We start from the raw sequence: 101,051 nt of genomic DNA, 5'->3' as shown, positions 1-101,051 counted from the left end.
ACACCTCTAAAAGTATGTTTTCATGCTTTTTAGGTATGTTAATTTATTTTTAGTTTACTCCTTCCATATTGTCAGAAAGGCAAACTGATGATGCAGTATATTTTATAAAATCTATTATTATTCATCATATTAAAAACAAAAAACAAAATTTCTTGAAATAAGTTTCAGAGGAATCAGCGATGATCTTTCATGAAGGCAATCTCATACCTTCCTATCATAAAAGGAATATTGCGTTAGACAAAAGAGAAGTCTATTTTAAAGCTGAAAATGCGATAGGGGTTTAGTTGAGATAAGAAAATTTTGATTTATCGATTTCTTTTAAACATCCTCCGATTAATAGATTAAATCAGAGGATATTCTTAATCATTTATAATAAATGTTCTGCAATGATGACTTAGGTATGATCCCCCTAAAAAGCCCACACCAGTTTTAACCAAGCTGTATCACCCTTTGGCCGATTTTCCACTTTTGTTTCTGTCAAATATTTGGCTTCAAGCGACCAGCCTTTTTGTTGGTACTGAATTGCTGGGCCAACCGCAATACTTTCGCCACGAAAACCAATATCAACGCTCTCTTTTTTATCGTCACTCATTTGCTTAAAAACGTAGCCTTGAACCGCAATATTCACATCAGTAACGACCTGATAACCGAGACTATAGTCTGCCGAAAAATACTGCCCTGACTGATAATGAGTATCGTCATTTTCGCTATTAAAACTATAGGCCATTTTGGTGGAGATATCCCAACCCGCATGGTTGTAGCTATAGGCCAAAATTGGTCTAAAAGTATAGTAATTTTTACCGATATTGGCGAGACGGTCTGCGTCATAGTCCCCTGTAGGTAAAATATTTTCCAACGCTGCAATCCAGTGATGATTGCCATGATGCCAGCCCAACATAGGTGCCAACATTATATCACCCACCCCACTACGATGATCTCGTTCCCCAGCCATCTGTACACGCAAATCTACTAACGGCAAAATGCCGTAAAATCCCAACTGCCCATTCAAAATTTTCTGATCAGTCATCCAGACCAAACGCGGCACGAATGCACGCACATCCAGATCGAAATCTGGAATCAGTTCATCACCCTTAGAATCGAGAAATTCTGTCGCACGATATTGCTGGTAATACCCTAAAAAATATAAACCCGCGGGTGGTAAGGCGCCTGCCATGATCCCTTCAGCACCATGCGGAAACGAATCTGCTCCGCTTTCAGTAGCACAGACTGAATTTGAACAAATTCCTAATATTAGCCCGCTTGCCAACCCACTTATATTCTTTAAGATTTTTCTACTTATGTGCTGTCGATTCAATTGTTGTTGTTTCATATTTTGCGTCCTATTCATCCTGAATTAGACTCAGGCCAAATCTCGATCCTCGAAATTTGGTGTACTTCTCAACATAACTAAAATGACAGTGCATGTTAGAAACTGATGATTCATGCACTTCATTAAAATAGTATTGTTATTCGTACAAGTCTAAATATATGGGTCTTAAATACCCTGTTAATGCTGCATATGGGGTTAACACTAAACTCAGCGCTTTTAGTCATCCATTTGCAACGATATTCAACGTATATAACCGTATTCACTTGGCAGTTCTAAAACAGCAATGTACTCTGGAACTGCCGAATATTTTCTCTTTTAAATGTGCCTAAATAACGCTGAACGTGATTCTGCTTTTGCGCCATCAGCAGCACTTAAAAAGCGTTCAGTATGAATATCCCGCTCAAATAACCGGCTTTGCATCAGTGTGGAAATTGCAGCATCAATCATGGGAGGAGGCCCACATAGATAAGCCTTATGCCCAGAACAACGTTGTTCAAAATAATCGGCCACAGCCTCATGTACATAGCCTGTAAAACCTGACCATTCATCATCTACTTTTGGTGCATTTAAGGCTGGAATATAACGGAAATTAGAATATTGTTTGACGAGATCTTCAAACAGCTCGCGATGATATAACTCAGCAACGTCTCGGGCGCCTTGAAATAAATAAATGGTACGCTGATCGCCAGATTGCAATAAATCCAGAATCATCGATTGGGGACTAGACAGGCCCGATCCGCCTGCAATAAAAATCACATCCTGCGTATCGGACTTGCGTACAAAGAATTGTCCATACGGCCCTGAAAGTTGTAGTTCATCTCCTACTGCAAGCTGCTCATGTACATAGGTGGTTGCTACGCCATCCTGTACATGACGGATATGTAACTCGATAATGCCGGCTTCATTTGGCGAGTTGGCAATCGAAAATGCTCGTGTTCCCTCGATATGAGGCAACTGCAAGTTGATATATTGCCCTGCCTGAAATTGCATGGGGCGATCGATCTGTAAACGGAGTCCTTTAATAGTCGGGGAAAGATCATTGATCGATAGTACCGTGGCTTGATAGTCCTCGATCAGATAACCAAGAAAATCAGGATCTTCATCTACATCTGCCTCAATCACCATATCTGATTCAGGCTTGCAACAACAGGCCAAGACCTTTTGTTCTTCACGCTCAATATCCATTAATGCAAAAGGTGAAGCGTCACCGACATCGTAAAATCCATCTGTCACCTGCACCTTGCAGGTTCCACATGTCCCATGACCACAGGCAAAAGGTAACCAGACTCCCTGACGCAATGCTGCATCAAGGATGGTTTGATCTTCGGCGACCTCAATGGTGGTTCCGAGTGGTTCAATCGTAACTTGATAACTCATTTCACACCTCCTGATCAGACATAGGCATTGTTATAGCCATTTAAACCGGGGGTCGAAAAGCGTAGTAACGACTTATGCCCAAAATCCAGTTCTGCCAAAGTTGCCTCTGGCTGAAATTTGAGTTCTTTGCGGTCTAGCTGAAATTCTGCGTGGTGCCAGTCAATCGCATTAAATTCTGGATGCTGCGAAAAACCTGCGGGCATTAAGGTTTCCAATAGCTGTTGAAAAGTCGCTTGCGGTGAAATCAAAAAAGCTTTGGCTGAGCAAAATAAAGTATGATGATCCCAACCAATATAAATCAGAATATTGTCACCATAATTGGCTTGGCTGTCTTTTGGGCTAAAGCTGTAATTTTCAGTAATGGCACGTACTGGCATGTCTAATTCTCCTATTTTCGGATATTTGCATTGTTTCCTTTCCTGCAAGTACCCGAGATATTCTTGATGTCTTTAATGACATGTTTCTTTTCGCAACTTCATCAACGCAGGGGGATTTAAGCGCTTTGCCCTTTCCATTTTTTCCAGAGTTGCTGATCTGGCGAACCTTCAATATCCAGATTGTCTTCGCCTGCACGGATGTGGTAATACTCTTTAAGAATGGTTTCAAGGTCAGGACCACCGCAGTTGCCTTGTAAAATTTGATTGACGGGCAGCCACGCCTGTATGTATTTCTCAGGTTCACGGCAGAAAATATCGTGGCAGCCATCTGAACACATGTGATAGCGTTCGCCGTTATAAATCGCATCACGATAGCTAAACATAGTCTGGTCACCTTCCATTTCAGTAAATGTCATTGGAATCTGACAAATCTGGCAGAGTTGTGGCAAGCCATCCGAATAGAAACGTTTTCCTTCAGCTTCTAATTGACGTGCCAACTCCCAGCGTGGACGATAGTAACGATCAAACGTGTCTGGATATTTTTCTGACAACCAGTCCATTTCCTCATCCGTCGGAATCCATGTATGGAAGCCTGCGGCATGCCCAAAGTTATAGAAAATCCACCATGCCTGATGCGAGACGTGTTCTTTTTCTTTAAGGATAACGTCACTGTATTTCGGCATACGAATACCGTAGCGGCTCAAATCCTTAAATAATGCACCGCCCGCTTCTTCAAAGTAGGTTTCCCATGCTTCTTTCCACGACATCACTTTATTTGGCAGCATATAATCCATCATCATGCCCACAATCGAGAGTAAACGGGTTCCTCGCCAGAACCATTTATCAATCCATTCTTGTACAATAGGAACGTTGTCTTCATGCTGTTCGAGCAGAAATTTGACGATTTCTAGTCCCAAAGTCATATGCCTCGCTTCATCCGATTGCGCACTAAAACCGAATGTCACCGTTGCCATATCGCCGTTATAGGCGGCACCCGACATAAATGGCACAAACAATAAATTGGTCAATACATATTCAAAGGCAAAACTGATGGCTAACAAAAATTCAAATGGCCCTGCTGAACGCGCATCTTCAAAAAAAGACTTAGGTACAGACAGATACCAAACACGGTCATGCATATGTGCCCAATCATGAAAACCATTGAAAAATTTATTGTAATGGCTCATCGCATGAATCTGAGTCTGCACATGACGTAACTCATCAATAGACTGCATCTGTGAGGCAATACGTGCACCAATACCGCTAAACTGACGACCTACGTGTGCATACCCCTGATAAGCTTGATATTCCAGCGGGGTAACAGCGGTTAAAAAAAGCTTAATAGCGTTGAGATAGCGTTCATTGGCAACATTCAATTGGCCATTGTTCTGTGCAAAAGCATCAAAAATTGCATACAATTTTTTCTCTTTTTCTGACTGATATTTCCAGTACGCATCCATAGTCAGGCGAAATGGATCTTCCCACTTCGACCAATCTGTTATTTTGATACCCTCAAACTCTTCATAAGGAAATGCATCTTTACGATCTGCATATGAAAATTCCCAATCCAGATCGCGAGTCAACATACGGTAGCGATCTTTGGCATTGAGTTTTTTGCTCGGGTTTTTAACTTGGCTATTCATCCTGAAATCCTTGCTCATTATTTGTGATTTAGATCTTTCATGCTAAAAATAGGCATGAGAAATGGGTTAATTCCATTTCAATCTAAAGCTGTCATCATCTTCTTCTACATTTCCGCCTAGTGTGATCATGTTCAATTGCAGGGATTGAATATCCCAGTCTTGCCCCAGTTTCTCTGTCACGGTTTCAGCAAGAATAATCAACTCACCATCACTTTCGATCCGAATCATGGCGGGCAAATACTGAATCGTCGCTTCGGGGTTATCCTGTTCAATCGCCTCGACGATATAGCGTGAGGTGTCATTGTCCTGTAGTGCTAAATAAACTTTTGACATGTGTCGTTCTCCCTGAATCTTTTAAGTCAAATTAAATGCCAAACCTGCGCGTTTACAGCGCTCAGCAATCAGGTTCATTGCACTGTCAACATTGCTTTGTTGTAATCCCACATTGGCCCATGCCTCAAAAGCAGATTTAACCTGTGGTAATAGCTCTTCTAGCCATCCCTGAATTAAGACTTTATTGTGTTCCGATTCAGCCACAGCAGTCTTAAGCACGCTATCTGACCATTTACGCAGATCACTATTACACTCCTGCATAAACTCGGTCAGCATCGCTACATCACGGCCCTGATGCTCTACGAACCATTGATCCAGTTCAACATAAACCAGAGCCTGCAACATGCTATCGATCAATAAAGTCTGTAATAGATACAGTTTGAACCAATCCTGTTCAGTCAGACTCATCTCACATAAGCGACGTAAAGGCTGCCATGCGGCATTGTTCATCCAGTAATCTTTGGCCTGATCCAAAGCATCGCCAGCATTGTCGTCAATAATTAAACCAATTCGTGATAAATACTGCGCCATTCCCAGACGATCCATTGCTGCAAAAATACAGGCCTGAGTAATCACTGTCCCATACCCGTAAGCACTTCCCGACATCATGTGCAGGTTGGCGGTTTGTTCGACATAACGAAATGGCAGCAACGCCGCGATGATTTTCTGTTTAACCGCATCACTCAAGTTATCGACCAAACGGCGCTTTTCAAAAAAAGCATAATTATTTTCAGTACTGTCCTGTAAACGTGCCCGATGCTGGACATATGCGCCATAATAAAACTGACGAGGATCTTTGAAGGCATACCAATCCTGCATCACCAAGGCTGTATGGGTCTTATCATTCAAAGTTTTATCTGGTTTCCATAATGGACGATAATGAAAATTTACTTCACCCTGAATATCAAAACTGACTTCCTGATAGCGGGTTGCAGGCTTGTTACCAAAACGTCGTTCAATATAAGCATACGTGTGGCGGACGGGCTGAACGCTTGATGTTTTAATTTCTAAAGTCATGTTTATCTCCGTATCGACTTAAGATTGATCATCTTGATCTAGGTTTTGTCGTGTCTGGCGCACAAGAGTTGGCTCAATGCCGTAACGCCATTTATCTTCGAGAGCATCATTCAGTTGTTCTTGTTGCTCGGTCATTTCAACCACCTGATTGATACGACAAAAATCTGCAAAAGCTTGCTGTGGTAATACCAATTCTACAAATAGCGTCGGATCATTGATCGCAAAGTCAAACTCGACAAACTTGGCATGCCGATCACCGGTGATCCGAATATATTTGGTAAAACTGACATTTGAAGAGTTCACGTTATTCATGTTGGCTATCCCTGATCCATATCCACCTGATTTCAGCAGGCTAATCTTGTAAAAAACCTTTCCATTGCAATACTGCATATCAGATCTCTATCAAAACTTGTGCCAACTATTTAATTTTTATTATTTTCAATTACTTATATTTTTATTAGATATTTAATTTATTTAAATAAAGATAAATTTCAGCAAATGATGAACCAATAAATTGAAGATATTCAGCAAATCATGAACCGTGATCAATCAGTTGAATAACATCTAAGAGAAAAACTGGACTGAGTTTTTAATCATACTTTTTGGATATATATTTATGCTCAACTGCGCATCACTTTAAGCTGAAAAATAAGCTACACTTTTGTAGACAGTCATCACCTAGGATGGGAACTGACCATGCATCAAGCCAAGGATCAACGGCTATTCAAACCGCTACTTAAACAAAATGAGGATATTCAGGACTTACTGGATAATATTCAGTTTGATGCCAAACATGGTCAAATCTGGTTTGAAGAAAACCGTATGCTGCTCTTACATACCAGTATTATGGGCTATCTGCGTAAAGATCTTTATCAGATGCTTGGGCATGAACGCACTAAACATTTCTTTATTCGCTGTGGCTATCAGGCAGGCATGAAAGATGCGGAGGTAACCAGCAAATTACGTCCTAACATGACCGCTGAAGAGGCGTTTATGGCAGGGCCACAAATGCATGGTATCCGCGGTATGGTGCAGGTCGAGGTCAATACCCTCAAGCTATCCCATGAAACGGGCAGCTTTTATGCAGATTTTAACTGGTTACATTCCTTTGAATCTGAAGTGCATCTAAATGAATTTGGAACATCCAATGAACCTGCCTGCTGGATGTTATTGGGATATGCCTGTGGCTATAGCAGCTTTGTGATGGGACAAACCATTATCTATCAGGAAACCAAATGTTCTGCCAAAGGCGATGATCATTGTCAGATTATTGGGAAACCCCTTGCCGCCTGGGAAAACGCCGATGAATTGATCCGTTTTATGTCCCCCGATCCAGTGGCTGATCAAATCATTGCGTTACAGGCCGAATTAAAAACCCTGAAACAGAATATCTACACGCCTGCTGAAGCAGATTACACCATGTTTAATTCAGTCGGCGAATCCGCTGCCTATAGACAAGTGTGTGAATTACTTAAAAAATCGGCGGGCAGCAAGGTTGCAGTATTACTGCAAGGAGAAACAGGGGTCGGTAAAGAAGCGTTTGCTCGTGGGATTCATGAAGCTAGCCAACGTAAAAATGCCGCTTTTATTGCAGTCAATTGTGCCAGTATTCCACCCGATCTAATCGAAGCCGAACTGTTTGGTGTGGAAAAAGGTGCTTATACTGGCGCGACCCAATCGCGCATGGGAAAATTTGAACGAGCGCATGGAGGAACCATTTTTCTGGATGAAGTCATAGAGCTATCTGCACGTGCGCAGGCTGCACTGCTACGCATATTACAAGAAGGCGAATTTGAACGTGTGGGTGATTATCAAACCCGCTATATTGATGTCCGTGTCGTGGCCGCAACTAATGAAGATTTGTTTGAAGCCGTACAACAGGGACGCTTCCGCGCAGATTTATTTTATCGTTTAAATATATTTCCTGTTGTGATTCCACCTTTACGCGAACGTCGCGATGATATCCCTTTACTGGTAAAGCATTTTTTAAAACGTTTTGAGAATATGTATGATAAAACAATCAAGGGTTTAAGTGATAAAGCGTTAAATTATCTAATGGGGTATGAATGGCCAGGAAATATCCGTGAGTTAGAAAATATGCTAGAACGCGCGACCTTATTGACTGACCATCAACAAGAGATCAAATTGAGTAGCCTACTGCCACAACAGCATTTGAGCCAGCAGCAATCTATGTACGATCAGGAATTGTCGCCTGATCGTCATTCGCTGAACACACAACAGCAGATCATTGAGCAGTTATTGGATCAAAATTTTTCTCTAGAACAGTTTGAACAGGAAATGATTCAAAATGCGTTGATCCGAAGTCAATATAATGTCTCCGAGGCGGCACGTTTGTTGGGTATTAGTCGAGCAACTCTGGATTATCGCTTAAAAAAACATTCACTGGATATGGTGAAGAAATAAATCAATGAAAAGCTATGCTCCCATTTCCTAAGAATGCTTCAATCACAATCAGAATTGCTGCACCTCACTCTATCAATCTGGATTTATTCAGATAGCACTTAAGCCATTATTTGTCTTAACGGGAGGATGACTCTGAAACTGCTGCAAGAATCGTATTGCGTTTTATCAAGATCAGATACGCCAGCATTCCGATGCACATGCCCCAAAATACTGAACTTAAACCCAGAAAATGCATCCCTGAAACAGTAGCCAGAAAGGTGATTAACGCCGCTTCACGTTGCGTATCCTCCTGCATTGCCATACGAATATTGGTGGCAATGGCACCTAGTAGCGCCAGACCAGCCAGTGCCGCCACTAGCTCTTTAGGAAGTAAGCTGAAAAGTGCCACGATGCTACCTGCAAACAAGCCCCCTAAAATATAAAATAAGCCGTTAGCAACTCCTGCAATATAGCGTTTGTCTTTGAGTTCATGGGCATCTTTGCCCATACACAACGCCGCCGTAATTGAGGCCAAAACAATGGTAATCCCGCCCACACAGGCCACCGCAAGTGATGCAAGGCTAGCCGCACCAATAATAGGCTTGGCTGGCACATCATAATGACTGAGTTTTAAAATCGCCATGCCTGGTAAAAATTGTCCGGTTAAACTGACTAAAATTAAAGGAATCGCCAGATTTAGCGTGGAATACCATGACCATTCAGGTCGAATAAATTGTGGAATTGCTAAATGAAAATCCATCGTGACAGGATTCATTTTACCCAATAAAAAACTCAGTGTGACACCGCATAGTAGCACCCACAGCATGCTGTAACGTGGTGAAAAACGTCGTGCAAATAAATAGCACAACAACATACTAAATACGATCAAAGGTAAGGAATCAGTAGCATGAAATAATCCAAGACCAAACTGAAATAGGATACCTGCCATCATGCCAGCGGCGATTCCTTGGGGAATCCATTTTAGCAATTTATCAAAATAGCCTGTCATGCCAACGATTAAGATGACAATCGCAGCACTAATATATGCACCAACGGCTTCATTCAAACTGATATTGGGAAATAAGGTGACCAGCAAAGCCGTACCCGGTGCTGACCAAGCGGTAATAATGGGGGTTTTAAATCGAATCGATAAATAAATGCCAGTCAAGGCAGCTCCGATGGAGATCCCCCAGATCCATGAGATCATCATTTCTGGTGAAACTTGTGCTTTCTGAGCTGCCTGAAAAAAAATAATTAATGGCCCAGAATAAGAGATCAGAACAGCTAAAAAGCCAGCCACTGTGGCCGATAGCGACCAATCCTCTCTTAAGGTTTTAAACAGGGATGTCATAGTGCCTCCTTGCAGAATCATCCTGTTATGTTCTAAAAGTGACCTGTTTACCCCTGATCACCACCACCGACAGGAATCACACTGCCAGTAATATATGAAGACTCATCTGATGCCAAGAACACAATTGCATTTACTTGTTCATCAATACTGCCGTATCGAGCTAAAAAAGTTCGATCAATGGTTTGATCGACCACTTGTTGCATCCATGTCTTTTCATTTTCAGACAATGGATTGGCATTTCGTGGAATTTTTCTTGGCGGTGCTTCGGTTCCCCCTGTTGCGATTGCATTGACACGAATTCCATCTTGAGCATGTTCAAAAGCCAGAGATGCCGTTAGGGCATTCACCCCGCCTTTAGACGCTGAATACGGAATACGGTTAATCCCACGCGTGGCAATAGAGGAAACATTCACAATATTGCCCTTTTGATTTTTAATCATTTCAGGCAATACTGCACGGCAACACCATAACGTTGGAAATAAAGAACGGTTAACTTCTTTAATGATTTCCTCCTCAGAAAACTCCTGAAAAGGTTTCATCCAGATGGCACCGCCGACATTATTAATGAGTACATCAACTCGGCCATAATGTTCAATTGCATGCGCCACTACGGCCTGCGCGCCTGCATAGGTTTCCAAATCTGCATGGACATAGCTGCCCGTTGCGCCTAGGCTTTGGCATTGCTGTAAAACGTCATCTACCAGATCAGAACGATCAGCCAGAACTAATGTTCCACCTTCTGCTGCAATTCGCAAAGCGACGCCTTGGCCAATGCCTTGGGCTGCGCCCGTAACGATTACAACTTTCTGATTAAACCTCTGCATTTGAGTCATCTTTTGCTCCACATGATTCAGGCCACACGATTAATTGGCAGAGAATTTTTCAAACAAGAAGCTAGCTGGTTTGATGCCTTCATTATCCAACCAGCCACGCACCGCTTCGACCATGGGTACGGGTCCACACAGATAAATGTCGACATCACCGCCATTGAGCCAGTCATTTTCGATATGACCTGTGACATACCCTTTACGTTCGTGCTGGCTGTCTGCATGTGCCACAACGGTACGATATTCAAACCAAGGGAATTTCTGCTGAAACTCGTTTAATTTTTCCAATGCGACCAAATCAAAATCATTGGTCACACCAAAGACTAAGCGTACTGGATGTTCAGAACCTTTTTCTTCCAATACCTGAAGCATGGACATGAACGGCGCAATGCCAGTTCCACCCGCCAACATTAATACAGGACGCGTTACATTCCGTAGATAGAAGCTACCAAATGGCCCTGTAAATTTCATTTTATCGCCTGCTTTGGCTTGTTTACTCAGAAAATCGCTCATCTTGCCATTGGGTACATTACGTACCACGAAACCCGTTAAACGATGGCCAGGTTTGGAACTAAACGAATAAGAACGTGTTTCCGTAGTTCCCGGAATACCCACATTGACATATTGGCCTGCAAGGAAATGAATATCGGGTTGACCTTCATCGAGCTCAATATCAAAGGTAATCGTGGAGTCAGATAGATTTTCGACTCGCGCCAAAGTCCCTTCAAAACTATGAATTTTGGTTTTACACACATCCGATGATGCTTGAATTTGAAATACCGCATCAGAAGTTGGACGACATTGACAAGCCAGAATATAGCCTTGTTCTGCTTCTTCTGGAGTCAATGCATCTTCAATATAGTTATCTTCAGGCATGTCATAACTGCCTGATTCACAAAATGCTCGACAGGTTCCACATGCGCCTTCACGACAATCTAGTGGAATATTAATTTGTTGACGATACGCTGCATCAGACAAAGTCTCGCCTTGCGCAACACGAATAAAACGGGTAACGCCATCTTCAAATTGAAGTGCTACATGATGGTTTGACATGGCATGAATCCTACAAAATTATTGAACTTTGAGACCTCAGCCAACTCTCCCTTCAGCTGAGGTTGATCTCATTTTCAGATATGGTAAATATCGATCACTTGATTGATGTAGTCGTTTTTAAGTACGACATACTTGCTCAAGATTTTTGGGCTTTCGCCAGAAAAATCGATCACATAACGCGACATGCCAAAGTAGCTATAGCTATTCTTGTAACGGAAACTTAGCGTGTTCCAGTTGAAACGTACGGTAGCTTGATCGCCTTCACGCAACTCAATTTCAACATTGCTGATATTGTGTGCGGTCCGGGTGTCTGGCATGGTGGCTGATGAGCGTTCCGTTTTAATGCGAAATACTCGATCTTCCAGACCCTGACGGTCAGGGTAATAAATGAGTGAAATTTCAGATTGAGGATCTTCGGTCAGTTGATCATTATCGTCCCACGCAGGCATCCAGAAAGAAGCTTCTGGGGCATAGCATTCGACCCATTGATCCCATTGTTCATCATCCAGAAAACGAGCTTCGCGGTATAAAAACTGGCAAACATTTTCAATCGTAATTTTATCTAAACTTGTTGAAGCGTTCATGCTGTCTCTCCTTGACTCACTGCGAACTGCTTTTCATCAGCAATTGCTTGTTTCATGGTTTTGAGCCAATACTGATGCTGCGCCAGATACAAGCCTTCATCTTCTGTTTTAATCCCGCTGATTGCAGGCTTTAACCCAATCTCATTGGCAGCATCATCTGGTCCATAAATCCAGTGTTTCGCTCCACGACACATGTCGTTCCATTCCAGTTCAATCCCCGCATAACCTGCCTGACAGGCACGGAATTCTTCTAAATCATCTGGAGTTGCCATACCAGAAGCATTAAAGAAATCTTCATACTGGCGAATACGACGGGTGCGTGCTTCGGGTTCTTCACCAACAGGTGCAATACAGTAAATCGTAACTTCAGTTTTATTGACTGAAATGGGACGTAACACTCGAATTTGTGAACCAAACTGATCCATCAAATAGACATTTGGATAAAGGCATAAATTGCGCGAACGCTCAATCATCCACTTGGACATCGCTGCGCCAAATTTTTCGGTATATTCTTCTGCTTTTGGAAAGTTTGGACGATCTTCCGGGTTACCCCATTGCGTCCATAACAGCATATGACCATGCTCAAAACCATAAGAGCCGCCGCCTTGTTTCCCCCATGAACCCGCACTCATAGCTCGGATATTATCACCAGCCTGCGTTTCTTTACGATGTTGCGTAGTCGCCGCATAGTTCCAATGCACCGCAGAAACGTGATAGCCATCTGCACCATTTTCAGCGGTCAACTTCCAGTTACCTTCGTAGGTATACGTTGATGAACCACGCAGAACTTCTAAACCATGCTCAGATTGGTCCACAATCATGTCAATAATCTTGGTGGTTTCACCCAGAAATTCTTGCAAGGACGGTACATCTGGATTCAGGCTTCCAAACAGAAAACCTTTATAGTTTTCAAATCGTGCTACTTTTTTCAGGTCATGCGAACCATCTTTGTTAAAGCAGTCAGAATAACCTGCATCACTTGGATCTTTAACTTTGAGTAATTTACCTGAGTTATTAAATGTCCAACCATGAAATGGGCAGGTATATGTGGATTTATTGCCACGCTTATAACGACACAATTGTGCGCCACGGTGTGAACACGCATTAATCATGGCATTCAATTCGCCATTACGATTACGTGCAATCAAAATCGGCTGACGACCAATATACGTTGTATAATAATCATTATTATTTGGAATTTGGCTTTCATGGGCCAAGTACACCCAATTTCCCTCAAAAATGTACTTCATTTCAAGGTCAAATAAAGCTTGATCGGTAAAAACTGAACGATGAAGTTTGAATTCACCGGTTTCAATATTATCAACTAGTAATTCATCAATACGGTCAAGATGGCTGGTATTGATAACAGGAATACGTGGCATATCCATTCTCCGACTTTCCAGATATTTAAGGAAGTCATCAGGTTCAGTTGTGGTGTAACCCAACCTGATTCCTCATCATAATTAAGCACTCGCGCAGCGACGTTTTATTTTTAATGACGTCAACTGATTTCGCTTTTTAAGCAATTCAAAATTAAAGTGATGTGTTCAAATGGCATATTCAGATCATGACGGGCAACTTCAGCTTCATCCCTAATCTCAACAACAATCGCCACTTACCTTGTCTGCGTTTGCATATTCATGACTGATAATGTAGATAGTCGAGTTGTGAGAACATCGACAAGAATCGTTTCGACTGATTTGTACATGGTCCGTCATCACATCAGTTATCGCTTGTTTATACCTTAAAAGAATGTTTTAATAAATTCCAACACATTATTTGTATACTAAAATACCTTTGGAGTATTCTAAATGGAACTTAGACATTTACGGTATTTTGTTGCAGTGGTTGAAGAACAGAGCTTTACGAAAGCAGCAGATAAACTTTGTATCGCACAACCGCCTTTAAGCCGACAAATTCAAAATCTGGAAGAAGAACTGGGGTTACAGTTACTCGAACGCGGCAGCCGCCCAGTGAAAACCACTTCTGTCGGTCAATTTTTTTATCAATATGCTGTTAAACTTTTGTCGAGTGCAGACCAGATGGTCTCCATGACCAAGCGTATTGCTTCTGTCGAAACCACGATTAAAATTGGATTTGTGGGTTCGTTATTGTTTGGATTATTACCCCGCATTATTTATTTATATCGACAGGCGCACCCAAATCTAAAAATTGAATTGTATGAAATGGGGACCAACGCCCAAATTGAAGCCTTAAAAGATGGCCGTATTGATGTCGGTTTTGGCCGACTTAAAATTAGTGATCCAGCAATTAAACGAACGTTACTCAGAAATGAACGTTTAATGGTCGCTGTGCATGCCAGTCATCCACTCAATCGCATGAAAGATACAGGCGTCCATTTGGCGGATATCGTCGATGAAAGAATCTTACTTTATCCCACAACTGCAAAGCCTAATTTTTCCACGCATGTCCTCTCGATCTTTTCTGAGCACGGACTCGAACCCACCAAACTTAATGATGTACGTGAGGTGCAATTAGCGTTAGGATTGGTCGCTGCGGGTGAAGGTATATGTATCGTTCCTGAAAGTACCACCAGTATTCAATTATATAATCTAAGCTATGTGCCACTGCTCGATCCCGATGCGATTAGTCCTATTTTTATTGCGGCACGAAACATGGAAGAAAGTACTTATCTTTACTCCATGCTTGAAACCATCCGCCAAATCTACGCGTATGAAGGTTTTTCCAATAATGCTTTGATGTAAATAAAGGACTACTCCGTCCTTTATTTTGGGTAAATCATTGCGCACTATTGATTTATCTTCATGATTTATTGCACAGCAGGCTCAGAAATTTTTGATTTTTCCTTTGGATCAATTGCTGGGATTTCATGCTGATCAGCATGGTAAGCCAGACGATCATTGATCAAAAATACCGTCAAAATACCAATCACTGCTGGAATACTTAACGCTAGGAAATTATAAAAATGTGGCAGGTGTAACGACAATAACCATCCTGTCAAAATAGGTCCAAGAATCGCCCCGACACGCCCCATGCCCAAGCCCCAGCCAATTCCTGTTGAGCGAACATTGGGTGCATAGAAACGCGCCATATAGGCCAACAACATAATTTGTGTACCAATCGAAGCCGCACCCGCACATGCGATCAGAAAGTACAATACCACGCTGTCAAACTGGAACGATAATAAGCTTAAAGAGACTGCACCAAGCAGGAGTAAAGCCATTGTCACATATTTCACATTATAACGATCACCAAGATAACCGCCTAAAATCGAGCCAATCATGCCACCAACATTTAGTGAGAATAAAAAGACAAGACTTTTTGACAAATTATAACCAGCTTCGATCATGAGTTTTGGCAACCAGTTACCGAGCGCATAAACCATGATTAAAGTCATAAAAATAGAACACCAAAACATCACTGTACTAAAAGCACGTTGTTCCTTAAAAATCATTTTAACCGGTGCTTCTGCCTGAGTTTGATTACTGGCATTTAACACAAAAACATGATCTGGCTGATTTTGATAACTCGGCACTAATCTGGATAAAATATAGCGTACCGCTTCATCCTTTTTCTTACGCACCAAATAGTCAATCGAATCTGGTAATAACTTCATCAGCGGTAATAAAATAATCAACGGAATCCCCGCGATCATAAACATGATTTTCCAGCCATATACAGGGACTAGCACAGATCCCAATGCAGCGGCAACCATGCCCCCAATTGCATAACCACTGAACATTAATGTCACAAAGAAACTTTTAAATTTCTTAGGTGCATACTCACTGACCAGCGCAATGACATTAGGCATTACACCCCCAATACCAACACCTGCCAGGAAACGGAAAATTGCAAATTGAGTTGTCGTTTTAGAAAGGCCACAAAGTACCGTGCATAAACTGAATAGAATAATACAAACTGCAATGACTTTTTTACGGCTAATGTTTAGATGCTCTAATTTATCGGCCATCGTACCAAAAATCAGTGCACCGAACATCATGCCAAATAACGCAACACTTCCAATAAAACCTGCGGTAACAGGATCAATGGCCCATTCCTTCATCAACAAGGGTAAAGCAACCCCATAAATCACCAGATCATACCCATCAAAAATAATAATCAGTGTACTTAAAATAATGACACGCCAGTGAAATGGGGTTAGTTTTGATTCGTCAATCATCTGATTAACATTAATGTCCTGAGACATATTCTCCTCCTTCCATAAGGAACTTTTTAAAACTTTTAGAATTTTTTGCTATAGCTTAAAAACACACGATTTTCATTAAAATCATTGCCATAACGCACTTTATAAGGAATATATAACCACTGGAATGCAACCCCTTTTAGAGCAGGATTCTGAAAGGCATAGTTCACGATCAAATTGGTTTCTTGCTCTTTATTGCGTTGGCCTAATACTGTTTTAAAATCATAACCATAGACATGTTTCAACATCATATTCAGACCAGGTACATAGTCTTTAAAATCATAGCCATACATTAAATGAATCGACTTTTCGTCAGCTTTGAAGAATCCTGTTGCATTCCAGTTGATGAAATAGGTTTCAGGTAAAAAACCATCTGGTAAAGGATAAGTATCTCCAATAATTTGTTGATAACCCAAACCAAAGGTATGGTTTTTATATTTGAGCGTTTCCAACAAACCAATATTTTGGCTATCAATATCATAATTATTATTATCTTCAACCGCTTTAAAATACTTTAGTTTACTATTTAGTGATAAATCTGGAGAAAATTTAGTTAAATAATCCACACCAATATAATGTTTATTATAAAGGTTATCTAAATTTCCATAATAATATTCCAGCTTCAAGTTATTAATTGGCTGATAGCGTAGATCAATATAGTTCAAACCATCCGAATAATAGGTGGTTCCATTTTTGGTAAATGAAAGTTTATGGAAACCTTCCTGATTACGGGGTGAAACTTTCGTGATCACCCCAATTTCACCACTCAATTGATCTGTGAGTTTAGAATTTAGACTGACCCCTTGATACGATGCTAAAAGTTGTCTGCTACGATCGACTGCTGTCACAGGAAGATCAGGCCATAACTCACCGACACGCAGTTCGGTTTGATCGTATTTCAGCTTCAGCGTACCGCCATATTTTAAGAAATCACGCGCCTGTTTTTGCTCTTCAGTATCAAAAGGTAAGACTGTATCTGCCACTCCTTTATCGTGACTTAAGCGCACTGCATATTGGATTGTGCCATCTACTCCGATATCCAGATTTTCAATTGGAGTAGAATAATAATCTGACTTATAAAACAATGATGCACTTTGTGACCAGCTACCAAAATCCTTAACAGCGCTATTATCAAAATTACGATCAATATAGGCATTTTTTAAATTAAAGGTCCAATTATCCTCCGCATAACAGGAAATTGGAAATAATGTTGAGACCCCGATTACACCAAAGACTATTCCAGTTTTATATGCATTTAAATTGAATGCCGATTTCAAATAAAACATAATTTCATCCGTAAATTTAATAATGATCTTCCAGACCAGTGAGTAGAAAATATAATCACGAACTCAATTTATGTTTTTTACTATGACGTGTCGATACACGAAAAAACATATATCTATACTTTTTAAATATATTAGCAAAAGGGTTGAAGTTTACAGAACTACGGATTGCAGATAAAAAAGATCGTTGTGGATATAAAATGAGATAACTTGCAGAAAAAACCTAAAATTAAGTAATATAAATAAAATTATAAATTGTCACTATGATATTCAATATGAACTATAAATGATATTAATTTAATCACTATATGATAATAGTTGTTTTTTTCAAATATTGATCATGCTTACTTATAACACTGACATCACTTTTTTGCAGGTTTGAATAAACCATTGTCTTGCGACGGGTTCATTGCTTTGCGAAAACCAGTGAATACCGACAAAAAAACCAGCCATTTCAAAGGGAAGCTCGACCACATTGACATTTGCTTGATTTAAATACTGTGCTGCAGCGCGCATTGGTAAAGTTATCACAAGTTCTGTTCGGTCAAGCACCCCTTGTAAAACCCCAAAATGGGGAACCTCAAGGGCAATATTACGTTGATAACCCAAGAGTTTTAAAACATGATCCACTTGTGTATGTCCAGTGCTAGATTTAATCGCAACATGAGATTCGGCCAAATAATCCTGTAGGCTAATCTCGCCCTGAATACGTGGATGATGGCTATTGACCAATGCAACATATCGCTCTTGAAACAGCGTTTCGTACTCTAATTGATGAAATTCCAAATGGGTACTATTAAAAACAGCAGCATCGATAAATCCTTCAACCAGCCATTTTTCAACTTGATCAATTTTAATTTCTTCAATCTCAAGTTTTATCTGGGGTGCATAACATTGTAAATATTCAATCAACACAGGTAACAAGCAAATTTCACCAATATCCGAAAGCCCCAAGCGAAAGACTTTATTGGATGTGGTGGGATTAAAATTTAACGCTTCATCAATCGCAATTTCGACATCACATATAGCCCGTTTAAAAACAGGATATAACTCATGTGCCAGTTTAGTGGGCTCAACACCATATTGGGTGCGTTCAAATAATGGATTGTTCAACTGATGTCTTAAACGATTTAAGTTATAACTAACCGAAGGCTGACTCAGATTCAAAATATCTGCCGCCTTGGTTATATTTTTTGTTTCATAAACGCAAATAAAGACACGTATTAAGGCCAGATCCATTGTTCATTTCCATTATTTTTATCTATTTTAAATCGAAATCAAAAAATCTCTATATGACTTACTCATATGATTGTAGATACAACAAAAGTTGAGCCATTTTATGCTAAAAAAAGAAAGAGAATAAAAAAATAAAGGGAATATGACATTAATATCATATCCCCTTTATCAGGTTTCACGACGCAAACTGTATTTTCATTTGGGCTTTGGCAAAAGCAATATCTTGTTCAATTGGGTGTTGCCATAACCAGTCAAAACGATGAATCAAATGCTGTCCAACCTGCTCAAAGGTTGAATAGTCTGGTGAATACAATTCATAAATTTCACCCGATTCGCGCGAGGTACGTTGTACTTGACAAGCACGAGGCTTACGCAAATCTTCATAAACCTGTGAAAGCTTAGCTAAGTCTTGTGCACTTAGGCTTTTTGCTTCAAATAAAGCTGCCAATATTACTGCATCTTCCAGACCCTGACCTGCGCCCGCACCTTGATGCGGTAACATCGCATGTGCTGCATCACCCATAACAATGACACGTCCAGATACACTTTGATAACTGTCCAATTCGGCCAACTCATGCAAAGCCCAAATACTTGGTTTTTCAATAAGTTTTAGCAATATTTGACAGCTTTCACTCCAATCTGAAAAATCAGCGAGCATGGTGTGCTGATCAACTGACTGCGTCCATGCTGTGCCTTCAGGTAATACATTTTGGCTACGATCAGATTTAAATGCGACAATATTAATTTGTTCACCACGGCGGATGGGAAAAGTCAAAATGTGTTTGTCTTTGCCTAATAACATCTGTGGAACATCTGCTATTTCTAAATCTAAGCCTGCCTGTTCAAGCGCCTGTTTAAAATCCTGATATTGGATGATGCCGCGATAAGCCCATGTGCCTGTAAATTGTGGATGAACCGTTTGTTGGCCCTGACTTTTTAGTACATAACCACGCACCGCTGAATGAATACCATCAGCACCTATAACATAATCAGCATGTGCCGAAGTTCCATCCTGAAAATTTAGAATCACTTCATTCGCTGTTTCCTCAAGAGAAGTCAATTTCTTATTGAAGTGACATTTTTCACGTGGAACCTGTTTTAAAATACTATCTAGAAAATCAGCACGGTGTACAGATGACTGGCCAACTTCGGATGCAACTGAGCTTGATAAATATTCATCCGTATAACCATTTCGCCATTGGAACCAGACATCTTGAAAAGGTTGAGCCACCTGATCTGCAATAGCATGGTATTCAGCAGCCAGATTCAAGCATTCAATTGCTTTGACTGCGTTTGCACCAAAAGAAATACCCGCGCCTATTTCGGAAAATTGCGGAGCAGCTTCATATAAACTCACATCCAGATGTTGATAGCGGAATAAATTTGCTGCAAGTGCCAGACCTGCAATACCACCACCTACAATCGCAACACGAAGTTTTTTGTTCATTTCTCAAATCCTTTGAGTTCTTTCTCTATAAGGACATTGTGCGAGACACGGAGGGAACAAATCCAATTGAAAGTTTTCAAGAGTAGTTATTAAAAATTTAAATAACTGAATTTATCGCCATTAAACGCTGGATTAACACTGGCCAGTATATCCTTCAACCAGATGGAATTTTTACATTAAAATTAGTGCTTTTATACGTTTCAATATAAAATTTTACTTATTTCTCATTTGTTAATTTATGAGCTGATTTATGACTCAACTCAAATTACGTCTTCGCTTTATGGTCGATCAAGACATTGCTTTTGGCCCGGGAAAAGCTGATTTACTGGAAGCCATTCAAGCTACGGGTTCCATCTCTCAAGCTGCCAAAAAAATGAATATGAGCTATCGTCGTGCATGGCAACTGGTGGAAACCATGAACCAACTGTTTACTTCCGCACTGGTAGAAACTCATAAAGGGGGTGAGTCAGGAGGAGGCGCGGTCGTCACGCCTTTTGGCCTTAATATTTTAAAGCAGTTTAGACACATGGAACACAAAGCACTTGCCGCAATTGAAACAGACTTCCAACAGCTTTCTCATGATTTAAAACGTTAATCTGCTAAAACGAGTTACACCTGAGCTAAATAGTCATCGAAAAAATCTGATTGTTTGGTATTTTACGTTTCATTCGCAAGTCGAATGCCATGCAGACGTTGCGTACAAAAGCCTTCCCTTCTTCAGTCACCTTGATACTTTTTTTCCCGACTTCAATCAATTGATCTTGCTGCATTTCTTTAAGCTGCTGCAATACCTGTGGTAACTCATTAAAGTCATGTTTTGGATCTTGCCATGAAGTTTCAAACTGACACATCAGATTTAGAATATGCTGACGAATCATCAGATCTTCCTGAGTCAAAACATGTCCTCGAAAAACTGGAATTTCATTGTTTTCCAAGCGGGCATAATAGTCTTCCAAAACCTTTTCGTTTTGAGCAAAACTGTACCAGCTATCACTAATCGCAGAAACACCCAAACCCACCATGACTTGGGTTTTAGAGGCGGTATATCCCATAAAGTTACGATGCAATTGCCCCTGTAAAAAGGACTGATACATCGGATCAGTTTTTAGGGCAAAATGATCCATACCAATTTCAACATAACCATGATCCAGTAGCTTTTGTTTCCCAGCCTCATAAAGCGTTCTTTTCACTTCGTCTTTTGGCACATCATGATCTTTAAAGCCGCGTTGTCCATTGCCTTTAATCCACGGCACATGCGCATAGCTATAAAAAGCTAAACGATCGGGCAATAACCGGTTGGTTTGGTCAATGGTAAAGAGTACATCTTGCAATTCCTGAAAAGGTAAACCAAACACCAGATCATGGGAGATTGAATCATAGCCAATTTCTCTAGCCCATTCAGTTACACGGGCCACATGTTCAAAAGGTTGAATCCGATGAATCGCCTTTTGGACTTTCAGACTATAATCTTGAACTCCAAAACTGACTCGACGAAAACCCAGATCATACAACGCTTGTAAATGTTGTTGGGTTGTACTATTAGGATGGCCTTCAAAACTAAATTCATGCTGTTCAGCAATACGAGCCTGATCCAGAATCCCCCGAATCAACTGCTGCAAATGCGCGACTGAAAAAAAAGTGGGTGTACCGCCCCCCAAGTGGATTTCCCGAATGATTGGGGTTTCTCCCAATAATTCACAATACAATGACCATTCTTTTAAAACAGCTGCAATATAAGGCGCTTCAACTTCATGTCGTTTGGTCACTTTTTTATGGCAACCGCAAAAGGTACATAAGCTTTCACAAAAAGGTAAGTGAATATATAGACTGATACCTTCATTGAGATTTGATTCAATAAAAGATTGGCGTAGCGACTGTTTCCATGCGTCCAGTGAAAATGTCTCGTCTTGCCAATATGGAACTGTTGGATAACTGGTATAACGTGGGCCAGGAACATTATATTTTTGAATTAATACATTCGACATTTTAACTCACCCAAATACCATTACCTCCTTAGTATAATATAATTAACTCCATATAAAAACCTAAAGAGAAAATCCATAAAAACAAAATATTAAACAAAAACAATTGCTTAAATTTTAAAAATAATTATTCTCATCATTTATTTATCGTTCTGAATTTTATTTTAATCCCGATAAATTTACTTGGTATTTTAATAGTTTTAAATTTTATTAAAATAAAAAAGGCATATTAACCCAAGTTTATATGCCTTTGAATAAAAACATTCAATTAAGAACTTTTAAGCTGTTTGAGTCGTTTCATACGTGGTTTATATAGCACCTGATAAGTGACTGCCAAAATCAATAACCAGAGTGGACTGATATATAAAGCCTTCAACGTATCGGGTTCTAACGCTAAAATCACCAAAGTAAACAGCAGAAAAGCCAACACGACATAGCTCATCCAAATCCCACCCGGCATTTTAAAACTCGACTGGGCATGTAGCTCAGGTCTAAGTTGACGATAACGTAAATAACACACCATGATCAGTCCCCAGACGCTAATAAATAAAATCACACACAAGGAACTGGCCAACGTAAAAGCTTCAATGGTGTTGGGTACAAAATACTGTAATGCTGCACCAGCCATAATAAACAGGCAGGAAAACAGTAAACCATTGGCAGGAACCGCTCGTTTGGATAAACGAGCCAACGCTTGTGGTGCCTGACCACCTCTGGATAAACCAAATAGCATACGACTAGTAGAAAATACCCCACTATTCATAGAAGAAGTGACTGAAGAAAGAACCACTAGATTCATAATAATCGCTGAAGTTGGAATACCCGCATGCAAAAACAATTCAACAAACGGGCTTTTATCCGCACTGATCATATTCCACGGCGTTACTGACATGACCACGAGTAAAGCCAGTACATAAAATAGAATAATTCGAATAGGGATTGCATTAATTGCTTTAGGTAGATTCTTTTTCGGATCTTTGGTTTCTGCTGCTGTAGTACCAATCAATTCAACCCCCACAAACGCAAAGACCGCAATCTGAAAGCCTGCTAAAAAGCCCTCGGCACCTTTGGGAAACATCCCCCCCGAAGACCAAATATTGCTAAAAGATGCCACTGTACCTGCTGGAGCCTGAAAATGGTTAAACACCATAAAACCGCCGATGGCAATTAATCCCAGGATAGCCAAGATTTTGATGAGAGCGAACCAGAATTCAACTTCACCGAATAGACGAACCGTCAGCAGATTCAGTGCCAATACAAACAGAACACAACCTGCACTGATCAGCGCTTGTCCGATAGGCGTAAAAGTCATCCCATCGGGTAGCCAAAAACCCAGATAATTAATAATCGCCGCGAGATCTGCAATACCAACCAACACCCAACCCAGCCAATACGTCCAGCCCAGATAATAACCAGCGCCTGGCCCAATCAGATCATGTGCCATATCTACAAACGATTTATAATGTAGATTAGCAAGCAAAAGCTCGCCCAGAGCTCTCATTAGGAAGAAAAACATAAACCCAATGATCATGTAAATAAACAAAATCGAAGGGCCGGCCAATGAAATGGTTTTACCAGATCCCATAAACAGCCCTGTCCCAATCGCACCGCCAATCGCAATTAGTTGCAAATGGCGATTTGACAGTTTACGTTGCAAGTCATGCGACGAATTTTCGCCTTCAGGATGACGTACTGTTGTCATAATTAAATATCCTTTTTAAATGTCCCTTTGCTTTGATCAATTTTGCGTTACTGACAACTGAAGAAATAACGAAGCAGAAGCCGCAAAACTGTTCGCCTTTTACCATCAAAATCAAAACCAGAAGGAATCCTTTTCCTTGGCAATTCTGGTTTTAAAGTTAAAATCGGTTGGATGAAAATGTATAAAAACTTTATTGTTGTGCTGCAATCACAGCAATCTCAATCAACCATGCAGGATTCACTAAATCTGCCTGAATGGTGGCTCTGGCTGGCGTTGCCAATCCATCTAGCCACTCGATCCAGATGGTATTAACTTTTGAAAAATCGTCTAAATTTTTAATAAAAAGCTGTGCAGACAGCAGACGTGATTTATCACTTTTCGCTTGTGCTAAAAGCTGATCAATCATTGTCAAGATTTCACGAGTCTGACCTTCAATATCAAGCTGTGTATTTTTAGGAACTTGTCCTGATAAATACACCACTTGATTAAAAATGGTGGCAGAACTCATTACAGGAGTTGTGTTGATTCTTTCAATATCAGATGCTGACATGATCATATCCTTCAGTTTCAATAAAAAATGGAACTCGTGCGGTTACACCACACATTAATTCATAACCAATGGTGTCTGACATCGCGGCGACTTCATCAATAGCCAAAATCGCACCTGAACGGGATTTCCCCCAGAGCACCACTTCACTACCTATTTCGACATTTTTAATTTCTGTAATATCAACCGCTAGCATATCCATACTGACACGGCCAATCGTACGTGTTCGGATGCCATTGACCAGTACAGGAGTGCCTGTGGCAGAACTGCGTTGATAGCCGTCAGCATAACCACAAGCCACGATCCCAATTTTCATGGCTTGATCTGCCTGAAAAGTTGAACCATAGCCTACAGTTTGCTTAGGTTGTAAATCTTGAATAGCAATAATCTCACTGCGCAGACTCATACTCGGCTGTAGATTCCAGTCCTGAATACTATGCTTAGGGAAATCAGGTGAACTGCCATAAAGTAAAATGCCGGCACGTACAGTTTTAGAAGTCAGTTGCGTACAATGTCGCAAAATCGCAGCACTATTACATACTGAACGTTCACCTGGTAAATCCCGAACAGTGTCTTCAAAGGTTTTAAGCTGTACATCAATTCCCGCTTGACCGAGACGTTCGCCATCCGCATCGGAAAAATGCATCATATGTGTTAGGCTTTTTACGGCTGTACAGGAATGGAGTGCGCGCCAGACTTCAGGATAATGTTCAGGCTGAAAGCCCAAACGGTTCATCCCACTATTCATTTTCAGAAAAATATCAAACTGGGCAGGTTCAGGATGCTGTAGCAACCAGTTAAGCTGTGCTTCACTATGAATGCTAAAACTAAGCTGGAAAACCGCACAATCAAATAGATCCTGAGCCGAAAATATTCCTTCCAACAGTAAAATCGGCCCTGTCCAACCCAATGCTCGCAAACGTTTAGCTTCGTCTATATCTAATAAAGCAAAACCATCAGCAGTTTTGAGAGATGAATAGACTCGCTCAATCCCATGTCCATAAGCATTGGCTTTGACCACTGCAAAGACATCGTGCTGCGGAGCGTATTTTCGAGCAATTTTCAGATTATGTGCCAAAGCATCTTGATGGATGATGGCACGAATAGGACGTGGCATAGTTCTTCCCTGAACTTAATGGGTTGGTCTTAGGCTGCGTGTGAATAACGCTGTAGTGATAAGCCTTCGGTACTAATTTCAGGTGGATGATTAAGAACAATGTCACTAATCAACTTGCCTGAACCACATGCCATGGTCCACCCTAAAGTTCCATGTCCTGTGTTCAGAAACAGATTACTAAAGCGCGTCGCACCAATGATCGGGGTACTGTCGGGTGTCATTGGACGTAAACCTGTCCAGAATGATGCTTGCGCCATATCTCCACCCGGAAACAGATCTTGTGTCACCATTTCCAGAGTGGCACGACGATCCTGATTTAATCCCAAATTAAAGCCACTTAGTTCAGCCATGCCACCGACACGAATACGTTGATCAAAACGAGTGATAGCAATTTTATAAGTTTCATCAAGTACCGTAGATTGGGGTGCAAACTCAGGCCGTACAATTGGAATCGTCAGTGAATAACCTTTGACTGGATAAACAGGTAAATTTAGATGTAGTGGTTTTAGGAAATCACGCGAATAACTACCAAATGCCAAGATATAGCGATCCGCAGTTAAAACCTGACCATTGACTCGAACGCCTTTAATCTCGTCGCCTTCTACCACCAATGCTTCTACGTTTTGATTAAATTTAAATTCCACACCCAATTCTTGGGCTTTTTGCGCCAGTGCATTGGTAAATAAATAACAATCCCCTGTTTCATCATGAGGTAAATGTAAACCGCCAACCAATTTATCTTTAGCATATTCGAGTGCAGGCTCAACCTTGGCTAAATCATTTTGATAAAGTAGTTCATAGCTTACGCCACACTCTTGTAGTACTTCGATATCACGATGAACTGCTTCAAGCTGCGCTTCGCTACGAAATACCTGTAGGGTGCCTTTGGCACGACTTTCATAACTGATACCCGTGGTTTCACGTAATTCTTTTAAACAGTCGCGACTATACTCAGCGACGCGCATCATGCGCTCTTTATTTTTAGTATAGCTTTCTGGATTACAATTTTTCAGCATTTGTGCCATCCATTGAAGCTGCCACATGCTGCCATCAATATTAATCGCGAGTGGTGCATGATGTTGAAACATCCATTTCACGGCTTTAAATGGAATACCTGGCGCAGCCCAAGGGGTCGAGTAACCTGGTGAAACTTGCCCAGCATTACCAAAACTGGTTTCTTCAGCAGGTCCAGACTGACGATCAAGTACCGTAACTTGTGCTCCCTGTTGTGCAAGGTAGTACGCGCTTGCGACTCCAATCACTCCACTACCTAAAACGATCACGCGCATTTCTATTCCCTCACGCCTACCAGTGAATTTAACTAGTATATTTTTGCTTCAATAGTTTATTTCACTGTTTTAAGCACTATAATCTAGGAAAATCGGCAGTTTTGTCGTGTAGAAATTCTAAAAAAAGGAAAAAATAATGCGGGCACTGGATCGAACTGATCGACAGATTTTGGACATTCTGCAACGCGAAGGGCGTATTGCAATCAGTGAATTAGCTTCTCGCGTTAACTTATCTACGACCCCATGTTCAGAGCGGGTAAAACGTCTGGAACGTGACGGCATCATTATGGGTTACTACGCACGGCTCAATCCTGCATATGTGGATCGTAATTTGTTGGTGTTTCTGGAAATTAAGCTTTCCGCCAAATCAGGCGATGTGTTCGATCAAGTCGCACGTGATCTGATTGAAGTGCCTGAAGTTCTTGAATGTCATTTAATTTCTGGGGAGTTTGATTATCTGGTAAAAGCGCGACTTAAGGAAATGAGTGCCTATCGAAAACTGCTCGGCAATATTTTAAAAAAACTGCCTGCATCTGCTTCATCGCATAGTTATGTGGTGATGGAGGAAATTAAAGAGAGCCTGTATCTGGATCTTGGCCAATGATGTGTTTTATATAGCTACATTCTCATTAAGAGAGAATTTACATATTGTTTCACTGAATTAAGCTTTCTTTAAGTCTCACGTTTTAAATTGAAGACCTCAGAGCTTAAAACTTTTGCCACACTCCCCTGTGTGGTTTTTTTTGGCCAAAAATCAGAAAGGTGCACTTAAAGGACGCCTTTGTAGCCTAAAAAAATCATCGACATCTAAAAAAGACGTAAATTTTACTTCAATCATCTTTACAAAATAAGGTTAAAAATATTTCAGCCTTAAGACTAGAAGAGCATGGCACGATGCAGGTCTTACTGATACATTAGTCAGGTTTGATGTTTGCTTAAATATCATGCACTCGCTTCAACTCCGCGCAGTTTTGGTTCAAACTGTGAAATGAAAGGATTTTTTTGATGTTTCAACATATCCCCCCGTATGCAGGCGATCCAATTTTATCGCTTATGGAACAATTCAATGCCGACCCGCGTGAAGGCAAAGTCAATTTAAGTATTGGTCTTTATTATAATGAAGACAGTATCGTTCCTCAGCTTGATACCATTATTGAAGCACAAAAACGTATTGAACCACTGCAAAGCAAAACCAAGCTGTATTTGCCTATGGAAGGTTTTAAACCTTATCGCGAAGCAATTCAGGCATTATTATTTGGAGCAAATAGCCCAGCCGTGCAAAGTGGTCGTGCAGTGACTATTCAGACTTTAGGTGGTTCAGGCGCACTCAAAGTGGGGGCGGATTTTCTTAAGAACTATTTCCCAAATTCTGAAGTATGGGTCAGTCAACCCACTTGGGATAACCATGTTGCCATTTTTAGTGGGGCTGGTTTTAAAACCCATTTTTATCCGTATTTTGATGCTCAAACTGGCGGCGTAAATTTTGAGGCAATGCTTTCTACCCTCAAACAATTACCCGAACAGAGTATTGTGTTACTACATCCTTGCTGTCATAACCCAACAGGTGCAGATTTAAACCGGGCGCAGTGGGATCAAGTGATTGAAGTGCTTCAAACAGGTCGTTTAATTCCATTCCTTGACATTGCTTATCAGGGCTTTGGTGATGGTATGGAGCAGGATGCTTATGCAATTCGCGCGATGGATCAGGCAGGTCTGAACTTTATCGTCAGCAATTCATTCTCAAAAATTTTCTCGCTTTATGGTGAGCGCGTTGGCGGCCTGACTTTTGTTTGTGATGATGCTGAAGCCGCACAAGCAACTTTTGGACAACTAAAAGCAACTGTTCGTCGTATTTATTCGAGTCCCCCAACTACAGGGGCTTGGCTAGTTGATCAAGTTCTAAATGACACCCAGTTAAATCAACAATGGCAAGACGAAGTAAAGCAAATGCGTGAACGTATTATTAAAATGCGTCAAATCTTGCGGGATGAGTTAAGCAAAGCCTTACCAGAGCGTGACTTTAACTATTTAGTCGAGCAAAAAGGCATGTTTAGTTATACAGGTCTTACAGGTGAACAAGTTGATACGCTACGTGACGACTATGCAATTTATTTGGTACGTAGCGGCCGTATCTGTGTCGCTGGTCTCAACATGAATAATGTTTATGTCGTCGCAAAAGCTGTTGCAGAAGTCTTGGCTAAAGAGCCGATCAGCGCTTAATCCACTGATTAAATTAACACAAAAGCCCGAGATATGAGTATCTCGGGCTTTTTATATCAATACAAGCTTAGCATCCGAAATCAGGATGGGTTAGACGTCCAAAACCTAAATCAAGTTCTGACGACTGATGATCAGGATAATGCTCTGGCCGATTATAATGATCATTAGGCGCAATTTCATTGGAGTTCATTCTGGTAAGTCCGTGCAAGGATCTATCATCAATTCAACAGATGAATTTTTGTGATTTTCCAAAAGCCAAATCAGTATTATCCAATTGATAATATTTAAGTCTTTAATTTAATAAATAATTTTCATAATGCCCTATAAATATAAATTATTTTTAAAGCTTTATATGACTTTTGCCCCAATATTTAAGCTTGGAAGTATGTCCAATTCCAACATTAAAACTATTGGTAGGATCCAGCTTTTGATAAAAATTGGCTAATGCAGGCTTAGCAATATATAAATGTCCTACATTATGTTCGGCGGGATATTCTGCTCGACGTGCATCCAGCAATGTCCACATCTGGTGTTCCATTGCTAAGGGATCAACACCTTTTTTGACAATATAATCCTGATGAAACACATGACAGAAAAAATGCCCATAATATAGTTTATGTAAAATTTTCTGTTCCATGTCAGTAGGAAGTTGCTCGACCCAATCTCGATCGTTACGGCGCAACGCAATATCCAGTGCCACAATATCTTCCACTTCACTACGATGCGTATCGCGATAGCGAATGGCTGCACCCGCTATCGCAAAACGATGTAGAAAAGCTTTGCGACCCTCTTCCTCATCACATAAAAAATAAGCACCGCTAGGATGCACAGCAAAATATTCTTTTAGAAATTGCTCTGTCTGATCTTTACTATTAGTTTCAACTCTTAGAATCAAATGATGTTCATAGTGATCACGAAACTCTGTCATGCGTTTAGGAAGATGGTTTGGCAGGAAAAAAGTCAGGGCTTGTAAAAAGTGATCCGTTAGCCCCTTAATTTTAAATTTTTCTAGAAACCCATCAATTTTATCTTTTAAAGCAAAAGCTTTAGGGACATTTGCTGTGCCAAACTTCTCGATAAATAAGAAAGTATCCTTACCGTATTTTTCACCAATCAGATAAGCATCGCGATGGATATATTCCCCTGCGATCGGTAAACTTGGCAATGCAGTCAATAGATAACGGCGAATTGCAGTGAGATCATTGGCATCATTACTACCAATATAAAACACATCACTCGCCACTTTTTCATAAGTATCCAGACGTACCGCGAACACACACACTTTTCCAGCCGAACCGGATGCTTCAAATAAACGTGAAGGATCGGCATTAAATCGCGCTGGGCTATCCGCATCGACCTGAGTCACATCATGCGCATAACGCTGATCTGAAGCCTGACGGGTGGTATCATCTTGTATATCACTGGCTTGATAGCGTTGTTGTTGTAATCGGCTCAATATTTCTTCAGGGGTTTGCCCCAGATCAATGCCTAAATGATTGATGAGCTGCAATTGACCCTGATCATCCACCTGCGCATAGAGTGCCAGTTCCGTATATGCTGGCCCTCGGCGTACCAATGCACCACCAGAATTATTACAGACCCCACCTAAAACCGATGCCCCAATACAGGAAGAACCAATCACCGAATGCGGCTCACGCTGATAAGGCTTTAAAATTTGCTCTAAACGATCCAGTGTTGCACCAGGTAAGCACACGACTTGCTGACCCTCATGAATCACGTGTATGCCTGTTAAACGACGCGTACTCATGATAATTACTGGACGATCATAGTCCTCGCCATAGGGGGTCGACCCCCCTGTAAGTCCCGTATTGGCTGCCTGCATAATCACGATACAATCTGCGGCAATCACGGCCTGTAGCACCTGCCATTGTTCAAGCAAACTTCCCGGACAGACCACTGCCAACACCTTACCTTCACCAAAACGACGTCCCTGACGATACTGCCGAGTATGTTGATCATCGGTCAGGACGTGGGCTTTACCCACCAGATGTTGCAACTGTGACAACAACACGTTCAGATCAACATGGGTCAGCATGGACATCTCCTTTCAACAGGGTTAGGCTTGAATCAGTTTATTGACTTGTACCAGACAATCCGCGTTAATATCAGCAATACTTTTTGCACCCGTCAACGTCATGGCGACACGCATTTCTTTATCGATTAGATCCAGTAGATTACTCACGCCCTGTCCACCTGCTGCTGCCAATGCATAAATAAAGGCGCGTCCCAACATCACGCTATCTGCACCCAAAGCCAACATACGCACGACATCCAGACCATTACGAATACCTGAATCGGCCAAAATAGTAAGATCGCCTTTAACCGCATCTGCAATCGCAGGTAGCGCCCGCGCCGAGGACATCACACCATCCAGCTGACGACCACCATGATTGGAAACCACAATACCATCTGCACCAAAACGTACCGCATCTTTGGCATCTTCTGGATCTAAAATGCCTTTGATGACCATGGGCCCATCCCAAAACTCACGAATCCATTCCAGATCTTTCCAAGAAATCGATGGATCAAAATTGGCACCCAACCAGCCAATATAATCTTCCAGTCCTGTGGGCTTACCTAAATATTTGGAAATATTTCCCAGATCATGCGGACGCCCTAATAAACCAACATCCCATGCCCACTGAGGATGCGTCACCGCCTGCAAATAACGGCGCATCGCAGCATTAGGCCCACTCATACCCGAATGTGCATCGCGATAACGTGCACCCGGTACAGGCATATCTACGGTAAATACCAATGTAGAACAACCCGCCGCTTTAGCGCGTTCGAGTGCATTTCGCATAAAACCACGATCACGCAATACATACAACTGGAACCACATTGGACGTCCAATCGCAGGTGTTACCTCTTCAATCGGGCACACGGAAACCGTAGATAGCGTAAATGGAATGCCCTTTTTATCTGCTGCAACCGCAGCCTGTACTTCACCGCGACGCGCATACATACCCGTTAAACCAACAGGAGATAATGCCACAGGCATAGACAGGGTTTCATCAAACAGTTTAGTTTCCAGACTCAAACTAGACATGTCATTTAATACACGTTGTCTTAATGCAATTTCGGACAAATCTTCAACATTACGTTTCAGGGTATATTCTGCGTATGCACCACCATCAATATAGTGAAATAAAAAAGGCGGCAAACGACGACGCGCTGCTTCACGATAATCATTTGAAGAAGAAATAATCATGTTGGATCAATCCTGGTTAAACGTGTCGCACGTTTCTGGCGAGCTTCATCTTCATCCAGAGAACGTACATGATCGATGACAAATTCAATATGGCCACATACTGCATCACGTGCAGCTTGGGCATCTTTACGGTCAATCGCATCCATTACTTGAAAATGCTGATCACTAAGCAGATCAGCACTCACTGGATGCTCATACACTTTTTTACGTCCCAAAAAGACGTTGTATTGCAATAAATCAAATAAACTGCGCATCATTTGGATCAGCACTACATTATGTGATGCTTCAGCAATCGCCAGATGAAAATTGGCATCTGCAACTGCCGCCGCTGCAGAATCACCTCGTGCCTGATGATGTGCAATTTCATCAAAATATTGATGGATCTTGGCACGATCGGCTTCCGTTGAACGCAGGGCAGCATACCAAGCGGTACCCCCTTCGAGTACCAAACGTGACTCTTGCACATCAAATCGATAATGCGGGTCGTCCTGCATCAAATGGCTAATCGGTTCAACTATTAATTGCTGTGGCCATGTTTCAGGGAGTTGCTGAATATAAGTGCCATCACCACGGCGACTGGACAAAACACCCAGACTGTTAAGTTGCTGAATAGCTTCGCGTAATGATGGACGCGAAATCCCCAAACTGGTCGCTAGTTGACGCTCGGCAGGCAGACGATCTCCTTGTTTGAGATTACGCTGCTCAATAAGCGCCTGTAACTTATGTACCACCTGATCAGAGACTCGCATCATTTTTCCTTCAATTTCGCTTAAGGAATCATCCACGGCACGATATATGCCTGTAACGTCACGATGATTCCCACAAAGATGGTAAATATGATGCTATGTTTTACAGTAAAACGGAACAAATCTGATTCTTTACCGACTAAACCTACTGCCGCACATGCAATCGCAATCGATTGAGGAGAAATCATTTTACCTGTCACACCGCCACTGGTATTGGCTGCAACCAATAACACTTCTGGAATCCCAATTTGTTGGGCCGTCGTTGCCTGTAATGCAGAAAATAGCGCATTGGATGACGTATCCGATCCCGTCAGGAACACTCCCAACCATCCCAGAAATGGCGAGAAGAAAGTAAATGCATGACCCGTGTGTGACAATGCCAGAGCTAAAGTTGCAGATAAACCTGAATAATTGGCAATAAAGGCAAATGCCAATACCATACCAATTGAATAAATCGGAACTTTCAGCTCATTTAAAGTTTCACCAAAGGTACATACCGCTTGTTTCGCACTCATCTTTAAGAAAATGACAGTGATAATTGCTGCAATAAAAATCGCGGTTCCGGTTGCTGAAAACCAGTCAAACTTATAAATTGCATCATACGGCGTATTTTCAGACACGATTGGTGGCATTTTTTCAACCAGTCGATGTAAAGCAGGCACTTCAATTTTAAAAATCCAGTGTTCCAGTGCTCCGCCTTTGGCAAATAAATCTTTAAAAGGTTTAATGCTCCATAACGTTACCATCGCAGTCAAAATTGCAAACGGTGACCATGCTTTAGCAATTTGTCCAAGAGAATATTGAGTGACGGAAGTTGTTTCTCGGTCTAACTTTTCTGCTTCTGCGAAACGGAAAATATGCTTCGGCTGCCAGACTTTAAATAACAACGTCAAACTGACTAATGAGGCAATTGCCGCGGTAATATCCGGCAGCTCTGGTCCAATAAAGTTAGAAGTCAGATATTGAGCAATGGCAAAAGAACCTCCACCCACGATCACCGCAGGCCAAGTTTCTTTCACACCGCGCCAACCATCCATAATCGCCATGATCCAGAACAATACGATGATCACCAGAAATGGTAACTGGCGACCAACCATTTGACTGATTTCCATGGTATCGACGCCAGAAACCTGTCCTGCTACGATAATGGGAATACCCATCGCACCAAACGCTACGGGTGCAGTATTCACAATTAAACAAAGACCCGCAGCATATAAAGGTTTAAAACCAAGGCCCATGAGCAAAGCCGCAGTAATCGCCACAGGCGCACCAAAACCTGCCGCACCCTCCAAAAAAGTACCAAACGCAAAACCAACCAACAGCATTTGTAAGCGCTGATCTTCAGTGATCGAAAGAATACTGGAACGGATAATGTCAAACTGACCCGTCTTAACCGAAATTTTATACAGGAATACCGCACCCAGAATAATCCAGGCAATCGGCCATAAGCCATAGAAAAAGCCATAGATAAGTGAAGCGAAGGCCATAGCCGCAGGCATTTGATAGAAGAACAGTGCGATGCCCAACGCAATAATAACCGTTAATGTTGCAGCAATACTGCCCTTTAAACGAAAAACAGCTAATGCCAAAAAGAAAAAGATAATTGGGATCAAGGCAATAAGACTAGAAAGCCAAATATTACCAAATGGATCATAAACTTGCTGCCAAACATTGAGCATTGTCATCTCCTTGAAATGCTGCCAGATATTTGCTTGATATGAATCATCACGATTCAGTATTTATTATAAAATTGGTATTACCAATTTTAATTTAAGACAAAAATCCAATAGAACTTTGTGAATAATCGCATCATAAATAGTCTAAATCAGCATTTCAAGGCAAAATAAGAATATTATTGGTATGACCAATAATAAAATATGATGAAATCTAATGCTTAGATGGGATAACATACTTTAATCTACGACTAAAGTTTTAGTCTATTTATGACTTTTAATGATCAATAAATTTTAAGAAAGTGGCGTTTGGAACAAAAGGCTGTTTTATTTTGTGGGCAGATTTCGTATAAAACCACACTCTAGCAAGTCTCAATCCGCCTTTTAGATGAAGTCATCGATACAAGGATTGACGAATAATTAAGATCGGTAGATTCTTGGTATAAGAAGTCAGCCAATCGGTTTGGTGAAAAGGAAAAATAGGTGTTCGATTTAGATAGCCGTTTACTAAATATTTTTTATCATATTTATAAATCCAAAAGCGTCTCAGCTGCGGCGGATGTAATTGGTGTAAGTCAGCCTACGATTAGTAATGGTTTGGTTAAAATTCGCCAGCATTTTGATGATCCATTATTCTTACGGGTAGGCAATGAAATGATTCCAACGGAATTATCTAAACAGCTTTTTCCATTAGTCAGTGAAGTCATCAATAAAGTCGAGAGTATTAATAATTTTAGTTTAAATTTTGAACCGTCTAAATCAGATCTGATACTGACATTGGCCATGACAGATGTATCCCATCTGGTACTTTTACCTAAAATTTCTAATTTCTTAGCACAAAGTGCCCCACAAATTCGTATTAATGTCCGTCCCATTAGTCTAGAAACCAGTTATCAAATGGCCAACGGCGAAATCGATATGGCCATTGGCTTTCTACCACAGCTTGAAGATGGATTTTATCAACAAAAATTATTTTCACAGCGTTATGTGGTGATTTCACGTAAAGATCATCCACGTATTAATGCTGAAAACTTTACAATCGACGATTATATGCGTGAATTGCACATCGATATTGATACGGGTGTAGGACATTACCAAATCGAAAATGCCTTACAAAACAGCGGTGTGAAGCGTGATATTCTTATTCGCTTACCAAGTTATCTCGGCGTCGGTTTAATGGTGCAGGAAACGGATGCCATCGCCACCGTCCCTTACTACTTAAGTAAAGTGCTACTGTCGCGTGACAATTTACAAATTCTAGATGCGCCTGTCGATTTTCCAACCTATAGCATCAAACAGCATTGGCATATGTGTTGTCATCATAAAACCAGCCATCAGTGGTTCCGTAAATCGTGCTACGAAATTTTTAAAAATATGTCCTAATCTCCGATCATTTCAGAATCGTTGTTCTTGATCGCATTTCAGTGGATTGATGTAAGCGTCCTACTTTTTGACTCGGATTTTAAACACAGTTCTGTATAATAATCTCACAAACTTTTTACGCTAATTATTCTACAAATGACCACATTGACTTGTTTTAAAGCCTATGACATCCGAGGCAAACTCGAAACTGAACTGAATGAAGAAATTGCTTATGCCATTGGCCGTGCATATGGACAAATCTATCAACCTAAAACCGTAGTGGTCGGTTGCGATATTCGCTTAAGCAGCGAAGGCTTAAAACAAGCCACAATCCGCGGTTTAAATGATGCAGGCGTGAATGTTCTTGATTTGGGCATGACAGGGACAGAAGAAGTGTATTTTGCGGCTTTTCATCTGGATGTACAAGGTGGTATTGAAGTCACAGCGAGTCATAACCCGATGGACTATAACGGCATGAAATTGGTGCGTGAAAATGCCCGTCCGATTAGTGCTGATACAGGTTTAAAAGAGATTCAGGCTTTGGCTGAATCACAACAGTTCAATGAAGTTGAAAATAAGGGCACAACAAGTCGTTATAATATCCTGCCTGAGTTTGTCGATCACCTGATGAGCTATATTGATCCTGCTAAAATCAAGCCGCTTAAACTGGTGGTAAATGCAGGTAATGGTGCAGCGGGTCATGTCATTGATGCGATTGAAGATCAGTTTAAAACTTTCAATGTACCTGTTGAATTTATCAAAATTCATCATGAAGCCGATGGGAATTTCCCAAATGGGATTCCTAACCCAATTTTAATTGAAAACCGTGATAGTACCCGTGATGCCGTTCTTCAACATGGTGCGGATCTTGGAATCGCGTGGGATGGTGATTTTGACCGTTGCTTTTTATTTGATGAAAAAGGCCAATTTATCGAAGGCTACTATATTGTTGGACTCTTGGCACAAGCCTTTTTAATCAAACAATCTGGTGAAAAAATTGTGCACGATCCACGTTTAGTTTGGAATACCTTGGATATTGTCGAAAAATATCAGGGCGAAGCCGTACAATCCAAATCAGGTCATGCCTTTATTAAAGATGTGATGCGCGAACACAATGCCGTATATGGCGGTGAAATGAGCGCCCATCACTACTTCCGTGATTTCGCTTATTGTGACAGCGGTATGATTCCATGGCTACTCACCATTGCGCTACTTTCTGAAACAGGCCAATCTCTTTCAACCTTAGTTGAAAATATGATTGCGAAGTTTCCCTGTAGTGGTGAGATTAACTTTAAAGTGACAGACACTCAAAGCACAATTCAAACGTTATTTGACCACTATGCAATGCAAAATCCTGAAATTGACCGTACCGATGGTGTAAGTCTGGATTTTGGTATTTGGCGCTTCAATGTACGCGCTTCCAATACTGAGCCTTTACTCCGTTTAAATATTGAAAGTCGTGGTGATCAAGCGCGTCCGATGCAAGAATATGTAAATGAATTAACAGCGTTGATTCAGGCTTAAAATTAATAAAAAAGGATGCTAATGCATCCTTTTATAGCTTCTCTTTTAACTTTCGTATCCCTTTGGATTCTGCTTCTGCCAATGCCAACTGTCCTTAAGCATATCTTCCAGCGTATATTTTGCTGTCCAGCCTAGCTCATCTATCGCGCGTTGGTTATTGGCAAAAGAAGTGGCAACATCCCCTTCACGACGTGGTGCAAACTCAAAGGCCACAGGAACACCATTGACCTGTTCAAAGGTATTTTTGACTTGTAATACCGATGAACCGTTCCCTGTCCCAATATTCCATGCACGACAGCCAATATTTTGCAAACGATTATTCAAGGCACATAAATGCGCATTGGCCAAATCTACGACATGAATGTAATCACGTACGCCTGTCCCATCCACTGTGTCATAGTCATTGCCAAAAATTGCTAATTTTTTACGACGACCTACAGCCACTTGGGTAACATATGGCATGAGATTATTTGGAACTCCCTGCGGATCTTCTCCAATACGACCACTTTTGTGCGCCCCAACGGGATTAAAATAGCGCAATAGGGCAATTGACCAACGCTCATCAGCAATCGCTAACTTCTGTAGCATTTGTTCAACGATCAGTTTGGTATAACCATAATTATTCGATGGCATACCTGTTGGCATGTCTTCATTCAGTGGCGAAGTATTCGCTTCATCGTAGACTGTGGCAGAAGAACTAAATACCAATTTAAACACCCCTGCACGTTGCATGGCATTTACGAGGTTAATACTTCCCGCAATATTATTATCAAAATAAATAAGCGGTTGTTGCTGACTTTCACCGACCGCTTTCAAACCCGCAAAATGAATAACGGCGTCAATCTGATGTTGGGCAAAAACCTGATCCAGTTGTTCAGCATGACGAATATCACCCTCGACAAAAGTCAGGAATTTTCCAGTCAATTCCTGAACCCGATTGATTGATTCTATAGAACTGTTGGATAAATTATCTAACACCACAACGTCATGGTTTGCATTTAGTAATTCAACACAGGTATGCGAACCGATGTATCCAGCGCCACCAGTCACTAAAATATTTGCCATGTTTTGTCCTAACCCTTTTTATTACCGAGCAGCAATTCAATCAAACCTTGAGTTGAGGCATCCAGATGTGCTGTCTCTTGTTGTTGACCATTTAAAATCGGTAGAATTTGATTGGCAATTTCCTTGCCTTTTTCCACCCCCCATTGATCAAAGGGGTTAATATTCCATAATACAGATTGTACAAAAACTTTATGCTCGTATAACGCAATCAGCATGCCCAAGGTTTTAGGATTCAATTCATTAATTAGCAAGGTAGAACTTGGCTGATTACCTGTATATTGTTTATAAATAGGAAGCTGTTCCAGTTCAGTTTGATCGAGTGCTTGATTACCAAAGGCCAAAAGTCGAGACTGCGCCAAACAGTTAGATAATGCCAAATGGTGCTGTTCAATCAATGCCTCAGCATTTTCAACATAGGTAAAATGATTCGCATTGTAACGGTGGATAGGTGCGATAAAATCACAGCTTACCGCATGCGTACCCTGATGCAATAATTGATAAAAAGCATGTTGTGCATTTGGCCCTACTTCACCCCATACAATTGGACAGGTGCTCGATTCTACTTTGTCATTATTACGTTGGATTGATTTACCATTTGATTCCATTTCCAACTGTTGCAGATAAGATGCAAAATATTTCAAGCGACCGTCATAAGGCAGGACCGCATGGGTTTGCATATTTAGATAATTAGTATTCCACGCTCCAAGCAGTCCCATCATCACAGGCACGTTTTCATGAAATGGGGCCTGACGAAAATGCTGATCCACCTGATAGGCGCCCGCTAGTAGCTCCTGAAAACCCTGAGCGCCAATTTTAAGTGCAATAGGTAAACCAATACATGACCATAAGGAATAACGACCACCGACCCAATCCCAAAGGAGTAACTGGTTGTCAGGATGGATGCCCCATTCACTCATTTTTTCAGGCTTGGTCGAAACTCCAATAAAGTGGCTTTTTAAGATGCACTCACGTTGCCCTAATGTTTTTTCTAACCACAAACGTACTGTTTCTGCATTGGAGAGCGTATCAATCGTTCCAAATGATTTGGATGAAATAATAAATAGCGTGGTTTCTGGACGCAATTGGTGCAGCAAATCAGAAAGCTGACTACCATCCATGGTCGATACAAAATGAACGTTTAGAGGCTTTGCTGTTTTAACTTTAAAGTCAGACAACGCATGGGTGACCATTAAGGGACCTAAATCAGAACCACCCACCCCGATATTCACCACATCGTGAATGACTTCACCTGTTACACCGCGATATTGTCCAGCATGAATTTTTTCAACCAGCTGAAACATACGATCCAACTGCTCATTGACTTGCGTTGAAAGCTCAGAGAATTGCATAGTATTTTTAGGCAAGCGCAATGCCCAATGCATCGCTGCACGTTGTTCCGTGTAATTAATCGCTTGGTCTGAAAATAATTTTTTAATCCATTGATTTAAGTCTTTAGACTCAGCCCAAGCCACTAAGGACTCTACGACCTCATCACTAATCCGATGTTTACTAAAATCAAAAACAAGATCGTCACAACGAAGTGAAAACGACTCGAAACGATCTTTTTGCTCAGCAAACAGCTGATTGAGATGAGTCTTCTGCATTCTTTCAGCAAATTGTTGAAGCTGTATTTCTGCTGATTTTTTATTTTGCTTTGGAAATTTTTCGATATTTTCGCTCATATTCGTCCAATACCTTCATAAGCAAAGCCTTGAGCCTTCACAAAGTAAGGATCATAAAGATTACGTCCATCCAGAATAAGCGGATGTCGCATCATTTGCTGTAGTTTTTTATAATCTGGACTGTAATATTGTTTCCATCCCGTCATCACACAAAGCGCGTCTGCATCTTCAGTGACATCATAAGCATCCAAACTCAAACTTAGGTCATCACGTTCGCCATATGCTTTGTAAATTTCCTGTAATGCTTGGGGATCATGCAATTTCACATTTGCACCTTGTGCCCATAATGCTGCTAACATCGCATGAATCGGGGAATTATGAATACTGGAGCTATTTTCTTTAAAAGCAGCGCCCCATATTGCAATTGTTTTTCCTTTTAAATCTGAATGGTAATAATTCCAGAGTTTACGAAACAAAATTTCTTTTTGTTGCTCGTTAATTTCCCAGACTTGTTCTAATAAACGACTTTTCGCTCCACTTTTAGAAACTTCGCTAGACAGCGTCAAAATATCATGCGAGAAATTTTCACCACCAAAACCGACCCCAGCTGATAAATAAGCCGAGCCAATACGGGTATCTGCGCCCATTCCCTGCTGCACATTGGCAATATCAATGCCTAGCTTTTCAGCCACAAGAGCCAAATCATTCATGTAACTAATACGAGTTGCCAACATGCCTGAAATACTTAATTTGGTAAATTCAGCATCCAGGATCGGCATGAATAAATATTGATTTTGATATCTGAAGAAAGGTCGAAGTAACTCTTCAATAATAGTTTTTGAAGCTTCAGCCTCAACCCCAATGATAATGTGTTTAACATTGAGAATACTATTAATCGCATTGCCTTCCTGGATCACATCTGGGAAATATACCCAATGATCATTAGGCAAAATAGCTTTGAGTTTTTCAGTTCCATGTAAACCAAAAGTTGAACCATTCACCATCAGACGTGGATGAATAATTGGTCGCAACGCAAGTTGTTTTAATGTATTCAGTGCAAGTTCAAATTCTGCTGGGTTATAGCAAAATAAATAAGCATGAATATCCAAGGGGATATCTGCAAAACCAATTTGAAACAGATTTTTATTTTCGCGCTGTTTGGCTAAACGGTGATTCACGTCTTCATCTTGATAATGAATCGTCGTCGGTTTAGCCGATAGATGAGAATGCTGATGACACCAATACACCTGATTGCCATATTCGGCTAACAAAGCTGCCATAACTCCAGCCTGCAATGTGGTACCCAATATTGCAATTTTCATTTTTTATACCTAAATTTCTACTTAAAGGTCGAGCTCACGAATCAGTGATTTAAAATCTTGTCCTAGCGTAGGATGTTCAATTCCATAATGCAGCACCGCTTTTAAATAACCAAGTTTGCTACCACAGTCAAAAGTCTGTCCTTGCATGCGATAGGCTTCGACATTGTCCGCCTGTTGTAACATGGCAATTGCATCGGTAAGTTGAATTTCATTACCAGCACCTTTAGGCGTTTGTTCTAATAACTGCATAATCTTAGCGGGCAAAACATAACGCCCCACTACTGAAAGATTGGATGGTGCAGAACCTACCGCAGGTTTTTCGACAATCCCCTGCATGATTTGGCTTTGACCTTCTTCTGGAATGATCGCGACATCAACAATGCCGTATTGATCTACTAAATCGTCAGGTACCGCTTCTACCATGATTTGCGCTGCATGAATTTCATCAAAACGCTGAATCATTCGAGCTAAATCATTTTGCTCAGATTTTGCTTTAACGAGTACATCGGGCAATAACACAGCAAAGTCCTCATTACCCACAATACTTTTTGCACAAAGTACTGCATGACCTAAGCCTAAAGGCTGTGGTTGACGGACACTGACCACACTGACATGGGCAGGAACAATCTCGGTAATTTCTTTGAGTAGATCAAATTTCTTTTTATTTTCTAAAGTCGTTTCAAGTTCAAAGTTACGATCAAAATAATTTTCAATCGAAGCTTTAGAAGAGTGAGTGACCAAAATAATTTGCTCTATACCCGCTGCAACAGCTTCATGTACCACGTATTCAATGGCTGGACGGTCAACCACAGTGACCATTTCTTTGGGAATAGATTTACTTGCAGGTAAAAAACGGGTGCCTAAACCTGCTACTGGTAAAATTGCTTTTTTGATCATGTGAAAATATTACTGTTTAAATAAAAAATTAAGATTTAACTTCGTCTTGCTCTTGCGAGCTATTGCCTTTAAATAATGAAGGTCCAACATGACCAGGTGCATTAATTCCCTCGCGCTTGGTCATGACCTCAACGGTTTTAAACATAATTTTAAAGTCAACCCAAACATTATGATGATCAACATACCATACGTCACACTTAAATCGTTCTTCATAATCCAGCTCATTACGACCGCTCACTTGTGCGAGACCTGTCATACCTGGACGGACTTCTAAACGTCTCGCTTGTTCAGGTGAATATAATTCAACGAATTCTTTCAACATAGGACGGGGGCCAACAACACTCATATCACCCTTAAGAACATTGATGAGTTGTGGCATTTCATCGAGCGAAGTCGAACGTAACTTTTGCCCAAAAGGGGTAATGCGTTTTTCATCGGGCAATACATTGCCGTCTTTATCGAAAGCATCTTTCATCGAGCGAAACTTGATCATTTTAAAAAGTTTACCATTTTGACCTGGGCGTTCCTGACAAAAGAAAATCGGTGAACCAAGATTTTTTCGAACTTTGTAAGCTACCATCAGGAATATTGGCGATAAAATTATTAAGGCTACTAAAGAAATCACTATATCTACTAGACGCTTCATATTTTCATTCACTCTTTTCTCAATTCTTCAGTAAAAAACGCTTAAATCAATAAATTATAATTAACCTTTCCTTTTATCAAAAAAGGAAGGTTAATCGATTATGATAAAACAGTTAAGATTTAAAGTATTGTATTACATCTTCCCTTTCAAATCTTGTAACTTTAATTAACTTAAGTAACTCAAAAATCAAATCCTTAAGATTAGATTTACATGGGCAGCGTATAATCACTTACCCTCAAAACACAAAAAAGTTATTGATTTAATTCACAACTTTTCCATACCATCATTCATCACTTCCAGCTTCTATAAAATCATCCTTTAGTTTTTTTGCTCTACTAACTCTTTCCATAATTTTACAATTTGTTCAGGATAATATTTACGTATTAACTCTGAATTTTGCTTTGATAAAGTTTTCCGTAAATTCTCATCTACACAAAAAGAGGCTAATAATTTACCAAACGCCTCAGGTGTATAGTCCGTTACAATTTGTGTATTTTCTTCACCTAAAATTTCTCTAGCTCCTGTAGGGAAATCGCTCACAAGGACAGGTAAAGAGTTATTCATAGCTTCCAATAGAACCATAGGAAAAGCTTCAAATCTACTCGTCATGCACATAAGTGCTGAATCTTGATAAAATTTTGATATATTTTTAGTAAATGGATGAATTCTAATGAACTCATTCATATTTAATAATTTAATTTTTTCTTCAAGCTCTTTCTGTTCCGAGCCCTCGCCTACGATATCGAGAACCCATCCATTCTCATAAATTTTAGATAAATGGAATGCTTCAATAAGGAAAGCAAAATTTTTCTGAAACTCCAACCGCCCTATTGATAGGGCCTTTTTTGATTTACTGTTATATTTACTATCTAAAGGATAAATAAAATTAGGAATTACAAGTGTACGGATGCCATCATTTAAGAACTTTCTCTTATCCGTCTCTGTTAAACAGACTAAGGTAACCGTATCTTGACTATAAAATTTTTTTCTAATGAGATTCCTAATCCCTTTATGATAGTTATATTCGATGTGCTCACAGACTATAGGGGTATAATTTAATATTTTTGAAAGTCTAATATTTACTAAATTTAAATCAAAAGAAAAACTTATAACCGTATCGTTTCTTTTGAGAATCGATTTCAGCTTACGGAAATAGTTTAATCTATGGATAATTTTAGCTAACTTATTATGGGTTGGAAATTCACCAACTTCTAATGATTGTATATTTAAGTCTTTACATCTAGAAAAAGCACATTGCTCACTTCCTGGAACGAGAATAATGACATCTTCAAGGGCTTGTGCAAGTTGAACAATAACGCGCTCTGTACCTGCCATACGGTTAATGCCATTCGTTACAAAATAAATAGTCATTAGAAATGATCCATATTGTTACTAATTACTTGAAATGATTCATATGCTTGAACCGATTCAAAAGCTTGCTTTTGAATCGCATCTAAATCAAATTTTTTTAAATTTATCTCTTCGAATAACTCTAGAATTGAATCGGGAGATTTAGCTTCAACAATAAAACCATTTGTGTTGTGTTTTATAAAATCTGTTGGCCCTGGAATATTACAACACACTGGAATCACACCATGAGCAGCTGCTTCTAAATAAACTTGCCCAAAACCTTCATGATGAGAAGGTACACACAGTAAATCAGCATTTAAATAATAAGAGTACAAATCAGATTTAAAGCCTTCAAATTTTACTTTTGATAAATCTAATTCCGTTTCCAATTCATTAGCTGTGCCACCCAAAACAGTTAATTCACAGTTCAGATTTGTACGATTTATTGCTTCAATTAAATCGTAAATACCTTTTCGGTGCTCTAGTCGCCCAACATATAATATTTTTAATATTGATTTATTAGAGTTTTTTTTCAATAACTCACGGGCAGATTGTAAGTCGGTATAACTCGAATAAGGGATTTTCACCCCGACCAATGTACCAGGAGTTAAAGCAGCAATTTCCTTTTTTTTATAATTTAAAGGCCCAAGTAATTGCTTCATAGATTGAGTAATTGTAACAGAACGATGAGAAAAATTAATATTAACAATCTCACATAGTTTTAATATATATTGCATTATTGAGTTATAACCCAAGTAGGGCACACCATGGTTCACGTATACCAGCTGAGCCGAACTAAACAGTCTAAGAATAAAAATATTTAAGGTCGAATCTACTGTAGTATGAAAATATATTTTATTTATTTTGTACTTATGCACCATTTTCAAAACAAGAAAAAGCCTACCAATATGCTTAACAACATTTTTATACTTACTATTCCAAGAAACAAATTTAACTGCGTCAAGCTCGGAAGTATTTTTCAGGACATTAGGAGCAGATATCCAAACTTCATTTCCTTGATGTATTTGATAATTAGCAATAGGTAAAATAAAGATTTTAGACCACTTATATTCTGGAGCTATATGTAAAATATTCATATGAAATTAATACTCCACACTTTTAAAAAACATAGTTTAAAAGATAATCTATTAAATAATTTTGATAAGGCGTCCACGCCGATAAAACGAACTTGCTATTTAATAACCAAATTAAAATAAAAATCGTGTAAAATATTACCAATACAGATATAAATAAGAATCTGCTTTTACTAGTTAAATATTTATAGGTAGAAACAATGACAAATAAATCAAAAAATATTAAATAGAAATTAAATCGATCGACTAAGGTCGAGTAAATAAAAGCCAAAAATAAACAATAAATAATCAACATAACAAAATAATCAAGTAACTGTCTTTCATTATTATTTAAAAATATTTTTTTACGAAAATAAAAATAACAAAGCAAGGGTATTATATGCAAAGCAATTCGCATAAATACACCCGAAGATGATATTTCAGAATTATCACTTGTATAAATATTACTATCATAAATACTAGATATATACAGTAAAGCTGTTATTAAAAATAATGAAAAAAATTGATATAAAATTAATATATTTCTTCTATTCATCAATAATTGCAATGGATAAAATATTAACAATAGGATAGCTGTTCGATGAAACATAGAAGCTAAAATCACATAAAATATAAAGCCTATTTTTTTATTCTCGAAGAGCTTAACAAAAGAATACGTTATAATTGCTACTGCTATTGATTGTCTAGTATAACCTAAGGACAAAGTTAGTATATGACAAGGATAGTAAATAAGTAAACACAACCAATACTTATTTAGTTGAACAAAACTTAAATAAAGAAAACAACATATTATTACTGCTGACATTAAATTTACAAATAAAGTATCAGCAAAACCAAAATGTAAACCTAAAATATTTAAAAGAGAGTAACCTGGTTCAGCAATATGTATAGCGTCTTTAAATTTTTCTCCAATGAAAATTTCATAGATTAATTGATAACTATACCAGTCGCCACCAATTTGAAACCTTAATCCAATAAAAAATATTAGAAAAACCATAGTAAAAATAAAAAACAATTTACTTAATGAGGTTTTATAGTTACTTAAAAAATTAGCAACAATAATATAAATCCATATGAAAAAATATAAATACATTCTCAACCAACCTCATTTATTCCGTCTTCAAAATTAATTACTTTGATATTAAAATAATCTTGAGCAATTTTATAAAATTCTTTATATTTCTCCATTAAATAATAATCACAAATATATTTAACCTCTATATTATTAATTTGAGAAATATTAATTATAGCGGTACTTAAAAAGCTATATATCTCAACCTTACACCGACTATCTCGCATTAAATCAATTACATATTCTTCAAAAACCTTTGGACTTTCAATAATATCTATATTTAATTTAACATCCTTTTCTCTAGGATGAGGAAAATATAGATTTATTTGAAATTTTTCTAATAAGTTAGATATAAAAATATTATTGTACTTGTCATTTATTTCAGCCATAGGTTGCCCTAAAAAAATTTTTATACTATCTCCTTCATTATCCTCAATATATAAATTTGGCACTAACTGAACATATTCAACTTTATCAATAATATTTTTTATATAATTAAAAATCGTATAGTGAGTTTTAGAATGTTCTTTTATGTAATAGCTATTTACTTTTACCCCCAGTAAACGCCAAAAAATCTTTTTCCCTATTGATATATCTTCCTCAATATTAAAGGAACTCTTTGGAATAATATTTCCCACCCCATCATCAAAAGTATAAAAATTTGCTTTTAAATTTAATGAATATAAATATTGAATTATTTTTCGATCAATATTTGCAGCATATACGCTCTTATACTCAAAATTTCTTATTTTAATAATTTTTACTTTAAATTTCAAAAATTCTATTAGATTTTTAGGATGCACTATAAAAATCCCCTCATTACAAATATTTAGCAATCTTAAAAAATAATTTTTATTTTTATCTGTTAAGTCAGCAATATATATAATATCGAATTTTTCTTTACTATTACTAATAATTTTTTCAGCTATCATAGCTTGTAAAGGAGTCATACAAACAATTAGATTTTTTTGCATTTTGCCACCACAGCATATAAAATTGTTAACATTAGTAAATTAGAAAATATAAGGGCATAAGGAATGAAATTAATTGATTTACTACTAAAATAAATTAATAATATTAAATAAAAGAGTGAACTAATAAAGGTAATAGTAGCGATTGTTTTATTAAGTCCATAGTAGAACAAATAATTCACTAATATTAAATATGGAAAGTTGGCCCCATATCCTAACAAATAGGTTACTACAAAGTATTTTGAACCAATATAATTTTTCCCTAAAAACCAGAGATATACTTGCTCAGGTAGTAGCCAGCCCACTACTGCGGGTAGTACACTTAAAGGGAGACTAAACAATGTGTACTTTTTTATTTTTGCTATAGATAATGAGTTATCCTTAAGACCTTGATAGTAATACGGTACAATTGCTTTATTGAGTGCCATAAGAATAATTGGCAGTACAGCCGCTATCTGTACCCCTGCTGAATAAATTCCGAGCTCTGCTTTAGAGTATTGTTGGTAAATAAAAATTCTGTCTAACTGACCCTTTATAAAAAAACTTGATTGATGCAGGATCAATGGTAACCCAAATGAGAAAATATAAAATAGGCCTAAACGCAATCTTTGCCATGTAAAGCGATAATCATCTGTAAACAGGTCTCCTAATATAAAACTAGCAATTAGGAATGTTGTTAGGTTTGAAATAACGATTGCTAGTATACGATAAGCTACTAAATCTTGACTGAAGTATTCAAGAGCAGCTATGGTGAATAACACATTTGTTAAAGATAATATAATTTGAATTGTAATATATTTAAGTGGTTGCTTCTGGCACTGCCTTAAGGCAAGTTGTACGTTAACAAAAGACTGAAACATAGTAGCTAGTACAATATATGCCATAATTTCAGCTTTAAGCCACCAGCATCCGAGCAACAATAAAATAGAAATAATAATATTAAATAAATATCCCGCCTTAACCACAGTATTTAACGCTTTTTTTCCATAAAAATAGAAATATCGCGTAACCGCCCCCTCTTGGCTTAAACCAACAAAAATACCGAATAATGCAAGCAAGGTTAAATAATAAGACAACTCACCAAAACCGTCTGGCCCAAGCTTTCTTGTTAGGTAAGGCAACATCAGAAAAGGGAGACTTTTCGCAAAAAGCTCCCCAATCAAATAAATAAAACTATCTTTTAATACACGCATAATTAGCTAATAATTTCTAATTTTACTGGTGTATTCAAATTAACATCTTGTGTTACTTTTTTTCCTAAAATTTTATCATAAAACTTAGGTGGTAAACCGAACCCTGGGCGTACGCTTCGGATGCTTGATTCATCAATTATGTCACCTGCTTTTAAATCTTTTACAAAGTAAAGTGAGCGTCTAAACTGAGCATTACCTTGTTCACTTGATTTTCGACCATAATCTACATGACCAAGCGCTTGCCATGCAGTTTTTGCACCTTGACACAATTGCTGAAGTTCTTTGGGTTCTAATGAAAAACTATCATCTGGCCCACCACCATTACGGTCAAGCGTAAAATGCTTTTCGATCAGACATGCACCCAAGGCAACCGAAGTAATGGCTGTCGTATTATCTAAAGTATGATCTGACAACCCAACCGGCACATTAAAAGATTTTGCCATATCCACCATAGTCAGCAGATTATAATCTTCCGCAGGTGCAGGATAACCACTCACACAATGTAAAACCACAAGCTCTTTACATCCACCATCGTAAGCAGCTTGAATTGCCTCACCAATTTCCTCTTTATTCGCCATGCCTGTAGAGATAATCATGGGTTTACCAGTCGAAGCCACATATTTAATAAGTGGCAAGTCCACCGCTTCAAAAGAAGCAATTTTATAGGCTGGGGCATTCAGCTCTTCAAGCAAATCTACTGCTGTGCGATCAAATGGAGAACTAAAAATCGTGATATCTAAAGCACGTGCATGTTCAAACAGTGGCTTATGCCATTCCCATGGCATTTGAGCTTTTTGATAAAGTTCATACAAGGACTGCCCATCCCATAAACCGCCACGAATCATAAACTCTTCATTTTGGCTATTCAGTGTGATGGTATCTGCACTATAAGTTTGTAATTTAATCGCGTCGGCACCACAGCGTTTGGCTTCTTCAATAATTTTGAGTGCCGTATTTAAGCTGCCGTTATGATTTGCTGAAAGCTCAGCAATAATATACGGTGGAAAACCTGTACCAATGTCACGATGATTAATTGTAATTTTTTTGTTCATCTCATTTGTCCTCTAACCATTCTTCTCGTAACAAACCAAACTGATGTATATTAAATTCACCACGGTCATCTTTAAAATGTTTTCTCAGTATACCTTCATTTAAAAAACCCATTTTTTTATGGAAATTTATGGATTTCTCGTTAAAAGCTAATACTTGACCAAAAACCTTATCTAAACCAAGCTTCTCAAATGCGTAGTTCAATGCAACATTGCCTAATAACTGCCCCATTCCTTTTTCAGCATCGGGTTTTATATAAAAACCCCATTCATAGACTGTACTATTTGGGATCATAACAAAGGAAACATAACCTTGTGGTTGGTTCTGATATTCAAAAATATAGAATAAGCGATCCGTTCTATTCTTGTTTCGCTCAAACCAAGCAAAATGATCAGTTAAAGCAATTACATCCGTGTTGACCATCCACTTGCGAATATCATCATGGTTACGCCATTGCAGCACCATTTCCAGATCATCATCACTCAATACTCTGAGCTTTGCATTTTTTGGATTTAACATGTATTAAATTCCTCTGAAAACATTACTTGTAACAGCAAATCTACACCTAAACCATTTGTAACAGTTAACGCCTGTTGAGACATGAGCTTTAGTCGTTCTTGGTCAAGTTGTTGCAATGCCTGTGATAACTTTTCATGAATATCTGCTTGATCTAGAGATATCGCCACATCCAAATCATGCAAATCTTTTGCAATCATTTTCTGGTTTTCTGCCATACAGATCATAATCGTAGGTAGCCCTAAACAGCATCTTTCCCAAGCTGTACTACCTGCAGCACCAATCGCTAAATCATGTTCAGCCATTAATTCCGCCATATTATTGGCGTTAATCAAAACTTTATTGGTAAATGGAAGTTTTTTCGATTGTTCTAAAATTAAATCTTTCCAAGGCGCATTAATCCCCATCACGACTGTAACAGATAAATACTGTCGTTGTTGGTCATGAGATAAACGTTCTAACACCGTTCCTGTTAAATTATCTTTATCTATTCCGCCTAAATTCACCAGAATTTTTAACTTATCATGGTGATATGTTTTTGGATGCTGCTCTAGCCATAATCGTTTGCTATGAAATTCGGGACGCAATAAAGCATAACTTGGTCCCATTAAATAGTGGCCTTTGCGATAATTTAATTTTGCATAATCTGAAGAAGTATGTGCTAAGCCACAATCCAAAATGATATCAGCATCATGTAATCGGTTTGCCAAATCATCAATAGCAACAATCCGTTTAACCTTTAGGCGAATGTTTTGTTGCCATATTGCAGATAAACCATAATGATCTACGATCATCCAGTCTACAGTATGTTTTTTCAAAATTTCTAGGGTTTCTTGAGCATCTTGTTGCTCAGTCACACCTAACCAGCGCTGATATTCTGTCAAATCTTGACAAGCATTCAGGGAAGGCTCTGGTAAGACATAGACGGTATAACCACGTTGTCTGACAAATTCAATTAAATTACCTTGATGCGAACGACAGATAAAATAGCTTTTATGACCATGTATTGCTAAAGCATCAGCAATGGTTAAACAGCGAACAACATGTCCTGAACCTATTTGTAAAGATGCGTCAGCTCGAAAACAAAATTTCATGTTATACATTTAAGAGTAATTGTGCCATCAACTCTGCACGATGCCAGTCTTCCAAAGTATCAATATCCTGCACACGTGTTCTAGGAAGCTCTACAATTCGTGATTTATTTGAGAAAATTACTGATTTTTCTAACCATGCCTGTGCTGTTCCCCAATAAAACTGCCCAGCATCATGCCATGCTTCTTCTAAGTCTTGAGAGCGCTTATTAAAGTTTTCTGGCTGGAACATTTCCACGTTACCCGCCTGATTCAGTTTAATTGCTCTTTGAATTGGAAAAGCAAAGGTTGTAGCACTAAATGCATAATCTATAGGGCAATCCTTCAATAACTGTAACCCAGCTCTAAGATCATCAATCTGTACAAATGGTGCTGTTGCATATAAACAGCAAACATAATCAGGCGATTGTCCCTGCAATCGAGTAAAAGCTTGTGTTGCGTGTTGCATAACATCTGCTGTAGTTGAATAATCATCAGACAAATGAGCCGGTCGCATAAATGGAACTTTTGCTCCAAAACTTATTGCAATATCTGCAATTTCTTGATCATCGGTCGAAACCCAAACCTCATCAAAACATTCACTTTTAAGTGCAGCTTCTATCGACCATGCAATCATGGGCTTACCATAGAAGTCTTTTATGTTTTTACGAGGGATTCTTTTGCTTCCACCTCGTGCAGGAATAACCGCCAATCGCATTGTTATACCAACACCTCTTTAAGTGCTTGGTAGACATACTGAATTTGCTCATCAGTCAAATCAGGGAACATTGGTAAGCTAATAGCTGCTTCGTAATAAGCCTCAGCTTCAGGGAAGTCCCCTTGCTTAAAACCAAGCTGCTCATAATAAGGTTGAGTATGTACTGGGATATAATGTACGTTGACACCAATACCTTTCTCTCGCAACGTTTCAAAGATTTCTTTACGTCCTTTGCTCAACTCATTAAGTTTTAAACGGATAACATATAAATGTAATCCAGAGTATGTTTCTGGCAATTGATAAGGTGTAATTAAGGGTAAATCTTTTAATAATTCATTATATTTTTTTGAAATTTCATGTCGTTTAGCCACAAAAGCTTCTAGACGTGTCAATTGAGTAACGCCCAGAGCTGCTTGTAACTCGGTCATACGGTAGTTATAACCCAACTCTACCTGCTGGTAATACCAAGGACCTTCTGAAGGTTTAATCATAAACTCTGGATTACGAGTTACACCATGACTACGTAATAAATCAATTTTCTTGGCTAACTCTTCATTATTAGTAAGCGCCATTCCACCTTCAGCAGTCGTAATAATTTTGACAGGATGGAAGCTGAAAATCGTAATATCAGAATACTGATTAGAACCAATATAATTTTCTTTATATTTGCCACCAATTGCATGAGATGCATCTTCAATAATGCTAAACCCATACTCTTGTGAAAGCGCATGAATCCTTTCCATATCACATGACTGCCCACATAAATGTACAGGCACGACAATCTTCGGTAATTTATTATTTTGTTTTGCAACCTCTAGCTTTACTCTTAAAGCGTCAACCGAAAGGTTATATGTATCTGGATCAATATCAACAAAATCAACATCAGCTCCACAATATAAAGCACAATTTGATGATGCAACAAAGGTAATAGGAGACGTCCAAAGAACATCTCCTTTTTTCAATCCCAATGCCAAACAAGCTACATGTAAAGCTGATGTCGCACTATTCATAGCAAAGGCATATTTAGCCTCTACCAGCTCTGCAACTGATTTTTCAAACAATGGAACTTGCGGTCCTTGTGTCAAAAAGTCAGATTGAAGAACCTGAATAACTGCATCAATATCTGCCTGATTTATATTTTGTTTGCCATATGGGATGAACATTTTAGATATTTCCTACTTTCTCAGCGTTTTGAGTTAACCAAGTTTGTAAGTCTTCTGGACTCATCCATTCAGTATTGTTGTCGCTAGAATAGTGAAAACCTTCTGGAACTCGTTTACCATCTTTAATACGTTCGGCTGTTTCAGCCCAGTCGTTAATTACTGGTAAAATTTTGTAATGCTCTGAATACTCATATGTATAGTATGCATCTTCGACACTAATCATTTGCTCATGAAGTTTTTCACCTGGGCGAATACCAACGACTTCTTGTTTAGCCTCAGGAGCAACTACTGTAGCGAGATCTGTTACCTTCATCGATGGAATTTTTTTCACATAAATTTCGCCACCCACCATGTCTTCAAATGCATGCCAAACCAGCTCTACACCTTGCTCCAATGAGATCATAAAACGTGTCATACGATCATCTGTAATTGGCAACACACCTTTGTCTTTAATTGACATAAAAAACGGAATAACTGAACCACGAGATCCCATTACATTACCATAACGAACAACTGAAAATTTCGTGCCATGTTCGCCTGAATATGCATTACCAGCCACAAATAACTTATCAGAAGCTAGTTTAGTCGCGCCGTATAAATTGATCGGACTACTTGCCTTATCTGTTGATAATGCAACCACACCTTTCACCTTTTTATCAATACATGCATCAATAAGATTCATTGCACCATTGATGTTGGTTTTAATACATTCAAATGGATTATATTCTGCTGTAGGCACAATTTTTGTTGCAGCAGCATGAACAACATAATCAACGCCATCTAAAGCACGATATAAACGCTCTTTGTCTCTTACATCACCAATGAAAAAGCGGACTCTTTTATCATCTTTAAATTTTTTCGCCATTTCCCATTGTTTCATTTCATCACGAGAAAAAATAATTATTTTTTTAGGATTATATTTTTCCAAAGTCATTGGAACAAAAGTATTACCAAAAGAACCCGTTCCGCCTGTTACCAATATTGTTGAGCCTTGTAACATCTCTTCCTCTTTTTAAACAAATTAAATTCGTAATTTTAATAAAATCAAAGTCTAATATTAGTCTCTGCTTTACCCAAAACATATTTCAAATCATAAAGTACATGCTTTTCTTTACCTAAAGCATGGAACTCATCAACAGTCATTTTTTTAAATTGATCATGCGCTACTGCAATCACGATGGCATCATACAGACCCTGTTGTAATTCTTTAATCGGTGCTAGACCATATTCATGTTGGACTTCTGTATCATCGACCCATGGGTCATAAATATCTAAATCCAGATCGTATTCTTTTAAAGCTTTAACCATATCTACAATTTTTGTATTGCGAATATCAGGGCAATTTTCTTTAAAACTAAGGCCCATGATTAGAATTTTTGAACCCACAACTTGTATACGTTGTTTGACCATTTCTTTAATAAGCTGAGTCGCCACATACTCACCCATACGATCATTTAAACGACGGGCTGCGAGTATAATTTCAGGATGAAGTCCAATAGACTGGGCCTTATGGGTTAAATAATAAGGATCTACACCGATACAGTGACCACCAACTAAACCTGGGCGAAATGGTAAGAAGTTCCATTTGGTTCCAGCCGCATTAAGTACTTCTTCTGTATCAATGTCTAATTTATTAAAAATAAGAGCCAACTCATTAATTAAAGCAATATTGACATCGCGCTGAGTGTTTTCAATCACTTTAGCAGCCTCAGCAACTTTAATACTTGGTGCTTTATAAGTCCCAGCTTCAATAATCAATTTATAAACCTGGTCAATATATTCGGCAACTTCAGGCGTTGATCCCGACGTAATTTTCAATATATTGGTCACACGTCGTTGCTTATCGCCCGGATTAATTCGCTCAGGACTATAACCCACAAAAAAATCCTGATTAAATTTTAAACCTGAGATTTTTTCTAAAACAGGGATACAAACCTCTTCCGTTGCTCCTGGATAAACTGTGGATTCATAAACCACAATATCACCTTTTTTTAAGGTTAGGCCAATCGTTTCAGAAGACTTAATTAAAGGCGTTAAATCGGGCTGTTTAAAATCATCAATTGGGGTCGGAACAGTGACAATAAAAAAGTTACAGTCCGTCAATGCACTTGTATTTGAACTAAACTGAAGCTTTTTAGCTTGAGACAATTCACTTGCTGAAAGCTCCAAGGTCTGATCTAACCCTTGCCTCAACTCATCAATTCTTTTCTCAGAAATATCGAAACCGACTACAGACACATTTTTAGCGAATTCAACAGCTAAAGGCAATCCTACATACCCTAAGCCAACGATTGCAATTTTAATGTCAGCAATTTGAAACATAACATTCGCCTTCAGCTGATTTTCTATAAAAATGTTTTTTTCAGTTTATATAGCAAAAGGCTTAAAGCAATACCAATATAAACCGTTGCGTACTATACCAGAAAAATCTATTTTATTTTTTCCATTTTGGTTCTGTAAATGAACACCTACATATCTTTACGATACCTTAATGCTTAAGCTACTAAACGCAAGTGAAAGACGGTGATTTTTACATGCTTTTCGATTTCTTTTGCTGTAAGATTGCGCTATTTTATTAAAATGACTTAAAGTTAGCTGAGTTAGCGCTAAACTAAACAAATACAGGGTCTCGTGTGAAGCATTACCAAAATATTTTAATTCTTGCCTTATGTATAAATGGTACAGGTTGTGCTGTAACCTCCGGTTTTCAAACTTATGACGTGCCCGAAGAAGGCTCTTTTCAAACCGATCTCGGCACATCCGTTGATGTCATTAAGATCACTGCTAATAATTTGCCAATAATACAATCAACAGCAAATGCTTTACCTGCTGGCAGTTTAACGTCTCTTTTTAAACGACACAGTTCTATTTATACACTCAGTGCCGGCGATGTGTTATCCATTCAGTTGTGGAATTATCCTGAGATTGCACCACCGACGACTTCCATTTCAAATGATCAATCTGTACAGGCCTATGGCTATCCAATCGATCAGGAAGGCTATATCCAGTTTCCTTTAGTAGGACGCTACAAAGCGTCTGGAAAAACGCTCGCTCAAATCAATAGAGAATTGCGTAACCGTTTAGGGCAGTACTTAAAAAATCCTGATGTGGTGGTGCGAGTATTATCTTATGAAGGTAAACGTTATTCTGTTCAGGGAAGTGTGACTAAAGGCGGGCAGTTTTTTCTAAGTGATCAACCTGTCAGTGTATATACCGCCCTTGGTTTAGCGGGTGGCGTGACCGATAAAGGAGATGACACCTCTATCCAATTGATTCGTAATGGCACGACCTATGATTTAAATAGTATTGCGCTGGAAAAACAGGGTTATTCACTGCATAAACTGCTCATACAGCCCAACGATACTCTTTATGTAAATTCACGTGAAAACCAGAAAATCTACGTGATGGGCGAAGCTGGCAAAAACCAGGCCTTGGAAATGCGTAATCAAGGTATGAACTTAAGTGATGTTTTAGGTGAGAGTTTAGGTATCAATCCAACATCCGCAAGTGCAAGTCGTATTTACGTACTTAGAAGTAACATCAAGACCCATCAAACACAACTTTATCATTTAAACTTACTGAGCTTGGGTGACTTTGGTCTAGCCAATCAGTTTCAAATGAAAAAGAATGATATTGTCTATATTGATGCGACTGGCTTGACTCGTTGGCAACGTATCGTTAACCAGATTATTCCATTCTCAAATCTGATTTATACCACCGATAGATTGGGGCAGTAATGCAGATACAAAATATTTTAGTGGTTTGTGTAGGAAATATTTGTCGTAGCCCAATGGCAGAATATTTTTTAAAACATCAATATCCACATTTAAATATTGAGTCAGCAGGTATTTCTGGTCTGGTGGGTGAAGAGGCTGATGAAAAAGCTCTACTATGTATGGACTCGTTACAGATTGATATGCGTCCACATATAGCACGTAAACTCAATAGTGATTTAATAAAAAAAGCAGATTTGATTTTAGTCATGAGCTTAAATCAACAAAAGCATTTAGAACAAACTTGGCCTTTTGCAAAAGGGAAAGTGTTTCGACTCGGACATTGGCAACATAAAAATGTGCCTGATCCATATCAACATGATCAGGCATTCTTTGATGAAACCTGCCGTAATATTCAGGCTTACGTGTCTGACTGGAAATCACATATTTAATTTTAAGTAGTTGCATACCCATGAGTCAAAATCCAACAAAAACTGAAGATACCATTGATTTAAAAGAGCTATTTTTCTCTTTAATTGCACAATGGAAAATTATTGCGCTTTACATTATTTTAAGTTTAATTTGCGCTTTACTTTATTTACGTGTAACGCCAAATACTTATTCAGTAGACGCGCTGGTTCAAGTGGAAACACAAAAGGGAGCATCGGCTGCGCTATTAGGTCAGGAACTCTCAAATATTATGGGGTCTTCTGGACTTGGTGGGCAACAAGTTGCCCAAGCAGAAATTGAAATTTTGAAATCTCGGTTAGTGTTAGGAACAACGATACAAGACTTAAATCTTGATATTCAAATTCAACCTAAAAATAACTCTTTGTTTAAACGCTTAATTACTCCAAGCGAATTTGAAACCCAGTATTCTCGCCAGGGTGTCATTGTTAAAGATCAACTCATTGGTTTTAATATTCAGCAATTTGATGTTCCTCAAAGCTATTTGGACAAATCGTTGCTTTTAGAGTTTAAAGATTCTTCTTTTTCTTTAACAGATTTAGAAACTGATGAAGTAGTTGCAAAAGGTAAACTCAATCAGCTCAATACCATTTCTTCAGTTGATGGCCTCTGGAAAATTAAAATTGATGCCAAAGATAAAATCAACGAGCCTTATATTTTAACCAAACAGGCAATTACCACAGCAGTAAATGGTTTACTTGATAATTATGCAGCAGTTGAAAAGGGAAAAATGACAGGGGTCATTGGTTTAAATTATCAAGGTACAGATAAACTGCATATCACCCAAGTTCTCAATGTGATCTTACAGACCTATAAACAGCAAAATATTGAACGTGGCACCGCTGAAAAAGAGCAAACACTTAAGTTTCTAGATAAACAACTTCCTGAATTAAAACAGGAGTTAGACCAAGCTGAGCGTCAATTTAACGTCTTTAGACAACGTTATAATACGGTGGATGTGACTAAAGAATCTGAGCTTTATCTCACCCAGAGTATTCAGCTTGAAACTCAAAAACTTGAGCTCCAGCAAAAGCAAGCAGAACTTGCAGCCAAATATACTGAACAACACCCAATGATGCAGGAAATAAATGCGCAACTTGGAGCTGTGACTAAGAAAATTAATGAACTAAATGGTACATTGAAACGGCTGCCAGATGTTCAACGTCAGTATTTGCAATATTATCGAGATGTTGAAGTTAAGCAACAACTTTATACAAGCCTTTTGAACACCTATCAAACTTTAAATATTGCAAAGGCTGGTGAAATTGGTAATGTTCGTATTGTCGATACCGCTATAGAACCAGTTAAACCGATTAAACCACGGAAGTTAATCGTGCTTATCCTATCTATTTTTATGGGTGGTTTTATCGGAGTATTAGTTGCTTTAGCCCGTAATATGTTGCGTACAGGAATTAAAGATTCTTCTCAAATTGAAAATGAACTGGAACTTCCAGTATATGCCACTGTACCCCGTTCTCCTATTCAGGAAAATCGTTTGGCCGTATTGAAGAAGAAAAAGAATATTCCTATCTTGGCTGTAAAACATAGTGATGATATTGCTATTGAAAGTTTACGTAGTATTCGTACTGCGATTCATTTCGCTCTTTCAGGTGCCAAAAATAATATCATTATGATCAGTGGCCCTGCGCCAGAAGTTGGTAAATCTTTTATTTCCACCAACTTGGCCACTATTTTTGCGCAAGGCGATAAACGTGTATTGTTGATTGATGCTGATTTACGTCGTGGCTATTTACATAAATATTTCAATATGGGAACTCAGCCAGGTCTTACTGAATTATTAACGGATCAGGCTTCATCAGCACAAGTGATTCATTCAACTGAAGTGGCAAATTTAAACTTTATGAGTCGCGGTAAAAGCCCATCGAATCCATCTGAGTTATTAAGTTCTCAAAAGTTCCAGACTTTATTGCAAGAGCTTTCTCAGCAATATGATCATATTATTTTGGATACCCCACCCGTTCTTGCGGTTACAGATGGTATTATTATTTCGCAATATACAGGTGTAAATTTGATTGTTGCTCGTCATGCCAAAACTCAAATGAAAGAGCTTGAATTAGCCCTCAATCGTTTCGAACAAGCTGGCGTAAAAGTGAATGGCTTTATTCTCAATGATATTCAGCGTTCTGCGAGCGGCAGTTATGGGTATAACTATGCTTATGCCTATAAAGCTGCAAAAGATGATTAATTAATCGCACAGTTGCAATCTTTATTATGAAGTCGAACCATTAGGTTCGACTTTTTTACGAGCGAATTAAAGATTGATGTGAAAATAGATAAAAATCCTGTTATTTTTTTTATTAAACAGTCTATGCTTAAGATAGCCATGCTAAGATTGCAGGCGATTGATATTTGGTTAAATAAACAACATTTCTGGAACACTCATGAGTAAAGCCTTACCCATTGCTGTCGCTGTAATTTTAGGCGGTGCTGCACTTATTCCCGTTTACTATGCATCTCAACATCCAGTGGCAGAGGTTGGTTCAAAGGCAGACAAGAATGCCTCGCCTGTAAAAAAAATCAGCTATGCACTGGGTTATGAAGTTGCCCACCAAACTCCCCCAGAACTTGATGTTAACGCATTTGTGAGTGGTATTCGCGATGGGCATGACAAAAAGCCTGCAGCTTATACTGAACAAGAACTTCAAGCTGCATATGTAGAGTTCCAACAACAAATGCAACAAAAGCAATTGGAAGATGCAAAGAAAACTGAATCATCCAATGCTAACTTTTTAACTGAAAATGCCCATAAAGAAGGGGTTAAAACCACTGCTTCAGGCTTACAGTATAAAATTATTAAAGAAGGTACAGGTAAACAACCGACTGCTACTTCTGTCGTAAAAGTTCATTACAAAGGCCAACTCACTGACGGTAAAGTGTTTGATAGCTCTTACGATCGTGGTGAACCGGTTGAGTTCCCATTAAATAAAGTGATTCCTGGCTGGACAGAAGGTCTACAACTGCTGAAAGAAGGCGGCAAGGCAACATTCTATATTCCATCACAATTGGCTTATGGTGAACAAGGTGTGCCTGGTATGATCCCACCAAACAGCACTTTAATTTTTGATGTAGAACTGTTAGAAGTTAAATAATTCATGAGGAAGGAGAGTTAATACTCTCCTCTTTTATTTTAGGAAGCACAATGAAAAAAATCAGTTTAACACTCGTATTACTTGGCATGACGGGCCTTAGTTTTGCAGCGCCTGTCACTTCTCAAAGCCCGCAGAAAGATCAATTGGGTTATAGTTACGGTTATGTGATGGGACGTACCAATGCTGATACGCTAAAAGATTTAAATTTAGATACCTTTATTCAGGGATTGAAAGAAGGCTCTACAGGTAAGGCATCCTCTTTAAGTGATGAGGATATGGCTAAAGCTTTGAGCCAATATAAGAAACAGGTTGAATCGAAACAACTGATCGAGTTTCAAAAATTAGCTCAAGAAAATCAGAAAAACGGACAAGCTTTTTTAGCTGAGAATGGCAAAAAATCTGGCGTAATTACTACCAAATCAGGTCTACAGTATCAAGTTTTACAGGCAGGTACAGGTAAATCGCCGAAGGCAAATTCAAAAGTTAAAGTGAATTATGAAGGTCGTTTATTAGACGGCACTGTATTTGATAGCTCAATTGCACGTAACCACCCTGTTGAGTTCCAACTTAGTCAAGTGATTCCTGGCTGGACAGAAGGTGTACAAACCATGAAGGAAGGTGGTAAAACCCGCTTCTTTATTCCAGCTAATCTGGCTTATGGCGATGTCGGTTCAGGTGATGCGATTGGCCCTAATAGTGTTTTAATTTTTGATATTGAACTCTTACAAGTGACGCCTAATTAAAAATTGATAAAGATCGATTCATTTTTAATTTAAAAGCACAGCTCCTTTTTTTTAAAGGCTGTGCTTTTTTACACCGTGATGATCTATTTACAGCGAAAATGCCAATGATAATGCAGGGAATATCTATTAATCATGACGTAAATGACGCGGTCTAAATCCTGTCGCTAACAGCGTAACAGCATAGGCGACTACACCCAAAATACATAAGGCCGCCACTTCTATGATTCGCATCCACTGTGAAGATTGACCATCATACCAATGTAAGCCAAACCATAACGCAGCAATCATGGCAATGTTAGCAATTGCATATTGAATTGCGAGTTTCTTCCAATGCCCACCAAATTTAAAAATATTGCGTTTATGCAAGTAGAAATAGAGCAAACCTGCATTCACTAGCGCTGAGCCAGATGAAGCCAATGCCAATGCCATATGCTCTGCATGCCAATTGATCAGTTTAAAAAAGCCAATCAGTACCACGTTTAAAATAGCGTTAGCTGCGACCGCCATCAATCCCACACGTACTGGAGTTCTTGTATCCTGCTGCGCATAAAATCCTGGAGCAAAGACCTTGATAAGCATAAAAGCAATTACGCCACCGCTCATGCATTGTAATGCCAAGGCCGTCATCTGGGTATCACGAAGATCAAACTCACCACGCTGGAACAGCGCCTGAATAATCGGTGTTGATAACATAAATAGCGCAATACTGGCAGGCAATCCAACCAAAACAATCACACGTGCAGCCCAATCCAGCATGCCTCGGAATTTAGCTTGATCCTGTTCAGCGTGTCGCGTCGAAAGTGATGGTAAAATCACTGTGCCAATGGCCACCCCAATGAGACCCAAAGGAAGCTCGGTCATTCGCTCAGCACTATATAACCATGACACGGAACCATCCTGCATAAATGAAGCCCAGATGGTATTGAGTAATAAATTGATCTGAGTGACTGAGACCCCAAATAATGCAGGCAGCATCAATTTCATGATGCGCTCAACCCCTTCATGTTTAAAATCAATTCTTGGTGGAATGAGCAGTTTTTTCCGCCATAGTTCAGGGATCTGAATGGCAAGCTGTAGAATCCCAGCGCCCAGCACAGCCCAGCCTAAAGCCATAATCGGTTGCTGCATATAGGGAGTCAGCCACCACGCTCCAGCAATCATCGCGACATTTAGTAACACTGGAGAAAAAGCGGGTGAAGCAAAAGAACCATAGCTATTTAAAATGCTACTGGCAAAAGCCGTCAACGACATAAACATTAAATAAGGAATCGTCAGACGAAACATACCAACAGCCTGATCAAATTTCTCAGGATCATTATGAAAACCAGGGGCATAGGCATAAATGATGACAGGAGCGATGATCATCGCCACTAAAGTCAATAAACTCATGATCAGAAGTAAACAGCCGAATACACGGCTAATTAAAATCTGAACTTCAGCATGAGCTCGGCCTGTTTTATATTCTGTCAGGACAGGAATAAAAGCCTGTGAAAACGCGCCTTCAGCAAAGAGTCGCCGAAAAAAATTAGGAATACGAAAGGCAACCACAAAGGTATCGAAATCTTTACCTGCACCAAATACATTGAGCAAGACCATGTCCCGAACCAGCCCCAATATACGGGACAACATTGTCATTGCACTGACAATAAAGGTTGATCGCCATAATGCCATCGCATCCACCCACGGCTAAATACAAAGCCGATATTGTAATGAAAGTAAAAAATTATTTCGTTGTGAAATGATGTCTGGTATGGATATTTTTTTCATTTAATAATTTTCGGAAGTAAATCCATTGAAAAAAAGGTCCCGGATCAGTCTTACGACCACGCGCGATATCTGAATGCCCCGCAATATGCTGCTGAATTTTAGGATAACTGGCTTGCAATACGGCGGTAACCTCAACTAGCGCTTGGTACTGAACCTCTTCAAAAGGTAAATCATCACTCCCTTCAAGCTCGATGCCTATCGAATAATCATTACATTTGACCTGTGCCAGATAACTAGAACGTCCAGCATGCCATGCCCGATTATAAAAATTGACAAACTGAATCACTTCCCCTGTTCTTAAAATCAGGAGATGTGCAGACACCTGCATGCCCTCAATGCTTTGAAAATAAGGATGAAGTGACCAATCTAATTGATTTTGGAAAAACTGTTCAATATATCCGCCGCCAAACTGCGATGGTGGCAAACTAATGTTATGTACCACGATCAGTTGAATTTCTACGGATTCAGGGCGTTGATTATAATTTGGAGAAGCAATCTGTCTGGCACCAATCAACTGCCCTTTTTCCACTCGATAGGTCGTGCTCAATGACATAGTTAGAATGATCCGATGTATTTTTGAATAATCTTAGTTTAATCGAGTCCTAAAAAATTAAAACTGTTCATAAGGCATATTTATGACAATCGTTTGTGAATTTTTACAGGGACAATGCTAATATATTGCTCAATTTTCTGGGTTAATACTGAGTATAAAGTATGAGCATTCCTCAATCTTTGCTAGAACAATCGATTCAAATTAACGTACAACAAGCACTGGCTGAAGATATTGGTGATGGTGATATTACTGCTTTATTGACTCCGGAAAATGAACACGCGACAGCAACTATTATTAGCCGTGAAGATATGATTCTAGCTGGTCGTCCATGGGTCGATGCATTGATTTCCCAATACGATCCTAGCGTAGAAATTATCTGGTTAAAACAAGACGGTGAATCTGTTGGTGCAGGTGAAGCTTTTTTAAAATTGACAGGTTCAGCGCGTAGTCTATTAACGGTTGAGCGCCCTGCTTTGAATTTTGTTCAGACTTTATCTGCGGTTGCTACCAAGGCGGCTCATTATGTAAAACAGCTACAAGGCACCGAGACTAAGCTATTGGATACGCGTAAAACCTTACCGGGTCTACGCATAGCCCAGAAATATGCTGTGGCGATTGGCGGCGGTCAAAACCATCGTTTAGGTCTATTTGATGCATTTCTCATTAAAGAAAATCATATTATGGCCGCAGGGGGTATTGCCCAAGCCATTGCTCAAGCGCATCACATCGCACCCAATAAACCTGTTGAAGTTGAAGTTGAAACTTGGGATGAACTCAATCAGGCACTTGAAGCTGGCGCGGATATTGTCATGCTGGATAATTTCAGCCAACAACAAATGATCGATGCCGTTAAACACGTCGCTGGGCGTTGTAAACTGGAAGCTTCTGGTAATATCACTTTGGATAATCTGCGTGAAGTTGCGAGCACAGGAGTAGATTATATTTCGATGGGTGTACTCACCAAAGATGTTACCGCCGTTGATCTTTCTATGCGGTTTAATGCTTAGGTTTGCTCAGTTTCAATCTTTTGTGTTTTTGTCGTTAGATTTTCTATCTTCGTAGCATGCTCAGGCTGGATCAAGACTTCTGAGGTTTTGGTCTGAGCTTGCCATGCAGATTGATTACGTGATGTTTCATTGGGGCGTGGATCACAAGCCATAATCGTAAATGTAATAATCGCAAACAGTACAATAAAACCTTGTAGCATATTGATTTTCCCATATCTCATAAAACTATAAAATTATTTGCAACTTTAAAATTTAATCATGACAAACTTGAGCAGGCTTTGTTTTAAGCTAGATGTAAAAAGTTATCGTTTGTGAAATCGTTGGCGTTTTTGTAAAAAGGATGTCTGATGACATCCTTTTTCTGCATTAGATTTTAATGCAATTAATTTTCAATATAGCCCATATATGGATCAGAAATTGAATCTTTTGGGGTTTCAATACGACCTGCAAACCGTCGACTGAAACTTAGATCAGACTCCATATAGACAGTGAAATCATACCAACCTCCAAATTCAGTCATGTCCCAAGCTAATTCTTTTTCTGAACTTGCTGTTTCAATCGACCATTGCTGATTGGGCAGATAAGCATTGGCTTTAACCCTTAGCTTACAACTTGATTGTCCGTCATGACGAACTTTTAAAAATAATTTGGCTTCACAGTCTTCGACGCAGATCCTAATTTCTGGTAAGGCTTGCTGTTGTAGACTTTGATTCAGATTACCTACGAATGCGCGATGAAATCCATTAGGCCCTAACACCCAGAGATCATACGCACCTTGCTGCGTATTCCACTCATCCTGTAATTGCTTGCCTGCTTCGACCATATAACGACGTGGAATGGCCTCCAGATTTAAGCGATCATACACATGAAATACCGCGGCCTGTTTCCCAGTATTGGCGAATAAAAGTTGTACACTTTGTCCCGATAGATTGACCTTGGCACTGGTATGCAAAATATACGGCAAGGCCCTTGATGGACGAATTCCCATATCCTGCTGGGGAAAAGCCTGCTGGTTCGGAACGGTCACCTGCGGTAATAAGGACTGAGCTAAACGAATAGCATCCGCTTCCGCTTTTGCTTTTTTACCCTCAAGTTCAGTAAGCTGCGTGATATTTGGAGTTTTAAAATCAAAGGCTGTCATCAAATCACCACAAACTGCACGACGATATGCGCTAATATTCGGTTCATTTACTCCAAAACGCTGTTCAAGGAACTGAATAACTGAAGTATGATCAAATACCTGTGAATTGACCCAACCACCACGACTCCACGGTGAAATCACATACATTGGTACACGAATTCCTGGACCATAAACTCGACCATCTGGCTGAGGTTGCGATGTTGCTGTCGCTACTGCAGGATGAGTGAAATATTCTGGTGCCAATGCTTCATCGGGCAAAGTGGTTTTACCATAAGTTTTTCCATTGTCATCTTTAGATGGCGCACTTGGTGAGGGTACATGATCAAAGAAACCATCATTTTCATCAAAATTAATCAATAAAACTGTTTGTGACCAAATCTCAGGATTGTCTGTTAGCGCATTTAATACTTCCTGTATATACCATGCGCCTTGTACCGGACTAGATGGCCCTGGATGTTCACTATAAGTTGCGGGCGCTACAATCCAGCTGACTTGAGGCAATTTCCCTGTGCGAATATCTTGTTTGAATGTTCCTAAAAAACCACCATCAGGCATAGTATTGGCAATACCTTTATATAAAGGTTGTGTTGCATCAACTTTTTCATCGTAGGCAGGGCTGACGAGATCATCATGGCTGACAGGTTGACCTGATAATTCATTTGCACGGCGATATTGCTTAAAACCTGCCAGTGGGTTATCCGTGAAGTTATCTGGCATATTTTGATAAACTTTCCAGCTAACCCCCGCTTGTTGTAAACGTTCCGGATAAGTTGTCCACTCATAACCACTTGAGGATGCACCTAGTCCATCAAACTCATTAACTACACTGGCAACACCTGCTGCTGGGCCATTTGTTCCTGTCCAGATAAATTGTCGATTGGGGTTGGTTCCTGCATGCATGGCACAGTGGTAAGCATCACACACCGTAAACGCATTGGCCAAGGCAAACTGAAATTCAACTTCCTGTTTTTTATAATATCCCATCGATTGTGTTTTTTTAAATTTCACCCAATCCCCCATGCGTCCGTGGTTCCACGCGTCCTGACCATCCTGCCATGAATGTGGTGTCCCTGACACACGTTGAGCGTTGCCCAAACGACTATCTAAATGATAAGGAAGAATTTTATTTTGACTGGCATCATACTGTTCCCAGACCTTGCGCCCTGCACTTAAAGGAATTGTAAAGCGATCACCAAAACCACGGACGCCTTTTAAGGTGCCAAAATAGTTATCAAAGGAACGATTTTCCTGCGTCAAAATCACCACATGTTTGACATCTTGAATGCTGCCTGTATCGACTTTGGCATCAATCGCCAAGGCTTTTTGAATGCTCAAGGGAAAACTAGATAGGGCAGCTGTACCAAATAAAGTCTTGGCCGTATTGAGTACAAAATCACGACGATTCATTTTTTAATCCTTTTTATGATTTTATTATGGTTATGGTGCACAGTGCATGGTGCAATTATTTTTTGGTGGCTGTGGCTGCTGGGTCGATGTATCATCATCCTTACAAGCACTAAGTGTGAAACTAGTGATAATCAAAAAAAAACAGAAAAATTTAGACATGATCCTCTCCATTTAGGAATGGAGACTAGTAAAAAGCTTGAAAATTACAGCGTCATGATGATTTGATGTCGATTATATGAAGCCATAAAAAAACGCATCCGAAGATGCGTTTTAATATCTGGAATAACTTACCAGCCTAATGCTTCTTGCTGTTTTTGAATCAGGGTCTGAATTCCCTTTTCAGCAACTTCAAGCATGGCATTGGCTTGGGTACGGGTAAATGGTTTTTCTTCTGCTGTACCCTGAATTTCAATAAATTCACCTGCCTGTGTCATCACCACGTTTAGATCTGTTTGGCAGTTTGAATCTTCTTCGTAACATAAATCCAGTAAAACTTCGTCCTGATAAATGCCGACTGAAATTGCAGCGACCAAGCCTTTCAATGGATCTTGCTTGATTTTCTTTTTCTCTAGCAGCACATTCATGGCATCGATCAAAGCGACTGCTGCACCAGTAATAGCTGCGGTACGCGTACCACCATCTGCCTGAATTACATCACAGTCGATGGTAATCGTATTTTCACCCAATTTTTTCAAATCTACCATGGCACGAAGACTACGACCAATTAGACGCTGAATTTCCTGCGTACGGCCACTTTGTTTGCCACGAGCCGCTTCACGGTCACTACGGGTATGGGTAGAACGCGGTAACATTCCGTATTCTGCTGTTACCCAGCCCTGCCCCTGACCTTTTAAAAAACGAGGTACAGAATTATCAATGCTTGCGGTACATAACACCTTGGTATGACCGAATTCGACCAGAACCGAACCTTCGGCATAACGGGTATAATTTCTTGTAATTTTTACATCACGTAATTGATCAAGTGCTCGTTGGTCAAGACGCATAAACTATCCTTTCATTGCCGCTAAATTAAGATTGCAGCATAGTATAGCAAATGCCTTCAATAAAATTGGGCCGAATTCGGCCCAATTCCCTGCTTTTTACAAAAGCACTTATTTGGCAAAGGCAAAGATACTTTTTACTTTTTGAATCGCATTTGAAACCTGATCTGTGTATCCATTTGGCAATGAGCATTTAGCCAAACGCACCCAAACACTCCAGAACTGTTTAACAAAATTGGCTTCGTTATAATTAACACCATATTCTTCACATAATGCTCTGATTTTTGGCGCAACTTCAGCATAACGATTAGCAGGCATATCTGGAAATAAGTGATGTTCAATTTGATGGCTTAAATTTCCACTTAAAATATGTAACCAGTCTGTTCCGGTAAAATTGCTCGAACCACGAATCTGACGCAAATACCATTGGGCACGAGTTTCAGTCTCTGTATTATCTTCTTCAAAGGTCTCAGCATCTTCTGTAAAGTGACCATTAAAAATCACCGCTGATGACCATAAACTACGGATCACATTGGCGACTACGTTACCTAAAAATACAGGAATCGCATTCGGCCCTGCAATCAGCGGAAAAAATATATAATCTTTACCCACCTGACGTACAACTTTTTTACGTAATTTAGCCGAATCTTTCCAAACTTCCTTCCACGATTTGGTTTTATAAATAATGGCATCTTCCAAATGTAGATTTTGGACTCCCACATACCATTCAAATAAAATCATCAATTGCGCAGCTAAAGGAATATTCAATAAAAAGCGAGGTTCCCATTTTTGTTGTTCGCTGACACGCAGCAAACCATAACCCACATCATGATCTTTACCCACAATATTGGTATAAGTATGATGCACGTAATTATGGGTATGTTTCCAATCATCCCCTGTTGCAATGGTATCCCAGTCATAATTGGCGCCATTTAAACTTGGATCATTCAGCCAGTCAAACTGACCGTGCATGACATTATGACCAAGTTCCATATTTTCAACGATTTTAGAAATACCCAACAAACCTGTTCCTAACAACCAAACAGGTGGAATCCAACCGCCAAACATCAACATACCGCGTGAAGCGATTTCACTATAACGGACAAAGTTACGAATTTTGTAGATATATTTGGCATCGGCTTCGCCCAGATTATCCATAACCTCACGGCGGATTTCCTCGACACGACGACCAAACTCTTCAACCTGTTCTGGGGTTAAATAACTAGATTTACTGTTTAATGGAAACTTTACGGACATATTCATTATTTTTCTCCGAATCTATTGAAATTGACTGACTGTAATTAAAGATTGATCACGACAGGACTAATTGCCTGACTGACACATAACCTGATCTGGGTATTGTTGCCATGATCAATTTCACCCGTCAGAATATTTTTGGTTGAACCACTGACTTTAGTGCAGGTACAAGTATTACAAATACCCATACGACAACCGTGAGAGGGACGCAAACCCGCCTGCTCAGCACTTTCCAATAAATTGGTATTGGCTTCAAATTCCTGTTGTGAACGTAAAAAGATCACGGGTTGTGCTTCAAGGGTTTCATCTACAACAGGCTGGAAATATTCCATATGTAGACGATCGGCCAGATTTAATTCTGCAAAAATCGTTTTGGCTGCCTGCATCATGCCAGATGCACCACACAGATAAGTTTGTTTTTGTTCTAAGTCACTCACCAGCTTATTTAACAAGTCTGGAGTTAAATGCTGTTTTTGCTGAAGAGTATCAATGTGGTGATAATGAATCATGGGATAACGTTCAGCCAAACGCTGTAATTCATGATGAAATGCAGCATCACGGCTAAAATAAATCACATCAATTTGAGGTAATTGCTGTTGTATTGCTTGCTGCAATAAAGAATAAATCGCCGTAATACCACTACCTGATGCAATCAATACTGCTGCGGTCTGATCCGTATGTAAACAAAATTCGCCCTGAGTTTGTGAAATTTCAATCACATCACCCGACTGTAACTGACTCATGGCACGTGATACTACGCCCTGAACTTTGATCCCTAAATAAAGATTTCCCTGCGCATCGATCTGCATCACAGAATAACTACGCTGATAACGCACACCAGCAACCACTACTGTCACAAGAATGCTTTGACCTGCTTTAAAATGACGTGCTGCAAAGTTGCTATTTGACTGTAAACAAATTTGATAAAGCTCAGGAGTGATCGCCTTCACTGAAGTGACTTGAGCTTTGACTTTTTTCCAAGTCCACATCGGATTGACTTTTTCCAATATGAAATCGACAAAATCTTCGCGAATCCATTGAGGCTGATAATTGGCTGCAATGTTCATACGTTCCTCGTTTGTATCTGGCTATTTATATGAGTGAACAAATGTTCTTTCAGTGAACATGTGTACACATTATTCTTTTTTTTTAATTCAGTCAACAGGTGTTCACTGATTTTTTTATTTATTCATTTATTTTTTGAAAGCAAGGTAGTTTTTGATAGACTCATGGCTGGTTTAATATAGGTCTAATGAATGTCGATACGGGATGAACGTAAACAACAAAGCCGTCAGGCACTGCTGGATGCTGCATTGCAACTGAGTACTGCTGGACGTTCATTTAGCAGCATTAGTTTACGTGAGGTCGCACGTGAGGTTGGTTTAGTTCCCACTGCATTTTATCGCCATTTTCAGGATATGGATGCCCTCGGACAAGAACTGGTCGACCAAGTTGCTCTGCACATTAAAAGTCTGATTCATCAACTTGGACAAAGTTATTTACATCAAGCCAAGGCCAATCCACAAACCAGCATTGAGTTATTTGTACAGGCAGTTAATCACAGTCCACTCGAATGGCAATTTATGATTGCTGAACGCTGGGGGGGATCTTCTACAGTACGCTATGCCATTGCACGCGAAATCGACGACCTGACCGAAGCGCTGACTACAGATTTGCGTAAATTACCAACATTTGAACACTTTCAGGAAAATCAAGACCTTAAAGTTCTTTCTACGATTTTAATTAACATGTCATTTACGTGGGCCATGACTTGGCTGAGTTTGCCACGCCAATACCAGGCCGAAGCGTTGCATCAACAGCAACAAGGTTTTATTGAGAATGCTTCAACACAAGTCCGCTTGATTTTCCGTGGTATTGCCAACTGGGAATAATTCATACTTATTATATGAAAACAGAAAAAAATCAGTAAATTTCTTTAATCATCTTGGCGAATTTACGAATTTGGCTTAATGTCGGTAGACGCGTGTATCTACTGCTGTAATAGGAACGGTTATGAATCCAGATCGCCATCAACAATTTTTAATCCGCAAAGAACGTATTTTAAGTGTTGCCGAAAAACTATTGCTGGAAAACAATCAGGAAATCACGCTAGATGAGCTAGTGGCTGAATTGGATATTGCCAAAGGCACATTGTATAAACATTTTAAAAGTAAGAATGAACTGTTACTGGAACTGGTCATCGAAAATGAAAAAAAACTATTAGATATTTCCAATAAACACCACACTGATTTTAAAGAATATGCACCGATTTATATGCTGCATCATCTTTTAGCGCCTGCACGTACCATTTTATTGCATCAGCTAGAAGAAAATCTGACGATGAGTGAATCCAAACTCAATCATTTATTTGAAGAATTATACGAAATCCGTCAAGCGCGTATTTTAGCAATCAAAGATATTACCGAAGCCTATTTGCAATCTGTGCATTATGATATGTCCATTCGGGATTATTTATCTTATATCTGGTCACTCACTTACGGTGCCGCTTTGTTATTAAATTCAAGCTATTATCAAAGATCTATTGGTTCCCGTCAGAAATTGATCAATCTTTATGTCAATCAGGCGCTCTCCCTACCCACACAATCAATCAATCTAGATGCGTTTGAACTCGAAATTAAGCTGGATGATTTGAACAAGTAAAATAAAAAGCCCCTTTATTTAAAATAACAAAGGGGCTTTTTTAAAACCAACATTATTTTGCTTTACGTTCTTTTTCAATCAGATAATTAATCACTTGAGTTACTTTACCGTCTTCACCCTGAACCACATATTTACCATTGACTACAACCGCTGGAACGCCAGTTAGCTGATATTGCTGCGCCAATTTATTGGATTCTGCAATTTTTGCGGTAATTGGAAATGAGTTAAACATGCTATTAAACTTCTGCTCGGGAACACCATAACCTGCATAAAATTTAGCTAAAGATGCCTGATCAAAAATTTGTTGTCCTTGATCATGAATTGCATGAAACAGTGGCAAATGGGTCTTTTTACGGACATTCAGAGCTTCAGAGACATAATACGCACGCGCACCCTGTTCCCACACCTTGTTCATCGCTGCTGGCGTACGCAGGAAATTTACATCTTTAGGAATCTGTTTTAACCATGTTTGCATATATGGTTCAAGCTTAAAACAGTGCGGACAACCGTACCAAAAAAACTCACGTACTTCGATTTTACCGGGTACAGCCACTTTTCCCGGGTTAGCCACCACGGTGTAATCCTTCCCTGCCACAAAATCAGCAGCCATTGTTGTACCAGAAATTACCATCATTGCGGCACAAAGACCACCCAATACAAACTTTTTCATTACCTGTTTTTTCCTCTAAATCATTATGTTGAGTTTATGCTCTAAATATAAAGCAAATATGCTAAATTCGTTTTCCTTGTGTGAAGATTTTTACCATATCTTTAAGCAAGCTGGTCGCTTTTTTCCGATTTCTGGTTACACTAACACTAGTAAACCAAACTTAACGATTGATGAAAACACTTATAAAAGAGGTGACACCATGTCGCAACTGAATGTTGATCCACAAGAAATCGCAAAATTTGAAGCACTCGCAGCCAAATGGTGGGATCAGCATTCGGAATTTCGTCCTCTACACCAGATCAATCCATTACGTTTGAACTGGATCGATGAACACGCAGGTGGCATCGCTGGTAAAAAAGTTCTGGATGTGGGCTGTGGTGGCGGTATTCTAGCTGAAAGTATGGCGCGTCGCGGTGCAAACGTTCTAGGTATCGATATGGGCGAAGCACCGCTCAATGTTGCACGTTTGCATGCAGAGCAGGACCATGTAAAAAATATCGAATATCGTCAAATCCCAGTTGAAGAACTTGCTCAAGAACAAGCAGGACAGTATGACGTTGTGACGTGCATGGAAATGATGGAGCATGTTCCTGATCCAACGTCTATCGTCAAAGCATGTCAGACTTTAGTGAAACCAGGCGGCCATGTGTTTTTTTCAACCATTAACCGTAATCCGAAATCCTATCTGTTCGCCATTATTGGAGCTGAATACATTTTACGCTTATTACCTAAAGGGACGCATGATTATCACAAATTTATCCGCCCTTCAGAAATGGCGCAGGATATTCGTGAAGCAGGTTTGACCTTAAAAGAAATGATTGGCTTGCACTATAATCCGCTCACTAAACACTATTGGCTGGCACCGAATGTTGAGGTCAATTATATGGTGCATACGATTAAGGCAACTCAAGCATGAAAGCTGTTCTATTCGACCTTGATGGTACTTTAATCGATACCGCGGCCGATTTTATTCGCATAATTCAAGCCATGTGTCGTGAAAAACAATGTGACATCGTCGATGCCGATTTAATTCGTACACAAGTTTCGGAAGGCGCACGCGCCATGGTGAAACTGGTCTACCCGGAGTTAGAGCTAGATGATCCTGTATTTTTACAACATCGCCAACGCTTTCTAGACAATTATGGTCAGCAGATCGTGGTGGATACAGATCTGTTTTCGGGAATGTATCCTCTACTCGAAGAACTTGAAACGCATGACATTCCGTGGGGTATTGTCACCAATAAACCTCGTGGTTTAAGTGAATTGTTACTGGCTGAATTGAATTTGACTGAACGTTGCAGCGTTTTGGTTTGCCCTGAAGATGTCACGAAGACCAAGCCAGATCCTGAACCCATGTATCTTGCCGCCAAACAATTGAATTTGCCAAGTGAGCAAATTATTTATGTTGGAGATCATCCACGTGATATTGATGCGGGTCGAGCCGCAGGTATGTATACCATTCTGGCGGCCTATGGTTATTTGCCATTAGAGTATCAAGATGATTTGGAAGCATGGCAAGCCGACGCTATCGTGAACGATGTTACTGAATTACAATCCATTTTACGCCAATTACTACAGTTAAATTCCACGAAACCCGTTAGGATGTGAGCATTATCATTATAATTTGAATCAAATTTTAGGGAGGTTCACCATGAAATACTCAGAATATCAGCCTCGTACCGATTTATTAAAAGACCGTATTATTTTAATTACAGGTGCTGGCGATGGTATTGGTCGCGCTGCTGCCATGAGCTACGCGCTACATGGCGCAACAGTGGTTTTACATGGCCGGACCCTGAATAAACTTGAAGTTATTTATGATGAAATCGAAAGTTTAGGTGCACCACAACCAGCTATTTTACCGCTACAGCTTTCCAGCGCATCAGTACGTGATTATGAGCTATTAGTTAATACACTTGAATCACAATTTGGTCGTTTGGATGGTATTTTGCATAATGCGGGTATTTTAGGTGAACGTGTACCTTTAGCGGATTATTCGCCGCAAGTGTGGGACGATGTAATGGCGGTAAATCTGCGTGCGCCATTTATGCTGACTCAGGCTTTATTGCCTCTTTTACAAAAGTCAGAGCATGCTTCAGTGGTATTTACCAGTTCTGGAGTCGGACGTGAAGCGCGCGCACTTTGGGGGGCATATTCTGTTTCAAAAGTCGCCATTGAAGCTGTCAGCAAGATTTTTGCCGCTGAGCATATGCATCCCAATATTCGTTTTAATTGTATTAATCCAGGTGCAACCCGTACTGCCATGCGTGCCAAAGCTTATCCCGATGAAGATCCATTAAGTTTGCCTACAACAGAGTCAATTATGCCGGCTTATTTATATCTAATGGGCGATGACAGTTTGCATCTTGATGGTCAAAGTATTGATGCACAGGATTGAAGCTAATTTTATATAAGATTACCAGCATCTTTCGAGATGCTTTTTTTACGCATTAATAATCGTATTTTTAAATTAAAATAAGAAAATTATTCGTTTTTACAAATTAAAAGATCTCCTTTAATCTGAATCTATGTTTTAACACAGCGTTATAAGGAGCAAACTTAATGCGTGATTCTGTTCATAAGAAGCAACTCATTCTCTCCATTCGTCATTTACAACTTTCCGAAACATTGGTTACTGCGCTAAATGATGCTGAACAGGCAAAAGACATTATTTTAATGTTAGATTCTTTGCAAAATTTTTCTGAACATTGGCAATAAATCTTTTTTATCTATCCGTTCTATATAGATTTAAATCTTTCAGACTTAAGCCGTTGACCACTGGACAAAACAATTTAAAGCAGTGCAAAATGCCTAGGCAATAAGAGCAGAGTTATCTTCATATTTTTAATTGAATTATTGCGCAATCTTCACAGTTTCTCTGCATTTTTTTTGTACATTAAAACAATGAGAAAGAAGTACGTCCCCGAGGATGCATTATGAAAAAGATTTTGACAGCCCTGGCATTATCTTTGACCGCACTAATGAGTACGGTTGCAGTTGCAGGACCGTATTTTGATCGCGATAATGGCGGTGATTTTCCTCAAGCGCGTAAAGAACGCAGTTATGATCGTGACCGTGATAACGATGATGAACAAGTGCGCTCAGAACAACGTCGTATACGAGAAGAACGTGGTGTACAACGTTTAAAACAGCACCGCTGGCAAACGGGTTATGTTATGCCTCAACATTACCGTGGCAATGGTTATAAAGTTGAATATCGGGATCACAATCTTCCAAAACCTGATCGAAATCAACAATGGTACAAAATCAACAATGACTATATTTTAGTCAATTCCAGTACCAATGATATTATTCGGATCGTAGGTTTCTAACCCATTTAATTTTATTAAAAATTTTACACTTTATAGCCCAGATTCCAAATCTGGGCTTTTTTTTAAGCTGTCTTCACATGCCCTTCTCAATCTGTGCCGATCTTTCACAATTTGCTAAGTACTCTTCACGTTTTCTCTCATATTTAATATTAAGTTAAAACCATCAACGATCAGTGAAAAGAATATGAGGTACAGATGAATAAATGGATTAGTGCACTTGTTTTTAGTATGAGTGGATTATTGGCAACAAGTGCCATGGCAGCTCCGCAAGATCCTCATTCAAAACATTATGTCCATCAAAATCAAGCGGAACTCCATCAACCCACCCATGCAAAAGATAAAAAACTAGATCCGAGCCGCGACTGGCGCATTGGTCAAACTATGCCGCGTCAATATCAGTTGTCACGTTACCAAGTCGACTATCGCGCGCATAAACATATAGCCCAACCCAAACGTGGCCAACAATGGTATCAAGTTAATGGACAGTATGTTCTCGTTTCACAACATGACCATAAAATTTTGAAAATCGCCCGATAATCTTTATTTCTTGACCATATCCCACACCTTTATCTTTTAGATCAAGGTGTTTTTTTATCTCAGGCATTCCCCTTTGGCTAATTTTGTTTAAAATCAGTCTATGTTTCTCTTTTTTTTGAGTCGATTATGCCATTACACGAGACTGAGTCTACTTCCAGCACCACGCAAGATTATGTGCGTTGGTTCCGTCACTCAGCACCGTATATTAATGCACATCGAAATAAAACCTTTGTTTTAATGTTTGGTGGAGAAGCAGTTCAACACCCTAATTTTCAACATATTATTCACGATATTGCGTTACTACATTCGCTTGGTATTCGACTGATTTTAGTACACGGCGCACGTCCACAAATTAATAAAAACCTCCAAGAAAAACAGATTCAAACGCCAATTCATCTTCATCGCCGCGTCACTACACGAGAATCCTTAAGTTGTATTATGAATGCTGTAGGTTCCATTCGACTGGAAATTGAGGCGTTATTATCAATGGGACTGGCCAACTCACCTATGTTTGGTGCGCGTATTGATGCCGTTTCTGGAAACTTTGTTACAGCTAAACCTTATGGAATTCGCGATGGAGTTGATTTTCAACTGACAGGTGAAGTCCGAAGTATCGATACAGATGCAATTCAGCGCCATTTAGATAATCATAATATTGTGGTATTAGGGCCTACAGGTTATTCAACCACCGGAGAAGTATTTAACCTTTTGGCAGAAGAAGTAGCCACCAAAACCGCGATTGCCATTCAAGCCGACAAGCTGATTTTTCTTGGCAATAAACAAGGATTACTTGATGATAACCACAAAATTTTACGTGAACTTACTCCCCACCAATTAGATAATTATATTGAGCAATTTCAAAAAAATGATGATGAAATGGCCTTGCATTTACAAGGTGCGCAGCGAGCTTCTCTTTCAGGTGTACATCGCGTACATGTAATCTCCTATGCCTATGATGGTGCATTGATTGAAGAGTTATTTACTCGCGATGGCATTGGCACCATGATTACTGACGCGCATTATGAGGAAGTACGCACGGCGACAATTCAAGATGTCGGCGGGCTAATTAATCTGTTACGTCCACTCGAACAAGAAGGTATTTTGGTTTATCGATCTCGTGAACGACTGGAAAGTGAAATTGGACAATTTGCTGTGATTGAACGTGATGGCATGATTCTCGCCTGTGCCGCGCTATATCCAATTCCCACAGCAAAAAATGAAATCCGTTCTGCTGAAATCGCATGTGTAGCGGTTGACCCTGCATATCGTCAATCCAATCGTGGTAGTCAAATCCTGCATTTTTTAGAAGAGAAAGCACGACAACAAGGTATTCTACAATTGTTTGTGCTAACCACCCGTACTGCACACTGGTTCTTGGAACAAGGTTTTCAGACAGCCACTATCGATGATCTTCCAAATGCACGACAGGAACTCTATAACTATCAACGTAATTCATTGGTGTTTAAAAAAATGCTGATGTAAATTGTTGATCCGCTGTTTTAAATAAGCCAGTTTGATTGACGTGCATCGACTGGCTTTAGCACCAATGACTATATCTTTATTCTCACTAAGCTTAGTACAAAAACATCTTTTTATTTCTTTTGATGATATTCAATTGCTTCATAAGCTTATCTTTTTAAAACATAAAACATTAGAATCAATATCTTATTTAAAAAAAATCGAAGATTATCCTTTATTTTAAAATCTACATTTCAGATAAACTTAGCATTTTTTTATTTATCTATTTTTATCATAACTAATGTTAAAAAACTTATTTTTTATGCAATAGAAATGGTTTTAAGGTGTGCCCTCAACTTACATTTTTTAATACAGGGCATCACACATCATGGCGAGCATCCGTTCTTCTTCGTGGTTCAAATTTTCAGTGATTACGGCGAGTGTCGCAGGAATCATGATGCTCAGTGGCTGTGCTAAGAAAGAAAATTCAGATCTCACTACCTTAAATATTGGCTTTCAAAAATATGGCTTACTGCCTATTGTAAAAGAGCGTGGTGCATTAGATAAAGCTTTAAAAGAGCAAGGCATCACAATCAAATGGGTTGAATTCCCTGCTGGTCCACAGCTTTTGGAAGGCTTAAACGTGGGTAGTGTGGTGTTTGGTGAAGCGGGTGAAGCTCCGCCTATTTTTGCACAGGCAGCGAACTCTAATCTAGTGTATGTTGCGAACCAGCCTGCTGCACCAAATGCTGAAGCTCTGATTGTTCCCAAAAGCTCTACGATTCAATCTATTCAGGACTTGAAAGGTAAACGCGTTGCCTTAAATAAAGGCTCAAATGTGCATTATTTATTATTAAAATTATTGGAAAAAAATCATTTAACCTTGAACGATATTCAAGTGGTGTATTTACCTCCTGCCGATGCCCGAGCGGCCTTTGAAAAAGGTGCAGTCGATGCATGGGTGATCTGGGATCCATTCTTTGCGGCGGCTGAACAACAGATTGGTGCACGAGTACTGGCTACAGGACAAAATCTGGTTAGCAACCATCAGTTCTATCTGGCAGATCGTAAATTTGCCCAAGCCCATCCTGACGTCCTGAACACTCTGGTCAAAGAGCTTAATCAAAGTACGGAATGGGTCAAAACTCATCAGGATGCCGCCGCCAAATTACTGGAAAAACCGACCGCGCTAGATTTCAATATTTTAAAAACATCTATTTCTCGCATGGGCTTTGGCGTTACCCCATTGTCGACTCAAGTAGTCAATGCACAACAACAAGTGGCGGATGCTTTTTATCAGCAAAAATTGATTCCGCAGCCCTTAAAAATTCAAGATGCCATTTTAACTGGCGAAATTAAATAAATGCGAACAATTAGGATAACAACTCATGATTAGCTTAAAACAATTGAGTGTCATCGGAACCATAAGTCTGGGTTTAAGCTTAAGTGGCTGTCAGAAAACAGAACCCCATACACAAGCACAAAAAGATTCATCGACTACAAATAACGCACCTGTCAGAACATTGTCGATAGGTTTTCAAAAGTCTTCGCTGAATTTTTTAATTGCTAAAGAGCAAAAAATATTTGAACAGGAATTTCCAAATGCCAAAATCGAATGGCGCGAATTTCCTGCTGGACCACAAATGCTCGAAGCTTTAGCCGTTGGTGCAGTGGACTTTGGTATGGTAGGTAATACTCCGCCCATATTTGCACAAGCAGCCGATAAAGATCTGAGTTATGTAGGTTATGAGGTAGTTCCTGCAAATTCACAGGCACTTCTCATTCCAGTAAATAGTGCCTTCAAATCCATCCAAGATCTTAAAGGTAAGCGCATTGCGGTACAAAAAGGTTCAAGTGCACATGAACTGCTGGCCAAAGTGCTGCAAAAAGCAGGTTTAAGCTGGCAGGACATTCAACCTGTCTGGCTACCTCCAGCCGATGCACGTGCCGCGTTTGACAAAGGTGCGGTTGATGCTTGGGCAATCTGGGAACCCTACTTAAGTACTACCGAGCTCAAAGGCCATGCCAAATCACTTATTGATGGGACTGCATTTCCAACGACCTACTCGTTCTACATTGGTAATCCTAAATTTATCCAACAACACCCAGATGCCACCCAAAAGGTTCTGAATGGTTTAAATAAAGCAGATCAATGGTTTGTGAAACATCAGGACGAAGGCTTAAGTATTTATGCGCAAAGTACGGGACTCGATACTCAAGTAGCTAAAGCGGTACTGGACAAACGGCACAAACCATCTCCCGTTCAACCCTTAACTCCAGAAGTTACCAAGGCTCAGCAGAGTATTGCCGATCTGTTTCAGCAAGTTCAGCTCATTCCAAAAGGTATTCAGGTGAATCAAACCATCTGGACACCAAAAGCTTCTTAGTTCTTAGGCCTTCTAAACATACACGCAATTTTATCAAAACGCATTTAAAGGAATGTTGATATGAATATTTTCTGGTTTATTCCCACTCACGGTGACAGTCGCTATTTAGGAACCAGCAAAGGTGCACGTCAAGTGGATCATGCGTATATGAAACAGATTGCGGTAGCGGTTGATAATTTAGGTTATAGCGGCGTTTTGATTCCAACTGGTCGTTCTTGTGAAGATCCGTGGATTACCGCTGCCAGTCTGATTGATGCTACAAAACATTTAAAATTTTTAGTGGCTCTACGTCCAGGTATTACCACACCTGCGCTGGCAGCACGTATGGCCGCAACCTTTGATCGTTTATCTGGCGGTCGTGTGTTACTTAATCTGGTGACAGGTGGTGATGAGCAGGAACTTAAGGGCGATGGCTTATATGAAGACCATTCAACACGTTATCAAACTGCAAGTGAATATGTAAAAATCTGGCGTGAAATCCTGACGCGTTCACATACAGGCGAGTCATTTACCTTCCATGGTGAGCGTTTGAGCGTCGATGAAGCCAAGCTTCTCTATCCACCCATTCAAAAACCTTATCCACCATTGTGGTTTGGTGGTTCATCAGATGCAGCTTCAGAACTGGCAGCTGAGCAAGTGGATACCTATTTAACTTGGGGCGAACCTCCTGCTGCAGTCAAAGAAAAAGTTGAAGGTATGAAGGCAAAAGCTGCCGCCAAAGGCCGTACCCTAAATTATGGCATTCGCTTACATGTCATTGTCCGTGAAACGAATGAGCAGGCGTGGGCAGCAGCGAATGAACTGATTCAATATCTCGATGATGACACTATTGCCGCAGCACAGAAGAAATTTGCGCAGATGGACTCAGTCGGTCAACAACGCATGGCCGCCCTCCATGGTGGTCAACGTGACAAACTTGAAGTCTCACCCAACTTATGGGCAGGTATTGGTTTAGTACGTGGCGGTGCAGGTACCGCATTGGTAGGTGATCCGGAAACAGTGGCAGCGCGTATTCAGGAATACGCAGATTTGGGTATCGATACCTTTATTTTTTCAGGCTATCCACATCTTGAAGAATCTATTCGCTTTGCTGAGCTAGTTTTCCCACTCTTACCACTCAAAACTCGTGAGAAGCTGGCCCAACCTAACCTTACAGGTCCTTTTGGTGAAATTATTGCCAACAATTATGCTCCAGATCAGAGCAAGAAAGAGAAAGTGGTCAAGGAGTCCGTATGAGTGTAAATACCGCCTCTTCTATTGTTTCACGTGGAACAGCTGCGATTTTTAAACGCAGCCTTCCTTGGTTGTTTCCAATCGCACTGGTTATCATTTGGCAGCTTGCATCAACCACAGGCTTACTGCAAAGTCGAGTCTTGCCAGCCCCCACTGCGGTTGTAAGCGCCTTCTGGCATTTATTAGTCAGTGGAGAACTCTGGCATCATGTTAAGGTCAGTGCAGGTCGAGCATTGCTCGGCCTCTTGGTCGGTGGAGGATTAGGGCTATTTTTAGGTCTACTCAATGGTTCATCAAAAACTGCATCAACCTTGCTCGACACGACCTTGCAAATGATTCGTAATATTCCTGCACTCGCGCTGATTCCCTTAGTAATCCTCTGGTTTGGAATCGATGAAACAGCAAAACTGTTTCTTGTAGCAGTCGGGGTATTTTTTCCTATTTATATCAATACGTATCATGGTATTCGCTCGGTCGATCCACAGTTGATTGAAATGGGTAAAAGCTATGGTTTAAACCGCTGGCAACTCTATAAAGAAATCATTCTACCGGGCGCAATGCCTTCAATTTTGGTCGGTTTACGCTTTGCTCTTGGTCTGGTTTGGGTACTACTTATTGTTGCTGAAACTATTTCGGCACAATCAGGCATCGGCTATATGACCATGAATGCCAGAGAATTCTTACAAACCGATGTGGTGTTAGTCGGTATTTTACTTTACGCCTTATTGGGCAAACTTGCCGATGTTCTGGCTCAGGGCCTTGAGCGCTATTTATTGCGCTGGCATGCAGGCTATCAACAATAAATTCGAGGGCTTTGATCATGACCAATTTAAATTTACCTTTATATCAAGATGAACTGACTAACGTGCATATAGAACAGCCTGTTCAAGTTGGAGATGTACCAATTGGTGCCGAAATTATTATTGAACAACTGCATAAGTTTTATGGGCAGGTTAAAGTTTTAGAAGATCTTGATCTACATATTCAGCCCGGAGAGTTTGTTGCTATCGTCGGTCGCAGTGGTTGTGGTAAAAGTACTCTATTACGCCTGATTGCTGATCTCGAACAGCCAAGTTATGGGGAGATTAAATTTAAATCGGCACGACATTTCCGTGAAGGAATTACCAGTGATGATATTCGGGTCATGTTTCAGGATCCACGTCTATTGCCTTGGAAAAGTATTTTACAAAATGCACAATTAGGACTAGCCAAAGATAAACGTGATATTGCTGAACAGTTATTGGAAAAAGTAGGCCTAAAAGATAAAGCAGGACAATGGCCGTCACAACTGTCAGGTGGTCAACGACAACGTACTGCTTTGGCGCGCGCACTTTCACATTCACCACGTATATTATTGCTGGATGAACCGTTGGGTGCACTCGATGCTCTGACTCGTCTGGAAATGCAAAACCTGATTGAACGTTTGTGGAAAGAGCAAGGTTTTACCGCTATTTTGGTGACGCATGATGTCAGTGAAGCAGTGCAATTAGCTGATAAAATTATTTTGCTGGATAAAGGTCACATTGCACATAGTTTTGAAGTCGATCTTCCACGACCACGCAAGAAGGGCGCTGAATTTGCAGAGCTGGAACAGCGTGTATTAGAAGCCGTCTTAGCCACTTAAATAAAGCCGCAATCTGCGGCTTTTATCCATTTTTAATTGAGCAGCACTTGGTTGTATTGCTCCAACATCTGAATTGCAGCTGAAAAATCGATGTGCTCGGCTGTTTGCCGATCTATTTGATTATACAGCTGTTGTACACAATGCAATAAACTTCCCTGCTGTCCCGTCTCCGCGATCAGATCAAGTGCTATTCCAATATCTTTTTGCAATAAATTAAGTGCAAACGTTTTATTAAAACAACGACTCATGATTTTTTGCGGCATCACCGTTTCAGACATACTACTTTTACCACTGGAATGATTAATACAAGCCAAAGCAGCATCTAAACTGACCCCACGAACTTTGAGAACCGATAATCCTTCACTTAAAGCCCAAAGATTAGCTGCCATCAAAATATTATTCACCGCTTTAACCGCGAAACCAGACCCACTCTCTCCAACATGCTCAATTACTCCTGCAAATGCCTGAATCACAGGTCTGGCCCGCTCAAAGGCAGGTTGGTGACCGCCAACCATTACAGTTAATGTCGCATTTTCAGCACCAATGGTTTGTCCTGAAACTGGCGCATCTAAAAATTCCACACCTTGTCGTTTCAAAGATTGACTTAATTGTTGTGCAGAAAAGGGAATACCACTGGTACAGTCAATCCAGATACTGCCAGATTTTGGTGGATGTGCAGAGAGTATTGCTTCTACTTCTGAACTTGTTGGGAGACACGAAAAAATAAAGTCGGCTTGCACAAGTAAGTCTAAATCAACTGAGACTGTTCCAAATTGTGCTGCATGTGCCTCAGCTTTACTTTTCGTTCGATTCCACACCATTACTGTGGCATCCAGCTGAGTCAAATGCCCTGCCATATGCCATCCCATTGCCCCTAATCCTATAAATCCAATTCTCATCACCAAACCTACTCCTTAAGACTGCGGACTGAGCGGTTGGATATTTTTATCATTGTGCTCTGTAGAATCAGTCTGATTAAGCATCGTTTTATCACGATTCAACAGTAAATTTAGGACAATTGCAGCTAGAGTAGCCGTGCCAATTCCTCCCAAATCAAATGAACCAATATGTAAACTAAAATTCCCTGCACCCATAATTAGGCTTACTGCAGCAATAATCAGGGTGCTGTTCTGACTAAAATCTACTTTATGATCGATCCAGATTTTAGCTCCTGCAACTGTAATCAAACCAAATACAACAATCGATGCACCCCCCAAAAGAGCTACAGGAATCGTATGAATGACTGCACCAAATTTCGGTGAAAGACCAAGCAAAATTGCAAATAAGCCAGCAACGACAAATACTGTAGTGGAATAAACCTTGGTCACTGCCATCACGCCAATGTTTTCGGCATAAGTGGTCATTCCTGTTCCTCCAATAGAGGCAGACATAGTCGTACATACGCCATCAGCAAAAAAACCACGTCCCATATACGGCGATAAATTTCGGCCAGTCATTGCTGACACAGCTTTAAAATGACCCAGGTTTTCTGCAACTAAAATCAATGCAACTGGCGCAATCAACAAAATGGCCTTAGTTTCAAAGACGGGCGTATGAAAAGTCGGCAAACCCAACCATGCGGCCTGTGCAATAGGTGTGAAATCAATCGGTTTTCCCCAGCCAAATACATTGGCAAATAGAAAATAAGCCAAATAGGCAACACACAAACCAACCAGTAACAACAAACGACGAACCATACCACGGGTAAATACAGCCACAGCACTAATACATAAAATGGTTAAAACGGCCATCCATGTATCAAAGCCATTGCCAGAAACCCCTTTAATCGTGACTGGTGCGAGATTTAAGCCAATAATCATCACGATGACTCCTGTGACAATTGGAGGCATCAACTTTTCAATCCACGCTGTTCCGGTACGCATGACGATCACGCCAATAGCAGCATATATCAAACCACAGACGACAGTCCCTCCCAACGCCAAAGCCAGATTCGGGTTAGCACCGATGCCGTTATAGCCTGTTGCCGCAGCAACAGCCGCAATAAAAGCAAAACTTGAACCCAGATAGCTCGGTAAGCGTCCTCCGGTAATCAAAAAAAATAAAATGGTGCCAAACCCTGTAATAAAAATCGTCAAATTCGGATCAAAACCCATCAATAACGGCGCCAGCACTGTTGCCCCAAACATGGCAAAGGCATGTTGCAGACCTAAAACCACACTTTTTCCAGCGGGAAGATATTCATCAATCTGGACAGGATTTTGATCCAGATTTCCTTGATAAGGTTTAAATTTGACAAACCACGGTTCTTGACTCGACATCGCTATTTCTCCTCATTTCAACATGAGATTTAAGCTACATAATGGGGTTCACAATAATTACGGTTAAAATACATGAGTGGGTTTTGCCCCTGCCCGTATTGAATCGCTTTAACTTGACAGAAAAAAACGTCATGGCTCCCTACAGACAGGCTTTGCACCACTTCACAATCAAAAGACACCAGTGCATCTTCCAGAACAGGCGCTTGTGTAGCCAGTGTTTGCCATGTTCCATAAGTAAACCGTTCGTCCATGGGGGTTTTACCTCCAAAAATATTGGAGAGAGTTGCCTGATGCGCAGCCAATGTGTTGACACAGAGCACCTGATTCTTCTGAAAGGTTTCAAATACCGAAGCAGCGCGATTTAAACACACCAATAAAGTCGGTGGACTATCTGTCACGCTACACACCGCAGATGCGGTAAAACCTGATTTTCCTGCCATACCATCCGTAGTAATTACATTTACCGCAGCTCCCAAATTCGACATACCCTGCCGAAAGATGTGTTGATCAACCTGCATACTGGTAAAGCGATTGGACGGAGTGATTTGCTCAAGTAAGCTTTTCAGCTGATTTGGAGTTTGTATTAATGCGGTCATTGCTTATCTCCACCTCAAGACCTTCAAAGTGATGAGGTATAATTTATGATGTTTAACAGCCTAAATTTGGTTTTCAGTTTGGCTTAGACATGCGCTACTGAGGCGATTTCAACCAATGCCTCAGGTTTGACCAACCCCACTTGAATGCAATAACGTGCTGGACGCTGTTCAGGAAAATACTCCGCATAAACCTCATTTATCGCGGTGTAATCGGCCCAGTCTCGTAAAAAAATATGGTTAAAAGTGACATCTTTTAAACTGCCTCCTGCGTTGGCCAAAATCCCTTTAATGGTTTCCAACACGTGACGTGTCTGTGCAGCAGCATCACCCACATGCACCACATTGTTATTTTCATCAAAAGCCAAAATTCCAGAGACGTACACGATATTATCGGCTTTGGTAGCAGGCACATAAGGTGCTAAAGGGGGTGGAGTACCTGCGGGTAAAATAATTTGCTTTGGCATGTCGTACTCCTATGCAGATTTGGCCATAATTTGGGATGGAGGAAAGCTCTCAACAAAACTTTGCGTATCGGACACCCAGCCAAAAAAAGTTTTAATGTTGTACATGCTAGCAGTATGCATTTCGGGCGGGCCTGCCTGATAACATGCATCATCCAGTGCTACACCGAAATATTCGAGGAAGAAGCCATCTCGCAAAGTCGACTCCACACAAACATTTGTCGCAATACCAACGAATACCAGATTGCGAATCCCACGAGCGCGTAACATGCTATCGAGCGCAGTATTAAAGAAACCGCTATAGCGTGGCTTTTCAATGACAATGTCTTGACTTGTTGGCTGTAATTCATCAATTAGCTCAAAATCCCAGCCACCTTTCGCCAGTAATTTACCTTGCAGTTCGGGTTGATTGCGCATGGTTTTTAGGGCATTGGATTTATGAAAATTAGGGGATCCTGCGCCACCCGCCTCAACATACTGACTGTCCCAGCCATTTTTAAAATAAATCACCTGGATGCCTGCTGCATGTGCTGCTGATACGGCTTTTTGAATATTTTCTACAACAGGCTTAGTTTTAGAGACATCAAAACCTGCCAAATCCAGATAACCGCCTAATGAGGTATAAGCATTTTGCATATCAATCACGATCAATGCGGTTTGTTCTGGTGCAAGTTGAATCGCTTCCGGTTCTGCTTTTAAGATACGTCCTGTACCTGCACGTTCGGTAAAATCTGCAATCACCATACTCATGCGCTTTTCTCCAATGGGGTAAGCATTTGATATTCAGCAACAGTGCTTTGTCGTGATTGCATCAGAGGCTGAATACGCTCACCAAAATCTTCTACACCTTGCAAGAAATCATCAAAGGTCAATAGAATGCCTTCCGTACCCTGAATCTCGGCAATTTCATCCAACATTGCGGCAACTTTTGCATAGGAACCTACTAAAGTCCCCATGTTGATATTGACTGGAGAAACGCTGGATGCCATTTGGCGAATATTGGTATCTGTACCCGATTTGGTATCTTTACCGCCCTGATTCATCAACCAGTTAATCGCTTCCATATCGGCACCGTCGTTATAGCTTTGCCATTTCGCCATGGCTTCAGCATCAGTTTCGGCCGCAATCACCATAAACAAAACATAGGTCTGCACATCACGCCCAGTTTGTTCAGTAAAGTGTTTTAAACGATCATTAATATCGGCATAGGCTGTTGGAGTATTTAGTCCTTTCCCAAATACAAAATTATAGTCAGCATGTTGCGCTGAAAACTCAAGCCCTGTATCAGATTGCCCTGCACAGATAATCTTCATGTCAGCCTGCGGTTTAGGACTAACACGACAGTCTTCCATCTGGAAATGTTCACCTTTAAAGTCCGATTTCCCTGTCGCCCAAAGTTCTCTCAAAATTTGAACGTATTCAGACAAGTATTCATAACGCTTAGCGAAATATTCATCCCCTGGCCACATGCCCATCTGACTATATTCAGGGGCTTGCCAACCTGTTACTACATTTAGACCAAAACGCCCATTTGAGATCGAATCAATGGTCGAAGCCATTCGCGCCACAATAGCGGGTGGCATTACCAGTGTTGCAGCAGTGGCATAAATTTTAATCTTGCTTGTGACCGCAGCTAATCCCGCCATCAACGTAAAAGTTTCGAGGTTATGATCCCAAAATTCAGTTTTCCCACCAAAACCACGTAACTTGATCATGGAAAGTGCAAAATCGAAACCATAATGTTCAGCGCGTTGTACGATTTGTTTATTAAGTTCAAAGGTCGGCATATATTGAGGCGCATTTTCTGAAAGCAGCCAGCCATTGTTTCCGATTGGACAAAAAACACCTATTTTCATCTGGTCGATCCTCTTGGGAAGATGTAATTCATGGACTACATGAGCACTACCTAAAACTCATTATTTAATTTTCAAGAATGGCCATTTCTTATTATTTTCCAATGCATACATTATGCCAACTTTATTTTATTAATATTTAATAAATACTTACATAAAACATATGGTTAATTTGTTTTTACCATTTAGTAAAATTATGGCGCACAACAATGCACTATTTAGGTGAAAACAGGATCAATAACGTGCAAAAGAAATTGAAATACAACAGCCAAATCATTTGACTAAAATTTATATAATTTGTTTGCTTTTTGAACAAAAAGATGCTGGAATTTCAAACAACTTCCGTAAGATGAAGCACTTATTTTTTCTTCTCAGACAGAAAAATAACCTTATGCTGTGCACAAATCATGCGGTTTACCTTACAATTCATCAGAACCGTCTAGACTAGTTATGCCAATGGAACAAAAAAAGAGTACACAAAAACGAAATCAGTTGCTCAGTGCTGCGCTGGATGTCTTTTCAACTTACGGTTTTAGTGGGGCGAGCCTAGATGAAATTGCTCAACTGGCAAATATGCATAAATCCAATATTTTCTATTATTATGAAAATAAAGAGGCGCTTTATGTCGAGGTTCTTACTACAGTTCTACAAAAATGGCTTGCACCATTGCAAACACTAGAAGCTGAACTTGAACCTACTGAAGCATTGGCACATTATCTCATTCAAAAAATAGAAGTGTCGCGTACTCAACCCAAAGCCTCTAAACTGTTTGCCCTAGAAATTATTCAAGGTGCGCCACATATTTTGGAAATTTTGAAAGGGCCTCTAAAAAAACTATTTAAGCGCAAAGCCAAAGTTATTCAGACTTGGCAGGAACAAGGCAAAATTTCTGCTGATATTGATCCTGAACTCTTAATTTTAAATATCTGGGCAATTACTCAAAACTATGCAGATTTTAGTATCCAGATGGAAATGGTCACAGGAAAGACTCTTCGCAATCGAAGTATGCAACAACGCGCCATTGAACATACGGTGCATATGATTCTTTATGGCGTTTTACCTCGCCTTTAACTTTGTTTAGAGATTTAATTCTTTATATGGCTTACGACCATAGTTGCCTATGGTCGCCAAAATTCAATCCATTTAGCGTTTACATGCTGTTTAATTCATCGGCTCTGGTGTAAAAATTTTAAAATCTGATGATTGATTAAGGGTGTTTGAGTCACAGTTGAAGCATGCCCTCCCTCAGCCATCAAATATAAGTGCGCTTGGGGTACTAATTTCCAAAACTTTAAACTCTGATGATAGGGCACCAACATATCATCCTGATTCGCAATCAACAGCACAGGCCGTTGAGCAAGTTTGGCCAAATGCTCAGGTGTAATTTGAAAATGCATTAATGCAGCTATACGTCGAATAACATTTTGAATCGGTGGAAAGTCCCGTTGCTGTTTTTGTTCTTGTTGTTCAATATCGAGGTAGTATTGAGAAATCCAGCTTGGCGGATATAAAAATAATGCTTGTGCAGCCACATAGGCAGCAATACCTGCGTGTTCCAGTAAAGCCAGTCGGGTTTGGAAACATTTTAAAGTATGGGGATCTAAATCTGCCCAGCCATTAATGACAGTTAAACTTTGCATATCGAGTTCAGATGCATCAAGCAACTGCATCAATTCTATTCCAATAAATCCACCAATCGCATGACCAATAAAATGAAACCGATGAATATTAAGTTGAAGTAGTAGATTTTTAATTTGCTCAGCCAAATCACCAAAGGAATAAGACTCTGGCAATAAGCGACTATCTGCATGACAGCCTTCATGATCATAAATCAAAACATGGTACGTTTGCTGAAATGCAGCAATCTGTGGCTGCCAAAACTGACCGTGCCCTCCCAAACCCGAAGAAAAAACCACATATTCCTGACTTTCATTTAACGCTGGATAAAGCTGATAGTTCATTTTAAACCGTTTGGTAAAATTAATATTTCTATCAACCAGCAAGATTTATGCCTTTCTTGGCAGCCAGTAACTAATTTTTCAAAAAATGCTGTTGATATAAAGCCAATAATTTTTGTGCGCCTAATAGCAAATTAGCCTCCCAGTCCAAATGCGCCGTATCATTGGCTCCATCGGTAATATATTTCACTGAAATGCAGCGAACACCTAATTTTTTACAAACTTTGGCAATCGCATAAGCTTCCATATCCACCATCTCACAGGCAAGTTTTGGCGCTCCCGTTTCAAAGGAATCCCCTGTACCACAAACACCTTGGGGCAATTCTGAGAAAAATGGTTCAAGGACAATGGTAGCGGGAAACTCTTGATCTAAAGGTGTTGTGCCAATTGCAAAGCCTAACGGGGAAACATCCATATCACGTTGTACCACTTGACTCACTTCAACTAATGTATGTGCATCAAAAACTGAACTGCCTGCACTACCCAAATTCAAAAGCACATCACAACCCGTTTTTTGAATAATATCAAATGCAGTAAATGCAGCATTCACTTTACCAATACCGCTGTAGTGGACAGTAATACCCGCCTGCTCAAATAAACTTTTGGATTCATCAGGAATCGCCATGATCAGTGCAATATTCATGTTTTATTATCTCAGTTTCATCACACCGCATTTAAACTGATCGATTGTGCTTATACAACTTTTCTAGATCAAGAATGAGGATTTTCTTGTCGCTGTTTCCACATTTGCAAACAAGGAGAATAAAATAATTGTCCTGTGTATGCTCCACGAATCGTTTTTAGGCTAACCAATAACCACAAGCCCAATAACACCACCATCAGACTATGGACAATAAGAGTCAAACTCATCCAGTGCAGTTGTGCCGCCAATTGTTGTAATGCCAAAATTAAAACACCGAAGGGAAAGGTCATCCCCCACCAACCCAAATTGAACGGAATACCTAGTTTGAAATAATATAGCGTCGCAAAAATAGCCAGTCCCAACCACCAAACTCCCACTCCCATAAACACCAGACTAATGAGCAGGCCGCTATGTTGTAAAAAATGCCCCAGCATTTGCAAACTATGCTGCTGTAAAACATGTGGTGCAGCCTGTCCAAGTAATAACATTGCAAGCGCCCCTGTTCCAATCGGGCCAATAGACAACCAGCTTGAAATGGCGAGTTCTTTTTCAGGAATTTGATGTAAAGCCAATCGCAAAATCAGAATTGCTAAAACTAAAAAAGCAGGTAATACAGACATTCCCCAGAGTATATAACTGAACCATAAAATACTGACTGCATGGGGTACATATGGCGCGACATTCAAGATTAAGCCACCAGAACTTGCAGCAACTTCTGCCGCGACAATGGGGAGTAACCACATCGCAGTCATATTGGGCAACACATGTTGCTGCCGACTAAACATACAAAACGGCACAATCCAGCCGACCAGAACTGCCAGTAACACATCCAGATACCAGAGTTTGACTGCGATCATGACCGCAATTTCACCCCATTCATTTATTCCATAGATCAACAGACCATTTAGAACTGTTGCCAGTGCCATTGGAATGGTTCCTAAAAATAAACTCATAGTGGGGTGACTGAAAATCTGTTTTGCTTCGTTCGTATAAAAAAGCCAGCGACTAAGATACAACACACTAAAAAGACTAAATAATAGTGTATTCAATCCCCATAATATAAAGCCAAGACGATAAAATGAATCAGAGGCGACAGGAAAATGCGCCATGATTAATGCCACTACTCCAGTACCCATTACTACTGCAAACCAGTTCGGTGTGAATTCACGGATAATATTTTGCTTGAATCGTAATTGATAAAATGGAGTGTTCATTCAACGTATCTCAACATTTGTTACTGCGATCATAAGTAAATACAAAGATAAGAAAAATTGATTTATTTTTAAACTATATATCAGTATTTTTTATAAGAAGAAAAAAGTTGCGGCTTTTTGCCTGCATAAAAACGCAACAATAGCACCAAGCCCCCAGTTTATGGCAATATAGAGGACTTTCAAAATTTAGCTTCATTGAAATCCATGAAACTGCTCCGCCTGAATGCCTTATCGCCAAACTTTAAGTTGCCTGCCACTGCAGTGACGATTGGCAACTTTGATGGTGTCCATCTAGGGCATCAGGTCATGATTAAGCAATTAAAAAACATCGCTGCGGCTCATCATTTAAAAACACTGGTCATGATTTTTGAACCTCAGCCGCTTGAATACTTTAAAGGCTTTGATGCGCCCCCTCGGATCAGCTCACTTCGGGAAAAAGTCGAATATTTAACCGAGTTGGGTGTGGACTATATTGCAATTGCCAAATTTGATGAACAATTTCGCGGTCTGAGTGCCCAAGAGTTTGCTGACTTATTGCACTTTAAGCTCAATACACAGCAGCTCATTTTGGGTGATGATTTTCACTTTGGGAAAAATCGTCAAGGTAATAGCGAGTTTTTACGTGACTATGGCTTTAAAGTTACCAATTTAGACACCATTGAATATCATGGGGAACGCGTAAGTTCTACGCGTATTCGTCAGGTTCTGGCCGAAGGTAACTTAGCACTGGCAGCACAACTTTTAGGGCGCCCTTACAGTATTACAGGTCGAGTACAATATGGTGATCAGATTGGCCGCACTTTAAATTTTCCAACCATTAATGTGCGTTTAAATCGCCATAAACCGTGTTTAAGCGGTATTTATGGGGTAGATGTAGTCTGTGAAACAACCTCTCTACGCCATAAAGTCCAAAGCGACGATCACACACAGTCAGGGATCGCAGGCTATCATCCAGATAGTTTATTTGGCGCAGGCCATGTCGGAACTCGTCCTGCCATTCAACAGACACATCCAGAATGGCGATTGGAAGTACATTTTCCCCAAGTTTCTGCTAATCTGTATGGCTTGTTAATGCGGGTGACGTTTCTTAACTTTTTGCATGGTGAACGAAACTATCCGTCGCTGGAAGCGCTGAAAGCTGGAATTGACCAAGATGTGGAAGACCTGCTCGACTTTCGTGAGCAACAACCACAATTCCCTTTTTAATTTCGAATTTTTTTGATGATAAAACACGTCAGCTTAACTGCTGATCGAACTGGAAGACAACTTGCATGAGCGATAAGCAAACTCCTGAAAATGCCGTGGATTACAAAGCCACACTCAACCTACCAGGTACCGAATTTGCCATGAAAGCCAATTTGGCTGTGCGCGAAGTAAAATGGTTAGAAGAGTGGTATGCCGACAACATTTATCAGAAGATTCGTGCATCGCGTATTGGCAAGAAAAAATATGTTTTACATGATGGCCCTCCGTATGCTAATGGTCAGATCCATTTAGGCCATGCGGTCAATAAAGTATTAAAGGATATTATTGTCAAAAGCCGTGTTATGGATGGTTTTGATGCACCATACGTACCGGGTTGGGACTGTCATGGTCTGCCGATCGAACTAAAAGTTGAAGAAAAAGTCGGTAAAGTCGGTGTCAAAGTTGATGCGTCAACTTTCCGTAAAGCCTGCCGTGAATATGCCATGAGTCAGGTCGATTTACAGCGCAAAGACTTTATTCGTATGGGTGTGTTTGGTGATTGGCAAGATCCTTATCTAACCATGAATTTTAAACAAGAAGCCGATATCGTACGTGCTTTGGGTGAAATTCAAAAAGCAGGTCATATCGAGCCCGGCTTAAAACCGGTGAATTGGTGTATCGACTGCGGTTCAGCACTGGCCGAAGCCGAAGTTGAATATGAAGATAAAAAGTCCGATGCGATTGACGTTGGTTTTGGTGTAGTTGATCTTCAGGATTTAACTCAGCGTGTGGGTGTAAACGTTACGGCACCAACCGATATCGTGATCTGGACGACTACTCCTTGGACTTTGCCTGCAAACCAAGCAGTTGCATTACATGCTGAGATAGACTATCAACTGGTACAGGTACAAAGCGACCGCGGTACACAAAACTTTATATTGGCCAAAGATCTGGTTGAATCCGCCATTGCCCGTTATAAGCTGGAAAATCCAGTGGTTCTGGCAGATTTTAAAGGTGCTGTACTGGAGCGTCTGACCTTACAACATCCATTACTAAGTGATCGTCAAGTTCCTGTGATTTTGGGTGAGCACGTCATCGCAACTAGTGGTACAGGTGCAGTACATACCGCGCCAGGTCATGGTGCAGACGACTATAAAGTTGGTCTGATCTATAACCTCCAAGTTGATAACCCTGTCGGGGGGAATGGCGTATATTTACCAACTGCGCCTATTTTTTCTGGTGAACATATTTATAAAGCCAATCCACAAATTATTGAAGCTTTGGGTGCTGTCGGCCGTTTATGGGCTCATCAACCGATCGTACATAGCTATCCGCATTGCTGGCGCCACAAAACACCAATTATTTTCCGTGCAACACCGCAATGGTTTATTAGCATGGATGCCAAGGGTTTACGTGATTGTGCCTTGAAGGCGATTGAAAATGATATTAGCTTTGTGCCTGATTGGGGGAAAAACCGAATTGAGTCGATGATTGAAGGTCGTCCAGATTGGTGTATCTCACGTCAACGTACTTGGGGTGTGCCAATCCCATTTTTTGTGCATAAAGATACCAATGAGCTTCATCCTCGTACGCCAGAACTGATTGAAGAAGTGGCACAACTGATTGAGAAAGAAGGCATTGATGCATGGTATAACCGTGAAGCTAAAGACTTTATTGGTTCAGATGCAGAGCAGTACAATGCCGTACGCGATACGCTTGATGTCTGGTTCGATTCAGGTACAACCCACTATGCAGTGTTACGTCAACGTGAAGAATTGACCGATCCTGCAGATTTATATCTGGAAGGTTCAGATCAGCATCGTGGCTGGTTCCAGTCGTCCTTGCTCACCTCAATTGCGATTAATGAACGCGCACCTTATAAAGGTCTGCTCACTCATGGCTTCGTGGTTGATGAAAAAGGCCGTAAAATGTCTAAATCTTTGGGCAATATCATTACGCCTCAAGATATTATTAAAGATATGGGCGCTGATGGATTGCGTTTCTGGATTGCATCAAGTGACTATCGTTATGAGATGACAGCAGGTAAAGAAATTTTTAGCCGTGCTTCTGATGGTTACCGTCGTATCCGAAATACCTTACGTTTCTTATTGGCAAACTTGAATGGATTTAAACCATCAACGGATGCATTGCCTGTTGATCAATTAATTGCTCTGGATCAATATATCCTGCAACGTGCTGCAGACGTACAAAAAACTATTCAACAAGCCTATGAAGATATGAATTTCCATATCGTATGTAGCGCTTTGACGAACTTCTGTATCAATGACTTGGGTGGCTTCTATCTCGACATTATCAAAGATCGTCAATACACCACTAAAGCCGATTCACAGGCACGTCATTCTGCACAAACGGCGCTGTATCATCTGGTTCAAGCCTTTGTACGCTGGATGACACCCATCTTAAGTTTTACCGCTCAAGAAGCATGGCCACTGATTCCTGAACAAAACGAACAATATGTATTTACTGCCCAATGGTATGATTTACCTGTTGCCTCTACAGCCAATCTCATTTCTGAAGCTGATTGGCAAACCCTGATTCAGGTCAAATCGGCAGTCAACAAACAGATTGAAGCAGCTCGTAATGCCAAACTGGTCGGCAGTAACTTGTCAGCCAAAGTAGAAATCTGGGCTAAAGACGAATTACAAACGGTACTGAACCAGTTAGGTGATGAACTACGCTTTGTATTAATTACATCGCAAGTGCTTGTCTATCCTTATGCGGAACAGGGTGAAATTACGGACATAGAGGGCTTGCGTGTACAGGTCTCAGCAGCAGAAGGCGAAAAATGTGTACGCTGCTGGCATGTGCTACCAGATGTTAATACACATGCCGATCATCCTGGTCTATGTGGCCGTTGTATCGTAAACGTCGCAGGTCGTGGCGAAGTGAGAAAATATGCCTAAGGCTCAAGTAAAGAAAGGCTTATTCCAGTTTTATCCACATAATCTAATTTGGCTCGGACTTTCTGTTCTTGCCATCCTCTTGGATCAATGGACCAAATGGATTGCAAGCACACATCTGAACTATGCTGATCCTGTGCCAGTATTGCCCTTTTTAAACTGGACCCTACTACATAACTATGGTGCGGCTTTTAGCTTTCTCTCTGATGCAGGGGGCTGGCAACATTATTTATTTACGGGTCTGGCAGGCATCGTTTCGATTATTTTTGTGTTCTGGTTATTACGCATGCCGAAAAATGCAATGGTTTTACCCGCAGCCATTGCTTTGATTTTAGGTGGAGCATTAGGTAATCTGATCGATCGAATGACTTTGGGATATGTCGTCGATTTTATTCATGTCTATTATCAAAATCATCATTTTCCAGCCTTTAATATTGCAGACAGTGCAATTACGCTGGGAACCATCCTCTTGTTAATTGATACTTTTTTCCTTGAGAAAAAACGCATCCAACGTGCAGAAGTAAAGCATGACTGAAATTATTCAACCGAACGAAGAAATTCGTATACAAGAAGGCGCTCAGGTCGAGTTACATTTTTCTGTTGCACTGGAAAATGGTGTTGAGATTGACAATACACGTAGCCGCGAACAGCCCGTAAGCCTAACCATTGGTGATGGCAATTTATTACCAGGTTTTGAAAAAGCACTATTTGGCTTACGTGCGGGAGATCGTCGTACCGTACATTTACCCCCAGAAGATGCTTTCGGCCCTTGGAACCCTGAAAATATTCAAAAATTTGATACCGTCAAATTTGAACAACGCCCGATTGTTGGTCATATGATTGAGTTTGAAGACAAAGCCAAATCATCATTATTTGGCGTGGTTGCTTCAGTCAATGATGATATTACCGAAGTAGATTTTAATCATCCGTTGGCGGGTAAAAATATTAGTTTTGAAGTTGAAATCTTTAAGGTGACTCCTGCGGGTCAACAAGGGATTAAGCTGATGTGATGTAAGCATTTAACTGATTTAAACCTCCTAAAGTAATTAGGAGGTTTTTTATTTTTCAACATTAATTAAACTTCAAGACAGATTTAATCTTATTCATTACTCCATCAGGTTCTTCTAATTTAATTTCCTCATCACTACAAATTAAATTTTCTTTTATCCTATAATATAAAATAGAGTTTCTTTTATCTTTTTTCACACAAACTAGTTGTGAATAATTTTTGTTTGATTCTAAGTTTATACTATAAATTCCGGATTTTTCAAAAATTTCACTTGGAACATTAATACAACTTTTTTTATTCGTTGGGAATTTTAGACTATTATATTTTTTCTCATAGATACTTTTAAAACTCTCTTGTGGATTGTACTCTCCAACAAAAACAATAAAATAGTCATCTTGCGTTGAATATCCTGTTTTTCTTCCCGTATAGATGCACAAATCATTATTGCTTATTATGTTCAATTGGTTATTAATAGGTTGAGCACATGCAATCAACTGAAATAATATCGACACCAATATAAGTACTAGTAATTTTTTATTCATAATTAACTTCTAGGCAATAATGATGGATCATGTGGATTATCTAAAAAATCTCTCAAAATTCTTTCAACATAGCCTAATAGCTTTAAACTTTTCTGATGATGTGGTCTTGATGATACAATATTCTGCAAATAGCATGCGTTAAACCAAAATTCAATTATTCTACCTTGTTGTTCGAAATTGAAATCCTTAAATTTTTTATTTAAATCTTTTCCTGTAATATCTGTATCATAGGCTTTTAACTCTCCTAAACCTGAGTCAACACAATCTACTTTGATTATATATCCACTTTTACACAAGAGTTGTTCAAGACCTAGCCAAGCATTTTTAGTACCCATTTGATATTGCCAAACATGTGTCATCTCATGAATGAACCAATGTTGTGCATTCCCTTTAGACTTACTAAAAGCTAGGTTTTCAAAATAATTTTTATTTGATACATTTACATTTCCAAAAGGTGTCATAGCATTATCAGTCAAATTAATAATTATGCTTATAAAACCGCCAATCTGTATATATACTTTCGAATAGTCAATTGAATCTTTAAAAACCAATTGACACATTTTTATTTCACCTGAAGTTAGCTTTCTTTTAGTTGGAATAGATATTGTTCAAGTAGAAACAGAAAAAAATGAAAATCCAAATACTTTAAGTGAACTTGCAGGTACTCAGAAGCCCGATACAGTGCAATAAACGTCTTCCATGATCCTTCTTATTTTTATTTGCTTTTTCGGGCTTACAATAGCACTCGCTTGTCTCATGTTCCATGAATTACGTCATAAGCTTTTTATTTTATTAAAAAATATATTGCCGAAAAGTAAACAAAAATTTAAACGCGCTAGAAAATTTGCCCAATAACTTCATGATGCATCTGCATCAGAACAACTTCAATCTCAATGGCATTTACAACAATGGTGGATTTTAAGTGCTGGATTTCTTTTGTTTACTAATATTATTGTATTTGCCTTTACACGCCCCATTAGCTCAACTCGTATAGAAGCCGAATATCTCAAAGAAGTCGATCCACAAATTTATACGCTTTTAAATGGTGAGCTCCTAACACCACCGCCTGAAGTTGATGCATCTTTAGTTGAAGCAGCAATTATTGAAGCTAAGCAACTTGAACAGTATGAGCAAGCACAAAATAATTATTCCGTTGAAGCATCACAACTTGAAATTATAAATAATCATAGTCGCTTTGAGAATGCACGTATTGACCGCAAATGGGATAAAATGCACCCGCGTTACAAACAACGTTTACTCATGGTATTTAAACTCATGAAAGAGCGTTACGGTTATGAATTGGTGCTACTTGAAGGCTATCGTAGTCCAGTGCGACAAAATATGCTTTCAAACAATCCCAACACCACGCGTGCTCGTGGTTACCAAAGTTATCATCAATTCGGCCTAGCCGCAGATATTGCATTTAAACGCAATGGCAAAATCGTGATTACAGAACGTGATCCCTGGGCCATGCATGGCTATCAACTATATGGCGAACTTGCCGAATCGGTAGGATTGACTTGGGGTGGCCGCTGGAAATCTATTCAAGACTATGGGCATACTGAATACCGCATGCCAGGGTTGAAAAAAACCAAAGAAATGGCAGATAAACTGCTGACTGAAATTGAAATAACAGTAAATAATTCCAATTCATAACAAAGTTTTACTTTCCAAACCTTTAGAAGATCGTTTAACTTTTAATCCAATTCATAATTTTGGAATAACCATGCTGATCTATATTATTGTCGGAAGTATTCGTGAAGGGCGTACTGCGATTAAAGTCGCAAATTGGGTATATAATCAACTTGTAAATCATCAAGATAACGCTATTCAAGTTGAATTGGTCGATTTAAAACAATGGAATTTGCCCCTTTTTTCTGGCAGTCATCCACCAGCGACTGGCATCTACGATCAACCCAAACAACAAGAATGGGCAAATAAGATTGCGCAAGCAGAAGGCTTTATTTTTATCAGCCCTGAATATAATCATGGTTATAGTCCTGCCTTAAAAAATGCTTTAGACTATCTTGGAAAAGAATGGAAAAATAAACCTGTAGCATTTGTTGGTTATGGTTCAACCTATGGTTCCCGTTCAATTAGTCAAATTCGTCAAGTTACATCTAGTTTAGATATGATTGATCCTAATGCTGTGATTGAAATCCGCGATATCTTTAAACGCAACCAATCAGAAGAATTTGAAGCTAATGATTTCGAAATCAAGTCATTAATCAATCTTGTTGAGAAATTAAAAAAATATCATAAAAATTTGGTGTAAGCTAAAACTTACAACTATCGAAGTCATTGGCGAATATCCCTCCATTAATTTTTCGCCTATTATATACATCATAGAGAGACAGGAAGTCTCATTGAAAATAACAAGATGCACAGGATGTGGTCGTAAATAGGATATCTACGACACTATAAACGGAATATAAAGGAGCCCTGTCAGGATGATGGGGCTTCTTTTTATTTATACTTTGTAAAAGTATTAAAATATTTAATCCTCTCGAATAAGCTTAAGTACCGTATAAGCATACTGGTCGTCAATTAAATAGATTATAAATTTCTGAATTACTTGTCATGAGAGCGTGGCTTTAAATAGCTGTTTAAGGCACCCAAATGGTTTTATTCTTAAATTCGTGAGATATTTCATAGTACGCTGTAAAAAAAGAAGCCCCGTCACTGGCTAGTGACGGGGCTTATATTTAAAAGCTGGCGATGACTTACTCTC

The 101,051-nt window shown here is 39.7% G+C and carries 95 protein-coding genes and 1 pseudogene; 34 read left to right on the top strand and 62 right to left on the bottom strand.

From position 1 onward, the window contains the following. Positions 1-409 precede the first annotated feature (409 nt). From IAE20_RS12765 to IAE20_RS12735, 7 genes are all read right to left on the bottom strand, one after another. Positions 410-1,300 carry a transporter gene (locus IAE20_RS12765; protein WP_413784499.1) on the bottom strand — a complete coding sequence of 297 codons (891 nt, stop codon included), beginning with the start codon at positions 1,298-1,300 and terminating at the stop codon, positions 410-412. A gap of 345 nt (positions 1,301-1,645) precedes the next feature. Continuing rightward, complete coding sequence (locus IAE20_RS12760; protein WP_200482399.1) at positions 1,646-2,707, bottom strand: NADH:ubiquinone reductase (Na(+)-transporting) subunit F; 1,062 nt, start codon at positions 2,705-2,707, stop codon at positions 1,646-1,648. 14 nt (positions 2,708-2,721) lie between these two features. Continuing rightward, on the bottom strand, positions 2,722-3,084 hold the full coding sequence (locus IAE20_RS12755) for a phenol hydroxylase subunit P4 (RefSeq protein ID WP_200482400.1): 363 nt from the start codon (positions 3,082-3,084) through the stop codon (positions 2,722-2,724). 116 nt (positions 3,085-3,200) lie between these two features. Continuing rightward, positions 3,201-4,727, bottom strand: coding sequence for an aromatic/alkene/methane monooxygenase hydroxylase/oxygenase subunit alpha (locus tag IAE20_RS12750; protein ID WP_200461078.1), 1,527 nt, complete (start codon positions 4,725-4,727; stop codon positions 3,201-3,203). A 66-nt stretch (positions 4,728-4,793) separates the two neighbouring features. Further along, complete coding sequence (locus tag IAE20_RS12745) at positions 4,794-5,060, bottom strand: MmoB/DmpM family protein (RefSeq protein WP_200482401.1); 267 nt, start codon at positions 5,058-5,060, stop codon at positions 4,794-4,796. A 21-nt stretch (positions 5,061-5,081) separates the two neighbouring features. Beyond that, positions 5,082-6,077 (bottom strand): aromatic/alkene monooxygenase hydroxylase subunit beta, encoded by a 996-nt coding sequence (locus IAE20_RS12740; RefSeq protein ID WP_200482402.1) that lies wholly within the window; start codon positions 6,075-6,077, stop codon positions 5,082-5,084. Between the two features lie 18 nt (positions 6,078-6,095). After that, on the bottom strand, positions 6,096-6,389 hold the full coding sequence (locus IAE20_RS12735) for a phenol hydroxylase subunit (protein ID WP_200461081.1): 294 nt from the start codon (positions 6,387-6,389) through the stop codon (positions 6,096-6,098). A gap of 384 nt (positions 6,390-6,773) precedes the next feature. Here IAE20_RS12735 and mobR point away from each other — a divergent pair, with 384 nt between their 5' ends. Beyond that, on the top strand, positions 6,774-8,501 hold the full coding sequence (mobR, locus tag IAE20_RS12730) for a phenol degradation transcriptional regulator MobR (RefSeq protein ID WP_200482403.1): 1,728 nt from the start codon (positions 6,774-6,776) through the stop codon (positions 8,499-8,501). Between the two features lie 115 nt (positions 8,502-8,616). Here the strand turns inward: mobR and benE are convergent, their stop codons facing one another. The 5 genes from benE to benA all read right to left on the bottom strand — a co-directional run bounded on the left by benE (position 8,617) and on the right by benA (position 13,677). Next, positions 8,617-9,831, bottom strand: a complete 1,215-nt coding sequence (gene benE / locus IAE20_RS12725; RefSeq protein ID WP_200482404.1) for a benzoate/H(+) symporter BenE — start codon at positions 9,829-9,831, stop codon at positions 8,617-8,619. Positions 9,832-9,878: 47 nt separating this feature from the next. Beyond that, on the bottom strand, positions 9,879-10,664 hold the full coding sequence (locus tag IAE20_RS12720; protein ID WP_200482405.1) for a 1,6-dihydroxycyclohexa-2,4-diene-1-carboxylate dehydrogenase: 786 nt from the start codon (positions 10,662-10,664) through the stop codon (positions 9,879-9,881). A gap of 30 nt (positions 10,665-10,694) precedes the next feature. Beyond that, positions 10,695-11,711 (bottom strand): benzoate 1,2-dioxygenase electron transfer component BenC, encoded by a 1,017-nt coding sequence (gene benC, locus IAE20_RS12715; RefSeq protein WP_200461085.1) that lies wholly within the window; start codon positions 11,709-11,711, stop codon positions 10,695-10,697. A 74-nt stretch (positions 11,712-11,785) separates the two neighbouring features. After that, on the bottom strand, positions 11,786-12,295 hold the full coding sequence (gene benB / locus IAE20_RS12710; protein WP_200482406.1) for a benzoate 1,2-dioxygenase small subunit: 510 nt from the start codon (positions 12,293-12,295) through the stop codon (positions 11,786-11,788). Further along, a complete protein-coding gene (gene benA / locus IAE20_RS12705) occupies positions 12,292-13,677 on the bottom strand; it encodes a benzoate 1,2-dioxygenase large subunit BenA (protein WP_200461163.1) in 1,386 nt (461 codons plus the stop codon). The genes benB and benA overlap by 4 nt, the downstream gene beginning before the upstream one ends. A gap of 429 nt (positions 13,678-14,106) precedes the next feature. Here benA and benM point away from each other — a divergent pair, with 429 nt between their 5' ends. Next, positions 14,107-15,021 carry a benzoate utilization transcription regulator BenM gene (gene benM, locus IAE20_RS12700; protein WP_200482407.1) on the top strand — a complete coding sequence of 305 codons (915 nt, stop codon included), beginning with the start codon at positions 14,107-14,109 and terminating at the stop codon, positions 15,019-15,021. A 65-nt stretch (positions 15,022-15,086) separates the two neighbouring features. Here benM and IAE20_RS12695 read toward each other — a convergent pair whose 3' ends face one another. The 4 genes from IAE20_RS12695 to salA form a co-directional block, all read right to left on the bottom strand. Continuing rightward, complete coding sequence (locus IAE20_RS12695) at positions 15,087-16,484, bottom strand: MFS transporter (protein ID WP_227611018.1); 1,398 nt, start codon at positions 16,482-16,484, stop codon at positions 15,087-15,089. 35 nt (positions 16,485-16,519) lie between these two features. Further along, the gene (locus tag IAE20_RS12690) at positions 16,520-17,767 is read right to left on the bottom strand and encodes an OprD family outer membrane porin (RefSeq protein WP_200482408.1); all 1,248 of its coding nucleotides are present in this window, start codon (positions 17,765-17,767) and stop codon (positions 16,520-16,522) included. A gap of 345 nt (positions 17,768-18,112) precedes the next feature. Then, on the bottom strand, positions 18,113-19,003 hold the full coding sequence (locus IAE20_RS12685) for a LysR family transcriptional regulator (protein WP_200482409.1): 891 nt from the start codon (positions 19,001-19,003) through the stop codon (positions 18,113-18,115). 172 nt (positions 19,004-19,175) lie between these two features. Then, positions 19,176-20,447 (bottom strand): salicylate 1-monooxygenase, encoded by a 1,272-nt coding sequence (salA, locus tag IAE20_RS12680; protein WP_200482410.1) that lies wholly within the window; start codon positions 20,445-20,447, stop codon positions 19,176-19,178. A 250-nt stretch (positions 20,448-20,697) separates the two neighbouring features. Between salA and IAE20_RS12675 the strand changes: the two genes are divergently transcribed. Next, positions 20,698-21,042 (top strand): winged helix-turn-helix domain-containing protein, encoded by a 345-nt coding sequence (locus IAE20_RS12675; protein WP_200461092.1) that lies wholly within the window; start codon positions 20,698-20,700, stop codon positions 21,040-21,042. A 25-nt stretch (positions 21,043-21,067) separates the two neighbouring features. On the opposite strand, the gene hemN is transcribed toward IAE20_RS12675, so the two are convergent. The 5 genes from hemN to IAE20_RS12650 all read right to left on the bottom strand — a co-directional run bounded on the left by hemN (position 21,068) and on the right by IAE20_RS12650 (position 27,084). Continuing rightward, positions 21,068-22,432, bottom strand: coding sequence for an oxygen-independent coproporphyrinogen III oxidase (hemN, locus tag IAE20_RS12670; RefSeq protein ID WP_200482411.1), 1,365 nt, complete (start codon positions 22,430-22,432; stop codon positions 21,068-21,070). Between the two features lie 265 nt (positions 22,433-22,697). Then, the gene (locus tag IAE20_RS12665; RefSeq protein WP_200482412.1) at positions 22,698-24,131 is read right to left on the bottom strand and encodes an amino acid permease; all 1,434 of its coding nucleotides are present in this window, start codon (positions 24,129-24,131) and stop codon (positions 22,698-22,700) included. Positions 24,132-24,321: 190 nt separating this feature from the next. Next, on the bottom strand, positions 24,322-24,681 hold the full coding sequence (locus IAE20_RS12660; protein ID WP_200461095.1) for a RidA family protein: 360 nt from the start codon (positions 24,679-24,681) through the stop codon (positions 24,322-24,324). Next, the gene (alr, locus tag IAE20_RS12655) at positions 24,668-25,795 is read right to left on the bottom strand and encodes an alanine racemase (RefSeq protein ID WP_200482413.1); all 1,128 of its coding nucleotides are present in this window, start codon (positions 25,793-25,795) and stop codon (positions 24,668-24,670) included. Before alr ends, IAE20_RS12660 begins: the two co-directional genes overlap by 14 nt. 29 nt (positions 25,796-25,824) lie before the next feature. After that, positions 25,825-27,084, bottom strand: a complete 1,260-nt coding sequence (locus IAE20_RS12650; protein ID WP_200482414.1) for a D-amino acid dehydrogenase — start codon at positions 27,082-27,084, stop codon at positions 25,825-25,827. 136 nt (positions 27,085-27,220) lie between these two features. Here IAE20_RS12650 and IAE20_RS12645 point away from each other — a divergent pair, with 136 nt between their 5' ends. Beyond that, positions 27,221-27,688 carry an Lrp/AsnC ligand binding domain-containing protein gene (locus IAE20_RS12645; protein WP_200482415.1) on the top strand — a complete coding sequence of 156 codons (468 nt, stop codon included), beginning with the start codon at positions 27,221-27,223 and terminating at the stop codon, positions 27,686-27,688. Positions 27,689-28,089: 401 nt separating this feature from the next. Continuing rightward, the gene (locus tag IAE20_RS12640) at positions 28,090-29,304 is read left to right on the top strand and encodes an aromatic amino acid transaminase (protein ID WP_200482416.1); all 1,215 of its coding nucleotides are present in this window, start codon (positions 28,090-28,092) and stop codon (positions 29,302-29,304) included. A gap of 67 nt (positions 29,305-29,371) precedes the next feature. On the opposite strand, the gene IAE20_RS16875 is transcribed toward IAE20_RS12640, so the two are convergent. The 5 genes from IAE20_RS16875 to lldP all read right to left on the bottom strand — a co-directional run bounded on the left by IAE20_RS16875 (position 29,372) and on the right by lldP (position 34,967). Next, complete coding sequence (locus IAE20_RS16875; RefSeq protein WP_265092588.1) at positions 29,372-29,494, bottom strand: hypothetical protein; 123 nt, start codon at positions 29,492-29,494, stop codon at positions 29,372-29,374. A 150-nt stretch (positions 29,495-29,644) separates the two neighbouring features. After that, positions 29,645-31,360 (bottom strand): D-lactate dehydrogenase, encoded by a 1,716-nt coding sequence (gene dld / locus IAE20_RS12635; RefSeq protein WP_200482417.1) that lies wholly within the window; start codon positions 31,358-31,360, stop codon positions 29,645-29,647. 21 nt (positions 31,361-31,381) lie between these two features. After that, the gene (gene lldD / locus IAE20_RS12630) at positions 31,382-32,536 is read right to left on the bottom strand and encodes an FMN-dependent L-lactate dehydrogenase LldD (protein ID WP_200482418.1); all 1,155 of its coding nucleotides are present in this window, start codon (positions 32,534-32,536) and stop codon (positions 31,382-31,384) included. Further along, positions 32,533-33,285, bottom strand: coding sequence for a transcriptional regulator LldR (gene lldR / locus IAE20_RS12625; protein ID WP_200482444.1), 753 nt, complete (start codon positions 33,283-33,285; stop codon positions 32,533-32,535). Before lldR ends, lldD begins: the two co-directional genes overlap by 4 nt. Before the next feature lie 20 nt (positions 33,286-33,305). Then, the gene (gene lldP / locus IAE20_RS12620) at positions 33,306-34,967 is read right to left on the bottom strand and encodes an L-lactate permease (RefSeq protein WP_200461102.1); all 1,662 of its coding nucleotides are present in this window, start codon (positions 34,965-34,967) and stop codon (positions 33,306-33,308) included. 471 nt (positions 34,968-35,438) lie between these two features. Between lldP and IAE20_RS12615 the strand changes: the two genes are divergently transcribed. Next, a complete protein-coding gene (locus IAE20_RS12615; RefSeq protein WP_320159398.1) occupies positions 35,439-36,338 on the top strand; it encodes a LysR family transcriptional regulator in 900 nt (299 codons plus the stop codon). A 135-nt stretch (positions 36,339-36,473) separates the two neighbouring features. Next, positions 36,474-37,841 (top strand): phosphomannomutase CpsG, encoded by a 1,368-nt coding sequence (locus IAE20_RS12610; RefSeq protein WP_200461103.1) that lies wholly within the window; start codon positions 36,474-36,476, stop codon positions 37,839-37,841. A 45-nt stretch (positions 37,842-37,886) separates the two neighbouring features. Here IAE20_RS12610 and galE read toward each other — a convergent pair whose 3' ends face one another. From galE to tviB, 17 genes are all read right to left on the bottom strand, one after another. After that, positions 37,887-38,906 carry a UDP-glucose 4-epimerase GalE gene (galE, locus tag IAE20_RS12605; RefSeq protein ID WP_200461104.1) on the bottom strand — a complete coding sequence of 340 codons (1,020 nt, stop codon included), beginning with the start codon at positions 38,904-38,906 and terminating at the stop codon, positions 37,887-37,889. A gap of 8 nt (positions 38,907-38,914) precedes the next feature. After that, the gene (gene pgi, locus IAE20_RS12600) at positions 38,915-40,588 is read right to left on the bottom strand and encodes a glucose-6-phosphate isomerase (protein WP_200461105.1); all 1,674 of its coding nucleotides are present in this window, start codon (positions 40,586-40,588) and stop codon (positions 38,915-38,917) included. Next, entirely contained in the window at positions 40,585-41,850 is a 1,266-nt protein-coding gene (locus IAE20_RS12595; RefSeq protein WP_200461106.1) for a nucleotide sugar dehydrogenase, read from the bottom strand. Before IAE20_RS12595 ends, pgi begins: the two co-directional genes overlap by 4 nt. A 21-nt stretch (positions 41,851-41,871) precedes the next feature. Further along, positions 41,872-42,747, bottom strand: a complete 876-nt coding sequence (galU, locus tag IAE20_RS12590) for a UTP--glucose-1-phosphate uridylyltransferase GalU (protein ID WP_200461107.1) — start codon at positions 42,745-42,747, stop codon at positions 41,872-41,874. Positions 42,748-42,775: 28 nt separating this feature from the next. After that, positions 42,776-43,393 (bottom strand): sugar transferase, encoded by a 618-nt coding sequence (locus IAE20_RS12585; protein ID WP_200461108.1) that lies wholly within the window; start codon positions 43,391-43,393, stop codon positions 42,776-42,778. Positions 43,394-43,711: 318 nt separating this feature from the next. Then, on the bottom strand, positions 43,712-44,764 hold the full coding sequence (locus tag IAE20_RS12580; protein WP_200461109.1) for a glycosyltransferase: 1,053 nt from the start codon (positions 44,762-44,764) through the stop codon (positions 43,712-43,714). After that, positions 44,764-45,840 (bottom strand): glycosyltransferase, encoded by a 1,077-nt coding sequence (locus IAE20_RS12575; RefSeq protein ID WP_200461110.1) that lies wholly within the window; start codon positions 45,838-45,840, stop codon positions 44,764-44,766. The genes IAE20_RS12580 and IAE20_RS12575 overlap by 1 nt, the downstream gene beginning before the upstream one ends. Positions 45,841-45,862: 22 nt before the next feature. Continuing rightward, a complete protein-coding gene (locus IAE20_RS12570) occupies positions 45,863-46,930 on the bottom strand; it encodes an EpsG family protein (protein ID WP_200482419.1) in 1,068 nt (355 codons plus the stop codon). Between the two features lie 2 nt (positions 46,931-46,932). After that, on the bottom strand, positions 46,933-47,883 hold the full coding sequence (locus tag IAE20_RS12565; RefSeq protein WP_200461112.1) for a glycosyltransferase family 52: 951 nt from the start codon (positions 47,881-47,883) through the stop codon (positions 46,933-46,935). Continuing rightward, a complete protein-coding gene (locus IAE20_RS12560; protein ID WP_200461113.1) occupies positions 47,868-49,073 on the bottom strand; it encodes an oligosaccharide flippase family protein in 1,206 nt (401 codons plus the stop codon). The genes IAE20_RS12565 and IAE20_RS12560 overlap by 16 nt, the downstream gene beginning before the upstream one ends. Before the next feature lie 2 nt (positions 49,074-49,075). After that, the gene (pseI, locus tag IAE20_RS12555; protein ID WP_200461114.1) at positions 49,076-50,125 is read right to left on the bottom strand and encodes a pseudaminic acid synthase; all 1,050 of its coding nucleotides are present in this window, start codon (positions 50,123-50,125) and stop codon (positions 49,076-49,078) included. A gap of 1 nt (position 50,126) precedes the next feature. Further along, positions 50,127-50,642, bottom strand: coding sequence for a UDP-4-amino-4,6-dideoxy-N-acetyl-beta-L-altrosamine N-acetyltransferase (gene pseH / locus IAE20_RS12550; protein ID WP_200461115.1), 516 nt, complete (start codon positions 50,640-50,642; stop codon positions 50,127-50,129). Further along, the gene (pseG, locus tag IAE20_RS12545) at positions 50,636-51,733 is read right to left on the bottom strand and encodes a UDP-2,4-diacetamido-2,4,6-trideoxy-beta-L-altropyranose hydrolase (protein WP_200461116.1); all 1,098 of its coding nucleotides are present in this window, start codon (positions 51,731-51,733) and stop codon (positions 50,636-50,638) included. Before pseG ends, pseH begins: the two co-directional genes overlap by 7 nt. Before the next feature lies 1 nt (position 51,734). Continuing rightward, entirely contained in the window at positions 51,735-52,427 is a 693-nt protein-coding gene (gene pseF / locus IAE20_RS12540; protein WP_200461117.1) for a pseudaminic acid cytidylyltransferase, read from the bottom strand. A gap of 2 nt (positions 52,428-52,429) precedes the next feature. Continuing rightward, a complete protein-coding gene (gene pseC / locus IAE20_RS12535) occupies positions 52,430-53,590 on the bottom strand; it encodes a UDP-4-amino-4,6-dideoxy-N-acetyl-beta-L-altrosamine transaminase (RefSeq protein ID WP_200461118.1) in 1,161 nt (386 codons plus the stop codon). Between the two features lies 1 nt (position 53,591). Then, positions 53,592-54,590 carry a UDP-N-acetylglucosamine 4,6-dehydratase (inverting) gene (gene pseB, locus IAE20_RS12530; RefSeq protein WP_200461119.1) on the bottom strand — a complete coding sequence of 333 codons (999 nt, stop codon included), beginning with the start codon at positions 54,588-54,590 and terminating at the stop codon, positions 53,592-53,594. A gap of 44 nt (positions 54,591-54,634) precedes the next feature. Next, complete coding sequence (gene tviB / locus IAE20_RS12525; protein WP_200461120.1) at positions 54,635-55,912, bottom strand: Vi polysaccharide biosynthesis UDP-N-acetylglucosamine C-6 dehydrogenase TviB; 1,278 nt, start codon at positions 55,910-55,912, stop codon at positions 54,635-54,637. A 311-nt stretch (positions 55,913-56,223) separates the two neighbouring features. On the opposite strand from tviB, the gene IAE20_RS12520 reads away from it, so the two are divergent. The 5 genes from IAE20_RS12520 (at position 56,224) to IAE20_RS12500 (ending at position 61,624) form a co-directional block, all read left to right on the top strand. After that, positions 56,224-57,327: a polysaccharide biosynthesis/export family protein gene (locus IAE20_RS12520; RefSeq protein ID WP_200461121.1), complete on the top strand. Its 1,104-nt coding sequence runs from the start codon at positions 56,224-56,226 to the stop codon at positions 57,325-57,327. Beyond that, a complete protein-coding gene (locus IAE20_RS12515) occupies positions 57,327-57,755 on the top strand; it encodes a low molecular weight protein-tyrosine-phosphatase (protein WP_200461122.1) in 429 nt (142 codons plus the stop codon). The genes IAE20_RS12520 and IAE20_RS12515 overlap by 1 nt, the downstream gene beginning before the upstream one ends. Before the next feature lie 20 nt (positions 57,756-57,775). Continuing rightward, positions 57,776-59,977: a polysaccharide biosynthesis tyrosine autokinase gene (locus IAE20_RS12510; protein WP_200461123.1), complete on the top strand. Its 2,202-nt coding sequence runs from the start codon at positions 57,776-57,778 to the stop codon at positions 59,975-59,977. Between the two features lie 196 nt (positions 59,978-60,173). Continuing rightward, positions 60,174-60,881 carry an FKBP-type peptidyl-prolyl cis-trans isomerase gene (locus tag IAE20_RS12505; protein WP_200461124.1) on the top strand — a complete coding sequence of 236 codons (708 nt, stop codon included), beginning with the start codon at positions 60,174-60,176 and terminating at the stop codon, positions 60,879-60,881. A 50-nt stretch (positions 60,882-60,931) separates the two neighbouring features. Continuing rightward, positions 60,932-61,624: an FKBP-type peptidyl-prolyl cis-trans isomerase gene (locus tag IAE20_RS12500; protein WP_200461125.1), complete on the top strand. Its 693-nt coding sequence runs from the start codon at positions 60,932-60,934 to the stop codon at positions 61,622-61,624. 126 nt (positions 61,625-61,750) lie between these two features. Here the strand turns inward: IAE20_RS12500 and murJ are convergent, their stop codons facing one another. Both murJ and ampD read right to left on the bottom strand, forming a co-directional pair. Then, positions 61,751-63,304 carry a murein biosynthesis integral membrane protein MurJ gene (gene murJ / locus IAE20_RS12495; RefSeq protein WP_200482420.1) on the bottom strand — a complete coding sequence of 518 codons (1,554 nt, stop codon included), beginning with the start codon at positions 63,302-63,304 and terminating at the stop codon, positions 61,751-61,753. 43 nt (positions 63,305-63,347) lie between these two features. Then, entirely contained in the window at positions 63,348-63,944 is a 597-nt protein-coding gene (ampD, locus tag IAE20_RS12490) for a 1,6-anhydro-N-acetylmuramyl-L-alanine amidase AmpD (RefSeq protein WP_200482421.1), read from the bottom strand. A gap of 161 nt (positions 63,945-64,105) precedes the next feature. Here ampD and nadC point away from each other — a divergent pair, with 161 nt between their 5' ends. Next, positions 64,106-64,951 (top strand): carboxylating nicotinate-nucleotide diphosphorylase, encoded by an 846-nt coding sequence (nadC, locus tag IAE20_RS12485; RefSeq protein ID WP_200482422.1) that lies wholly within the window; start codon positions 64,106-64,108, stop codon positions 64,949-64,951. On the opposite strand, the gene IAE20_RS12480 is transcribed toward nadC, so the two are convergent. From IAE20_RS12480 to IAE20_RS12460, 5 genes are all read right to left on the bottom strand, one after another. Continuing rightward, the gene (locus IAE20_RS12480; RefSeq protein WP_200482423.1) at positions 64,948-65,151 is read right to left on the bottom strand and encodes a hypothetical protein; all 204 of its coding nucleotides are present in this window, start codon (positions 65,149-65,151) and stop codon (positions 64,948-64,950) included. The two genes, nadC and IAE20_RS12480, sit on opposite strands and share 4 nt — an antisense overlap. 182 nt (positions 65,152-65,333) lie before the next feature. Continuing rightward, positions 65,334-67,499 carry a phosphocholine-specific phospholipase C gene (locus IAE20_RS12475; RefSeq protein ID WP_200482424.1) on the bottom strand — a complete coding sequence of 722 codons (2,166 nt, stop codon included), beginning with the start codon at positions 67,497-67,499 and terminating at the stop codon, positions 65,334-65,336. A 287-nt stretch (positions 67,500-67,786) separates the two neighbouring features. Beyond that, positions 67,787-68,503, bottom strand: coding sequence for a ribonuclease PH (gene rph, locus IAE20_RS12470; RefSeq protein ID WP_200461131.1), 717 nt, complete (start codon positions 68,501-68,503; stop codon positions 67,787-67,789). Positions 68,504-68,611: 108 nt separating this feature from the next. Further along, positions 68,612-69,763: a fatty acid desaturase family protein gene (locus IAE20_RS12465; protein ID WP_413784498.1), complete on the bottom strand. Its 1,152-nt coding sequence runs from the start codon at positions 69,761-69,763 to the stop codon at positions 68,612-68,614. A gap of 38 nt (positions 69,764-69,801) precedes the next feature. Then, a complete protein-coding gene (locus IAE20_RS12460; protein ID WP_200482425.1) occupies positions 69,802-70,824 on the bottom strand; it encodes a flavin reductase family protein in 1,023 nt (340 codons plus the stop codon). Between the two features lie 189 nt (positions 70,825-71,013). On the opposite strand from IAE20_RS12460, the gene IAE20_RS12455 reads away from it, so the two are divergent. Together IAE20_RS12455 and IAE20_RS12450 are read left to right on the top strand one after the other, a co-directional pair. Next, positions 71,014-71,649, top strand: a complete 636-nt coding sequence (locus tag IAE20_RS12455) for a TetR family transcriptional regulator (RefSeq protein ID WP_200461133.1) — start codon at positions 71,014-71,016, stop codon at positions 71,647-71,649. 121 nt (positions 71,650-71,770) lie between these two features. Continuing rightward, the gene (locus tag IAE20_RS12450; protein WP_200461134.1) at positions 71,771-72,418 is read left to right on the top strand and encodes a TetR/AcrR family transcriptional regulator; all 648 of its coding nucleotides are present in this window, start codon (positions 71,771-71,773) and stop codon (positions 72,416-72,418) included. Positions 72,419-72,470: 52 nt separating this feature from the next. Here the strand turns inward: IAE20_RS12450 and IAE20_RS12445 are convergent, their stop codons facing one another. Next, positions 72,471-73,088 (bottom strand): thiol:disulfide interchange protein DsbA/DsbL, encoded by a 618-nt coding sequence (locus IAE20_RS12445; protein ID WP_200482426.1) that lies wholly within the window; start codon positions 73,086-73,088, stop codon positions 72,471-72,473. Positions 73,089-73,287: 199 nt separating this feature from the next. Between IAE20_RS12445 and ubiG the strand changes: the two genes are divergently transcribed. From ubiG to IAE20_RS12385, 12 genes are all read left to right on the top strand, one after another. Beyond that, positions 73,288-74,004, top strand: a complete 717-nt coding sequence (gene ubiG, locus IAE20_RS12440; RefSeq protein WP_200482427.1) for a bifunctional 2-polyprenyl-6-hydroxyphenol methylase/3-demethylubiquinol 3-O-methyltransferase UbiG — start codon at positions 73,288-73,290, stop codon at positions 74,002-74,004. Further along, positions 74,001-74,696 (top strand): HAD family hydrolase, encoded by a 696-nt coding sequence (locus tag IAE20_RS12435; protein WP_200482428.1) that lies wholly within the window; start codon positions 74,001-74,003, stop codon positions 74,694-74,696. Before ubiG ends, IAE20_RS12435 begins: the two co-directional genes overlap by 4 nt. A gap of 43 nt (positions 74,697-74,739) precedes the next feature. Beyond that, complete coding sequence (locus tag IAE20_RS12430) at positions 74,740-75,486, top strand: YciK family oxidoreductase (protein WP_200461138.1); 747 nt, start codon at positions 74,740-74,742, stop codon at positions 75,484-75,486. Between the two features lie 164 nt (positions 75,487-75,650). After that, positions 75,651-75,806, top strand: a complete 156-nt coding sequence (locus IAE20_RS12425; protein WP_200482429.1) for a hypothetical protein — start codon at positions 75,651-75,653, stop codon at positions 75,804-75,806. Between the two features lie 218 nt (positions 75,807-76,024). Then, positions 76,025-76,420, top strand: coding sequence for an RcnB family protein (locus IAE20_RS12420; RefSeq protein ID WP_200461140.1), 396 nt, complete (start codon positions 76,025-76,027; stop codon positions 76,418-76,420). 195 nt (positions 76,421-76,615) lie between these two features. After that, on the top strand, positions 76,616-76,957 hold the full coding sequence (locus IAE20_RS12415; RefSeq protein WP_200461141.1) for an RcnB family protein: 342 nt from the start codon (positions 76,616-76,618) through the stop codon (positions 76,955-76,957). A gap of 126 nt (positions 76,958-77,083) precedes the next feature. Beyond that, complete coding sequence (gene argA / locus IAE20_RS12410) at positions 77,084-78,439, top strand: amino-acid N-acetyltransferase (RefSeq protein WP_200461142.1); 1,356 nt, start codon at positions 77,084-77,086, stop codon at positions 78,437-78,439. A 364-nt stretch (positions 78,440-78,803) separates the two neighbouring features. After that, positions 78,804-79,778, top strand: a complete 975-nt coding sequence (locus tag IAE20_RS12405) for a sulfonate ABC transporter substrate-binding protein (RefSeq protein WP_200482430.1) — start codon at positions 78,804-78,806, stop codon at positions 79,776-79,778. 25 nt (positions 79,779-79,803) lie between these two features. Next, a complete protein-coding gene (locus tag IAE20_RS12400; protein WP_200482431.1) occupies positions 79,804-80,802 on the top strand; it encodes an aliphatic sulfonate ABC transporter substrate-binding protein in 999 nt (332 codons plus the stop codon). 60 nt (positions 80,803-80,862) lie between these two features. Continuing rightward, the gene (gene ssuD / locus IAE20_RS12395) at positions 80,863-82,038 is read left to right on the top strand and encodes an FMNH2-dependent alkanesulfonate monooxygenase (protein ID WP_200482432.1); all 1,176 of its coding nucleotides are present in this window, start codon (positions 80,863-80,865) and stop codon (positions 82,036-82,038) included. Beyond that, positions 82,035-82,838 (top strand): aliphatic sulfonate ABC transporter permease SsuC, encoded by an 804-nt coding sequence (gene ssuC / locus IAE20_RS12390; RefSeq protein WP_200461146.1) that lies wholly within the window; start codon positions 82,035-82,037, stop codon positions 82,836-82,838. Before ssuD ends, ssuC begins: the two co-directional genes overlap by 4 nt. A 17-nt stretch (positions 82,839-82,855) precedes the next feature. Beyond that, the gene (locus IAE20_RS12385) at positions 82,856-83,659 is read left to right on the top strand and encodes an ATP-binding cassette domain-containing protein (protein WP_200461147.1); all 804 of its coding nucleotides are present in this window, start codon (positions 82,856-82,858) and stop codon (positions 83,657-83,659) included. Between the two features lie 32 nt (positions 83,660-83,691). Here the strand turns inward: IAE20_RS12385 and IAE20_RS12380 are convergent, their stop codons facing one another. The 6 genes from IAE20_RS12380 to rutA all read right to left on the bottom strand — a co-directional run bounded on the left by IAE20_RS12380 (position 83,692) and on the right by rutA (position 88,851). After that, the gene (locus IAE20_RS12380; protein ID WP_200482447.1) at positions 83,692-84,558 is read right to left on the bottom strand and encodes an NAD(P)-dependent oxidoreductase; all 867 of its coding nucleotides are present in this window, start codon (positions 84,556-84,558) and stop codon (positions 83,692-83,694) included. 15 nt (positions 84,559-84,573) lie between these two features. Beyond that, the gene (gene rutG, locus IAE20_RS12375) at positions 84,574-85,938 is read right to left on the bottom strand and encodes a pyrimidine utilization transport protein G (RefSeq protein ID WP_200482433.1); all 1,365 of its coding nucleotides are present in this window, start codon (positions 85,936-85,938) and stop codon (positions 84,574-84,576) included. A gap of 29 nt (positions 85,939-85,967) precedes the next feature. Continuing rightward, entirely contained in the window at positions 85,968-86,534 is a 567-nt protein-coding gene (gene rutF / locus IAE20_RS12370; protein ID WP_200461150.1) for an NADH-dependent FMN reductase RutF, read from the bottom strand. Between the two features lie 83 nt (positions 86,535-86,617). Continuing rightward, a complete protein-coding gene (gene rutC, locus IAE20_RS12365) occupies positions 86,618-86,998 on the bottom strand; it encodes a pyrimidine utilization protein C (protein ID WP_200482434.1) in 381 nt (126 codons plus the stop codon). A gap of 9 nt (positions 86,999-87,007) precedes the next feature. Further along, positions 87,008-87,745, bottom strand: coding sequence for a pyrimidine utilization protein B (gene rutB / locus IAE20_RS12360; RefSeq protein ID WP_200482435.1), 738 nt, complete (start codon positions 87,743-87,745; stop codon positions 87,008-87,010). Continuing rightward, positions 87,742-88,851: a pyrimidine utilization protein A gene (gene rutA / locus IAE20_RS12355; RefSeq protein ID WP_200482436.1), complete on the bottom strand. Its 1,110-nt coding sequence runs from the start codon at positions 88,849-88,851 to the stop codon at positions 87,742-87,744. The genes rutB and rutA overlap by 4 nt, the downstream gene beginning before the upstream one ends. Before the next feature lie 453 nt (positions 88,852-89,304). On the opposite strand from rutA, the gene IAE20_RS12350 reads away from it, so the two are divergent. Then, positions 89,305-89,919 carry a TetR/AcrR family transcriptional regulator gene (locus IAE20_RS12350; RefSeq protein WP_200461167.1) on the top strand — a complete coding sequence of 205 codons (615 nt, stop codon included), beginning with the start codon at positions 89,305-89,307 and terminating at the stop codon, positions 89,917-89,919. Between the two features lie 95 nt (positions 89,920-90,014). Here the strand turns inward: IAE20_RS12350 and rutD are convergent, their stop codons facing one another. From rutD to IAE20_RS12335, 3 genes are all read right to left on the bottom strand, one after another. Continuing rightward, the gene (rutD, locus tag IAE20_RS12345; RefSeq protein ID WP_200482448.1) at positions 90,015-90,809 is read right to left on the bottom strand and encodes a pyrimidine utilization protein D; all 795 of its coding nucleotides are present in this window, start codon (positions 90,807-90,809) and stop codon (positions 90,015-90,017) included. Positions 90,810-90,879: 70 nt separating this feature from the next. Beyond that, positions 90,880-91,449: a 5'-nucleosidase gene (locus IAE20_RS12340; RefSeq protein WP_200482437.1), complete on the bottom strand. Its 570-nt coding sequence runs from the start codon at positions 91,447-91,449 to the stop codon at positions 90,880-90,882. A 68-nt stretch (positions 91,450-91,517) separates the two neighbouring features. Beyond that, entirely contained in the window at positions 91,518-92,663 is a 1,146-nt protein-coding gene (locus IAE20_RS12335) for a TDT family transporter (protein ID WP_200482438.1), read from the bottom strand. A gap of 204 nt (positions 92,664-92,867) precedes the next feature. Here IAE20_RS12335 and ribF point away from each other — a divergent pair, with 204 nt between their 5' ends. The 4 genes from ribF (at position 92,868) to IAE20_RS12315 (ending at position 97,779) form a co-directional block, all read left to right on the top strand. Beyond that, positions 92,868-93,869: a riboflavin biosynthesis protein RibF gene (gene ribF / locus IAE20_RS12330; RefSeq protein ID WP_200482439.1), complete on the top strand. Its 1,002-nt coding sequence runs from the start codon at positions 92,868-92,870 to the stop codon at positions 93,867-93,869. 65 nt (positions 93,870-93,934) lie between these two features. After that, entirely contained in the window at positions 93,935-96,772 is a 2,838-nt protein-coding gene (ileS, locus tag IAE20_RS12325; RefSeq protein ID WP_200482440.1) for an isoleucine--tRNA ligase, read from the top strand. Beyond that, on the top strand, positions 96,765-97,304 hold the full coding sequence (gene lspA, locus IAE20_RS12320; RefSeq protein WP_200482441.1) for a signal peptidase II: 540 nt from the start codon (positions 96,765-96,767) through the stop codon (positions 97,302-97,304). Before ileS ends, lspA begins: the two co-directional genes overlap by 8 nt. Further along, entirely contained in the window at positions 97,297-97,779 is a 483-nt protein-coding gene (locus IAE20_RS12315) for an FKBP-type peptidyl-prolyl cis-trans isomerase (RefSeq protein WP_200461160.1), read from the top strand. The genes lspA and IAE20_RS12315 overlap by 8 nt, the downstream gene beginning before the upstream one ends. A gap of 61 nt (positions 97,780-97,840) precedes the next feature. Here the strand turns inward: IAE20_RS12315 and IAE20_RS12310 are convergent, their stop codons facing one another. Both IAE20_RS12310 and IAE20_RS12305 read right to left on the bottom strand, forming a co-directional pair. Next, a complete protein-coding gene (locus tag IAE20_RS12310) occupies positions 97,841-98,320 on the bottom strand; it encodes an NF045616 family extracytoplasmic (lipo)protein (RefSeq protein WP_200482442.1) in 480 nt (159 codons plus the stop codon). A gap of 2 nt (positions 98,321-98,322) precedes the next feature. Next, positions 98,323-98,880, bottom strand: a complete 558-nt coding sequence (locus IAE20_RS12305; RefSeq protein WP_227611022.1) for a zinc protease — start codon at positions 98,878-98,880, stop codon at positions 98,323-98,325. 139 nt (positions 98,881-99,019) lie between these two features. On the opposite strand from IAE20_RS12305, the pseudogene IAE20_RS12300 reads away from it, so the two are divergent. Next, positions 99,020-99,976, top strand: a pseudogene (locus IAE20_RS12300) (M15 family metallopeptidase). 70 nt (positions 99,977-100,046) lie between these two features. After that, positions 100,047-100,595 carry an NADPH-dependent FMN reductase gene (locus tag IAE20_RS12295; RefSeq protein ID WP_200482443.1) on the top strand — a complete coding sequence of 183 codons (549 nt, stop codon included), beginning with the start codon at positions 100,047-100,049 and terminating at the stop codon, positions 100,593-100,595. Positions 100,596-101,051 lie beyond the last annotated feature (456 nt).

The organism is Acinetobacter sp. S54 (assembly GCF_016624945.1).
GTDB lineage: Bacteria > Pseudomonadota > Gammaproteobacteria > Pseudomonadales > Moraxellaceae > Acinetobacter.
This window is presented reverse-complemented; position numbering and strand designations above follow the sequence as displayed.

Bases quoted from the DNA above. Each gene is read 5' to 3' on its own strand.
- IAE20_RS12760 (WP_200482399.1), bottom strand. From the start codon at position 2,707: ATGAGTTATCAAGTTACGATTGAACCACTCGGAACCACCATTGAGGTC.
- IAE20_RS12755 (WP_200482400.1), bottom strand. From the start codon at position 3,084: ATGCCAGTACGTGCCATTACTGAAAATTACAGCTTTAGCCCAAAAGAC.
- IAE20_RS12750 (WP_200461078.1), bottom strand. From the start codon at position 4,727: ATGAATAGCCAAGTTAAAAACCCGAGCAAAAAACTCAATGCCAAAGAT.
- IAE20_RS12745 (WP_200482401.1), bottom strand. From the start codon at position 5,060: ATGTCAAAAGTTTATTTAGCACTACAGGACAATGACACCTCACGCTAT.
- IAE20_RS12740 (WP_200482402.1), bottom strand. From the start codon at position 6,077: ATGACTTTAGAAATTAAAACATCAAGCGTTCAGCCCGTCCGCCACACG.
- IAE20_RS12735 (WP_200461081.1), bottom strand. From the start codon at position 6,389: ATGAATAACGTGAACTCTTCAAATGTCAGTTTTACCAAATATATTCGG.
- mobR (WP_200482403.1), top strand. From the start codon at position 6,774: ATGCATCAAGCCAAGGATCAACGGCTATTCAAACCGCTACTTAAACAA.
- benE (WP_200482404.1), bottom strand. From the start codon at position 9,831: ATGACATCCCTGTTTAAAACCTTAAGAGAGGATTGGTCGCTATCGGCC.
- IAE20_RS12720 (WP_200482405.1), bottom strand. From the start codon at position 10,664: ATGACTCAAATGCAGAGGTTTAATCAGAAAGTTGTAATCGTTACGGGC.
- benC (WP_200461085.1), bottom strand. From the start codon at position 11,711: ATGTCAAACCATCATGTAGCACTTCAATTTGAAGATGGCGTTACCCGT.
- benB (WP_200482406.1), bottom strand. From the start codon at position 12,295: ATGAACGCTTCAACAAGTTTAGATAAAATTACGATTGAAAATGTTTGC.
- benA (WP_200461163.1), bottom strand. From the start codon at position 13,677: ATGCCACGTATTCCTGTTATCAATACCAGCCATCTTGACCGTATTGAT.
- benM (WP_200482407.1), top strand. From the start codon at position 14,107: ATGGAACTTAGACATTTACGGTATTTTGTTGCAGTGGTTGAAGAACAG.
- IAE20_RS12695 (WP_227611018.1), bottom strand. From the start codon at position 16,484: ATGTCTCAGGACATTAATGTTAATCAGATGATTGACGAATCAAAACTA.
- IAE20_RS12690 (WP_200482408.1), bottom strand. From the start codon at position 17,767: ATGTTTTATTTGAAATCGGCATTCAATTTAAATGCATATAAAACTGGA.
- IAE20_RS12685 (WP_200482409.1), bottom strand. From the start codon at position 19,003: ATGGATCTGGCCTTAATACGTGTCTTTATTTGCGTTTATGAAACAAAA.
- salA (WP_200482410.1), bottom strand. From the start codon at position 20,447: ATGAACAAAAAACTTCGTGTTGCGATTGTAGGTGGTGGTATTGCAGGT.
- IAE20_RS12675 (WP_200461092.1), top strand. From the start codon at position 20,698: ATGACTCAACTCAAATTACGTCTTCGCTTTATGGTCGATCAAGACATT.
- hemN (WP_200482411.1), bottom strand. From the start codon at position 22,432: ATGTCGAATGTATTAATTCAAAAATATAATGTTCCTGGCCCACGTTAT.
- IAE20_RS12665 (WP_200482412.1), bottom strand. From the start codon at position 24,131: ATGACAACAGTACGTCATCCTGAAGGCGAAAATTCGTCGCATGACTTG.
- IAE20_RS12660 (WP_200461095.1), bottom strand. From the start codon at position 24,681: ATGTCAGCATCTGATATTGAAAGAATCAACACAACTCCTGTAATGAGT.
- alr (WP_200482413.1), bottom strand. From the start codon at position 25,795: ATGCCACGTCCTATTCGTGCCATCATCCATCAAGATGCTTTGGCACAT.
- IAE20_RS12650 (WP_200482414.1), bottom strand. From the start codon at position 27,084: ATGCGCGTGATCGTTTTAGGTAGTGGAGTGATTGGAGTCGCAAGCGCG.
- IAE20_RS12645 (WP_200482415.1), top strand. From the start codon at position 27,221: ATGCGGGCACTGGATCGAACTGATCGACAGATTTTGGACATTCTGCAA.
- IAE20_RS12640 (WP_200482416.1), top strand. From the start codon at position 28,090: ATGTTTCAACATATCCCCCCGTATGCAGGCGATCCAATTTTATCGCTT.
- IAE20_RS16875 (WP_265092588.1), bottom strand. From the start codon at position 29,494: ATGAACTCCAATGAAATTGCGCCTAATGATCATTATAATCGGCCAGAG.
- dld (WP_200482417.1), bottom strand. From the start codon at position 31,360: ATGCTGACCCATGTTGATCTGAACGTGTTGTTGTCACAGTTGCAACAT.
- lldD (WP_200482418.1), bottom strand. From the start codon at position 32,536: ATGATTATTTCTTCTTCAAATGATTATCGTGAAGCAGCGCGTCGTCGT.
- lldR (WP_200482444.1), bottom strand. From the start codon at position 33,285: ATGCGAGTCTCTGATCAGGTGGTACATAAGTTACAGGCGCTTATTGAG.
- lldP (WP_200461102.1), bottom strand. From the start codon at position 34,967: ATGACAATGCTCAATGTTTGGCAGCAAGTTTATGATCCATTTGGTAAT.
- IAE20_RS12610 (WP_200461103.1), top strand. From the start codon at position 36,474: ATGACCACATTGACTTGTTTTAAAGCCTATGACATCCGAGGCAAACTC.
- galE (WP_200461104.1), bottom strand. From the start codon at position 38,906: ATGGCAAATATTTTAGTGACTGGTGGCGCTGGATACATCGGTTCGCAT.
- pgi (WP_200461105.1), bottom strand. From the start codon at position 40,588: ATGAGCGAAAATATCGAAAAATTTCCAAAGCAAAATAAAAAATCAGCA.
- IAE20_RS12595 (WP_200461106.1), bottom strand. From the start codon at position 41,850: ATGAAAATTGCAATATTGGGTACCACATTGCAGGCTGGAGTTATGGCA.
- galU (WP_200461107.1), bottom strand. From the start codon at position 42,747: ATGATCAAAAAAGCAATTTTACCAGTAGCAGGTTTAGGCACCCGTTTT.
- IAE20_RS12585 (WP_200461108.1), bottom strand. From the start codon at position 43,393: ATGAAGCGTCTAGTAGATATAGTGATTTCTTTAGTAGCCTTAATAATT.
- IAE20_RS12580 (WP_200461109.1), bottom strand. From the start codon at position 44,764: ATGACTATTTATTTTGTAACGAATGGCATTAACCGTATGGCAGGTACA.
- IAE20_RS12575 (WP_200461110.1), bottom strand. From the start codon at position 45,840: ATGAATATTTTACATATAGCTCCAGAATATAAGTGGTCTAAAATCTTT.
- IAE20_RS12570 (WP_200482419.1), bottom strand. From the start codon at position 46,930: ATGTATTTATATTTTTTCATATGGATTTATATTATTGTTGCTAATTTT.
- IAE20_RS12565 (WP_200461112.1), bottom strand. From the start codon at position 47,883: ATGCAAAAAAATCTAATTGTTTGTATGACTCCTTTACAAGCTATGATA.
- IAE20_RS12560 (WP_200461113.1), bottom strand. From the start codon at position 49,073: ATGCGTGTATTAAAAGATAGTTTTATTTATTTGATTGGGGAGCTTTTT.
- pseI (WP_200461114.1), bottom strand. From the start codon at position 50,125: ATGAACAAAAAAATTACAATTAATCATCGTGACATTGGTACAGGTTTT.
- pseH (WP_200461115.1), bottom strand. From the start codon at position 50,642: ATGTTAAATCCAAAAAATGCAAAGCTCAGAGTATTGAGTGATGATGAT.
- pseG (WP_200461116.1), bottom strand. From the start codon at position 51,733: ATGAAATTTTGTTTTCGAGCTGACGCATCTTTACAAATAGGTTCAGGA.
- pseF (WP_200461117.1), bottom strand. From the start codon at position 52,427: ATGCGATTGGCGGTTATTCCTGCACGAGGTGGAAGCAAAAGAATCCCT.
- pseC (WP_200461118.1), bottom strand. From the start codon at position 53,590: ATGTTCATCCCATATGGCAAACAAAATATAAATCAGGCAGATATTGAT.
- pseB (WP_200461119.1), bottom strand. From the start codon at position 54,590: ATGTTACAAGGCTCAACAATATTGGTAACAGGCGGAACGGGTTCTTTT.
- tviB (WP_200461120.1), bottom strand. From the start codon at position 55,912: ATGTTTCAAATTGCTGACATTAAAATTGCAATCGTTGGCTTAGGGTAT.
- IAE20_RS12515 (WP_200461122.1), top strand. From the start codon at position 57,327: ATGCAGATACAAAATATTTTAGTGGTTTGTGTAGGAAATATTTGTCGT.
- IAE20_RS12510 (WP_200461123.1), top strand. From the start codon at position 57,776: ATGAGTCAAAATCCAACAAAAACTGAAGATACCATTGATTTAAAAGAG.
- IAE20_RS12505 (WP_200461124.1), top strand. From the start codon at position 60,174: ATGAGTAAAGCCTTACCCATTGCTGTCGCTGTAATTTTAGGCGGTGCT.
- IAE20_RS12500 (WP_200461125.1), top strand. From the start codon at position 60,932: ATGAAAAAAATCAGTTTAACACTCGTATTACTTGGCATGACGGGCCTT.
- ampD (WP_200482421.1), bottom strand. From the start codon at position 63,944: ATGTCATTGAGCACGACCTATCGAGTGGAAAAAGGGCAGTTGATTGGT.
- nadC (WP_200482422.1), top strand. From the start codon at position 64,106: ATGAGCATTCCTCAATCTTTGCTAGAACAATCGATTCAAATTAACGTA.
- IAE20_RS12480 (WP_200482423.1), bottom strand. From the start codon at position 65,151: ATGCTACAAGGTTTTATTGTACTGTTTGCGATTATTACATTTACGATT.
- IAE20_RS12475 (WP_200482424.1), bottom strand. From the start codon at position 67,499: ATGAATCGTCGTGATTTTGTACTCAATACGGCCAAGACTTTATTTGGT.
- rph (WP_200461131.1), bottom strand. From the start codon at position 68,503: ATGCGTCTTGACCAACGAGCACTTGATCAATTACGTGATGTAAAAATT.
- IAE20_RS12465 (WP_413784498.1), bottom strand. From the start codon at position 69,763: ATGAATATGTCCGTAAAGTTTCCATTAAACAGTAAATCTAGTTATTTA.
- IAE20_RS12460 (WP_200482425.1), bottom strand. From the start codon at position 70,824: ATGAACATTGCAGCCAATTATCAGCCTCAATGGATTCGCGAAGATTTT.
- IAE20_RS12455 (WP_200461133.1), top strand. From the start codon at position 71,014: ATGTCGATACGGGATGAACGTAAACAACAAAGCCGTCAGGCACTGCTG.
- IAE20_RS12450 (WP_200461134.1), top strand. From the start codon at position 71,771: ATGAATCCAGATCGCCATCAACAATTTTTAATCCGCAAAGAACGTATT.
- IAE20_RS12445 (WP_200482426.1), bottom strand. From the start codon at position 73,088: ATGAAAAAGTTTGTATTGGGTGGTCTTTGTGCCGCAATGATGGTAATT.
- ubiG (WP_200482427.1), top strand. From the start codon at position 73,288: ATGTCGCAACTGAATGTTGATCCACAAGAAATCGCAAAATTTGAAGCA.
- IAE20_RS12435 (WP_200482428.1), top strand. From the start codon at position 74,001: ATGAAAGCTGTTCTATTCGACCTTGATGGTACTTTAATCGATACCGCG.
- IAE20_RS12430 (WP_200461138.1), top strand. From the start codon at position 74,740: ATGAAATACTCAGAATATCAGCCTCGTACCGATTTATTAAAAGACCGT.
- IAE20_RS12425 (WP_200482429.1), top strand. From the start codon at position 75,651: ATGCGTGATTCTGTTCATAAGAAGCAACTCATTCTCTCCATTCGTCAT.
- IAE20_RS12420 (WP_200461140.1), top strand. From the start codon at position 76,025: ATGAAAAAGATTTTGACAGCCCTGGCATTATCTTTGACCGCACTAATG.
- IAE20_RS12415 (WP_200461141.1), top strand. From the start codon at position 76,616: ATGAATAAATGGATTAGTGCACTTGTTTTTAGTATGAGTGGATTATTG.
- argA (WP_200461142.1), top strand. From the start codon at position 77,084: ATGCCATTACACGAGACTGAGTCTACTTCCAGCACCACGCAAGATTAT.
- IAE20_RS12405 (WP_200482430.1), top strand. From the start codon at position 78,804: ATGGCGAGCATCCGTTCTTCTTCGTGGTTCAAATTTTCAGTGATTACG.
- IAE20_RS12400 (WP_200482431.1), top strand. From the start codon at position 79,804: ATGATTAGCTTAAAACAATTGAGTGTCATCGGAACCATAAGTCTGGGT.
- ssuD (WP_200482432.1), top strand. From the start codon at position 80,863: ATGAATATTTTCTGGTTTATTCCCACTCACGGTGACAGTCGCTATTTA.
- ssuC (WP_200461146.1), top strand. From the start codon at position 82,035: ATGAGTGTAAATACCGCCTCTTCTATTGTTTCACGTGGAACAGCTGCG.
- IAE20_RS12385 (WP_200461147.1), top strand. From the start codon at position 82,856: ATGACCAATTTAAATTTACCTTTATATCAAGATGAACTGACTAACGTG.
- IAE20_RS12380 (WP_200482447.1), bottom strand. From the start codon at position 84,558: ATGAGAATTGGATTTATAGGATTAGGGGCAATGGGATGGCATATGGCA.
- rutG (WP_200482433.1), bottom strand. From the start codon at position 85,938: ATGTCGAGTCAAGAACCGTGGTTTGTCAAATTTAAACCTTATCAAGGA.
- rutF (WP_200461150.1), bottom strand. From the start codon at position 86,534: ATGACCGCATTAATACAAACTCCAAATCAGCTGAAAAGCTTACTTGAG.
- rutC (WP_200482434.1), bottom strand. From the start codon at position 86,998: ATGCCAAAGCAAATTATTTTACCCGCAGGTACTCCACCCCCTTTAGCA.
- rutB (WP_200482435.1), bottom strand. From the start codon at position 87,745: ATGAGTATGGTGATTGCAGATTTTACCGAACGTGCAGGTACAGGACGT.
- rutA (WP_200482436.1), bottom strand. From the start codon at position 88,851: ATGAAAATAGGTGTTTTTTGTCCAATCGGAAACAATGGCTGGCTGCTT.
- IAE20_RS12350 (WP_200461167.1), top strand. From the start codon at position 89,305: ATGGAACAAAAAAAGAGTACACAAAAACGAAATCAGTTGCTCAGTGCT.
- rutD (WP_200482448.1), bottom strand. From the start codon at position 90,809: ATGAACTATCAGCTTTATCCAGCGTTAAATGAAAGTCAGGAATATGTG.
- IAE20_RS12340 (WP_200482437.1), bottom strand. From the start codon at position 91,449: ATGAATATTGCACTGATCATGGCGATTCCTGATGAATCCAAAAGTTTA.
- IAE20_RS12335 (WP_200482438.1), bottom strand. From the start codon at position 92,663: ATGAACACTCCATTTTATCAATTACGATTCAAGCAAAATATTATCCGT.
- ribF (WP_200482439.1), top strand. From the start codon at position 92,868: ATGAAACTGCTCCGCCTGAATGCCTTATCGCCAAACTTTAAGTTGCCT.
- ileS (WP_200482440.1), top strand. From the start codon at position 93,935: ATGAGCGATAAGCAAACTCCTGAAAATGCCGTGGATTACAAAGCCACA.
- lspA (WP_200482441.1), top strand. From the start codon at position 96,765: ATGCCTAAGGCTCAAGTAAAGAAAGGCTTATTCCAGTTTTATCCACAT.
- IAE20_RS12315 (WP_200461160.1), top strand. From the start codon at position 97,297: ATGACTGAAATTATTCAACCGAACGAAGAAATTCGTATACAAGAAGGC.
- IAE20_RS12310 (WP_200482442.1), bottom strand. From the start codon at position 98,320: ATGAATAAAAAATTACTAGTACTTATATTGGTGTCGATATTATTTCAG.
- IAE20_RS12305 (WP_227611022.1), bottom strand. From the start codon at position 98,880: ATGTGTCAATTGGTTTTTAAAGATTCAATTGACTATTCGAAAGTATAT.
- IAE20_RS12295 (WP_200482443.1), top strand. From the start codon at position 100,047: ATGCTGATCTATATTATTGTCGGAAGTATTCGTGAAGGGCGTACTGCG.